This window comes from Pseudophaeobacter sp. TrK17 (genome assembly GCF_042192375.1).
Taxonomy (GTDB): Bacteria; Pseudomonadota; Alphaproteobacteria; order Rhodobacterales; family Rhodobacteraceae; genus Pseudophaeobacter.
In genome coordinates this window covers 2,739,154-2,850,344 of the sequence record NZ_CP071700.1, presented here as the reverse complement: position 1 = coordinate 2,850,344, position 111,191 = coordinate 2,739,154, and the positions used below count along the sequence as shown (strand labels likewise).

The following is a 111,191-nucleotide window of genomic DNA, read 5'->3' as shown; positions in this document are numbered from 1 at the left end:
TGTCATGCCTGAATTGAGCTGATCCCGGGCGATTGGCTTGGCTCTTGCGGGAGGTTTAACCTCAGCCCAATCTTGGCTAGGCTTCCCGCAAATGAATCAAGCAGATAGGGGCGGCTCAATGAGCAGATTTGATTTTGACTGGGTCGATGCCTTTTCGGACCGGGCCTTTGGCGGCAATGGCTGCGCTGTTGTACATGGTGGCGCCCATTTGCCAGTGGAGACCTGCACCGCCTATGTGCGTGAAACGTCATTGGTTGAATGTACATTTACCGGCCCGTCTGATCTGGCCGACATTCGGGTGCGCTACTTTCTGGCCAGCCGCGAGATCCCCTTTGCGGGTCACCCCACAATTGCCACCGTGGCCGCGATGCGCGACCGTGGACTGGTTGGCGAGGGTCAGATCCGGCTGGAGACTGGCGCCGGCATCGTGCCGGTGACCATTGCAGGCGATCAGATTGAAATGACCCAGATTGCGCCAGAGTTCGGGCCAAAACCCGATCCCGCCCTGGTGGCAGCGGCAATTTCATTGCCGGTTGAGGCGATTTTGGGCACGCCGCAAAAGGTGTCAACCGGATTGCCCTTCTGCATAACTGTGCTCAAAGATCAGACCGCCTTGGCGCAGGCGCAGCTTGATCTTCCGGCGCTGGCCAGGCTGGGCGAGGCGCTGGGGGCGGATGGCATTGATATGATGGAGCCGTTTCTGGTGACCCTGCAAGGGGCAACCGATCTGGGGGATACCTATTCGCGGCTGTTGATGGCGCCGCCCAGCCCGCCCGAAGATCCCTTTACCGGCTCTGCCACCGGGGCGATGGCAGCCTATCTGTGGCGCAATGGCCTTATGCAACAGGACAGTTTTGTCGCGGAACAGGGCCACGGAATGGGGCGACCGGGCATGGCGCGGGTCACCCGGCTGGGCCCTTGTGATGCATTGCAGGGCATAAAGGTGTCCGGCACCGGCTTTGTTTTGATGCGCGGCTCTGTTGACCTGCCGGATCAAACCTGATCTCAGATCCTGAACTGACGGGAACGGATGACTATGACAGGCCCAGAGACAGCGCATGTCGCGCCGCCGGCGATTGCAGTGATGCCCTATGGCGGCAAACTGGGCAAAGCCCTGGCCGAACGCCCGCTCAACGAGATGGAATGGCCTTTGGGCTGCCCTGATCGGCTGGTTGGAAAACAGGTCAAACACATGGCACCGCAAGATCACCTGATCGTCTTTGCCAAACGGGCCATGCATATCCAGTCTCATCGCTGCTGCCCGGCGCGGATTTCGATGATTGTGGCCGAACCCAAGATCATGTCTGCGGATCACCACCGCATACTGCGGCTGAGTGCGCGGCGCTTTTTCCGTGTCTTTACCTATGACCCCCAGCTCTTGGCGTGGTTGCCAAATGGGCTGATGCTGCCCTTTGGCACCACCTGGGTGCCAGAGTGGCAAGAGCTGCAGATCGCCAAGACCAAGGAGCTGTCACTGATCGCTTCGGCCAAGAATGATCACCCTGGCCATAAGCTGCGCCATCAGATTGTGGCCTACCTGCAGGCGCAGATGCCCGAGGCGGAGATCCTGGGCCGTGGCTACAAGGCCTTTGAGCATAAATCGGAAGGGCTGGCACCTTATCGCTATTCCGTGGTGATCGAAAATGTGCGCGAGCAAAACTGCTTCACGGAAAAACTGATTGATGCGATCCTTTGTGAAACGGTGCCGCTGTATTGGGGCTGTCCGAATATCAGTGATTTCTTTGAGGGCGAGGGGATCATTCTTTGCCGCAACCAAGCGGAGTTTGAGGCTGCGTTTCAGCAGATCGGCCCAGAGGATTATGCCCGGCGATTGCCTGCATTGCGGCGCCTGAAACAGGCCGCAGCAGACTATGGCGACCTGTCGTTGCGCGCCGCCCGTGCCCTGCGCGACAGTCTTTAGCTGCGGGCTGTTTCAGGCAGGGCTTTCGTACTTATCTGAAGTTTACTCAGGCCCGCCGGGGCGCACCGTAATCGCGGACCACCACGATGAGACTGAGACTGACTGAAAAACGGCCCGTCCTTGGCTAGGACGGGCCGTCAATCTGTTCAGGGCGATTGCCCAGGCTGCTGGGGCTAGCAGTTCGGGCAGGCGGCTTAGCCTGCGATCAGCCCCATGTTTTCCAACTTGAGCAGAACCTGATGGGCGCAGTTGTCCACATCAACATTTTCGGTTTCCACGCTCAGCTCTGGGCTGACTGGCACATCATAGGGGTCGGAGATCCCGGTGAACTCTTTGATCTTGCCTTCGCGGGCCAGTTTATACAGCCCCTTGCGGTCGCGGCGCTCGCATTCTTCCAGCGAGGTGGCGACATGGATTTCAACAAAGGCACCAAAGGCTTCCACGTCTTCGCGCACGGCGCGGCGGGTGGTTGCATAGGGGGCAATGGGCGCACAGATGGCGATACCACCGTTTTTGGTGATCTCAGAGGCGACATAGCCGATGCGGCGGATATTGAGATCCCGGTGCGCTTTGGAGAAGCCCAGCTCGGAGCTGAGGTTCTTGCGCACGATATCCCCATCCAGCAGGGTCACCGGGCGACCGCCCATTTCCATCAGCTTGACCATCAGCGCGTTGGCGATGGTGGATTTGCCAGACCCGGACAGCCCCGTGAGGAAAACGGTGAAGCCCTGCTTGGAGCGCGGTGGCTTGGTGCGGCGCAGCTCTTTGACCACCTCGGGGAAGGAGAACCACTCAGGGATTTCCAGACCTTCGGACAGGCGGCGGCGCAGCTCGGTGCCCGAGATGTTGAGGATGGTCACATTATCCTTGTCTTCGATCTCGTCGATGGCCTCATATTGTGCGCGCTCCGATACCCACACCATATGTTTGAAGTCGACCATTTCGATGCCCATTTCTTCCTGATGGGTGCGGAACAGGTCCTGGGCGTCATAGGGGCCGTAGAAATCTTCGCCGGCAGAGTTTTTGCCGGGTCCGGCGTGGTCGCGACCAACGATGAAATGGGTGCAGCCGTGGTTTTTACGGATCAACCCGTGCCAGACGGCTTCCCGTGGGCCGGCCATGCGCATGGCCAGGTTCAGCAGGCTCATGGAGGTGGTGGAGGCTGGGTATTTGTCCAGAACGGCCTCGTAGCAGCGCACGCGGGTAAAGTGATCAACGTCGCCGGGTTTGGTCATGCCAACAACCGGGTGGATCAGCAGGTTGGCCTGGGCTTCGCGGGCGGCGCGGAAGGTCAGCTCCTGGTGGGCGCGGTGCAACGGGTTGCGGGTCTGGAAGGCGACAACTTTGCGCCAGCCGACTTTGCGGAAATAGGCGCGCAGTTCATTTGGGGTGTCGCGGCGGGCGCGGAAATCATAGTGCACCGGCTGCTGGATGCCGGTGACAGGGCCGCCCAGATAGATGCTGCCAGCCTGGTTGTGCAGGTAGTTGACGGCAGGATGCGCGTCATCGTCGGCGCCAAAGACCATTTCGGCCTCGCGGGCCTTGTTTGGCGTCCAGCGGTCGGTGACGGTCATGGTGGCGAGGATCACGCCTTCCTGGTCGCGCAGGGCGATGTCTTCGCCCACTTCCAGGGTTTCGGCGAACTCTTCGGAGACATCCAGGTTGATCGGCATCGGCCAGAGCGACCCATCGGCCAGCCGCATGTTTTCCACAACGCCGTTGTAGTCTTCCTCGGTCAGGAAGCCCTTGAGCGGGTTGAAGCCGCCATTCATCAGAAGCTCAAGATCGCAGATCTGGCGCGGTGTCAGGTCGTGGCTTTTCAGTTGGCCTGCGTCGATTTTCAGCTTTTGAGCAGAGTCATAAGAGACATAGAGCTCGGGGATAGGAGCCAGATTGTTCTGCATTGGATGAGTCCTGTGTTTAATGGGAGGCAAGCCGCTGGCGGCGCCCGTGAGTTCCGCATAAAGCGCGTTGTATTCAGCGAGCTTGCGGGAGAGGAATTGATCGGTGAGGCGACGTTTCTCGGAGGCGCCAGCCCTGGTCAATGTGTAGGTATAGCGCTGCCGCTTGTCCGGGCCGGTGCGGTCGCTGATTGCGATCAGCCCGGCATCCGCAGCCGCGCGCAGCTGGGTGTTCAGCCCGCCCAGGGACATACCCAAAGCCGAAGCCGTCGCGCGCTGCGAGGCCTCCGGTGCCAGGTCCAGCTGGCGCAGGAGTCGGAAGAGCAGGTCTTCTTCATCTGGGGTAGGATTTGAGTCGGCTGCAGTCATAGTATCTTGATCAATGTATGTTCACGCGTGAACGCATCGCATAAATTGCTGCAGGCGCAAAGGGGGAAAATGTCAAAAATCTGTGCAAAAGGCCAGCGTCGCAGGGCTGCAACGCAGTCTGGTTTGATTTGTCCGGTGTTGCGGGAACGCTGTTCCAGGGGGCTCCCCGGGAGGGGGGACGCAGGCCTGCACTGGTGCAAAACTTAGGAACGATGAGGTTCGCCTGTTTGCAGCTTTGGTGTTGGGGCAAAACAACGCAAGGGCACAGGCCAGCGCAAGGGCACAGGCCAACGCAAGGGCGGGAGGCGAAGGTCAGTGCCCCTTGTCGGTTGCGACAGCAAATGTGGTCGCCTCTGGATCTGTGAGGGGAGACAGCAGTTGTTCCAGAGTGGAGGCCTGGGCAACCGGCAGGGCGCGGACGGGATGGTCAACGCCGCGCAGGGAAAAATCCTGCAACATCGCTTGTGGCGCGACCATGCCCGCTGCCTGCACCACAGAGTCCGAGATCAGCAGCTCGACCCCCAGCTCCTTGGTTTTGGCCTCCAGCCGACTGGCGGCATTTACTGCGGAGCCGATCAGCGTGCGGGGGGCATTGTCGGTGGTGCCAATTTCCCCCAAAACAACGGTTCCGGTATGCAGCCCCATGCCGATACGCACCGGGTCTTCGCCCTCTGAGGCCAGCATCATGTTAAAGCGCGCCAGGGCGACGCCAATGTTGCCCGCGGCAGTGATACCTGCTTGCGCCGACTGTTCCGGGCTGTTCATTTCAAACAGGGCCAACAGCCCATCGCCCATGTATTTGTCAACGGTGCCTCCGGCCATGGTGATTTCAGGCACAATAGCATCAAAGAAGCGGTTCAGCAGAAAGACAATGTCATAGGGCAGCAACCCGGCCGAGCGTGCGGTAAAGCCGCGAATATCTAAAAACAGGACCGCGATGGTTTTTTCCACGCCCTGGGCTGAATGGACCTGGCGGCGTCCTTTTGCCTGGTAGACGCGCTGGATCGACAGCGAGGCAGTTGGCCTGATCTGGCAGGCCAGCCGCACATTATCGCGGGCTTTGATCGCTTTCAGCGTTCGCGCCTCGGCGCTGCTGGGCGGGGCGAGGTTTTCCAGCCCCTTGGTCACTTCGATCCGGCAAGTGGTGCAGCGCCCCTTGCCACCACAAAGCGAGGTATGCGGCAAGCCGTTGAGCTGGGAGATCTCCAGCAGGGTAAGCCCGTGTTCGATGGTGATCTGGGTGCCATTTTCATAGCGGATCTGCAGGGATTTCCGTTTGCGGATAAAGCGGCGCAGATAAAAGATCAGCACAGCCGCGCTGAGCAGGGCAATGAACAGCCAAAAGGCAAAATCATAGATCTCATATAGGCGGGCAAAAGCCGTGTTATTCGGCCAGTTGAAGCTGTCGCGGATCACCGAGGCATTGCCGGGGCGGATAAAGACTGACCAGATGCGACGGCCTTCGGTCAGCAGTCCGGCCAGGGCCAGAGAGGGCACAAGAACGGCCAGGCCGATCATGTAGGGCAACAGCCGGGACCACCAGTCGGTGATCCGCAGCCACATATGCAGCCCAATACAGCCATGGACCCAGACCACCAGCAGCAGCAGATACTGTTGCCAGATCTCTGGGGAATTCCACATCAATAATATGATCGAGGGCATGTCGTCATCTAGCCCATAGGCGCTGGATGCATAGCTGGTGAAGATCAGGTGCTGGATCAATTGCAGAGGGATCAAAAGCCCCAGGATCAGCTGCAGCGCTTGTGCCGGGCTCATCCGTAGGGTTCTGCGGCTGGCAACCTGCCACAGGGCCAGGGAGAAATGCGTGAAAAGCGCGGAAAACAACAGCATCTGGCCAGGTGGGTGGCCGGTGAGCAGGCGACGGAATTCCTGCACCTGAAACATGAAATCAGCAGAGATCAGCCCGGCGGCAATATTCAGAAAATGCAGGAAGGCATAGGTGAGCAGAAACACACCGCTCACCGTGCGGCTGCGTTGAATGAGATCCCCACGCCAGAGTACATGTGTCACGCGAACGGCCCCTCCGATTGCACCACGTCAAGGTGTTGGAACTCCCTGGGCAGGTCAAGGTATTTTGGCAGTCTGGAAAAGGGGCAGGGCAGACCGGTCCCGCAGTCTGATGGTCTGGTCGACCAAAAAAGCTATTGGTCGACCAGCAAACGCGCAGCTGTATCGTATCCCCCGGCCTGTCGCAGGCTTCACTGGGGGATTGGGTTTAGTCTTCCTGTTCGGCCAGGAACCGTTCCGCATCCAGCGCCGCCATGCAGCCCATACCGGCTGAGGTCACCGCCTGGCGGTATTTGTGATCGGTCAGATCGCCGGCGGCAAAGATACCGGGCACCGAGGTTTCGGTGGTGCCGGGTTTAACCGAGACATAGCCGCCATTGTGCAGCTCCAGGGTGTCTTTCACCAGCTCATTGGCGGGCGCGTGGCCGATGGCCACAAAGACGCCTTTGCAGGGAATATCGGTGATTTCACCCGTCTTTACGTTTTTGACCTTGATGCCCTCGACCCCCAGGGGGCTGTCGGTGCCATAGACTTCTTCCAACTGATGGAACCACAGGGGCTCGATCTTTTTGTTCTTGAACAGGCGGTCCTGCAGGATCTTTTCCGAGCGCAGCTCGTCGCGGCGGTGCACCAGGGTGACCTTGGAGGCAAAGTTGGTCAAAAACAGCGCTTCTTCAACGGCGGTGTTACCGCCGCCGATGACCACGATCTCCTGACCGCGATAGAAGAACCCGTCGCAGGTGGCGCAGGCCGAGACGCCAAAGCCTTTGAATTTTTCTTCGGTTTCCAGCCCCAGCCATTTGGCACGGGCGCCGGTGGCCAGGATCACCGCATCAGCGGTATAGGTGGTGCCGCTATCGCCTTTGGCCACAAAGGGGCGCTGCGACGTGTCCAGCGAAGTAATGATGTCGCCAATGATGTCGCAGCCCATGGCCTTTGCGTGGTCCTGCATGCGGATCATCAAATCCGGCCCCTGCACCTCACTATCACCGGGCCAGTTTTCCACCTCGGTGGTGGTGGTCAGCTGACCGCCGGGCTCGATGCCCTGAACCAGAACCGGCTCCAGCATGGCGCGGGACGCATAGACGCCGGCGGTATAGCCTGCCGGGCCGGAGCCAATGATCAGAACCTTGGTGTGACGCGTGTCGCTCATCTCGTATCCCCAAATTTGCAAGCTAGGCTGCACATGATGCTGTAAGTGGTGGCTGCGGCCACCGTCGCCATTGCATATAGCGGCAGGGCTGCGGCTCTTAAACCCCTGATGACGCGCCAGGGGCACGGCAGGAGCCCGCAGGGATCACGCTTTTGCGATTTTGGCGCCGTCCCGTTTGCCGCCCGTATTGGCGCTTGTATCTGGCTGTTGCAAAGATTAGGTCGCCTCTGTGAAATAATATTGCGTGGCCCTGCGGCGATGCTATAAGAAACGAAAATCGACAGGAGCTTTACACATGGTCACAACCCGTCTTGATCCGATTGATCGCAAGATACTCTCGGAATTGCAGGCCGATGGGCGCATGACCAATGTCGAACTGGCCAAGCGGGTCGGCATTTCGGCCCCGCCCTGTCTGCGCCGCGTCCGTGCGCTGGAAGAGGCCGGCCTGATAGGCGGCTACCACGCAGAGGTCAACGCCCGGGAGCTGGGCTTTGAGGTGCAGGTTTTTGCCATGGTCGGGCTGGAAAGCCAGGCCGAAGCAGAGCTTTCCGCCTTTGAGGAACAGTGCCGCAGCTGGCCGCTGGTGCGCGAATGTCATATGCTGAACGGGGAGGTGGATTTCATTTTGAAATGTGTCTCGCCAGATCTCAGCACCTTTCAGAGCTTCCTGACCTCAGAGCTGTTGACCACGCCCAATGTGGCCAGCGTCAAGACCTCGCTGGTTATTCGCGGCGCCAAGGATGAACCAGGTGTTCCCTTTGATGTGTTGGAAGAGCGCCTGCAACGGGAAGCCTGAGGGCGGGCAAGACCCCAGCCTGATCCAAGACCCCAGCCTGGTATCGGCGCCGCTGTCCTTTAGGGATCTTGGGGCCGCCAAGGCGCAGGCTCTCCCCCGCCGCGTTAGATCGTGGTTTAGCCTCGCAGCGGGCTATCTGTTGCTTCGGCTGCCCGCGCGTAGGCCAGTGGGCCAAATCCGCTCAGCGAATCCACATGGCTAAAGAGATTGAAGTAGAGCGTCTTGATCGCATAGCTCACCAGCTTTAGCGCCTCCGGGCCGGGATGATAGGTCTCAAACTCTAGCCCGCCGACTTTGATCACCGCATGTTTTGGCAGACAAAGGTGGAACAGGTCCACCACGGTGGGGGGCGCGGTTTCAAAGATGTTCATGCCATCGCGGAATTCTTCAGCCAGGGTCAGCAGCAGCGGTGTGCCGGTGGTGCCGCGCATCTGTGGCGGCATGCGCAGCAGCCGTGCCGCCGGTCCGGCCACAACGCAGGAGGCGGGCTTTTGCAGCCCCAGACTGTCGGGCATGAAACTGGTCAGCCGGTGGCAGCGCCCCTTGGCATCACTGCGCGAGGGAACCAGACTGGTGGAGCCTTTCCAGATCAGTGGCTGACTGCCGCCACCCTGGGTGAGGATTTCGTCCCCGGGCAGCAGGTCTTCAACCGCAATGGGCCCTTGCGTGGTTTCCACCAAAGAGCCCCGTGTAAAGGCGCAAAAAGCATCCTCAAAGATCGGCAGGGCGGGGGCGATGTGGCGGGTCTCAGCGATGCCGCCATTGGGCAGCAGGCTGCTGACCTCATAGCGCCGCAACTGCGGTTTGTTGGGCAGGCGCAGCGCGGCGGGATCTTGCAAAAGTGCGCTGCTTTCTGCGGCCTTGGCAGCGGCCTGTTGCAGGGAATGCGGAAGTGTCATTGGCTTAAGACCTTTCTGGCAAAACACGTCAGGGGCGCGCGCCCTCCATCGGCAGAAAATGGAGAGACCTGGCGCCGGGGAGGCAGGCCAGGGATGGGGGCCTGAAACTGGCCAGAGAAGTGCGCTGTGTTTTGCATCGTAAAAATGTGCACGAGAGTGCCTTGTATGTAATGTCTCAACGGCCCAGAAGGTGCTGCAAGGGAGCTGACCTGGAGGTTGGTTCCGTAAAGACTGTGGCGGGTATTGACTAAAAAAGGGTCACCGCAAACGGAGGGCCTTGGCGGGATCCGGGGGCTGCAGCGGGCTCATATAAAATTCCATGAGACAGTCTGACTTGGGCTGCGCGGATCTTTGGCCACAGGAACCCGCGCTTAGGCGCGTTTCAACCGCGCTGCAGCAGGCAGGTCTTTTTGCGATGTTCGCCGCTGGACCAGATGCGCCTCACGGACCGATCCTCGGCTCCAGGGCGTTTTCGTAGTCTCTGATTTTGCAGTCGAAATTACCGATTTCAAAAACCGTTCTCTGGCTTTCATTGTGCGTCTCCTACCTGGGGTGAGCGGGCTGTCGCGGCTCTGTTGATCCCTTTATCGGTAATCATTACGCCCAGAATGTGGCTCATCGGTGGAATTGTGTGACTGCCCGCCAGGTAGAGCCGCACCAGACGCAGGTCAGGCGTGCGCGGCGTCAAGTCATTATGTTTTATATAAAATTCTTGGCGCTTTTAGGAAAATCCCCGCTGGAAAACCGGGGGATTTGGGCAAAAATGGCGCAGCACTGCCCAGATCTACCCTCACAGGGTGATGCAGGAAATTAACCTTCCGTAGTCGGCTTCGCCAGCATGGGTGGTGCGGCGGTAGGAGTAAAACAGCTCTGCATTGCTGTAGGTGCAGTGGCGTGTCCATTCGGCCTGACCAATGCCTGCCTGCCGCAACAGGTGCAGCCCCAGGCCGGGCAGGTCAAACTGATAACGCCCCTCCCGGCCCTGGGCAAAGAAACGGCTATGATCCGGGTCTTTTTGCAGAAAATCGTCAAAGAACTCAGGGCCGACCTCGTAGGCGCGTTGCGAGATCGAGGGGCCAATGACCGCGCAGGTCTTGGCACGGTCTGCGCCCAGATCCTCCATCGCCTGCAATGTTGCCTCCAACACCCCGTCAAGCGCCCCGCGCCAGCCGGCATGGGCGGCGCCAATGACCCCGGCCTCTGCGTCGGCAAACAGCACGGGCTGGCAATCTGCTGTCAGAATACCCAGCGCCACACCGGGGGTGTTTGTGACCATTGCGTCGGCGCGAGGGCGCGCTGCGGTGGGGCCGGTGATGACGGCCACATCCGGGGAATGAATTTGATGCACCCCAACCAGCGCCGTGGGGGCCACATTCATTGCCTCGGCGACACGGGCGCGGTTGAGCGTCACCGCCCCACGTTGGTCGCTGGAGCCAACGCCGCAGTTTAACCCCTGAAAAATTCCCGAGGAGGCGCCGCCGCGACGGGTGAAAAACCCGTGGTGCACAGTATCCAACAGCTCAGAGGTGAGTATTTCCAGCGTCATGCATTTAATCCTGGTGGTGGGGCGATATTGGCCGGGGTCAGACCCAGTACTTTGAACAGGTTTCCCATTTCCGTCGGATGCGTCAACCGTCGATGTGCCGCGATCAGGCTTTCCAGCGCCGCGCCCTCCAGCCCTGCGGCCAGCGCGCGGGCGCGATCAGTGATGCCCAGCCGTTCGAGAAACACGCCCTGCGGGGTAAGTTTGCTATAGGCGCAGCCCGCCCCTGCCGCGACAGAGCAGAGCACCTCAAAATCAACATGTGCGGTCAGATCTGCCTCGCCGGGGGTTTGAAGCGGGTCGATGGGCGCATGGGCTTTCAGCGCTTGCAGAGTGTCGCCCAAAGAGCGCCAATCGCCGTAGTCGATGATCAAGGCGCCGCCGCCCTGGCTGGCAATGCGCTGGGCCAAAGCGGCGGTGATGGGGGCGGTCGCGGGGCTCAGCTCGACCAGGTCATCGGCTTTGGTGTCCTGCAGGCGATGCTCCAACGCCGGTTGCGGCGCTTCTGGTCCCAGTCCAAAGCTCAGAGTATTGGCAACCAGGCCGACACGCTTTTCGCGCCAGCCGTCGCTGTCGCGGACAAATTGGCGGATGGGCAGGGCGTCGAAAAACTCATTGGCGACCAGAAACAGCGGCTGATGTGGCAGCGCGTCGACGCTATCGACCCAGGTGACGTCATAGCCTGCCAGCGCCTGTGCCTGTTGCTGTTGCAGGGCGGGTGAGGCCTCAACCAGATGCAGCCTGAGCCCTGCGTGAAAGCCGGGCACACCGCGGGTGGCCCGCAGTAGATCCGCCATCAGGGTGCCGCGTCCGGGGCCGAGCTCTGCCAGGGTAAAGGGGGCGGGCGCGCCCTGATCCAACCAGCACTGGGCCAGGGACAGGCCGATGAGCTCACCAAACATCTGGCTGATTTCCGGCGCGGTGGTGAAATCCCCCTGGGCGCCAAAAGGGGTTTGGCTGGTGTAATAGCCCAGGTCGGGGTGCAGCAGGCATTCAGCCATATAGTCGGCCAGGCTGATGGGGCCGTCGCTGCTGATCCGGGCTATTAACTGGTCTTTTAGGGGGCTCATGGGGCCGGATCCGGGCTGGGTTTGCGCCGCAGGGCAAAATAAAGCCCCAGCGCGATCATCGGCACGGAGAGGGCTTGCCCCATGGTGAGCCCATAGCCCCCCAGCTGCCAGGCCAGGCCCAGGGGATTGCCGGGGGTGACAAACTGCGCATCGGGCTGGCGAAAGAATTCGACAATAAACCGGGCCAGGCCATAGCCGGCCAGAAACACGCCCAGGTTCAAGCCGGGCCGCAGCAGGCTTTGGCGTCGCCAGGTCAGCCAGATCAGCACCGCGCCGAGCAGCAGCCCCTCCATCGCGGCTTCATAGAGCTGCGAGGGGTGGCGGGCGCAGAGCTCTCCCAGGGCCTGACCGCAGGCCTGAGCCGCCTGTCCGGGAAAGGCGACGCCCCAGGGCAGATCGGTGGGGCGGCCCCAGAGCTCGGCATTGATGAAATTGGCCAGACGTCCCAGCAGCAGCCCGGCGGGAACCGTATAGGCCACCAGATCAGCCATCTGCAGTTTGGAAACCCCGTGGCGGTGAGCATAGGCCCAGGCTGCGACAATGACCCCGAGCAGGCCACCATGAAAGGCCATGCCGCCCTGCCAGATTCGCAGGATCTCGCTGGGATGCGACAGGTAGTAGCCGGGCTGGTAGAATAGCACAAACCCTAGACGCCCACCGAGAATCACCCCCAGAATGATCCAGGTCAGCAGATCTTCGACCTGTTCGGGGCGCATCGGTGGCTTTTGCCCCGGCCAGAGCGCAGCCGATTTGAGCGCGCTGACAGCGAGGCGCCAGGCAATCACAATGCCTGCGATATAGGCCAAAGCGTACCAACGCAGGGCAAACTCCATGCCAAACAGGGGAATCGAGAAAATCTCGGGCGAAATATCGGGGAAGTGGATCATGGCCTGCATGTGGTCCTGAATGCCTTTGCGCGCAATTGAAAGTCAACGGCTTGCCCGCGACCCTTTGCGCCCCCATATAGGGGGAATGAGTGATACGGAGAAGATGATGCAGAGCCGAAACAAGATCATGGACGACATTTCGCAGCTGATGACCAATGCAATGGGCGTGGCCCAGGGTGCAAAGGACGAGGCAGAAACCGCGATGAAGAGCCTGATGGACCGCTGGCTGGCGGATCACGATTTTGTCACCCGTGAGGAATTTGATGCTGTGCGCGCTATGGCTCAGAAAGCACGGGAAGAGAATGAAGCCCTGAAGGCGCGCCTGGATGCGCTTGAGAGTAAAGGCTGACAGTCCTGTGTGTCCTGCCAGGCGTTCTGGCGAGAGAACGGCGGAGCTTTCAGTTTGAAATAGTCCCGGCTGGAGAAGGCCCTGTTTTGACAAGTCGGGCCTGCGGCGCACCAAGAGGGGCCTGTCTTGCTTCAGAATCTGCCTGTGCCGCTTCAGAGCTGTTGGCAGCATCAAGCCGAGATCTGGGATGCCTCCGGCGGAGGTATTTTTAGAAAGATGAAAACACAAGTCTCTGTAGAGGTCTCCGTTTCGTGTTGGCCTGAGGTTGCTGTTGGCCAGTCTGGTTGTTGACCTGTGGTTGATGTGGCCTTGTCCTGGCACGGAGCCTGCTTGGGGGCTGGTGCAAAGCGCTGCGGCTCGTCACCGGGTGGGCGGCTGCCGATCAGAGCAGGGTAGGGGCCATTGGCCGGCCTGCCGCGCCCGTTACGTTAAGTGGCGCAATTTGGAACCGGGCGGTGGAGTTTCTCCAAACAGCATATTTGGCGCGCAATAGTGCCGATATCTTGCGGCCCACAGTTATTCGTCCACAACTTATTGAAGATATCCCCAAATAAAGGGTTGCCAGAGTCTACACCCCTTGCCACCATATCTAGTATGGAGGCGGGGATGCTCCCCGGTCCGTTGACCAGAAACCTAGCTGTAGGGGGCAAAATCGGTCCCAACGGCTAGAGACCTGAGAGGTGAGACATGGCCCTTTCCGAATTTCATCTGGACGACGATATTCACCCGATTGATATTGTCGAAAACCTGGCGGCCCATCACGACTGGGATTTTGATCGTATCGGGGATGACCAGATTGCCATGGCGGTAGAAGGCCAGTGGCGCACCTATTCTCTCACCCTGGCCTGGTCGGCCTATGAGGAAACGCTGCGACTGGTTTGTAGCTACGAGATGGAACCGCCTGCGCCCAAGATCCCGCAGCTGTATGAGTTGATCAATCTGATGAATGATCAATGCTGGGCGGGGGGCTTTACCTATTGGGCTGATCACAAGGTGATGCTGTATCGCTATGGTTTGGTTCTGGCTGGTGGACAGTCTGCCAGTCCGGAACAGGTTGATGCGATGATCCATGCGGCTGTGTCCAATTGCGAGCGCTACTATCCGGCGATTCAGCTGACTACCTGGGCAGACAAATCCCCGCATGAGGCAATACAGGTTGCCATTGCAGAGGCCTATGGTCGGGCGTAAGTCTCTGTGCTGAGAAGACAATTGAGTGGCGAAGGGTGGGCGGATGATCACAAGTGATATTGAAACACGTGGGTTGGTGCTGCTGGGCTGTGGCAAGATGGGCTCGGCCATGCTGGCAGGCTGGCTGAAGGGGGGATTGCCTGCCTCTTCGGTCTGGGTGCTGGATCCCAACCCGTCAGACTGGCTGCAGGCCACGGGTGTACATATCAATGTCGACCTGCCGGCAATGCCTGCCCTGGTTCTGGTTGCGGTCAAACCGCAGATGATGGGCGACGCCCTGCCAAAATTGCAGGCGCTGGGCAATGGCGAGACGTTGTTTGTTTCGGTTGCGGCGGGGACATCAATCACCAGTTTTGAGGAGACCCTGGGGGCGCAGACCCCCATTGTGCGCGCCATGCCCAATACTCCGGCGGCCATTGGCCAGGGGATCACGGCGATCATCGGCAATGACCATGCTTCGGCGACAAATCTGGATATGGCTGAGGCCCTGCTGGCGGCGATTGGCCAGACTGTGCGGTTGGACAGTGAGGCGCAGATGGATGCAGTCACCGGGGTCAGTGGCTCTGGTCCGGCCTATGTGTTTCATTTGATAGAGACCCTTGCCGCCGCTGGCGCAGCACAGGGGCTGCCCGCAGATCTGGCGATGCAATTGGCCAAGGCGACGGTCGCCGGGGCCGGGGCACTGGCGCAGGCGGCCGAGGAAACTCCCAGCCAGCTGCGCGTCAATGTTACCAGCCCCAATGGCACCACCCAGGCGGCACTTGAGGTGCTGATGAATGAAGAGAGCGGCTTTCCCGATCTGCTGACCCGCGCGGTGGCGGCGGCAACCCAGCGCTCCAAGGAGCTGTCCCGTGGCTGAGATTACATTTGACGACTTTCTGCGGGTGGATATTCGCGTCGGCGAGGTGATCCGGGCCGAGGCCTACCCGGAGGCCCGCAAACCGGCGATCAAGATCTGGATCGACTTCGGGCCCGAGATCGGCGAGAAAAAAACCTCGGCCCAGGTGACGGCGCATTACACCCCCGAGGGGCTGATTGGCAAACAGGTGATGGCGGTGGTGAATTTTCCGCCGCGCCAGATTGGCAAGTTCATGTCAGAGGTGCTGGTGCTGGGCCTGCCGGATGAGGCTGGAGAAATCCGGCTGGTTGGCCCCGATGGTCCGGTGCCTTTGGGTGGTAGGATGCATTGACGATGAAACTGTTGATTACCCGCCCGATGACTGCGGCGGTAGAGGCGCGGGCGCGGGCAGAGTTTGACGTGGTGATCCGTTCGGAGACCACGGTGCTCAGCCATGACGAGATGGTCAGCGCGCTGCGGGACTATGATCTGGTGATGCCAACGCTGGGCGATGGCTTTGATGCTGGGGTCTTTGCAGAGGTTGCAGAGCCGCGGTGCAGGCTTTTGGCCAATTTTGGCGTTGGATTTAACCACATAGATGTGGCGGCGGCCTCTGCTGCTGGGGTTTTGGTCAGCAATACGCCAGGTGCTGTGACCGATGCGACGGCGGATACCGCCCTGACCCTGCTCTTGATGTCAGCGCGTCGCGCCGCTGAGGGCGAACGTCTGGTGCGCAGTGGCGACTGGCCGGGATGGCATCCGACGCAGATGCTGGGCCAGCATGTGACCGGCAAGACGTTGGGTGTGATCGGCATGGGGCGCATTGGTGCGGCTATTGCCCGGCGCTGCCACTTTGGTTTTGGCATGCAGGTATTTTACACCGCGCGCAGTGACAAATCCCCGGGCTTTCCTGTCACGCGACTGCCGGATTTGCAGCAGCTGGCGGCGGCGGTGGATTTTCTCGTGGTGGCGGTCCCCGGCGGCGCAGAGACGCGGCATCTGGTGGATGAACATGTGCTGGCAGCGATGCAGCCCCACGCCCATCTGATCAACATCGCGCGCGGCGAAGTGGTTCAGCAGCAGGCCTTGGTTGCGGCTTTGCAAGAACAGCGTATCGCCGGAGCGGGCCTGGATGTCTATGAGTTCGAGCCAGAGGTGCCGCAGGCGCTGCGGGATCTTGATAATGTGACGCTGCTGCCGCATCTGGGCACCGCAACCGAAGAGGTGCGGAGCTACATGGGACATATGGCCTTGGACAATATCGCCGCCTTTGTGGCAGGAGCGCCCCTGCCAAACGCGGTCTAGTTCTCAGCAGCGACAGCGGCGCGCCAGTGGCGGCGGCACAAAGAGACATAGCTTTCATTGCCGCCGATCTGGACCTGGTCGCCCTTGGTGATGGCGCGGCCGGTGGCATCTTGACGGATCACCATGGTCGCCTTCTTGCCGCAATGGCAGATTGTGCGCACCTCGCGCATTTCATCGGCCAGCGCCAAAAGGGCAGCAGAGCCGGGAAACAACTGCCCCTGGAAATCCACGCGTAGCCCGTAGCACAGCACCGGCACCCGAAGATCGTCCACCACCCGGGCCAGCTGCCAGACTTGATCGCTGGTCAGAAACTGGGCTTCATCCACAAAGATACTGGCGAGGTCACTTTCAGCAAGACGGGCTTTGATTTTGGCAAACAGGTCTTCGCCGGGAGCAAAGGTGTCGGCGGCTTCGCTGATGCCAATGCGCGAAGCGATTCTCCCTTCGCCCGCACGCGAGTCGATCTGCGCCGTCAGCAGATAGGTATCCATGTGGTTTTCGCGGTAGTTATGAGACGCCTGCAACAGAACCGCCGATTTTCCGGCGTTCATGGTCGAGTAGTTGAAATAGAGCTTTGCCATGGCGTCCCTTTACTGCGTCACAGACCGCGGGAGCAAGAGGCAGGCGCGGGACAATTGCGAAAATCTCATAGTAAGTGACCGCTGCAGCTGGGGGACTTTGGCAGGGTGAAAATTCCAGGCCAAAAGGATCTGAACCTCTGGAGGGTTTGGAATAATATTAATTATTATTAATGTGTTAAGCGGATTTCAGATCGTTTTTCTGGCGTGATTTTGCAGGCGGCGCGCGATGGTCATACCCTCCCTGACACCCAGGACCTGCTGTCCAAGGCTTGGTCGGCATAAGATGCCGACACATCAGGAAGGGTACTTAGGCGAATAACGTTGCCCACTCTAAAAGCACGGGGAAATGTATCCCGTGTCATAACCAAACCCACTCACTAAGTTGGCTCTGAAACACCTTGGCGGGCCAGAATATACCCACCGTTACTTGCTAAATCCCTGAAAACCTTAGGGATGGTGAAATATTAGCAAATACTTTACAACATCATCATGGGAAATTATTCCCGACCTTCCCCTTTTGGCACGGCATGGCTGGTGAGAATTTATGGCAGAGATTGGTACCTACCTGAAAAAGCATACTGAGGCCCTGGTAAAGGATGTTGGGATCGAGGCAGCCTGCCAGATCACCGGTAAGTCCAAGGCGACTTTGGGACGATATTATTCCGACAATTCAGAACATACGGACCGGTTTATGCCGGTTGATGCCGTGGCCAAGCTGGAAAAAGAGGCCTCCTATCCGCATGTGACCTCTGCGCTGGCGGATCTGAAAAATATCACCCTCTCCTATGGCACCACAGCCGGCAGCAACAGCGATGGCAGCAACACCGCCCGCAGCGGTGGGGTGAACGCCGATGTGATCGCGCTGAGCCAGCGATTTGCTTTTTTGATGAGTGAGTATCAAACCGCCATCGAAGACGGGATTATCACAGTGAATGAGGCCAAGAGGCTGCTGCGCGAAACTGTCATGCTGCAACATGTGCTGCTCGACATGAAGCTCCACCTCGAAGAAGAAAGCACCTAGACCTGTAGGGTTGATTGCTTTGCAGCAGGTATTCTGCGCGCCAGTGGCGCGCAGTTTTTGTTTGTGGGCAGTCCTGTCTTAGGCGCTGTGGCGGCGCAGAATTACCGACCCGACGGAGTAGCCCGCACCAAAGGAACAGATCAGCCCCAGATCGCCTTCGCCGAGATCTTCGGAGTATTTTGAGAAGGCAATAATCGAGCCTGCAGAAGAGGTATTTGCATAGTCTTGCAGGATATTGGGCTGCTCATCCGCAGCAGGCGTCCGCCCCAGGGTCTTTTTGCCAATGAAGTCATTCATGGATTTATTGGCCTGATGCAGCCAGAGCCGTTTCAGCGCATCGCGCTGGATGCCTTCATCTGCCATATGGTTGGCAATATGCTGGCTGACCATAGGCAGCACTTCCTTGAACACCTTGCGGCCATTCTGCATGAACTGCATATCGCGCCGGTCTTCCACGCCATCGGGACGCGAGCGACGCAGAAAGCCGTTATTGTTGCGGATATTGTTGGAGAACTCAGTGGCGCAGCGGGTTGAGATCACCTCGAAATGGTCGCCTTTGGCATTCTCGATCCGTTCCACCAGGGTAGCGGTTGCCACATCGCCAAAAATGAAATGGCAATCGCGGTCGCGCCACTCCAGATGGCCGGAACAGATCTCTGGGTTGACCACCAGGGCGGCGCGAATGCTGCCCGAGCGGATCATATCAACGGCGGTCTGAATGCCAAAGGTGGCAGAGGAACAGGCAACATTCATGTCAAAGGCAAAGCCCTTGATTCCCAACAGGTCCTGGATTTCGATGGCAACCGCAGGGTAGGCGCGTTCCATATTGGAGGCGGCACAGATCACCAGATCAACGTCCTCGGCGGTCTTTCCTGCCTGTTTTAGCGCCTTTTTGGCCGCGTCCAGAGCGATTTCTGCCATAATGCCGGGTTCTGAATCATCACGTTGGCGCAGCTGCGGGTACATGATTTCGGGGTCGAGAATACCCTTTTTATCAAGCACATAGCGCTGTTCGATGCCAGAGGCCTTAAAGATGAACTCCTCCGAGGACTGCGGCAGGGCGGTAAAGCTGCCTGCTGCGATGGCCTCGGCGTTTTCGGCGTTTATCCTGTCGGCATAGGCGTTATAGGCCTCGACCAGCTCAGCATTGGTGATGGTTTCGGAGGGGGTGAAGACCCCGGTGCCGGTAATTGCGGCTGTGTACATGACAGAGACCCTATGGGGAAGAAACGCTACATTTGTGGCGCTTTTTTTACCCAAAGGTCAAGGTTTACGACGGGGCTGGCCGCCGGGTTTTGGCAACAGAAGTGTGATGTTCATCACATGAAAGGTTCAGCGACTGAAGTATAGCATGGGAATCACCAGAAATTGATCCGGTCCAAAATGTCAAAAACCGCACCGCCCACCACTGTTGACCAACAGGCCAGCCCTGAAATGAGGGTATTGCTTGCGATGTTCGCGCTATACTGGCGTATGGAAGATGCCCTGGGAAAACAGGAAATCATCAGCGGCTTGGGACGGGCGGAATGCTATCTTTTGCTGCAGCTGGACCACCCGCGTCGCCTGGGAGAGCTGGCAAAGACATTGATGCTGGTGCCCTCTAGCGTGACCATGGCCGCCGACCGGCTTGAACAGGATGGCCTGGCAGTGCGGCTGCGTGATGCCCAGGACCGACGTGCCTTTTTGCTGCAGCTCACCGCCAAGGGCCGCAGCCTGCGCGCGGCGCTGGAAAAGCGGGCAGAGCAGGCCTTTCGCGAGATTTGTGACCTTAATGACGACGATATACAGAAATTTTCTGTGTTATCGGATAAACTACAAAAGACGTTTTTGGGGGCTGCCAACCGCTGTCCCGGCAAGGAGAGATAAGACATGCCCCTATTGCAAAAGATAGCCGTGGCTCTGATGCCGGTATTGGCCGGTCCAGCGTTGCTGGTGGCTGGGATCACTGCGCCCGCAGCTGTGCAGGCGGAAGAGGTGCTCAAGCCGGTGAAACTGATGACAACGCAATCTGGCACCCGCTTGCTGGAACGGCAGTTCTTTGGCCAGGTGGCGGCCAAACAGACGGTTGATCTGGCCTTTCAGGTGCCCGGACAGGTGATGCGCTTTCCGGTTGCCGAAGGCTACATTGTGCCCCAGGGGCAGCTGATCGCTGAATTGGATCTGGAACCTTTTGAACTGAACCTTGAACAGGCGCGGCTGCAAAAAGAGCAGGCGGACAGAACCGTCAGCCGTCTGGAGCAGTTGAAAGGCACCGTGAGTGCGGTCTCGATTGAAGATGCCCAAACCCAGGCTGGGCTGGCGCAGGTGGCCCTGCGCAATGCGGAATATGAACTGCGCCATGCCACCTTGAACGCCCCGTTTGAGGCCTTGGTCTCTACCCGCGAAGTGGAGAATTTCACCACCGTTGCGGCGGGGGCGCCAATTGTGCGCCTGCACGACATGTCAGAGCTGCATATCGAAGTGGATGTGCCGGAGGTGCTGTTTCAGCGCGCCGATCGCGGTGACAATGTTGAAACCATCGCCATCTTTCCCGGCAGCGACGAAAGCTTTCCGCTTCAGATCCTCGAATTCACTGCGGAGGCCAGCAATATTGGCCAGACGTTTCGGGTGACCTTTAGCATGCAGCCCCCCGAGGGCCGCCAGATCCTGCCGGGGGCCTCTGCCTCGGTGCGGGTCAAGGTTGATACCGGTGAACAGGGAATTCTGGTGCCTTCCACCGCGATTGTGACCACACCGGAAGGCGACACCGGCGTTATGGTCTTTACCCCCAAAGGCGGCGAGACCGGCGAGGTGACTTGGGTCAAGGTTGAGCTGGTGGCAACCCAACATGGCGATTTTGCCATTTCTTCCGGTCTGCAAGGTGGGGAGGAAATTGTCTCTACCGGTGGCAGTGCCCTGATCGACGGACAAAAGGTCCGCCGGTTCAGCGGCTTTACGAACTGAGGCTAAGAACATGGATATCGCACGCGCCTCAATTGACCGGCCGCTTTACACCTGGATCATCATGCTGGTGGCCTTGCTGGGCGGCATCTGGGGGTTTTTGAACCTCGGACGGCTGGAAGACCCGGCCTTTACTATCAAACAGGCGGTGGTGGTTACCCACTACCCCGGGGCCAGCGCCGAACAGGTGGCGCGCGAAGTCACCGAGCCGCTGGAATCCGCCATTCAGAAAATGGGGGAAGTCAAAACCATCACCTCGATCAACCGCCCCGGCAACTCGTTGATCGAAGTGGAGATGCAAGACACCTATGATGGCACCGAGTTGCCCGCCATCTGGACCGATCTGCGCGCCAAGATCCGCGATGCCGCGCGAGGGCTACCGGATGGGGTGTCGCAGCCCTATGTCAACGACAGCTTTGGCGATGTGTTTGGCCTGTTTTATGCGGTCACCGCCGAAGGCTACACCGATGCGGAACGCCACGAGCTCGCTACCTTCCTGCGTCGTGAGCTGCTGGCGGTGGACGGTGTCGCCGATGTCGAGATCTCAGGCCTGCCGGATGAGGCGGTTTTTGTTGAGCCTGACATGGCGATTTCGGTCAATCAGAATATCTCGATTGCGGCCATTGCCAACTCTATTGCCACCTCCAATACGGTGCGATCCGGTGGGTATCTGGACGGTGACGCCGCCGAAAACCGCATCAGCGCCCCGGAAGGCTCGGATACCGTGTCCGAGATTGCGGGTCTGTCTATTGGCGCCCAGGGGGAGGTGATCAATGTTGTCGACATGGCAAAGGTTTACCGGGGGCGAACCAGTAACCCCGACCTGATGATCCGCTTTAACGGCGTCGAAGCCTTCACGCTTGGGATCGCGGGTCTGGCCAGCGAAAACATCGTTGAGGTGGGCAACCGGGTCGATGCGCGTCTGGCAGAGCTGGATACACAAATTCCCTTTGGCGTGGCGCTTTTGCCGATTTACCAGCAGCACCTGGTGGTGGATCAGGCCTCCAATGACTTTTTGGTCAACCTGGCGACCTCGGTTGCAATTGTTGTAGCGGTTCTGGCCCTGTTCATGGGCTGGCGGGCGGCTGTGGTCGTTGGCGCCACGCTGTTGTTGACGGTTGTTGGCACGCTTTTGTTCATGAACCTGTTTTCCATTGAAATGGAACGGATTTCCCTGGGCGCACTGATCATTGCTATGGGGATGCTGGTGGATAACGCCATTGTTGTTGCGGAAGGTATGCAAATATCCATGCAGCGCGGGCGCAATTCACGCGATGCGGCGCATGATGCCGCAGCCAAGACCCAGATCCCGCTATTGGGGGCGACGGTGATTGGCATCATGGCCTTTGCCGGCATCGGGCTCAGCCCGGATTCGGCTGGTGAATTCCTGTTCTCGCTGTTTGCGGTGATTGCCATTTCGCTGCTGCTGAGCTGGGTTCTGGCCCTGACGGCGACGCCGATCCTGGGTCATTACTTCTTCAAACAGGGGAAAGAGGGGGGCGCCGATGCCTATGGTGGGCTGCTGTTTCGCGCCTATGGCGGCTTACTGCGGATCTCGCTCAAGCTGCGCTGGCTGGTGGTGGCCGGGCTCATCGGCCTGACGGTTGTCTGTTTTGCAGCCTTTGGCACCGTCAAACAGCAGTTCTTTCCGAACTCCAATACGCCTTTGTTCTTTGTGCACTACAAGCTGCCACAGGGCAGCAAGATCGAGACGACCTCAGCCCATTTGAAGATTGTTGAGGACTGGCTGTCCAACCGTGACGACGTGGTGGATTTCTCAACCTATATCGGTCAGGGTGCCTCGCGCTTTTTGTTGACCTATAATGCGCAAAAACCAAACCCGAGCTATGGCCACTTGATCATTCGCACGGCGGATATTGCAGCAATTCCCCCCCTTCAGGCCGATCTCGAAGCTTTTGGGCAGGCACATTTGCCGGAGGGCGAATTCCGTACCAAACGTCTGGTCTTTGGACCCGGTGGCGGTGATCCGATCCAGGTGCGCTTTTCCGGTCCCGACTCAACTGTGCTGCGGCAGCTGGGAGAAGAGGCCATGCGTCGCCTCGAGGCAGCCTCGCCCAATATTCTCAACACCCGGCAGAACTGGCGGGAGCGCGAGTTTGTCCTGACGCCGCGCTATGCCACCGACCGGGCACAGACCGCAGGCATTGCCCGCGAAGATATTGCCGATACGCTGTTGTTTTCGACCGATGGGTTGCAGGCGGGCGTGTTTCGCGAGCAGGACCGGCTGATCCCGATCGTGATCCGCCGTCACCAGGGGGACACCTACAACTTCATGGACCAGGTGGTCTATTCCACTACCGCCCAAAAGTTTCTGCCGATGGAGCAGATGATCGACGGGGTGGATCTGGAGCTGGAGGATACCCTGCTGCACCGCCGCGACCGGGTTCCAACCCTCACGGTCGGGGCTGATATCCCTGTGGATCTGACTGCGGCGTCGGTCTTTTCCGAGATCCAGTCCACCATCGAGGAGATGCAGCTGCCGCCGGGCTACACCATGGAATGGGGCGGCGACCATGAAAGCTCGGGCGACGCCAACAAGAGCCTGGGCAAGCAGCTGCCGGTGACGGCGCTGATCATGGTGATGATCTCGGTGTTTTTGTTCAATGCCATTCGCCAGCCGATCATCATCTGGCTCTTGGTGCCGATGTCGGTCAACGGCGTGGCCATGGGGCTGTTGGGGACCGGACTGCCCTTTACCTTCACCGCACTTCTGGGGCTGCTCAGCCTGTCCGGCATGTTGATCAAGAACGGTATCGTCCTGGTCGAGGAAATCGACCTGGTGCGCGAAGAGGGCAAACCGCTGCGCGAGGCCATTGTCGAAGCCTCGGTGTCGCGTCTGCGGCCGGTGATGCTGGCGGCGGTCACCACCATTCTGGGGATGATCCCGCTGCTGTGGGACGCCTTCTTTGTCTCCATGGCGGTGACGATCATGGGCGGCTTGGCCTTTGCCACCGTGCTGACCCTGGTGGCGGCGCCGGTGTTCTACCTGATATTCTTTGCCCGCGACGAAAAGCGCAGATTGGCAAAGGCCTGAGAATAAAGGCCTGAGAATATTGATCAAAAAAACAAAAGGCCCCGTAGATCGGGGCCTTTTTCGGGTCAGGACCAGTGTGAAAGAGCTGAGCCAAGGTAAGGCGGATCAGTGGAACCCCAGCCTGATCAGCAGGTGAAAAGAGTGGCATAATCTGCGCCAGATCCTGTCCAACGGACGGGGAGCAGCTCAGTCTGCGATACAGAGAGTTGCTGAGGCAGGTGCATAAAATAATCCAAGAAACTGGCAATAATACGAAAATTTAAGAGCCTAGGGATATACTGGCGGGCAGGCTATTTACGTCATAAGCCTCAGTATCCGGTCAGGGGACGCGCTATGCACAAAACGACATCTTTGATTTCCGCGACACTCGTCACGATGGCGGCTTGGAGCGGAGGGGCGTTGGCCGCGTCTGACGGGCATGGCGCGGAGGCGGAAGAGGTGCCGAACGCAGTTGTGGAAACACAGCGCGCACATCTGTTGGAAAACACGCTTTTTGCAGGTTTTGGCCCCCAGTCCCCGCGTGATATCGACAGCCCGGCCGGGACCAACCGCGTGGAGTTTGAAGCGGCCCCTCCCTACACAGAGATGAACCTGTGCAACATCCACTTCCATGAGAATGCGGAACATCGGGGGGGGGAGTTCACCACATATGCCGGCAATGGGGACGGGCATGGCTATGGCAGTGGCTACAAATACTCAGGCACGCTGAGCCAGGCTGAACTCATGCCGCTGGAGCAGGACGTCGGCGTCACCGAACATGGCAGCCTGGTGCCCGGAGACACCATTGAGGTGCACTATGTCCACACCACGGCGCGGGTTGATCCAGGCCCGACCCTTGGGTCCTGTCTCAGCGATGCGATCAAGAACCCACAACTGCGGGTCGAGGCCCAGGTCTATGTGCTGGTCAACGACGAAACCGCGCTGGATTTCACCAAACTCACCCGGCTGCAAAAGCAAAACGGCCTGACCCAGGCCATCAATATTCCCACAGATACCGGTCGGGTGGTGGAGTATTCCGGCTCAACAACCGGTCCCGGCTACAATGAAAAGGGCTCGCCCTTTCAAGTGACCTGGGGCGTGCGGCCCAAGGTTGCCAAGGTCAGCATCCAGTCCGTTGCCAAATGGCTGTCCTACAACAGGTTTGACGAAGACCATGCCCATGGGGTGCGCAATCTGGTGATCAACCGTGACCTGCTGTCTGTGATCGAGCACTAGCCCCCAGACTGATCCGCGCCCCAGTCAGATCCGGCCATTGGGTCTGACCAAGGCAAACACGGGTCTGACCAAGGCAAACACGCGTCTGACCAAAGCAAACATGCGTCTGACCAAGGTAAAACCGGCGGGCGTTGTTTCTTTGTGCAGCGAGGTTAGTATCTTGGCCTGTAAGACTGATGGACGCAGGAGCTCCCCCATGAGGCCAGAGAAAAAACCACTGTTTCGGCGGGTGAACACCAAAACTCACCGGGTTGAGCATGGTGATGGTGGAAAGTCCCGCTGGGAGCGCAACACCAAGGAGACCAAGAGAAATGCCTCCTCGCGCGGGTCGATGCATAAGAAACACCGCCACGGGTTGGACTACACGCCGCTGTATAGGTTCTTGCTGTCAAAGGTGGGGCAGGACTGGGATGATGTCTATAGCGAAGCGGTGGCGCGGCTTGACACGGAAGACCCCATTTTCAGGATGGTTGCGCTGCAGCCAGAGGATGGCGAACGCTACGTGCGCACGGGGGAAAGCACCTATTTCAGCGGCCTGTTTGTCGATGAGGATAATCGCCTCGCGCTGGTCGATCCCGAATTGACGGTGGACCAGATGAAGCCCTGGTGCCCCTGCTGTACGCATACACTTAACGGCGCGCGATTTACACAAAGCTTTGAAGGCCAGGATTGGGACCAGCCAAAAAACGAAACCCCGGCTCAATGAACCGGGGTTTGAATTTTCTGCTTTGAAAACGCGTCACCTAGCCCTGTAGGCTCTTCACTTCCACATCGCCTTCGGCCTGGGCTTTGATCGCCAGCGCAGCCGCATTCGAGGCGGCAGCGGTGGTGAAGTAGGGGATCTTGTCATACAGCGCGACTGAACGCATTTCCTTGCTGTCTTCCACAGCCTGGGCGCCTTCGGTGGTGTTCATCAACAGCTGCACATGGCCGTCTTTCAGCAGGTCCACCACATGGGGGCGGCCTTCATAGACTTTGTTGACCAGCTCACAGGCGACGCCGTGACCGTCCAGCCATTTGTGGGTGCCACCAGTGGCCATCAGGGTAAAGCCTTGCTCGATCAGCACAGTGGCCGCTTCCAGCATTGGCGCGCCCTTGTCGGCGTCCTTGATCGAGATAAAGGCACGGCCCTCGCTTGGCAGCACCATGCCGGCCCCCATCTGCGCCTTGAGGAAGGCCCGCGGGAAATCGCGGTCCCAGCCCATGACTTCACCCGTCGAGCGCATTTCTGGCCCCAACAGAGTGTCAACGCCGGGGAAGCGGGCAAAGGGCAGCACCGCCTCTTTGACCGAGAACCAGGGCATATCGGGATCGGCCAGGGTCATCGGATCCGCCATTGGGGTGTCCACATCATAGCCGGCATCGGGCTTGTAGGGGCCACGGTGCGGGAAGGCGGTGAGCTTTTCACCTGCCATGACGCGGGCCGCGATGGAGGCAATGGCGCTGTCCGTCGCCTTGGCCACAAAGGGCACGGTACGGCTGGCGCGGGGGTTGACCTCGATCAGGAAGATCTCACCGTCCTTGATGGCAAACTGGATGTTCATCAGGCCGACAACATTCAGCGCCTTGGCCAGCGCATAGGTCTGGGTCTTGATCTCTTCGATCACGTCCTTGGACAGGGAGTAGGGCGGCAGCGAGCAGGCACTGTCGCCCGAATGCACCCCGGCCTCTTCAATGTGTTGCATGATGCCTGCCACATGCACGTCAGTGCCGTCGCAGATCGCGTCTACATCCAGTTCCACCGCACCAGACAGGTAGCTGTCCAACAGCACCGGGCTGTCACCGGACACCACCACGGCTTCGGCGATGTAGCGGCGCAGCTGATCCATGTCGCGGACGATTTCCATCGCCCGGCCCCCCAAAACATACGAGGGGCGAATGACCAGCGGGAAGCCGATTTCTTCTGCGATTTCCAGCGCTTGCGCATCGGTCGAGGCAATGCCGTTATGGGGCTGCTTGAGGCCGAGGTTGTTGACCAGCTCCTGGAAGCGCTCGCGGTCTTCCGCCAGGTCGATGGCGTCTGGGGTGGTGCCCAGGATCGGAATGCCCTCGTCCTGCAGCGCATTGGCCAGTTTCAGCGGCGTCTGACCGCCAAACTGGACGATGACCCCGTGCAGGGTGCCGTTTTCCTGCTCAACCCGCAGGATTTCCATCACATGTTCAAAGGTCAGCGGTTCAAAATACAAACGGTCCGAGGTGTCATAGTCGGTCGACACTGTTTCAGGGTTGCAGTTGACCATGATGGTTTCATAGCCCGCATCCGTCAGCGCATAGCAGGCGTGGCAGCAGCAGTAGTCAAACTCGATGCCCTGACCGATCCGGTTGGGACCACCGCCCAGAATGACGACCTTTTTGCGATCCGAAGGCCGCGCCTCACATTCCACCTCGCCCATCATCGGGGCCTCGTAGGTGGAATACATATAGGGGGTCTGGGCCTCGAACTCGGCGGCGCAGGTGTCGATGCGTTTGAACACAGCAGTGACGCCCTGGGCCACCCGCGCATCGCGCACGGATTTTTCCGAAGCTTCGGTCAGATTGGCTAGGCGGGCATCGGTAAAGCCAAGCATTTTGAGGTGACGCAGAGCTTTCTCACCTGCGGGCAGGCCGTTGCTGCGGACCTCTGCTTCGGCGTCAATGATTTCGCGGATACGGTCGAGGAACCAGGGGTCGAATTTGGTGACGCTGTGGATCTCGTCATTTGTCAGCCCATGGCGCATCGCCTGGGCGATGGTGCGCAGCCGGTCCGGGGTTTGCTGGCTGATCGCCTTGATCACTGCGGCCTTGTCGGTAGCACTGTCGGTGGCGATGTCCCAGGTGCCAATGGTCAGGCCGGGGATTTCAACCTCATCAAAGCCGGTGAGACCCGATTCCATTGAGGCCAGCGCCTTTTGCATCGATTCGTGGATGGTGCGGCCAATAGACATGGCCTCACCGACGGATTTCATCGCGGTGGTCAGATAGGGCTCGGAGCCGGGGAATTTCTCAAAGGCGAATTTCGGGATCTTGGTGACGACATAGTCGATCGAGGGCTCAAACGAGGCCGGTGTGACCTTGGTGATGTCGTTGTCCAGCTCGTCCAGGGTGTAGCCGACCGCCAGCTTGGCGGCGATCTTGGCAATCGGGAAGCCGGTGGCCTTGGAGGCCAGCGCCGAGGAGCGCGACACCCGTGGGTTCATCTCAATGACCACCATGCGGCCATCGGCAGGGTTCACCGCCCATTGCACGTTGGAGCCGCCAGTTTCGACGCCGATCTCACGCAGCACGTTGATCGAATGGGTCCGCATGATCTGGTATTCTTTGTCCGTCAGCGTCAGCGCCGGGGCCACGGTGATCGAATCCCCGGTGTGCACGCCCATGGGGTCGATGTTTTCAATGGCGCAGACGATGATGGCGTTATCCGCCTTGTCGCGGACCACCTCCATCTCAAATTCTTTCCAGCCCAGCAGGCTCTCGTCGACCAGGATCTGATTGACCGGCGAGGCATCCATGCCGGTGCGGCAGAAGTGTTCGTAGTCTTCCCGGTTATAGGCAACGCCACCGCCAGTGCCGCCCATGGTAAAGGCGGGGCGGATGATCGCGGGCAAGCCGATATCTTCGAGCGTTTCCAAGGCGATACGTACGCCCTCATTCAGGTCGGCTTTGCCGTCTTCCAGCTTTGGCGCGGTGACGATGGTGGCGCGGGGATTTTCAATGCCCAAACGGTCCATGGCATCGCGGAACAGTTTGCGATCCTCGGCCATCTCGATGGCTTCGCGGGTGGCGCCGATCATTTCGACGCCAAATTCTTCCAGCACGCCCATTTCTTCCAGCGCCAGCGAGGTGTTGAGGCCGGTTTGTCCGCCCATGGTGGGCAGCAGCGCGTCGGGGCGCTCTTTCTCGATAATCTTGGCGACCACCTCGGGGGTGATGGGTTCGATATAGGTGGCATCCGCCAGACCGGGGTCGGTCATGATGGTGGCGGGGTTCGAGTTCACCAGGATAACTCGGTAGCCCTCTTCCTTGAGGGCCTTACAGGCCTGGGCGCCGGAATAGTCGAATTCGCAGGCCTGCCCAATGATGATGGGCCCCGCACCAATGATCATGATCGACTGGATGTCGGTTCTTTTTGGCATGGGTAAGCTTCCTTCGTTATGTGCGAGCGGCAGGCCCAAGCGGTGTGCTCAGGTCGGTCAGAGATCGTTAGGCGAGTCGGGCAGCCCCAAGCGCCCAAATTGTCCTGCGTTATAGGGGTAGCGCAAAAAGGTGCAAGAGGGATCGGACACGCGCTTCGAATTGCCGCTTTTATGGCTTTTGTTCGCATAGCGAACGGATATATGCGGAGGCAAGAGAAATAACCGAAATTTGAGAGGTGATCTGTGCAGATCCGTTTTGATCAGGGACCAGATCAGTGGAAACACCTGGGGAATCCACGGGGGAAACGCCGGGGGCAGGGGGTGCAGTTTTGCAATCCCCTGCGGGTGATCCGCGCTGATTCTTCCCAGCAGGTGCCAGCAGCACTGGCCGCCCTGGACGCGGTGCAGCAGCAGGGGCATTGGCTGGCAGGCTACGCCACCTATGAGCTAGGCTATGCGCTGGAGCCCAGCCTGGCGCAGCGGATGCCCGCGAACCGTCGCCTGCCACTGCTGTGTTTTGGTGTCTATACGCAGCCGCAGGTTGTTTCGCGCGCGAAACACCAGCCAGAGGCCCCCGCGCGCCGGGAATTGGCTGGCCTGGGGGGCTTGCGTAGTCTGGGAGAGCTGCGGTCCCGCTGGAGTTTTGCCACCTACGCCGAGGCCTTTGCCGTGGTGAAGGCGGCCATCGGGGCCGGAGATATCTATCAGGCCAATCTGACCTTCCCGATAGATGCAGAGGTCTGGGGCAGCTCGGAAGATCTGTATGCGGCTTTGGCGGCACGCCAGCAGGTGAACCATGGTGCCCTGGTGCTGCAGGAGGGCTTGCCAGATCTGCTGTCGCGCTCCCCCGAGCTGTTTTTCCGCACCGATGCCGAGGGGCGGATTGAGACACGGCCTATGAAAGGCACCCAGCCGCGCAGCGCCGATCCGGTTGCGGATCAAAAGGCGCGGGATTTTTTGCGACAGGACGAAAAGAACCGCGCCGAAAATCTGATGATCGTGGATCTGTTGCGCAATGATATCTCACGCATTGCCAAACTGGGCTCGGTCACTGTACCCGAACTCTTTGCGGTAGAGAGCTACGCCACCGTGCATCAGATGGTCTCGACGGTGCAGGCGCAGTTGCGCCCCGGTGTGGGGCTGGGACAGATCCTGCAGGCGCTGTTTCCCTGCGGTTCGATCACCGGGGCACCCAAAATCCGCGCGATGGAGATCCTGTCAGAGCTGGAGCCCTGGGCGCGCGACATCTATTGTGGCAGCATCGGCTGGATGGCTCCGGATGGGGCGAGCAGCTTTAACGTCGGCATTCGCACGCTGATGGTTGAGGAGGGACAGGCCAGATTGAATGTCGGCGGCGGTGTGGTCTGGGACAGTACCGCCCAGTCGGAATATGAGGAAGCCCTATGGAAAGCGCGTTTTGCCCAGCTGATGTCCTCGCAGCCCTCAAAGAAGATGCCAGTTTCCGCCTGATCGAGACCTTTGGCCATTATCCGGGGCAGGGGGCAATCCGCCAAAACCTGCATCTGGCGCGTATGGCGGCCTCGGCGCGGGCGTTTTCTATCGGCTTTGACCGGCAGCGGGCCGAGCAACAGATCGCAGCGCTGGCGGATCATAGAACGGCGCTGCGCTGTCGTCTGACACTGGCGATGGATGGTAGTTTGGCCCTGGAGTGCGCAGCGATGCCCCCTAGCCCCGCACAGTGGCGATTTGCCATTGCTGCCAGTACACTCCGGTCGGATGATGTGTTTCTGCGCCATAAAACCACCCGTCGCGAGCTCTATGATCGGGTGCGGCAAGAGATGCCACGCGGGCTTGATGAGCTGGTGTTTTTGAATGAGCGCGGCGACATATGTGAAGGCACGATAACTAACCTCTTTGTAACTCTACGCTCTGGCAGGCGCGTGACCCCACCGCTGTCTTCGGGGGTGCTGCCTGGGGTGTTGCGCCAGGACTTGCTGCACAGGGGGCAGGTCGTCGAACAGGTGGTCACCCTGGGTGATCTGCGCCAGGCCCAGGCGGTTACCTTGGGCAATTCCCTGCGTGGCGAGATTCCGGCAGCCTACCAACGGTCACCAGACCTGCTGGCCTAAGTGTTCACAAAAAAAGGGGGAGCTCCCGCGCGCAGGCCATGCCCGGCTGGCGCCGGACCAGGCCTGCGCTTGGGGGTGGCAGCGCGCCTGCGGCGCGCTGCGGTTGCTCTGTGATCGCCAGTGGCATTGGAACGAAACAAAACTGTAAGGCGCCAACAGCGCCGCGCCCCAGGCGCGGCGCCGGGCCCAAAGCCCGACAGCGGTGCCGCCTTGGCGGCAGGGTTTCAGGGGCTGCGGGAGCGCTACCTTGCAAAGGGGATCCCATCGACGCTTGCTCAGGACCATCAATCTGTGCGCTCAATAGGGGGAAAACGTCGCACATTGCTTGACAACAGCGACACAACCCTGTGTATCGGCCCAGACGAATTCTGCGCCGAATTCAGCGTGCCAATGCACATACTCCGAATGACGGCCCGCCCCACGACTAGACCCGCATACCGAAAGGTCACGCCATGCACGCCTATCGCAGCCATACCTGCGCCGAACTGAACAAATCCAACGTCGGCGACACTGTTCGCCTTTCCGGCTGGGTCCATCGTGTCCGCGATCATGGCGGATTGCTGTTCATCGACCTGCGCGACCACTATGGCATTACCCAGGTGATGGCGGATCCTGACAGCCCGGTTTTTGCCGAGATCGAAAAGGTGCGCTCTGAGTGGTGTATCCGCATCGACGGCAACGTTCTGGCCCGCGACGAGAGCCTGGTCAACGACAAGCTGCCCACCGGTGAGATCGAGGTCTTTATCCGCGATATCGAGATCCTCGGCAAAGCCGAAGAGCTGCCGCTGATGGTCTTTGGCGAGCAGGAATACCCGGAAGAAACCCGCCTGCGCTATCGCTACCTCGACCTGCGTCGCGAAAAGATGCAGCAGAACATGCTGTTGCGCTCCAACATGGTGCAATCCATCCGCAAACGCATGTGGGACAAGGGCTTTAATGAGTACCAAACTCCGATCATTACCGCGTCCTCTCCTGAAGGTGCCCGTGATTTCCTGGTGCCCTCGCGTCTGCACCCGGGAAAGTTCTACGCGCTGCCGCAGGCGCCACAGCAGTTCAAACAGCTGATGATGGTCTCGGGCTTTGACAAATATTTCCAGATCGCCCCCTGTTTCCGCGACGAAGATCCGCGCGCGGACCGCTCGCCCACCGATTTTTACCAGCTCGACCTGGAGATGTCCTTTGTCACCCAGCAGGATGTCTTTGACACCATCCAGCCGGTGATGCAGGGCGTCTTTGAGGAGTTCGGCGGCGGTCGTAAGGTCGACACAGACTGGCCGCAGATCTCCTACCGCGACGCAGCGCTGTGGTATGGCTCGGACAAGCCCGACCTGCGCAACCCGATCAAGATGCAGGTGGTCTCAGAGCATTTTGCCGGGTCCGGCTTTGCCATCTTTGCCAAACTGCTGGAGCAGGACGGCACCGAAGTGCGCGCCATCCCAGCCCCCACAGGCGGCAGCCGTAAGTTCTGCGACCGGATGAACGCCTTTGCGCAAAAAGAAGGTCTGCCCGGCATGGGCTATATCTTCTGGCGCAAACAGTCGCCCGACAGCATTGCCCAGGAACGCGGCATCACCGTCAAAGAGGTCAACGCCCTGGTCAAATCCGGCGAGATCACCCTGGGCAACGAGGCCGCAGGCCCCCTGGCCAAGAACATCGGCCCCGAGCGCACCGAGGCGATCCGCCAGCAGCTGGGCCTGGACGTGGGCGATGCTGCCTTTTTCCTTGGCGGCAAACCCAAAGCCTTTGAAGGCGTTGCAGGACGTGCCCGTAACGTCATCGGCGAAGAACTGGGCCTCACGGACAAAGACCGCTTTGCCTTTGCCTGGGTCGTGGACTTCCCGATCTACGAGGCTGACGAGGAAACCGGCAAGATCGACTTTGAGCACAACCCCTTCTCGATGCCCCAGGGCGGTATGGAGGCGCTGGACGGCAACCCGCTTGAGGTGCTGGGCTATCAATACGATCTGGCCTGCAACGGCTACGAGCTGGTCTCGGGCGCAATCCGAAACCACCGCCCCGAGATCATGTTTAAGGCCTTCGAAATTGCCGGCTATGGCAAGGACGAGGTCGAAAAACGCTTTGGCGGCATGGTCAACGCCTTCCAGTATGGCGCTCCGCCCCACGGTGGCTGCGCGGCGGGTATCGACCGGATGGTGATGCTGCTGGCGGATGAGGCCAACATCCGCGAGGTCATCATGTTCCCGATGAACCAGCGCGCCGAAGACCTGATGATGTCGGCCCCCTCCGAGCCGATGTCGGAGCAGCTGATGGAACTCGGCCTGCGGGTGATCCCACAAGACCAGTAAGCCGCACTGAAATAGTTTTGACCCCGCCCTCCGATAGCGCCGCTTTCGGGGGGCTTTTTTTGCTCTTCCCTATCTACCTGCCTTTTGCCGCCTGTCCTGCAAGTCTGCGAGGTGCCTGCGCGAAAATGGAACTGGTGAGGTGGATCACGGCACCGGTGGCGCCATTCGGGGTGGGCGTGTCTATGGGCGCTGGCCAGGGCTGGAGGAAACGGCGCTGTATAATCGCCGCGATCTGATGGTGACGGGAGACGTTCGTGAGGTCTGTGCCTGGATCATGCGTGGGATCACAGGAACCGGGCTAAGCGGCCTTGAAATCGAGGGTTTTCCAGGAATGCAGATGGCGCAGGACCCCGGTTTTTTTAGATAAAGCCGCGCCGCAGCTGTCACGCGGGCACTGTCGCAAGCACTGCCGAAACTCAATTGGGCAGCCGCCTTGGGGGCTGTTGTCCACCATCACCTATTGCGAGGGCTCACCGGGTCGATCTGCATGGATCGCAGAGGTTCCGGGGCGTTGGCACGGTTGCGGCGAATGATCCGCGCACAATGGCGAGCTTGAAAATAGAGCACAATTGCCAGCGTGGCGGCCGTTGTCGAAAAAACTTCGAACATGATCAGATGGCAATCCTTCGTTCCAGACGTTCTTGCACCAGCCCAGCAATCACCGCTGCGTCGCTGGCGACGGGACGGCCTTCGGACCGGGCACGAGCCAGGTTTTCCGCCGCCTTGGCAAGGGGGGTGTCTCCGGCACTGCGGGCCACGCCGCCGACAAATTGGGCCACATAGTCCAGGGATTTTTCTTCCTGAGTATCGTTCAGCACATCTGCCGCATGGGCCATATCATCGAGGAAGGCAATTGGATCCGGCTCAACCGTCTCATCGTTGATCTGGCGCGGGCCACTGGGTTGGCGGTCGTCTGGAAGACGCGACAGAATGGCGTTCTGAAAGGCAGCCAAAGAGGTAATCGGCTTGGCAAGAAAGCCGTCAGCACCGGCGGCAAGGGTCTCTTCTTGGACGTTTTCATCGCCTGAAATGGCCAGAATGATCCGCACCCTTGGGCGGGCTGCATTCATTTCTTTGATCAGGTCGAGCCCGGATCCATCCGGCAGACCAACATCCGCAATGACCACCGAGGGGCGATAGACCTGCAAATGGCGGCGTGCAGATTTCAGGCTGTCCGCGCGTCGAATACGGGCGCCACTTCGCAGGCACAAAAGGCGCAGGGCCTCGCAGGCAAAGCGGCTGTCTTCGATGACCAGAATGGTCAGGCCCAACAACGGGCGGCGGGCGCTTGGTAGTCTTTGGGCGGCTGCAAACAGTTCCGAATCGTCCATTACTCATACTCCTTACCGAATACAAACCGACGCTATGAATTCGAGGCTAATTCAAAGTTAACAGCCGCGTGAGCTGCGTTTGAGGCGGCGGTGTCTTGACGGAGGGCAGCAGGGGAAGCGCGGGGCGGCGAAGTTTTGGTGATCTGCTGGTCTGGGCGCATTGGCGCACTTGCGCCGGATTGCTGCAATTGAGCATAAGGCTGCAACAGAAGTTTTACCAAGGAGAAGCAGATCATGATTGGGCGCCTGAACCACGTAGCCATTGCCGTTCCCGACCTTGAGGCCGCATCGGTCCAGTACCGCAGCACGCTGGGCGCCAAGGTTGGCGCGCCGCAGGATGAGCCGGATCACGGGGTAACGGTAGTATTTATCGAATTGCCAAATACCAAGATCGAGCTGCTCTACCCGCTGGGGGAGAACTCTCCGATCAATGGCTTCCTGGAAAAGAACCCGGCCGGTGGCATCCATCATATCTGCTATGAGGTAGATGATATTCTGGCCGCGCGCGACCATCTGCAAGCCGAGGGCGCTCGGGTTCTGGGCAGCGGTGAGCCAAAGATCGGGGCACATGGCAAGCCAGTCCTGTTCCTCCATCCAAAAGACTTCAACGGTTGCCTGGTGGAACTCGAGCAGGTTTGAGGTTAAACTGCAGCGGCTGCGCAGCTGGCGCAGCCCGTTGCTTTTGAGAAAGAGACATACATGGCCATTACATCTGGGTTGGTTCTGTTTGCGGTGATCTGGTTCATGACCTTTCTGGTCATCATCCCGATCCGTATCGAGACACAGGGCGAAAAGGGTAGTATTGAACCCGGAACCCATGCTGGCGCGCCAGAGAACCACTACCTGAAGCAAAAGGCGCTGATCACAACTGGGGTTACCTGTCTGTTGTGGGTGGTGATTGCGGGAATCATTCTGTCCGGGGTGATCAGCGTCAATGATTTCGACTGGTTCGATCGGTTGCCGGACCGCTCCTAGGGTCCTGGCCCTGGGGCTGGCCTGACATTTTCCCGACAGACCCGTTTCTAGATCATCTGGTCTAGGCCAAGTGGGGTGCACGCTGAGGCCCGCCTGGTGAGTTTGGTCTGGTGAGTTTGGCCTTATGAGATCAGCCTGTGCTGTTGCATGGATATTAGTAGCGCGGGGGGCTCCCGCCCGTCGTTGGCCTTTTTACAAAAGGCACGGCCTCCCGTTGGGCCCGGCAGCGCACCTTTGGTGCGCTGCCGGGCCCAAGGCCGCAAAAGGGGGGCGGCGAAGCCGACGCAACTGCGGGCGCGGGAGAGCTGGTCGGGGGTTAAGTATTTGCCTTTGATAGATAAAATAGGCAGGGATAAAATGCTGCGGCGCTCTGGTTAGCCCTGGCGCCAGAGGGCATGAAACAAATGCGTGTAGGTGGCAGCGCCCAGGATTGGGATCACCAGGTTCAGCAGCGGGATAGACAGGGGCATCGCCATTAAAATACCCGCCATCCAGATGGTGCCCGTATGTTTACGGCATAGTTTCCTGGCTTCGACCGGGCCGATGCGGCGGCTGGCGGCGAGGGTGAAATATTCACGCCCCAGGAGATAGCCATTCAACGCCCAAAAGATAAAGGGCGCCGCCGGGGGAAAGAGCGCATAGAGTATCAGCGCCAGAATATTGGCACCGATCAAGACGCCCAGAAAATTCACAGTGTCCTTTATCGCCGACCACAGTGGCACGGGCGCGACCTGTGGCAGATGGGGGAAGTGCTTGTCTTCAACAGCCTGTGCCACCTCATCCAGAAACATCGATGTTATGGCCGAGGCGACCGGCACCATCAGAAAAATTGACAGGATCATCATCAACACAACGGACCCGGCGGAGAACAGATCGTCGAGCCATGTGACCTCCCCAATCAGCGGCAGGGTGACCGAGGCCGAGGTGAGCCATTGAACCAGAGCCAGAAAGCCAACCGTGGCGCCAATCAACAGCGCCAGCGTCAAGCCGATGCCAAGAAAGAACACCCGCAAAAAGCGCGGATCTGTAATCTGGTTCAGGGTTTTGAAAAAGGCGTCAAAAATCATTCCGGAATCCAGGTTGTCAGGTCTGAAAGGTTTGGGCGCGGGCGCTCCGGTGGCACGGTTTTCTGGGTGGCGATATGTATGATCCCGGCCACGCGTTCATTGTTCTCAAGGGCAAAGGCCTGTTGGCAGAACTGACGGTCATGGCTGGCCCAGCCCGACAACCAGTTGGCTCCCCAACCAGAGGCCAGCGCAGCATTGAGCAGCGCAAGGCAGACCGCCCCGGCGCTGTAACTCTGCTCGATCGCGGGAATTTTTGCGCTTTCTTTTTGCACCTCGACAACCACTACGGCCAATTGGCCCAGGTCGAACTGGCTGCGCGCCTTGGAGATATCTTCCTCAGATTTACCCAATCGGATGCCCGCCTGCACGGTCAGCGCCGCCAATCGCGCCATGGTAGCTTTCTCGATGACCACAAACCTCCAGGGTTCAAGCTTGCCATGGTCTGGGCTGCGGGCTGCTGCGGTGAGCAGCGGCATGAGCTCTGCGCGGGTGGGGGCCGGAGCAACCAGCGTTTTGGCGGGGCGTGAGCGGCGCGACAAGAGGAAGTCCAGCGCTGCGTCATTGGCCTGGGTCAGAGAATTTGTGGTCATATGTAAAGCCTTTTTACATCAATGGGGCTAATCTCAACACCCGGAGGTCACAATTCAAGGGGCAGAGCCTGGGTTTCAGGGGCTATTGGTGGATTTTTCTGTGGTCAATGGCAGGATCAGCAGGCATCAGGGGCAACATGGGCAAGCCAAAGAGAAAAAACCTGCCAGACCTTTCCGATCTGGCCATCACCGGCGCAAAGATTGTGGTGAAAGTAACGCCAAAAGCGGCGGCCAATAGCATTATACAGTCTGAGACCGGATTAAAGGTGACAGTTACCTGTGTGCCCGAAAATGGCAAGGCGACCGAGGCTGTGCGCAGCCTGCTGGCCAAAGCCATGGGAGTGGCCAGCTCAAACCTGGAGCTGCACCAGGGGGCGACATCGCGCAACAAGGTCTTTGTCTACACAGGCCGCGGCTGAGATCTGTCTTGAGAGGGCTGGCCGCTAACTGATTGCCCCTGAGAAAGGTCAGCCACCTGACAGTTAGGAAACCTGACTGCGAGGTCTCCAGGATCAGCTCTGCCTCGTCTAGCCTAGCCCTGGGCGCGACAGGGAGTCTGGCGCTACGGTTTTAGGCGGGGCCTTTTGCCTCGTCCGGCACCAGCCGATAGACGCCTTCGGGCAGATCCAGAGCCGCAGCGAGATCGCGAACCTGTGTATAGGAGAGGGTAATTTTCTGCACCTGATCGGTGCGTGTATCCAATTGTTCGATGGTCACGCATTCGGCAAAGGCATGCAGCGTGAGATCCTCCAACAGCGGTTGGTCCCCTTCGTCGACAAGGGTCACCGTGGTGCAGTCAAAATCATGTTCGATGCTAAACATATAGGTCAGACTGCCCTCATCAGTGGCGGTTTGCAAGCGCTGGGGCGGCAAAACAGTCCTGGTGGACCACTGCAGCTCCCGCCGGAACTCGGATCGTATTTGTTCCTATTGTCCTGTAGCGCCCGCATGGGGAAAGGCAGAATAACAACGCGCTTTCTGGTGCTATACCGCTGTCCTGCTGCCGCTGGCGCAGAGCTGAATTGCCCGATATGAAGGGGGAGCTCTTGCCTTTGACCAACGGATCCTTGCCACGATGACCTCTTCCGATATGTCGTCCATTCCCCTGACACAGCTTGGTGTCGTGTTGACGGACCGTGGGTCGCGCTACGCCGTGAGTGGGGCCAGGGTCACCTCGCGGGCAGAGGTGGATCAGGTGCTGGCAAGTCTGAAACGGGATCGCAGCTATGCCAAGGCCACGCATAACACCTGGGCGGCGCTGCTGCCGACAGGGGGGCTAAAGGCGGATGACGGCGAAAGTGGCGCGGGTATGGTGATTTTACGGATGCTGGAACGCGAGGGTTTGCGGGACCATGTCATTATCGTAACGCGCTGGTATGGTGGCAAAAAGCTGGGCGGCGACCGGTTTCGCCGGGTTCAGGATGCGGTGCGGGCCTATCTGGATCAACACGCGGACTGACCCGGCGTTGATTTGCATCAAGGCAGGCGCCCCTCTGCTTTCATAGCTTTTGCCCATCATCATTGGCAGGAGATCCTCTGTGCGCGCGCAATCTACCCTCAAGACACATGCAGCCCTGTTTGACCGCATGAGCCAGGCCCTGGGACTGGATCTGCAGGAACAGGCCATCGCAGGCCATTTGGCGTTTGATGAAATTTCCGAAGCAGTGTTGCGCTGTAGTCGATGTGCACACCCGCGGCAGTGTTCGGCGCGGCTGGCTCAGCTGGAGGGCGGCGCGGCAGATCCGGCACTGGTTGACGCGCCGGACTATTGCCGCAACCGGGATTTGTTGGGCTATCTGAAGGAAGGTGGCGTCTAATTCAGCGGCGGCGCCATAGTTCGCAAACGAAAGGAGCTTTCTCATGCACCCACTTGGGGACGCGATGCTGCACTTGCAGCTGATGGCCCGGATGGGCAAACATCTTGGCGCGGATCTGGCCGAGGCTTTTGCGACAGGCAAAATCAGTGCTGAGGACTGGGCGGAGATGATCACCTCCTGTCGCGGCTGCGATGCGCCAGAAAGCTGCAAACGCTTACTGGACCGGCAGGACAGGCAGCACGAGCAGGACAGGCAGGCCGGGGCAGAGAGGCCGGAGGGATCGGTTGAGCCCCCGGTCTATTGCTGCAATGCAGCGCGCCTACTGCGCCTGCGGGCAGACTGTAACTAACACGTGCCCCCTCAGCCGCCGGGAGCGTGCATCCACCGTTCAAGCAAAGCTCCCGCGTGGTGCTCTAGGGCCATACGGGAGGTCTGGCCCTAGAGCCCGGAGTGACTGCCATCACACAGCGGCTGTTTGGCTGAGTGTTTACAGCCGCAAAAGAACAGTTTTCCGGTCTTTTGCGCAGTGTATTTCACTGGTGCAAAGGTGCCGCCCTTATGGCTGCCATCGCAAAACGGCTGCTTTTGCGATTTGCCGCAGGAGCACCAGAAATAACTTTTCCCTTCGCTGACCTCGACAACAAAAGGATTTTTCTGGGCGATCTCGGGGATTTCATCCGTCATGGCTTGGGTCTCTCTCTGGCTGAATACTCTGGCTGGTATGGGGAGCTTAGCAGCGTTTGAATAGAGAAGCCCAGGCAAAGCAGGTGCGCGGCTGACCTAAACCCACCACGGGAGGCGCTTTTGCCTCCGGTGGTGGGAAAAATGCAGCGAAACAGCGGCTGGTGGGGGCTTAGCCGAGTGTCCCCCACAGATCGTAATCGCCGGCTTCGTCGACCTCGACCGTCACCAGATCACCGACAGATAGATCTTCGGTGCCCGCGTCGATAAACAGGTTGCCGTCGATCTCTGGCGCATCCGATTTGGTGCGGCAGGTGGCAATGCCGTCTTCGTCAATGTCGTCCACAATCACCTGCATGGTTTGGCCGACCTTGGCCTGTAGCTTGGCCTCGGAAATGGCCTGCGCCTTTTCCATAAAGCGCTCCCAGCGCTCTTGCTTGACGTCTTCATCAACATGATCGGGCAGGGCGTTGGAGCGCGCGCCATCGACGTTTTCATACTTAAAGCAGCCCACCCGGTCCAGCTGCGCCTCCTCCATCCAATCCAGCAGGTGCTGGAACTCTGCTTCGGTCTCGCCGGGGTAGCCGACAATAAAGGTCGAGCGCAGGGTGATATCGGGGCAGATCGCGCGCCAGGCGGCAATCTCGGTCAGGGTTTTGGCGGTATGAGCAGGGCGCGCCATGCGTTTCAGCACATCCGGGTGCGAATGCTGAAAGGGGATGTCCAAATAGGGCAGCAGGGCGTTGTCCGGGTCTGCCATCAGCGGGATGAGATCACGCACATGGGGATAGGGATAGACATAGTGCAGCCGGATCCACAGCTCATCCGCCGGGGCCAGCTTGCCCAGCTCGCGCGACAGATCCAGGATATGGCTGCGCAGATCTTCGCCGTTCCAGGGGTTCACATCATATTTGCGATCCAGCCCATAGGCCGAGGTATCCTGGCTGATCACCAACAGCTCACGCACCCCGGCCTTGACCAGCTTGTCGGCCTCGCGCAGCACCGCATGGGCGGGCCTTGAGGCCAGCTTGCCGCGCATATCGGGGATGATGCAGAACTTGCACTTGTGATTGCAGCCTTCCGAGATCTTCAGATAGCTGAAATGGCGCGGGGTCAGCTGCACGCCGGTGGCTGGCAGCAGATCAATAAAGGGATTGGGATCAGCCGGTACGGCGGCATGGACGGCGTCCAGCACTTGCTCATACTGATGCGGGCCGGTGACGGCCAGAATACGCGGGTGATGTTCGCGAATGTAGTCCGGCTCAGCCCCCAGGCAGCCGGTGACGATGACCTTGCCGTTTTCCTTCAGCGCTTCGCCGATGGCCTCCAGGCTTTCGGCCTTGGCACTGTCCAGAAATCCGCAGGTGTTGACGATCACCGCGTCAGCCCCGGCGTAATCGGGGGAGATGCCATAGCCCTCGGCCCGCAGCCGGGTGAGGATGCGTTCACTGTCCACCAGCGCCTTGGGGCAGCCAAGCGAGACCATGCCAAGCGTTGGCTGGCCGGCACGGGGGCTGTCCCCCATCAGGGCTTTGGGGGCGAGGTCGGGGCGAAGGTCTGGCGGATTGCTGGTCATGATCGCGCATATAACAGGAATGCGGCGGTAGGCAAGAAAAACGGCGATGCGAGGCGCGCAACTCCCCCTGGCACGGGGCAGGTGCCAAGAGCCCACCGCCCGGTTGATAGGCCGGGCAGCGCCTGACCTTCCTCCTGGGAAGGCGTCACTCGCCTCCCCAAGATCAAGTGCTGCCCTCACTTGCAAGGTGTACCGCAGCAGCGGAACCTCATAGTTTGAGGGAAAGCGATTTTGAGAACGAGAGCTACAGATGCGAGATGAGAGTGAAGCACAGGACGCGCCGAGCCCCGAACTGAAGCCCGCCAATGAGAATCCCTGGTACGTGTTGATGACGCTTTATGGGGACGATCATGAGCGTAATAGAAAGGCGTGGAATTACCTTTACGGAAAAAGTGAAGTCAACGGTAATCTTTGGAAACAAGAGCTATCGAGGCGGTACAATGCGCGGCTGCCAAATGAAGAGCCTTTTGGGCATCCGAAGCCTTTGCCTGATCGAGACCAAGTGGTTGACCTGAGTAATGTTGTTTTTGAAGATCGTTTGAATCTATCAAGATTCTATCTGTCTCAACGTATCGATGTTTCAGGATCTATCTTTCGTAAGGGGTTGGATTCAACAGGGGCGGTTTTTCAAAAAAGTGTTCTTTCTCAAGGTGTTTTTTTTGAAGATTCTGCATGCTTTGATTTTTCAAGATTCGGAGAGGGGGTTTGCTTTGGAGATAGCAAATTTTGCGGTGGGGTGTCTTTTGAAGAAGTCAATATTACAGGTGATTTTGGGTTTGAAAATGTTTCAGTCTCGAAGAACTGTGGTTTTCATCTATGCAATTTTAGGGCGCGCGCGCATTTTGATCTTAGCATTTTTTACTCCGATGTCTCATTCTACGGTTCTCGGTTCCTAGATCGAGTGGTAATCCCCCCATTTTTAATTGGGTCCAGCCGTAGAATTCACGCAGCCGTTTTCAGTTTCATGGCGGGTGTCATGCCGCCGATGCCCATGTTGGGTCGCTCGTTGTTGTAAGTCCAGAGCCATTGTGTTGCCTGGTCCTGTGCCTCCTCGATGGTTTCGAAGATGTATTGCCCCAGCCATTCGCCACGAACGGTGCGGTTGTAGCGCTCGATATAGGCATTCTGTTGGGGCTTACCGGGCTGGATATATTCGAGCCGCACATTGCGTTTCTCAGCCCATTCCATGAGCTTCCCGCTGACGTATTCTGGGCCGTTGTCCACACGAATAGCTTGGGGCTTTCCGCGCCACTCAATGATCTGGTTCAGCGCACGCACGACACGTTCAGCAGGCAGCGAGAAGTCGACCTCAATAGCCAGTCCTTCGCGATTGAAGTCATCCAAGACGTTTAATGCCCTGATCGACCGGCCATCCGCCAGCTGATCCGCCATGAAGTCCATGGACCAAGTTTCATTTGGTCTTTCAGGCACAGCCAGTGGTTCCGGCTTGTCCCGCTTCAAGCGTTTCTTCGGCTTGATACGCAGGTTCAACGCCAGCTCACAGTAGACCCGGTAGACACGTTTATGGTTCCAGCCATAGCCCTGCACGTTGCGCAGATACAAAAAGCACAGGCCGAAGCCCCAGGTCCGCTTGTTAGCCGTCAAGCGTTCAAGCCAATCTGCGATCTCTTCGTTGTCATCGCTCAGCACAGGGCTGTATCTATAGCAGGTCTCGCTGATCTCGAACGCACGGCAGGCCAGAGCTATGCTGACCCCATATTGCGCAACTGCATTCATGGCCATCTCTCGCCGATGAGACGGCCTTAACGCTTTTTTCCAAGCGCTTCTTTCAGCAGGTCGTTTTGCATGCTCATCTCGGCATACATGCGCTTCAGACGACGGTTCTCTTCCGCCATATCCTTCATCTCGGAAATCAAGGACGCGTCCATGCCGCCAAACTTGGCCCGCCATTTGTAAAAACTCGCGCTGCTCATTCCGTGCTCGCGGCAAAGCTCAGAGACCGGCACACCGCCCTCCGCCTGCTTCAACACTGCCATGATTTGCGCGTCGCTAAATCGTCCATTCTTCATCATAAATCTCCTCAGATATCTTGCCGAGAAAATTCTACTTTGGAACACCACTATTTTTAGGGGGGATTACCGAGTTAGCTTTACCAAAGTGTGTTTTTTAGGCTTGGTAAATGAGACTTGCGAGGTGAATTTTGAGGGTGCCTATTTCGAAAACTCTACTTCGTTTCGTGGCGCTATATTCTTCGATCAGTACCCCGTTTTTTCAGGGGCGCTTTTGCATGACAAAACAGATTTCACAGCGCGTTTGAGAGTAACCCGCATTTCCCAAGTAACTTGACGTTTTCGCGCCTCCAACGGCCACTAATGTGTTATATTTCAGTATGTTAATTTGGCTGAAGGTGGTGGATTATGGATCACCCAGAGGGTGCACGCGAAACGGGTGATGGGCGGCTCAGTTTTGACCGCCGGGTCCGGCTGGAGTTTCATGGTTCCAAGATCAGCTCGGACGGTGGATTACTGTTGTTCAGGGAATTGGATGAAGTGCTCGGCCTGCACGACATTGCGGGCGGATTTCTGAGAGACACGCGAACTGGCCACAATCGCCTGCACTCACTGGTCGGCTTGTTGCGCCAGTCGGTCTTTGGGCGGCTGGCCGGATATGATGATGTTAATGACGCGGACCGTTTATCGCTTGATCCGGTGATGCGGCAGGTCGTTGGAGGGCGTGCCGTTGAGGCCAAGGCCGCGTCTGCGAGCCAGATGGGACGGTTCGAGACCGAGGTGTTGGCGGCAACCGACAATCGCACTGTGCTGGCGGATTTATCAGGACACTGGATCGACCGGGTTCACAATCGCAAACCGCCCAAGTGGATCACGCTCGACATGGACAGTTCAGTCAGTCCCACCCACGGCGCGCAAGAAGGCACCGCTTGGAACGGGCATTTCGGCTGCATGTGCTATCACCCGCTGTTCGTCTTCAACCAGTTTGGCCATTTGGAACGCTGCGCCCTGCGCCCCGGCAATGTTCACAGCGCAGATGGGTGGGAAGAGGTTCTGAAGCCCGTCATCGCGCGATATGCGGATCGTCACCTGATGCGGTTCTTCCGGGGGGATGCTGCGTTCGCCATCCCGGAGCTATACAAAACTCTGGAACTGGAAAACTATTTCTACGCCATCCGCCTTCGGGCCAATCGCGTTCTTCAGGGCAAGATTGCGCATCTGCTCAAGCGCCCTGTGGGTCGTCCGCCAAAAGGCGTGAAGCGCATCTACGGCGACTTCCAATATCAGGCGGCATCTTGGGACAAACCTCGTCGTGTCATCGCCAAGGTGGAATGGCATCCCAGCGAGTTGTTCCCGCGCGTGGGCTTCGTGGTCACCAACATGCCGATGGAACCCGACTGGATCATCCGCTTCTACAACCAACGCGGCACCGCCGAGCAATACATCAAGGAAGGCAAGCAGGCGATCAACTGGACCCGTTTGTCCTGCAAAGGCATGGCGCAGAACGAGGTGCGGCTGCAACTCCATGCACTGGCTTACAATATCGGTGCCTTCCTACAGGGCACTGATCTACCTGATGAGATAGCCGACTGGTCACTGACAAGCCTGCAGACGCGATTGATCAAGATTGGTGCGAGGGTTGTGCGTCACGCCCGTGCAATCACCTTCCAACTGGCCGAGGTGGCTGTCAGCGGCGATCTGTTCAACCGCATCCTTGCGGCCATACATCGGCTGCGCGCACCGCCGGTTCCCTAATGACAACATCGTTAATCATAAAACCTGAACAAAAGCGGCTCAACCGGTCTATCCATACGGGGGTCGGTCAGACCAATATCCGGATCAACCTCGCCCCCGAGACCGGAAATCGTGCTCAGTTCGCGCGTCAGATGCCCGAACAACGGCACCATGGGTCCAAGAGGCTTGATAGGAGCGCAGAACAGCGGCAAGGTGGGCGGGAGGACGTTCCACTTGGGGAATGTCAGAGTAAACGAAATTGAGGGTGGAGATCTAATTCAATCTTATGGTCATTTCTATTGGCCGATCAGAACAACGCAAGATCATAATGTCGCTCGCGAAACTTGTGCCAGTATCCGCCACATCCTCGCCAAACAAGGTAGACCTGAGGACGAACACTTCTTCTTTCGGCGTGAGATGTACTTTGCTGGTCAGATTGGTTCGATCTGGCAGCGCTTGCCATATCTGCTCTTTGGGCTGTTCTCCGACTATGGGTATTCCATGGCGCGGCCTGCGCTTTGGCTGGCCGGGCTCTGGGCCTTTGGCTTTGTCGCCTTCTGGGGCTATCTCATGGGCTGTTGTGTGCCTGCGCCGCTAGAGGAGGTTTCAGCTCCGATGGGATCGGCGATGGGATTGAGCTTTTCCAACCTGTTTCCGTTGTTTGGCTTTGGGCGGGTCTTCTTTGGGGCGGAGTTCATGGCGTCTTTGCCGCCAGTTTTGAAACTCCTTGCCGGGTTCCAAACCGTTGCCAGCCTGCCGCTGTTGTTTTTCCTGGGTCTTGGGCTGCGACAGCGGTTCCGGCTGCGCTAAGAGCGGCCTTTGGGAGCGCGGGTTTGGCTCAGTCTAGCATTGCGCCCAAGGGTGGAGCGGCTAAGCTGGTGGCAAGCCCCTAAAGCCAGGGGAAAAGACATGAGGAGTGGGCAGATGAAGCTGATTTTGCGGATCTTGGGGGCACTGATCGCGACGTTTGTGGTTTTGGTGGTGGTGCTGTTTATGCTGCCCGGCGAAAAGGTCGCGGGGCTGGCCGCCGATCAGCTTGAGGCACAGACCGGGCGCAAGCTGACGTTTCAGGGCGAGGTGCGCTTTACCCTTTGGCCGATGCTGGGGGTGAAATCGGACGGGGTGGTGCTGTCCAATGCGGACTGGGCCGGGCCAGAGCCGATGCTGACTGCCGAACGCCTGTCGATTGGCATCTCGGCTGGGGATCTGTTGCGGGGCAAAGTGCGGGTGACCGAGGTTTCGGCGGTGCTGCCGCATCTGAACCTTTCGGAGCGCGCGGATGGCCGGGGCAATTGGGTGCTGGGCGGCGAGAGCGACGGCGCGGCGGCGGCGGGCGCTGGCGAACCCCAGGCGGCGGCTTTGCCGATCAGTATTGAAAAGCTGACCCTGACCGGAGCGTCGCTGCGCTATCAGCCGCATAAGGGCGCGCCGGTAGAGATGTCTTCGGTGGATATGGTGCTGCGCTGGCCGGATCCCAGCGGCACGGTGAATGTTGATCTGACACTTAGGCCGACCGGGGCACCTTTGCAGGTGCAGGCCGAGGTGGGCAGCTTTGCCGCCTTTCTGAACGGCGCGGTTTCTTCGGTTGGGGCGTCGGTCGCGGCTGACGGCGGCAGCCTGCGCTTTGACGGGCGCGCTGACCTGACCGGCGCCGCAACGGGGCGGGTCACCGCAAAGATCACGGATACGGAAGCCTTTTTGACGGCCTTTGGCCAAAGAGGCATCGCGCTGCCGCAGGGGCTGGGGCAAGCAATGGTGATCGGCGCTGATGCCACCTATACCACCGATGGACGCCTGGCGCTGCGCGACATGGCGTTGGATCTGGATGGCAATAGGCTGGAAGGTGGCCTGGATGTTGAGCTTTCAGATGTGCCGCAATTCACCGCGCAGCTGAATGGTGGCGATCTGACAGTGCCTGGTTTGACCCCTGCCGCAACAGCTGCGGCGGCGGGCGAAAGCTCTGAGGTGGCGGCTTCTGGTTGGTCAAAGGAGCCCATTGACGCCGCGGCGCTGGCCTTGGCCAACGGCACTGCCGTGGTGAGTTTTAACAGCCTGAAGGCGGCGGGGCTTGAGTTTGGCGCTAGTAAGCTGTCGCTGACTCTGGACCGGTCGCGCGGGGTGCTGAAACTGCAACCTGCGGCGCTGTTTGGTGGTCAGGTGTTGGGGCAGGTTGTGGCCAATAATCGCAACGGGTTTTCTGTCGGCGGTAAGCTGAGTTTCAACGGCATCCGACTGGAGAAGGGCCTGGGGCAGCTGGCTGGATATGACAGGTTGAATGGCGAGGCGCTGGGCGAGCTGGAGTATCTGGCCTCTGGTGGTAGCCTGGATGCACTGATGCGCTCGCTCTCGGGCAAGGGCTGGCTGGAGGTCAACAAGGGGTTTTTTACTGGGTTTGACCTTGAAAAGCTGATGCGCTCCGGGCGGGGCAATGGTGGCAGTACTGTGTTTGACCAGCTGTCGGGCAGCTATGCCATTGAAAAGGGTAATCTGGTGAACCAGGATCTGCTGGTGACGCTAAAAGGCATCCGGGCGGATGGCAGCGGGCGGATCGGGCTGGGCGCGCAGGATCTGGACTACCGGTTTGCGCCAACCATTTCCGGCCTCAATGGGGCGGCGGGGCTGACCATTCCGGTGCTGATTACCGGCCCCTGGGCAGATCCCAAAATTCGCCCGGATCTCAAAAACGCCCTGCAGCCAGAGATTGATGCGGTGGAGCAGGAAGCCAAAGACCGGGTGATCGAAAAGCTCAGCGAGGAGTTGGATATGGAGGTCACCCCAGAACAGGATCTGAACCAGGTGATCCGCGATCGCATCGAGCAAGAGGCCAAGGATCAGTTGCTGCGCTTGCTGGGAGGGGACTGAGTCCCGCCTGGCCGGACCCCGCTCGCCTGTTCGACGAGGGGCGTTGCTCTAATGGCTCGCCCTTTGGGCGAGGCAGGTTTGCAGGGGCAGGGACCCGCCTTTTGCTCCTTTCGGTCCCGTATCTCGCGGTTAGGTATCTTGGCCCCGTTTCCGTATTTCAATGGGCTCGCCTCACGGCGAGACAGGTTTGAAAAGAAAAGGGCCCGCCGTGAGGCGGGCCCGGGTCGCCTGCCGCAGGGCAGGGGAAACCATTTGGCATCGTTGAGAAGAGGCCCAGCCTTAGATCGTCTGGTCGTAGTCGCCCACCAAGGGTTCGGTGCGGATGACCGCGTCGATATCGGCAAAGATGGCGCGCATTTCGTCTTCGCTGTCAGAGCTTTCACAGACCACAACCAGGTTAGGTGTATTGGAAGAGGCGCGCACCAGGCCCCAGGAGCCGTTGTCCAGGATCACCCGGGCGCCATTCACCGTCACCACCTCTTTGATGCGGCGGCCTGCCAGGGGTTCTGCGGCCTCATGTTTGGCCACCAGTTTGGCCACCAGCCGCTCTAGCACGGTGTATTTTTCGGTATCCGCACAATAGGGCGACATAGTGGGCGTTGACCAGGTCTTGGGCAGCGCCTTGCGCAGGTCTGACATCGACATGTCAGGATTGCGCTCCATCAGTTTGCAGATCTCGACGGCGACACGCATGCCGCAGTCGTAGCCGCGCCCGATCGGTTCCGCCAGGAAGTAGTGGCCGGATTTTTCAAAGCCCGCCAGGGCGCCGATTTCCTTGACCCGGCGTTTCATATGGCTATGGCCGGTTTTCCAGTAGTCCGCCGTCACGCCGTTCTTTTGCAGCTCGGGGTCCGAAGCAAAGAGTCCAGTGGATTTGACATCGGCCACAAAGGTCGCATTGGGGTAAATCTTGCTGAGATCCCGCGCCATGATGACGCCAACCTTATCGGCAAAAATCTCTTCGCCTTCGTCGTCCACCACGCCACAGCGGTCGCCATCGCCATCAAAGCCAAGCGCCATATCGGCGCCGGAGGCTTTTACGCTGTCGGCCATGTCGTGCAGCATCTCCATGTCTTCGGGATTGGGGTTATAGTGGGGGAAGGTGTAGTCCAGCTCTGTGTGGCTGGGCACCACCTCAACGCCGATGCGTTCAAACAATTCGGGGGCAAAGGCCGAGGCGGTGCCATTGCCGGTGGCGCAGACCACTTTGAGCTTGCGGGTCATTTTGAAATCACCCACCAGATCGTCGAGATAGGCCTCTTTGACCCCATCGACAAATTCATAAGAGCCACCGGCGCGGGCCTCGCCTTCGCCGTTCAGCACGATGTCGCGCAGTTCGCTCATCTCATCGGGGCCATGGGTCAAGGGGCGTTCAAAGCCCATTTTGACGCCGGTCCAGCCATTGGGGTTGTGGCTGGCGGTGACCATGGCGACTGCTGGTACGTCCAGGTGGAACTGGGCAAAATAGGCCATGGGGGATACGGCCGGGCCGATGTCTTTGACCTGGATACCCGCCTGCATTAGCCCCAGAATAAGCGCCTGTTTGATGGCCAGGGAATAGTCGCGGTAGTCATTGGCCACAGCAATGACCGGCGGGATGCCGCGCCGGTGCATCTGGGTTCCCAGACCCAACCCCAGGGCAGTCATGCCGGGCAGGTTGATTTCTTCGGGGTATTTCCAGCGTGCATCATATTCGCGAAAACCGGTTGGCGTGATCATTGGGTCGCGCAGAAAATTCCAGGTGTTCGGCTGCACCGGGGAGCTTGGTTTTTTCATCTTTAAAAATCCCTTGAGGGGTCAGATAGAAATAGGGTTGGCTTTGGCAAGCGCGTCAAAAGCCATCAGGGTTTCAATAAGTTTGGGCATCTGATCCAGGTAAATCATATTGGGGCCGTCGCAGGGGGCATTGTCCGGATCCTGATGGGTTTCCATAAAGACCGAGGCAATGCCGGTTGCGACCGCCGCGCGGGCCAGGATGGGCGCAAATTCGCGCTGCCCGCCCGAGGCACCGCCCAGCCCGCCGGGCTGGGCCACGGCATGGGTGGCATCCATTACCACCGGATAGCCGGTGCGGGCCATTTCAGGCAGGCTTTGCATATCGACCACCAGGCGGTTGTAGCCAAAAGACACGCCGCGCTCGGTCAGCATGATCCGTCTGTTGCCGGTGCTTTCGATTTTGGCCACCACATTGGGCATGTCCCAGGGGGCCAGGAACTGGCCCTTTTTGACGTTGATCACCGCGCCAGTGCGGCCGGCGGCCAGCAAAAGAGAGGTCTGGCGGCACAGAAAGGCCGGGATCTGCAGGATGTCGACCACCGCGGCAACCGGGTCACAATGGTCCGCCTCGTGAATGTCTGTCAGCACCGGAACGCCGATTTCATCCTTGACCGATTGCAGCACCTTTAGCCCCGCGTCCAGCCCCAGGGCGGGTTTGGCGTTGATCGAGGTGCGGTTGGCCTTGTCGTAAGAGCCCTTGAAGACATATTGCGCACCAACCTTGTCGCAGGCCTCTTTCAGGGTGCCGGCGATCATCTGGGCGTGATCTGCGCTTTCCAGCTGGCAGGGGCCGGCGAGAATGGTCAGGGGGCGATCATTGCCAATGGTGAGGTTGGCGACTTGGATGTTTTTCATGACTTACGACGAAACCTGTTCCCGGAGAATGGATGCTGTGAGTGAACACAACAGGTAGATACCGGAAAAGATCAGGAATGCCAAAATCGTATTTTCGAATTTGCGCGGATAGCTGGGCTCTTCGCTGGCAACGGGGGCAACGGCGGTGGTCAGATAGCGGACCTGGCGGTTGGCCTCCATGCGGGTGGATTCCACTTGTTGCAAGGCGGATTGCAGCATCAGATCACGGGTAGCGAGATCGGCCTGAGCCATCTGAATCTGCACCCGATGATTGGCAAGCGAGTTTTCGCCTTCCGAGGCATCGGTCATCCGGTCATTCAGCCGCTCGATCACTGTACTCAGGCGATTGATGTCGGCCTCGACACCGGCAACCTTGGCGCGGTTGGGGCGGGTGTTGTCCATCAAGGCTGCCAGTTCCAGCTCTTTTTGCTGCAACTGCACCTCAAAGGTGTTGATCTGTGAGCGCAGCGACAGGATGACGCCCTCGGGGTCCAGAACCATACCGTCCTGTTGCAGCTCCACCAGATGCCGCTGCGCCTCGCGGCGTTTGCTTTCCGCTAGTTCCAGAGCCGCCTCAGATTCGCTGACCTGATCAGAGCGTTTTTGTTCGGACAGGTGGTTCACCTCATCTTGGGCATAGCTGATCAGGCGGCGGGAAAACTCGGCAGACACCTCGGGGTCTGCGGCAGAAACCTCCATACGCACCACACCTTCGGTGGGGTCATAGCCGATTTTGACGTTGCGCTTGTAAACCTTGTAGGCCTGTTCATTGGTCGGATTGGGGTCAAGCCGCTGAATGGGGTCGATCCAGCCCTGGGTGAAATGATCCTTGAAGCCCATTTCATCGTCCAGCCGTAGCATGGCGCCTTTGGATTGCAGATAGCCCTGCACGGCGATGGAATCCTGGCTGGTGGCAAACTGGGTGCCGCTCAGCAGGCCACTGACCGCGCCGGCGCCATCGGCCTTGAGCACCAAAAACTCGGATTTGGTCGCATACATCGGGGTGGCAACCGCATAAAAGAAATACCCGGTGATCAGGGTTGGCAGCATGACAAAAAAGCCCAGACGCGCCAGGAGCAGGACCAGCTTGCGACGACGCCGTCCGGCGATCTCGCGCTGCATTTCGGAAATTTCATGCTGGCGTCGCTGGGCAGGGCTGAGCTCGGTTGAGGGCAGGTTGGTTTTTGCGGCAGGCACAGTCTGGGGCAGCTGCACGGGCTGGCCCACGGCTGGCGTGTTGTCGGGCTGTGCCTTGTTTTGCGGCACCACCAGTTCCAGCATATTGGCCCGTTTGAACGGATCTATGCCCTTTTCGCGCAGCAGGCGGACGGCATCAAAATCCGAGGTCGCAGGCAGATCATGTTTTTGCGCCACGCGCCGCGCCATGCGCAACTGGCGCCCGGTGAGCCCCTCTTGGCGGATGGCGTCGATATCTGTCTCAAGGCGGGTTTCGCGCGCCGAGCTCACCTGCCCGGACAGGGGCGGTTTGCCAGCGGCTGCGGCGGCCTTGGGGGACTGTGCAGAGCCATTTGGCTGCTGCTGGGCCGAGGCACTGGCCGCGCCCGCACTGCTTTGCGCATCGGGCGCCGGAATGGGGCGGGCGGCTGCAGTCTCACCTGTGGACCCGGCATCAGGAGAGGCTGGGTTACGGCGAATTCTGAACTTTTTAGCCTTGGGTTTCGTAGTCATAGAGCTGCTTCGCTTCTTCCAAGGTTTCAAACATATTGAGTTTCCCGTCCAGCAGAACGGCCGCCGAGCTGGCAAATTTTTCCAGCGTCTTGGCCTGGTGCGAGACGATGATGATGGTGGTGGTTTGCAGGCGTTCCTGCAGGATTGCCCCGGCCTTCTTGTTGAACTCCACATCCGTGGTGCTCGGCATGCCCTCATCAATCAGATAGACATCGAAATCCAGGGCCAGCATCAGCGAAAAGCTGAACCGGGCCCGCATCCCGGAGGAATAGGTGCCAAGGGGCTGGTCAAAATACTCCCCCAGGCCACAGAGCCAACGGCAATAGGCCTCGACGTAATCAGGATCCAGCCCATAGAGATTGGCGATGTAGCGGGCATTTGCCAGTGCCGAAAGTCGATTGACCACGCCGCCCATAAACCCCAGCGGAAAGGAGATCTTGCAGCCGCGCCGGATTTCGCCTTCGTCAGGTTTTTCCAGGCCAGCCATCATATTGATGAGCGTGGTCTTGCCGGTGCCGTTTGGCGCCAGGATGCCAAGAGATTTGCCCAGCTCAACCCGAAAGGACACCTGGTCAAGAATGACCTTGCGCTGACTTCCCGTCCAGAAGGACTTGCTGACATTTTCAAACTCAAGCATTGCTTGTCCTGGTGCTTCATCGGCTGCCCCAGTGGGGCGGGTCTAGGCGGGATGTTTGCCAGTCATAGTGACGGCCGGATCCCCCGCGTTTCTGGAATATCCTATGATTGTTAAGGGTATGGGTTCCGATTTTGGCTTTATTATGTCGAATTATGGCATAAATCTTCAAGGATTGATTAACCATTCTGGTGAGATCCAGCGCTCACTGTACTGGAAACGGTCTTATTGCCTGCTTTCTAACTGTTTTTCTTTTGGAAACAATGGGAGTGGTGGGTTGCGTGCCGGTGTGAGGGGCGGTTTGTCCTGTGCGCCAGAACCTGGCAGGGTCGGGCAACGCGAGGAGAAGGCAGTGCAGGCAGAAAAACTAGGGGACGAGATCAGAGCCTGCCGGATCTGCGCCGACCAGTTTGCCGCAACCCACACCCAGCATCAACCGCGCCCCGTCGTCTGGTTTGCCCCTTCGGCGCGGATCCTGATTGCTGGTCAGGCTCCGGGGCTGCGGGTGCATAATAGTGGTCGGCCATTTACCGATCCGTCCGGTGATCGGCTGCGGCATTGGCTGGGGCTTGGGGAGGCAGAGTTTTATGACCGGGAGCAGGTGGCGATTGTGCCCATGGGGTTTTGCTTTCCCGGCTATAACGCCCAAAATGCCGATTTGCCGCCGCCGCCGATCTGTGCCGCAACCTGGCGGAACCGGGTGATGATAAGCCTGCCAAATGTGGCGCTGACCCTGGCAATTGGCGGCCCGGCGCAGGCCTTCCACCTGGGCGGCAAAATGCCGGTTGGCCAGCGGGTGGCGGCCTGGCGGGACCATGCGCCGCGCGTCTTTCCCTTGCCTCATCCCTCCTGGCGCAATACCGGGTGGTTGAAACGAAACCCCTGGTTCGAAGCCGAGCTGCTGCCGGTGCTTCGGGGGCGGGTAAAGGAGCTGATGAAATGAGTGAGACACCCCCAGAGGACATCACCCCGCTGGACCGGGCCTATGCGCAGATGCAGGCGGCTCCGGAGGATGGCGCGGCCCGGCTGCGGTTTTATGAACGCCTGGCCGATAGCGAGCTGTTCATGATGCTGAGCAAAGAGCCGGAAGGCGACAGGATCTCGCCAGAATTGTTTGAAACCCCCGATGGGCGATTTGTGTTGGTGTTTGACCGCGAGGACCGGCTGGCTCAGTTTGCCGGTGACGCAGTGCCCTATGCGGGGCTTGCCGGGCGCGGCGTGGTTGAAATGCTGGCCGGGCAGGGTATTGGCCTGGGGGTGAACCTGGAGGTGGCACCCTCGTCGACGCTCTTGTCCGCGGAGGCAGTGGGCTGGCTGCAGGAGACGTTGCAGAATGCACCGGATCAGGTGGAAGCCGCGATCGAAGAGCTCCTGCCACCTGCCGGGCTGCCAGAAGTATTGCTGAGCGCTCTGGATGTAAAACTGGCGACAGCTGCCGGACTGGCCACGGCCGCCTATCTGGTGTCGCTGCGCTACAGGGGCGGTGGGCAGGGACATCTGCTGGGCTTTGTTGCTGCGCAGCCAGAGGCCGAGGCGGCACTGGCGCAGGCGGCCAGTGAAGCTTTGACGTTCTCCGGGATTGAGGCCGGTGCATTGGATGTTGGATTTTTTGCGGCTTCCGATCCAATGGCTGCCAGCCTGGCGCGCGTCGGATTGCGATTTGATCTGCCCAAGCTGGAAGAGCCACAGATCTATCAGCCGGTCATTCCAGGCAGCGACCCGGATAAGCCGCCGATCCTAAAATAATCCCTCTTCCCCGCCTTAACAAACGCCTATGCCCAACGGGCCTTGGCGCGGAAAGGCAAAAGGGGGGCTCCCGCCCGTCATCGCCCTTTACAGGGCTCTTCCCGTTGGGCCCAGCGCCGCGCAAAGCGCGGCGCGCGCGTGGGGATGGGGCGTCGCTTTATTCAACAAGAGCGCCAGTATGCATTGCTTCGCCGTATGTCGCTAGCAGCACTGCGCGCTTGCGCGCAGTGCCGGGCCCAACGCCAGCTGCCTCTTTTGGCCTTGGCCAAAAGAGGCCTGGGGGCGGGAGCCCTCCCTTTGCTGGGGTCAGCTGTCGCTTTCGGCAGGTTCCAGTTTGTCCTGGGTCCGGGTGTCGAAATCACCTGCGTCATGGCGTTCACGCAGTTGGGTATGCAACGCGCCAAAGGCCCGGTTCACCATCCGGCCACGGCTGACCGCAGGGCGGGCGTCGATTTCTTTGGCCCAACGCATCACGTTGGTATAGCTTTCCACATCCAGGAACTCAGCTGCCTCATAAAGGCGTCCCAGCACCAGCTGGCCATACCAGGGCCAGATGGCAATATCGGCGATACTGTAGTCGTCGCCCGCGATGAATGTGTTTTCGGCCAGCTGGCGGTCCAGTACGTCAAGCTGACGTTTAGCTTCCATGGAAAAACGGTCGATAGGGTATTGCCACTTTTCAGGGGCATAGGCGTAGAAATGGCCAAAGCCGCCGCCCAGGTAGGGGGCGCTGCCCATCTGCCAGAACAGCCAGTTCATCACCTCGGTGCGCGCCGCACCGTCCTTGGGCAGGAATGCGCCAAATTTTTCGGCCAGATGCACTAGCATGGAGCCGGATTCAAACACCCGCAGCGGCGCCTCGCCGCTCAGGTCATGTAGGGCGGGGATCTTGGAGTTCGGATTGATCTCCACAAAGCCTGAGCCAAACTGGTCACCTTCGCCGATATTGATCAACCAGGCATCATACTCGGCACCGGAATGGCCCTTTTCCAAGAGCTCTTCCAGCATCACCGTGACCTTGACCCCATTGGGCGTGGCCAGCGAATAAAGCTGGAACGGATGCTTGCCCACGGGCAGCTCCTTGTCGTGGGTCGCCCCGGCAATCGGACGGTTGATCGAGGCAAACCGCCCACCGTTGTCCTTTTCCCAAGTCCAAACCTGCGGCGGGGTATAGGTTGTATCACTCATCTGAAGGAGCCCTGTCTTTGCTAGTGGTGTAAGAGGCGCGCGACGCCCTGCGCCCATGCGCGATGTCTACTGAGAATAGGGGCTTTGTCCAAAATTCCAATGACTGGAAGGTCTGATCGCCGCAACTTTTTGCGTGTTCACGCAATTGCGCTGTTCAAACACAGTCGCGTGAGCCCAGTTTCGCGGCTGTGCACAACGGGCTAGTTTGATTCTCAACGGGGCTGTGGGGCAGAGACCGCCCGATGTTTCGGACGTCTGAAGTCAGACGGTAATCTAACTCAGGAGTGTGACACAGATGAAGCGATTTGCATTTGCGGCCCTTGCGGCCATCAGTTTTGGCCTGCCCGTCTTTACCGGACCAGTCTTTGCCGGGCCGCAGTTTGTCGATCAGACCGGTTTTGCGGTGTCCGGCTACGACGTTGTGGCCTATCGCAGCCTCGAACAGAGTGCTGTTGGACAGCCGCAGGCGGCGGCGATCCCCGGGCGGGCTGATATCACGGCAGAATACAATGGCGCCAAATTCGCCTTTGCCAGTGAAGAAAACCGGGCCAAATTCCTCGAAAACCCTGCATATTTTGTGCCGCAATATGACGGTCACTGCGCCTATGGTGTTTCCAAGGGCGGTAAGGTGCCCGGCAACCCCAACCTGTGGCGCATTGTTGACGATCGGCTTTACCTCAACATCACCAAAAACGTTGTTGGGTTTTGGGAAGAGGATATTGGCGGAAACATCAATCTCGCCGAAGGCAACTGGCCAGGGATCGAGCCAAAGGAGGCTTCGGGTAGACCTATCCCCAATTTCACCTCCAGCGCACCTGGGCAGTGACTGCCTGGGCTGCGACTACCAGGGCGCTGATAACCTGCGCAGTGACCCGGTCTGGTTTGCTGTAATTGCCCTGGTGTTGGCGCCGCGCTGAGACCAGGTTGGCGGCTGACCTGACGCTTATCTCCAAAGCGTTTGCGAAACAGGGAACTCGGACCGGCAATAGTCATAAACACCGCTGTAGAATGACCGACACTCAGCGGCCAGCTCATGAGGAAGCTCTAGGCGGTTTGAAACATTTACTTTTTGGTCCACATCCAGGTCGGTACGCGCGATCCCCAAGACGTTGATCAAGGACGCGAGTGAGGGTTCCTCAAACATGTTCTCATAGAAGCCAAAGTATAGCTGGTGGCAGTCAAAGGTCTCTTTTAGACGTTCAACCGTCAGGTCATATCTGGTTCGGCTTAAACTTTCGGCGCTCTCATAGAAGGGTTTGAATCTGGCTAGGAGCTGCTGATCAGAAATCTGTTCGCCCTGCGCCTGGGCCATGGCGCGCCGCATGCGTAAGGAACTCCAGTTGCGCGCAACCGGGTCACGCATCAGGAAAATGACCTTTACGGCAAAGCCTGCAGCCTCCAGACGGCTGCGGATAAGGGCAAAGTCTTTTGCCGCCAATCCGGAATATGACGGGGTAAAATCGCCAGTGATACTTGCAGATCCGGTTACCTGGGTCTGGAAGTAGCTTTCATAGAAGCCCTCGACGTTTTGCATCGCAAATTTCAATTGTTGTGCATTGAAACCTGCAAAATCGGCGTCCAGCCATCTGTGATTAGGCTGTGGGTCTTGCGCCCGGAAATGCGCAAAATGGGGGATGAAAAGCGCATCCCAAATGTGATACTCCTTTAGCAACCCCATATTGGTCTTGGGGGAGTTTTGCAGCTGCAAATGCAGCCAGGACGTGCCGGACTTTTGAGTGCCAACACCCAGCAGGAATACCGGTTTTTCCAAAGGTGGCTGATGCATCTTGTCCTTGTAGCAGCACGCTATCGCCGTTGCCTATGGCAGAGCAGCCTTGGCAAAGTCCCATGGCGATGGTTTGTGCAGCTTAATGGCTGATTTTTATAAAAAAGCCCCGCGCCCAAAAGGAGCAGGGCTGGATAGTCAAACTCGAACAGCCAGTGCGGCGGCTGCGTGTTACCGCTTGCGGTCGCGGCGGGCGCTCATGGGCTGGAAGGCAACGCCGACATGGGCCTCGCAATAGGGCTTACCCTGTTGCACCGGCAGGCCGCAGAACCAGAAATCCTCGGTGGCGGGGTCGCCAACGGGCCACTTACAGGTGCGCTCGGTCAGCTCCATCAGCGACAGCTTCTTGGCCTTCTTTTCGACCTCATTGACCTTGGCCAGGGCTTCGGGGCTGATTTCGTTGGCCGAGGGCTGCGGTGGCAGTGGCTGGCCTGCAGGGATGATCTGCTTGCGTGCGGGCACCATCGGGCGCGCATCCGATGCGGGCGCTGCCGCTGCCGCAGGCGCCGGGGTTACCGGGCGCGCGGGCTCGGTCTTGGGCTGCGGTTTTGGCTTGGGCGCCGGTTTGGCAGCCGCCGCGGGCTTTTCTTTTGGTTCGGCTGCGGCCTTGGCGCCGGTGGTGGCGCGGTTGGACAGGCCGAGGCGATGCACCTTGCCAATCACAGCATTGCGGGTCACCCCACCCAGTTCTTTTGCGATCTGGCTGGCCGACTGACCTTCGCCCCACATCTTCTTGAGCAATTCGACGCGATCGTCTGTCCAGGACATCTGTTGCCTTTCCAAGCTAATAGCGGCCCCAGAATTCTGCGGCCGCCATCGAGTTCCGTATTCAGGACCCTATCTTAGTCGATGGGCAGAGAGTTACAAGAGACCTTGCGCCTCAGAACCCAAGCGCTATGCAGTGAAAGCACAACAAATGCGGGGAAATCATGTCGGAGCAAGGGGCGAACAGCCAGATGGGCTATCAGAATGCACTCGGTGAGCGCCGGTTCGGACGGGTGAACTGGCTGGGGCTGCAGACGCTGGCGCAGCGCGAAATCACCCGGTTTCTGGTGGTCTGGACCCAGACCTTGCTGGCGCCACTGGTGACAGCGGCTCTGTTCTTGTTGATTTTCAACCTCGCCATTGGTCCCAAACGCGGCGATGTCATGGGGGTGCCCTTTCTGCATTTTCTGGCGCCGGGCATCATGATGATGACGGTGATCCAGAACGCCTTTGCCAATACCTCTTCGTCGTTGGTGATTTCCAAGGTGCAGGGCAATATCGTTGATACCCTGATGCCGCCGCTCTCTGGGCTGGAGATCCTGCTGGGCTATCTTGCCGGCGCGGTTGTGCGCGGCACTATGGTTGCCTGCGGGATTGCGGTGGGGCTGGCTGTGGTGCTGCAAATTGTTCCGACGCATCCCCTGATTGCCCTTGTTTTCATCGTCTTGGGGGCATTGTTTTTGGGCGGGCTGGGTATCGTTGCCGGGATTTTTGCCAATAAGTTTGACCAGATGGCGGCGATTACCAATTTCATTGTCACGCCTTTGGCGTTTTTGTCCGGCACCTTTTATTCGATCAATGCGCTGCCACCCGTTCTGCACGCCCTGGCGCAGGTGAACCCGGTGTTCTACCTGATTGATGGGCTGCGTTTTGGCATGATCGGCACCTCTGACGGGGCGCCTTTTGTTGGCATGGCAATCTGCGCCGGGGCGAGTTTTGCCATCTGCCTACTGGCCTGGGCCATGCTGCGCAGCGGTTACCGGCTCAAGGCGTGAGAGAGCCCTTTTCCACGATGCCTGGTGCTTTCACGGAGGGGTGCCGCCCCTCGCGCCAGGCAAGAATCGCAGCTCCTGACAGGATAACGGCGGCTCCGATGAGGGTGATCCAATCCGGGATCACGCCAAAACCAATAAAATCATAAAGCGTGGCAAAGATCAGCGTGGCATAGCTGAATGGCGCCACAAATGAGGCTTCGGCCCGCGCCATACCATTGATAAAACAGGCCTGGGCGCAGGCCATCAGGGTGCCAAGCGCCGCCAAAGCCCCCCATTGCAGCGCGGTGGGCGCCTGCCAGACCGGCAAAACCGCTGCGCTGGCTATCATCATTCCCAGAGCGTTATTGAACCACAAAACCTGCAGCGGGCGTTCGCGCCCGGCGAGCTTTTTGATAAATATCAGCTCCAGCCCCATGATGGTCGCGGCCGCCAACGCCAAAAGAGCCGCCGGTTGAAAGCTGTCCGGCGTTGGTCGCAACAGGATCATGGCCCCCACCAGGGCGATGCCTGCGGCCCCCCAGCGCCAGGGACCAACCCGTTCGCCGAGCAGCGGGATCGCCAGCAACATGCCAAAAACCGGGTTTAGAAAGGCAATCGCCGTGGCATCCGCCAGCGGGACATAGGCCACCGAGGCGAACATCAGCGTGATGCCCAGCCAGCCACAGCTGGTGCGCCCGATATGCAACCGCCACTGCGGCGGTCGCAATTTGAACCGCATTGCCCTCACAGCCATGGAAATCACCAGGAAGGCGAATAAAAACCGTCCATGGCTGATTTGCAAAGGGTGTAGCGCAGGCCCCAAAGCCTCAGTGCCCAGGGCCTTGGCCAACAGCGTGGTCGCAGCAATAAAAACGGTCGCTAGAATAATCAACGCAGCCGCAAGGCGGGGGTTCTGTGGGGGTGTGATGCTCATGGGGTCTCTGCTGCGCTGACTGGCAGGCATTTGCAAGAGCTATCGCAGCTAGGGCAGAGGCGTGGCCAGGTCGATAGCCCTGCGAGGGGGAGGTCAAATTGTTGGGTCTTGCTGGCGGAAAGGGGTTTCTTTATGTCAAATGCTCCGATATGGAGCCTACCTATGATCAAAGTTACGCATATCCCTTTGTTGCGACGCCGACGCCGATTGGCGTAATTTGCTGGCGTAGTTCGGCACCTTTGATCTATGGCTTTTGCGCTTTTGCGGCGTATTGGCACAAAACCAATCTCTCATTATTGACCCTCAGGCCCTGCTCATGCACTGCTTTGGCCTTAACTTTCCAAAAAGGATGATCCAATGATCCCGTCCGTACTGCCCACCTATAACCGTGCTCCGCTGGAGTTCGTAAAAGGCGAAGGTTCCTGGCTGTTCGAGGCGGACGGGCGCCGATTTTTGGATCTGGGCTCTGGCATCGCTGTCAACGCGCTGGGCCATGCCCATCCCAAACTGGTCGAGGTGCTGAGCACCCAGGCGCAGAACCTCTGGCATGTCTCCAACCTCTACAAGATCCCGCAGCAGGAAAAGCTGGCGGATCTGCTGGTGGAGCACACCTTTGCTGATACGGTGTTTTTCACCAACTCCGGCACCGAGGCCTGCGAGCTGGCGGTCAAGATGGCGCGCAAGTATTTCTATGAGAAGGACCAGCCCGAACGGGTAGAGATCATTACTTTTGACGGGTCGTTCCATGGTCGCTCTTCTGCGGGCATTGCCGCGGCTGGCACGGAAAAAATGGTCAAGGGCTTTGGCCCGTTGCTGCCGGGCTTTGTGCATCTCACCTTTGGCGATATGGACGGGCTGACCAATGCGATAACGGATCAAACGGCGGCGGTGCTGATCGAGCCGGTGCAGGGCGAGGGCGGTATTCGTCCGGTGCCCGATGCTGAAATGAAGGCGCTGCGTCAGATCTGTGATGACGCAGGCATTCTGCTGATCCTCGATGAGGTGCAATGCGGTGTGGGCCGGACCGGCAAGCTTTTTGCCCATGAATGGGCGGGCATCACACCCGACATCATGATGGTGGCCAAGGGCATCGGCGGCGGCTTCCCCCTTGGCGCGGTTCTGGCCACCGAAGAGGCGGCCTCGGGCATGACCGCAGGCACCCATGGCTCCACCTATGGCGGCAACCCGCTGGGCTGCGCCGTTGGCTGCGCGGTGATCGAAGAGGTCATGGCGCCGGATTTTCTGGCGGATGTGAACCGTCGTGCGGGTCTGCTGCGTCAGCGCCTGGACGGTCTGGTGGCTGCGCACCCGGAGGTGTTCGAAGAGCTGCGCGGTTCTGGGTTGATGCTGGGGCTGAAATGCAAGGCTGCGAACATGGATGTGGTGCAGGCCGGCTATGACAATCAGGTCATCACCGTGCCTGCCGCCGACAATGTGATCCGCCTGCTGCCGCCTCTGACGCTCAGTGAAGAGGACATCGCCGAGGCCATCTCCCGCCTGGACAAGGCCGCCACCCAGGTGGAGCAAACGCTCGGTTGAACAGATGCCAGGATGACATTCATCTTTCCCTAAATATTCCCGGGGGTGCGGGGGCAGGCAGCCCCCGTCGTTTGACTGCCCCACACGTAACCAAAAAAGCGACATGTTATGAACCACTTCCTTGATATTCACACAACCAGCGGCGCAGATCTGCACGCCATTATTGACCAAGCCAAGGTGATGAAACAGGCACGCCAGGGCCGCCCCAAAGGCATGGCTGATGATGAACAGCCCCTGGCTGGCCAGATGGTGGCGCTGATCTTTGAAAAACCCTCCACCCGGACCCGCATTTCCTTTGATGTGGGGGTGCGGCAGATGGGCGGTCAGAGCATGGTCCTGTCTGGCAAGGACATGCAACTGGGCCATGGTGAGACCATTGCCGATACCGCACGGGTGATGTCGCGCTATGTGGATCTGATCATGATCCGTACCTTTGACGAGGCGGTTTTGCACGAGATGGCTGAATATGCCTCGGTGCCGGTGATCAACGGGCTGACCGACCGCACCCACCCCTGCCAGATCATGGCGGATATCCAGACCTACGAGGAGCATCGCGGCTCGATCAAAGGCAAAAAGGTTGTCTGGGCCGGGGACGGCAACAATGTCTGCGCCTCTTTCCTGCATGCGGCAGCCAAATTTGGGTTTGACCTCACCTTCACCGGTCCGTCGCAGCTGGACCCGGAGGACGAATTTGTCGGCCTGGCCCGTCAGGCAGGCTCCAAAGTGGTGATCGAACGTGACGCCGTCAAAGCGGTTGAAGGCGCCGATCTGGTGGTGGCCGATACCTGGGTCAGCATGCATGACAGCCAGTCCTCGAAAGAGCGGCGCCATAACATGCTGCGCCCCTATCAGGTCAATGAGGAGCTGATGTCACACGCCAAACCCGACGCTTTGTTCATGCATTGCCTGCCCGCGCACCGCGAAGAAGAGGTGACCTCGGCAGTTATGGATGGCCCGCAGTCGGTGATCTTTGATGAGGCCGAAAACCGCCTGCACGCGCAAAAAGCCGTCATGCGTTGGTGCCTCGGAGTTTAATCCGGCGCTGTCCTCGACCCATTGGCCGGTGTCCTAGACGCCGCATGCACGTACATAGGGCGTGACAGGGGACTGGTCATTTTGAAAAACTTCTGCAACCCTCGCGTTATTCAGTTCAGCGCGAGGGTTTTATTGTGAACATGCATCAACCGCAGCAGATGGATCAAAGCTGGGCTCTCTTGAGTGTGGATATGCAGATGGAGATGGCAAATGCCACCGCCGCGGGGCGTCCGCGGGCCAACCCGGATGCGGAAGACAACATTGCCCAACTTCTGGCCGGGTTTCGCGGTGCTGGCCTGCCGGTACTGCATGTTATGCATGATGATCCCCGCGCCGAGAGCAAATTTCGCCGCGATCTGTCCTCGGGCCAGCCCATGCCCTGCGCCGTGCCGCAACAGGGCGAGGCGGTGTTTTGGAAAACCGGCTCCTCCGGCTTTGTTGGCACCGGATTGGCAGAGGCGCTGCAGGCCCGTGGCATCCGCAATCTGGTGATTGTGGGCGGTGTCGCGGCCTTCTGCGTCAACTCCACTGCGCGCTCTGCGGCCAACCTGGGCTTTGGAGTCTCGGTTGTCGAAGACGCGCTTATCGCTTTTGCCATGCCCGCCCGCAAAGGCGGTGATCTGGATGCAGAGGTGGTGTTGGAGGTGACGCTTTCAGCTCTGGCAGCGGGGTTCGGAGAGGTCTTGCCAAGCCAAGAGGTCCTCGCCCGGCTGCCCGCTGTCGTATGAGCGGCCAGGGGGCGAAATCACTGCGTATCGTGATTGCCGGTGCCGGATCTATTGGCTGCTTTTGTGGCGGGCTTTGGGCGGCGGCCGGCCATAGCGTCACGTTGCTGGGACGTGGCCGTATCTTGATGCCTATTGCGCAGCGCGGTTTGCTGCTGACGGATTACGCCGGGCTGGAGCAGCAGGTTGAGGCGCGGCAGCTGCGGTGTAGCGAAGACCCTGCTGTTTTGGCAGAGGCCGATCTGGTGGTTGTCGCGGTGAAATCAAATGGCACCGCAGCCATGGGGCGTTTGATTGCCCAATATGCGCCTCCAGATGCGCCGGTGCTCAGCTTTCAAAATGCGGTGACAAATGTGGAGCTGTTGCGCCAGATGTTGCCGGGGCGGGATCTGCGCGCTGCGATGGTGCCGTTTAATGTGGTCCCGACAGGGCCTGCAGAGCCACCAGAGACCCCAGGCGCGGCAGGGGCTGCATCCGCGCAGCCCGGATATCACCGGGCCTCATCTGGGGAGATCCTGATCGCCAAAGGCCGCGGGCATTTGGGCCGGTTTCTGTCGGTGCCGGGACTGCCGGTGGGGGAGACTGAGGATATAACTGGAGTGCAATGGGGCAAGCTGCTGATCAATCTCAATAACGCTCTGAATGCCCTTTCGGGTCAGCCTTTGATGACGCAGCTGCAAAGTCGTCATTGGCGACGGTTGATGGCCGATCAAATAGCCGAGGCCCTGCGGGTGATGCAGGCGGCGGGCCTGCGCCCGGTGTCGACGACACCGCTGCCCGTCTGGATGACCCCGCATATCCTGCGCCTGCCCAATTGGGCCTTTACCCGTATTGCGGCCCAGATGCTGACAATTGATCCAACCGCGCGCAGTTCAATGGCGCAGGACCTGATGCAGGGGCGGATCACCGAAGTGGATGCGCTGCAGGGCGAAATCCAGCGCCTGGGTCAGGCCCATGGTGTGGCCACGCCGGTTTGCGATGTGGTGATACAATTGATCCGGCAGGCGGAAATGAAAAAGGCCGGACTGCCAAAACTGCAGCCCGGCCAGATCTAGCCTTTGGTCGGGATTAGTCCGACGACACCTCAGCGGGTCAATGGGTAAAGCTTGCCAGCAGCAGATAGATACAGCCTGACAGCAGTGCTGCGGCGGGCACCGTGATCACCCAGGCGGCGGCAATGGTCATAAAGTGGCTGCGCCGGACCAGTTTGCGGCGGCGGCGTTCTTCCGGTGCGATGCGCTTTTCTGCCGGGCGGCTGACGGCAGATTGACGCGAGCGGCGCTCGTGATGCCATTCGCGGAAAAAACCAACCCCAAATACCGCCCCAACCGCAATATGGGTCGAGGACACCGGCAGGCCCAGCCAGCTGGCAACAATCACTGTGATCGCAGCTGAGAGCGAGACACAATAGGCGCGCATGGGGTTTAGCTTGGTGATCTGGCTGCCAACCATGCGGATCAGTTTGGGGCCAAACAGGAACAGGCCAAAGGAAATCCCAAAGGCGCCGATAACCATGACCCAGGTTGGAATGGCCACCTTGGAGGCAAAGTCGCCAAACTCTGAGGCATGCACGATCGCGGCCAGAGGGCCAACCGCATTGGCCACATCATTGGCGCCATGGGCAAAAGACAGCAGCGCTGCGGAGATCACCAGTGGAATCCGGAACAACACCTTCAGGGACTTGTTGCGGTTTTCCATGCCTTCGGATTGGCGTTTGATCAACGGGGCGGTGATGACATAGGCCAGCGCCCCAATCATGGTGCCAATCAAAAGCGCGGTCTGCAGGTCGATCTTGATGATACGTTTCAGCCCCTTGAGGGCCAGATAGGATGAAAAAGCGCCCGCCATGATCCCCACCAGAACCGGTACCCAGCGCCGTGCGGCGGCGATTTTGTCGTCTTGGTAAATGATCTTTGCCTTGATCAGGGCCAGAAACAGCGCGGCGATGATACCGCCCAGCACCGGTGAGATCACCCAGCTGGCCGCGATCTTGCTCATGGTTTGCCAGTTCACCGCAGCAAAACCGGCCGCAGCAATACCTGCGCCCATAACGCCGCCAACAACCGAATGGGTGGTGGAGACCGGTGCCCCGATCCAGGTGGCAAGGTTGACCCAAAGCGCCGAGGAGATCAGGGCGGCCATCATGGCCCAGATGAAGATTTCCGAGGTGGCAACCACCTGCGGGTCAATAATGCCCTTGGAGATGGTCGAGACCACGTCGCCGCCCGCCAGCAGCGCTCCGGCGCTTTCGAACACGGCAGCGATGACGATGGCACCGCCCATGGTGAGCGCATTGGCGCCCACAGCAGGCCCCATGTTGTTTGCCACGTCATTGGCGCCGATATTGATCGCCATATAGGCGCCAAAGACGGCAGCAGCCACCACGATCAGATTGCTTTGACTGCCGCCAAAAAGCATGGCAGCTCCGAGGCCGGCCATAACCATGAACACCAGGGCGATACCGGGGGCGACCATGGGGCGGGCGACATATTGGGTTGCGGATTCGAGATGCGAAAACCGATGCAGGTCTCGGTCTAGCGTTTCGTGATGGTCAGCGTCGTTTGGTGGGGTGCTCACAGTGATCGTCCCTTTGGCAGGCAGTTGAGGGACGCACTAAGCGAGCCCGCTCAATGAGGCAAGCTGGGCTGTTACAAAAGTGTCACCTGAGTGTCACAATTGACGCAGGATATCCTGCAGCTCGGGCTCGTTTACCAGATTTGCAGCCTCTTGAGCAGGGACCCATTTGCGTTGCCGCTGATGTGCCTCCGGGTAGGTGTCGGACAGTTCGACGTCGCCAACTGTATAGACAAAGGTCTGCACCGGGATCGGCAGTCCGGTTTTCAACTCTTTTTCATAGCTGAAGGCGCCAATGGGATCGCCATCGACACGGCCGTTTTGCACACCGGCCTCTTCCCAGGCTTCCTGAAGGGCAGATTCGCCGCCATCCTTGCCATTGATTGGCCAGCCTTTGGGCAGAATCCAACGGCCAGAGCCGCGACTGGTGATCATCAGAACTTCTTTGTTGCCGGTGTTTGTTCTGTGGCACAGGGCCGCAACCTGAACGCGTTTAGGGCGAAACAGAATAGGCTTGATCATCTCTTCCCAAGCCTGGGCGATAATGTTGCTCATCTTGAACTGCCTTAATCGTACTTTTTTTGGCAGCTTTGCTGGTGAGTTTGACGTATCGCAGCCGCTGCATGTTTCTGAACTCCCTTTAAAATAGGGCTTTGTGGATAAAGTACAACCCTTGTGTCGATGAAAACGCCTCTGCCCATTAATTGCGCACCCGATTTATATGTTCAGCTGCCTAAATGTTGAGCGCCCCGTGGACTATGTGGCCGGCAAAAGGCCTGGAGGGCAGTTGGTGGGAAACTGCTGTGTGGCAGGGGAGGGCTCAAATGCATGATACGGCACTATATTGACTCTTCTCAGGCCGACGGGCTCAGTGGCGGGAGTTAGATTTTGAATGGGCAAGACGTTATGAAAACAGCACTTATTACAGGCGCGGCGCGCGGAATTGGCCTGGCCACGGCGCGGGGGCTGCACGAGGCAGGGTGGCAGGTCGCAGTGATGGACTGGGACGGGCCAGAGCTGGCAAAGGCCGCGGATCTGTTGCCGGAGGCCTTGGTGATTGAGGGCGATGTCTCTAAACCCCAGGATGTGGCGGCGGCCGTTGCCGAGGTCACCGCGGGGTTTGGCCGTCTGGATGGGTTGGTCAACAATGCGGGCGTGGCGGATTTTGGTCCGATCCGCGAGACGACATTTGATCGCTGGCGCCGGGTGATGGAGACCAATCTGGACGGTCCCTTTCTGATGACCCAGGGGTTTACCGATCTGCTGGCAGCTGACGGCGGTGGGGCTGTGGTGAACATCACCTCAATCTCCGGTCTGCGGGCCAGCACACTGCGGGTCGCCTATGGCACCTCTAAGGCGGCGCTGGCGCAGCTGACCCTGCAGCAGGCGGTGGAGCTGGGCGAGTTGGGTATTCGGGTCAATGGGGTTGCGCCCGGGCCGGTGGCGACCAAGCTGGCGATGGCGGTCCACAGCCCCGAGATCATTGCGGCCTACCACGATGCACTGCCGTTGAATCGTTATGGCTCAGAGGATGAAATTGCCGCAGCGATCAATTTCCTGCTGTCCGACAAGGCGAGTTTTATCACCGGCCAGATCCTGGCAGCAGATGGGGGCTTTGAGGCAACGGGAATTGGTTTGCCCGCCTTGCGATCCTGAGGCGATACACCTTTTAGTGGCTGAGCGCGCCTTGGGTGTGAGGGGGCAACGCCCCCCTCTGTTGGCAATGCCGGTGCTACGGCAGGGCTCGTGTTAGCGACGCTTCTTTGCCCGCAGGGTGGGGTCTTCTTGGGTTGGATCCTCGGGCCAGGGGTGGCGGGGGTATTGCGCGCGCATGTCTTTGCGCACATCTGCATAGGATCCGGCCCAAAACCCGGGCAGGTCGCGGGTGATTTGGATCGGGCGCTGGGCCGGGGAGAGCAGGGTGATCTTCAAAGCGACGCCGCCGACGCTCGGGTGGCGGGTGATGCCAAACAATTCCTGTAGTCGCACCGATATTTCCGGAGCTTCCGCACTATAGGTGATCGGGATCTTACGCCCCAGCGGGGTGGTGAAACTGCCGGGCGCCTCGCGGTCCAGCAGTTGTGTCTGTTCCCAGGTGAGTGCGGCGCGCAGCGGTGGCAGCAGGTCGAACTGTTTCCAAGCCGCGGCGGATTTAACCCCGCCCAGCATTGGCAGCAGCCAGTCGTCCAATCGCGCCAGCAGGCCATCGAGCGAAAAATCCGGCAGGTCAAAACCATCGGCGCGCAGCAGTTCAACCCGCGCCGCCAGCCGCGCCGCGGCCCCGTCGAGACGCAGACCAAGATCGCGCACCCCGTCGAGCATGGCGGCGGCGATCTGATCCTCAGGCGCATCTTTCCACAGGCGCTGTTCCAGGGAGATGGCGCCCAGGCACTCTTGCTGTTGTGCAACGACGCGGCGGTCGCGCTTGGACCAGTGGCAGTTGTCCTGCCAGGCGATCTGATCGGCAAAGAGTTCGCGGATTTCGCCGAGACTAATCTGCGCGGCCATGCGCACACGGGCCTCGCGCGGGTTGCCGTCGGTGTCCAGCGCCACGATGAAGGGGGCCGCGGCCAGGGGATCACTGGGGTCCAGCAGCACGCCCTTGCCGCCAGAGAGCACATAGCGCGGCTGATCGCCTTTGCGGCGCTGACCAATGCGATCGGGGTAGGCCAGCGCGGCCATGGCGGCGGCAGAGAGAGGCCCTGTTCCCTTCTGGGCAGTGGCGCCCTGTTTTTGCAAGCGGCGTGTTTCGCTGCGAATACGGTCCAGCACCGGATAGGAGAGCTGATAGGGGCGTTTGCGCTGAAAGCCCTTAGAATCTTTCAGGGCCTCCAGGCGCAGCGCCAAATCTGTCGGCGCGCCGCGCAGGGGGTCGCGCTCGGCCAGCAGCGCGGCCAGCTCGGCTGCTCTGGGACCGGCTGTCAGCAGCATATGGCCCAAACGCGGATGCAGTGGCAATCGGGCAAGCGCCTTGCCGTGAGCGGTCATCTGGCCGCGCCCGTCCAGGGCGCCCAGCATCTGCAGCAATTTGCGGGCCTCTGCCATGGTGCCGCTGGGCGGTGCGGTGAGAAAGCCTAGATCCCCGGCCTCTGCCCCCCAGAGCGCCAGTTCCAGTGCCAGACCAGTGAGGTCGGCTGAGGCTATTTCCGGTGGCGGAAAGGCGGCCAGCGCCCCTTCTTCGCCTTTGGTCCAGAGCCGGTAAGCGGTGCCGGGGGCGACACGACCGGCGCGGCCCTGACGCTGGGTGGCCTCGGCGCGGGTGACTTTTTCGGTGATCAACCTTGACATGCCAGAGCCAGGGTCAAACCGGGCGCGCCGGGCCTGGCCCATGTCGACCACCACGCGGATATCCTGAATGGTGAGCGAGGTTTCAGCAATCGAGGTGGCGAGCACAATTTTGCGACCCGTGACGGCAGGGCGGATGGCGGCCTGCTGGTCCTTGAAGGGCAGGGCGCCAAACAGCGGCTGGATCAGGCAATCGCCGGGCAACCGCTTGTCCAGATTTTGCGCCGCGCGGCGGATTTCGCCTTCACCGGGCAGAAACACCAGAATGCCGCCGCCCATCTGCGCGCCCTTGGTGGTGTCGCGGCTGTCCTTTTCTGCCTGCACCACCAGATCGCACAGAGCATCCAGCCGACGTGCCTGTGGCCCCAGTGGGCGCTCCAGCCAGCGGGTTTGCACCGGAAAGCTGCGCCCTTCGGAGGTGACAAGCGGTGCCTGCATCAGCGCCGCCACCGGGGCGGCGTCCAGGGTGGCTGACATGGCCAGCAGGATCAGATCATCACGCAGCGCCTCCGCCACCTCAAGGCACAGGGCCAGGCCAAGATCGGCGTTGAGGGAGCGTTCGTGGAATTCGTCAAAGATCACCGCGCCGACGCCGGGCAGGTCCGGATCCGATTGCAGCATCCGGGTGAGAATGCCTTCGGTCACCACTTCGATGCGGGTTACCTTGCTGGTCTTGGCCTCGCCACGGATCCGGTAACCAACGGTTTGACCCACCACTTCGCCAAGAGTTTCCGCCATGCGCTCAGCCGCGGCGCGGGCGGCAAGGCGGCGCGGTTCCAGCATCACGATGCGCTGGGTGGTCAGCCCGGCTGACAGCATGGCCAGCGGTACCTTGGTGGTTTTGCCCGCACCGGGGGGCGCTTGCAAGACGGCGCGTTTGCCCTGTTGCAGGGCTGTGATCAGCTCTGGCAGGGCGTCATCGATGGGTAGGCGTGGCATGGTGGCTTTTGTCATGGCCTGCTTATCGCCAAAGAGCGCGCCGGGGTCCAGCCTGCTGCATAATGCCCGCCCTGCGGCAGCTTCGCACTGGACAAGGGGTTCGGGCCTGCGTCAATTAGGGCGGAAATTTTGCGAGCTGTTCAATATTGGAGACCGGGCATGAAGACCGCCGAGCTGAGTGAGAAAATCCTAAGCGGGGATCGCCGGGCGCTGGCGCGGGCCATCACTCTGGTCGAAAGCGGCCGCGATGATCACCGGGTGGCCGCAACCGAGCTGTTGGACCTCCTGGCGAAATCCGGGCGGCAAGCGCTGCGCATTGGTCTGTCAGGTACGCCCGGGGTGGGGAAATCCACCTTTATCGAGAGCTTTGGCATGATGTTGGTGGCCCAGGGGCTGCGGGTGGCGGTGCTGGCGGTGGATCCGAGCTCAGCCCGTACCGGCGGGTCCATTCTGGGCGACAAAACCCGGATGGAACAGCTGAGCCGCCAGAAGGCCGCCTTTATCCGGCCCTCGCCGAGCCAGACCAATCTGGGCGGGGTGGCGCGGCGCACCCGCGAGGCGGTGGCCCTGTGCGAGGCGGCTGGATTTGATGTGGTTCTGATTGAGACCGTAGGCGTTGGCCAATCTGAAACCGTGGTAGCGCAGATGTCGGATCTGTTCCTGTTGCTGCTGGCACCTGCGGGGGGCGATGAATTGCAGGGGGTCAAGCGGGGGATCATGGAAATGGCGGATATCATTCTGGTCAACAAGGCCGATGGGGATCTGAAATCCGCCGCCATGCGCACCTGTGCCGATTACTCTGGCGCGTTACGGCTGCTGCGTAAACGCCCGCAGGACCCCGAAGGCTACCCTAAGGCGCAGACCGTTTCGGCGCTGCAAGAGGCCGGGTTGGACAGCGCCTGGGCTGATATGAAAACCCTGGTGGAATGGCGCCAGGACAAGGGCCATTGGAACGGCACCCGCGCCGAGCAGGCGCGCTACTGGTTTGCTGAGGATGTGCGCCAGGCCCTGTTGGCGCGGCTCAAGACCCCCTGGGCGCAGGGCCGCATGACAGAATTGTCGGATCAGGTGGCGCAGGGGGCGGTGTCGCCAACGGCCGCAGCACAGGAGATGCTGAAAGGGCTTGGCGTTGCAGGCTAGGTGGCGACAGGTGCAGCTGAAGACAGGCACTGGCCAAATGGGGATGGCCAAGTGGGCAAGACAGGCCTATAGATCCGTTGAAAATCACAGGTTGGAGCGGGCCTGAGCCATTTCATTGGTGCAGGGCCATAAAACCCCAGCATATGGCTTGACCCTTGGGGCGATTCCTCCTAAACGCATCCAACCAGTTTTCGGGCGTTGGCTCTTGGCCGCGCCCTTTGAGATTTGCAGACGATTCGGGGGAATCCTCGGGTGCTGCCCCAGATACGAAGGATGAACCTATGTCGCGCCGTTGCGAACTGACCGGAAAAGGCCCGATGACTGGCAACAATGTCAGCCATGCTAAAAACAGAACTCGTCGTCGGTTTCTGCCAAACCTGAACGATGTGACCCTGCAGTCCGAGACTCTGGGTCGCGGCATCAAGCTGAAGATCTCAGCTGCTGCGCTGCGCACCGTTGACCACCGCGGTGGTCTGGATGCTTTCCTGGCAAAAGCCAAGGACGATGAGCTGTCCACAGGTGCCCTGAAAGTGAAAAAAGAGATCGCCAAGGCACAAGCCGCCGCAGCCTGATCTTTGATCACATGAGAATTTGCAGCGCCGTGCATCGAGAAGATGCGCGGCGTTTTGCCGTTCCGGGTTCAGGACATTTCACCTTGCGGCTCTGCTGCGGCAGAGGCATATCATTTACCATGGCACGATTCCTGCGGATATCTCTGGCCTTGATGCTGGCCCTGGTGGTGACCCTGACGGGGCATGCCTCAGCCAGTGCGCAGGGTGCCCGTGATGCCAGTGGCCAGATGGTGATTTGTTCCGGAACGGGTCCGGTCACCATCTACGTCGATGAGGATGGTCAACCCACCAAGGCGCCGCATTTTTGTCCAGACTGTGTGATGCATCTGCTGGATGCCGTTGCAGGGCCGGATGCTGTGGTGCTGCCAGCCTATGGCGGGCAGGCCTTTGACCGCCTATTGGGCGCTGTGGGATCCAGCCCTGTGATGCTGCTTGCCGCGACAGCACGGGCGCCGCCGCGCTGCGGCTGATATAGCTGTCCAACGAAGAGCCTGACCGCCTGTAATCCTGCCTGGCTGACGGGTGGACGGGCTGCAAGATCTACCCAAAGAATTTCCTAACCCTGAAAGAAAGGAGACAGAAATGTCCCTGAAATCCGTATTGTTTGCGGCAGTTGCCGCTGTGTCACTTGCTGGGGCTGCCACTGCTGAAGGCGCCAAGATCATGGTGCATGATCAATATGCCCGCGTGTCGGCTAAAATGTCCACGAGCGGCGCAGCCTTCATGGAGATCATGAATATGGGCACCGAGGACGATCAACTGATCGACGCGCGCTCTGACATTGCCAAGCGTGTTGAGCTGCACACCCATATGGAAAGCGGCGATGGTGTGATGAAGATGGTGCATGTGGAGGAGGGGTTTGCGATCCCCGCCGAGGGCAGCCACATGTTGCAGCGTGGCGGAGATCACGTAATGTTCATGGGGCTGAACCAGTCGCTGGAACATGGCGACATGGTGCCTGTCACTCTGGTGTTCAAAAACGCCGGTGAGATCAGCATCGAGATCCCTGTTGATCTGGAGCGCAAGCCGGGCCAAGGCGGTCATATGAAGCACTCTAACTAAGCGGCTGTTGGTAACAGTGGGGGCGGGCGCGGCGTCAGGCTGCGCTGCAGCCCTCCTTCGCGCCCAAAGCCCGCCCTGGTGGCGGGCTTTTTGCCGCTCAGTCTCATGGGGAGGGCGGGTTTCAGTGGGTCGCCTGCGGCGGCCGAGGTTACCCTAGGATTTCCGCGACCCAGCGGGGCAGCGTTTTGCTGGCCGGGCCGTAGCGACAGTCGTCGAACCGTGTGGCCATGGCCGAGGGTTCGAGATTGAACTCGAGCGTTCTCGCACCGGCGGCTGCTGCGGCTTGGACAAAATTTGCAGCCGGGTAGACCTGCGCCGAGGTGCCAATCGATACAAAGAGATCGGCCTCCGCCAGATGGGTTTCGATGGTTTGCATCGCGTAGGGGATTTCTCCGAACCAGACCACATCGGGACGCGTGGTGGTGCCAGCGCAATGTGGGCAGCTGTCCTGTGGCTGCATCGCTAGCGCCGCCTGCCAGCGGTGGCCACAGGCGGAGCAGAGCGCGCCTGACAGGGTGCCATGCATATGGATAACCCCTTGGCTGCCAGCCTTTTCATGCAGGTCATCAACGTTTTGGGTGATCACAACGACCTCGCCGGGATGTTGCGCCGCCAGCTGCGCCAGCGCCTGATGACCGGCGTTGGGCTGTGCCTTGGCGGCCTGGGCCCGGCGGGCATTGTAGAATTCGTGCACCAGGATGGGGTCGCGGGCAAAACCTTCGGGGGTGGCGACATCTTCAATCCGGTGCTGTGCCCACAGGCCGCCTTCGTCGCGAAAGGTGCCAAGGCCACTTTCTGCGGAGATCCCCGCCCCGGTCAGAATGACAATTTTATCGGACATCACGTGCATTTAGATGTAACCTTTACCTTGATAAATACCCCAGGAGGAGAGGCCATGCGCCAGCGTCCCACAAGGCTTGAGGCCAGTCAAAACCTGGATCAAGACTTCGATCAAAATTCGAGAAAAATTCTGTTTGTCTGCTTGGGCAATATTTGCCGCTCTCCTGCCGCGCAAGGGGTGTTTCGTGGCCTTTGCCCCTGCGTCACATGCGATAGTGCGGGGACTGCCCACTACCACGTGGGCGCGCCGCCCTACGGGGCAATGCAGCAGGCCATGAAGCGGCGTGGCCTTGATGTTTCAGATCTGCGGGCGCGCCAGTTCAGCCCGTCGGATTTTAGCGATTTTGACCTGATCCTGGCGATGGACCAAAACAATCTGGACAACATCGAGGCCCTGCGCCCCGCTGGCAATCAGACCCCGGTTCAGCTGTTCACCCGTTTTGCGCCAGAGGCGGCAATGGATCATGTCCCGGATCCTTACTACACGCGGGATTTTGACGGCTGTCTGGACCTGATTGAACTGGCTGCAGCGGGGCTGGTGCGGGCTGTGGCGCAGGGTGAGGCGGAGCCGGGGCGGTGAAACGCCAGCTCAGCTCAACTCGTCGAGCACTTGAAAGTCCTGCGCCAGCCAAGGCAGCTTGACGATGGCTGGATTTACCATCTGGCGCTTAATCAGGCCTTTGGTGGTTTGGGCAACGGTGCGGGGCAATTGGTCGGCCCAGTCCTTGCTGGCGAAGAGGGAAATCCGCCGCGCCGCCTTGCCAAAGGGCAGCGGCAAGGCGTCGATGTCATCATGGAACCGGGCCGCCCGCATATAGCCAAGTGGCGTTGTCACCGCCCAGCCAATATGGCGGGCTACCATGGCCATCAGCGCCAGGTGGGAGCCAACCTCAAAGCGGTTTTCAAAGGTTATGTCTTGCTGGCTGATCTGCGCCTCGATTTGTTGCGAGATCATCTGGTCGGCCGCGTAGCGCAGAAACGGCAGCTGTTCGAGCTGGCCAATCGGCGCCTGTGGGTCGTGAATAAAACCCTTGGGGGTGACCAGAATAAACGGATCGCGCACCAGGGGGAACTCGATCAAGCCCTGCTGTGGCTCGTCGGTGGTGGCGGTCACGGCCAGGTGGATCTCATCCGCCTCAATGGCGCGCAGGATGTCATGGCTGGAGGCGGTGATCATCTTGAAGCGGCACTCGGTGAGGCTTTCGGCGAGGGCGGTGGCCAGACGTGGGGTCAGATCGTTGTCAAAGTCATCAATCAACCCGATGGAGAGCGCCGGCAGGTGGCTCAGATCCATCATCGACAACTCGCTCTGCGCCAGGCGCAGCTCGGACAGCACCGCCTGTGTGCGGGCCAGGAAATTGCGCCCGGCGGAGGTTGGCACCATGGGGCGGCGGCCGTGATCGACAAGATCCGTTCCGAGCGCCTTTTCAAGGTTTCGCAGTTGTTGGCTGACAGCAGGTTGGCTCAACCCTGTCACTTCGGCGGTCTGAGCAACGGATCCGGTCTTTGCCAGGGCCTCGAACACCTCGAGCCCCCTGAGGGTGACCCCTTTGATCAACATACCGTTACTCCAACAAAACTATTATCTCAGCGTAGTTTCCCCACCGCCTGCCGCAGGGTCAAGGGGGCCAAACTGGCTGCTGTTCCCCCTAACGCGGTGCAGAGGAGCGCAGGAGCAGCCTAGCGGCGCCGTACCTGTGGGGGCATGGGGAGAGGCAGTTGCACAGGCGCAGCGATTTGGTTTTGTAAAATCTATTGCGTTGCGCAGCAGGGGCAAACAGTTGGTGGTTAACCGCAGATTTTGGCAGCGGTGTCGCCAAAGAGCTTATAGCGCTGCCACAGCTGTTCGTCGCGGTGGTTGCTGGACTGGCGCACCACCTGGGCCTGATGGGGATCGCCAAACCATCTGGAGACGGTTTTGCGCTCAGAGGAGGTCAGCTGTACATTGGCCACCTTCTGGATGCAGCGACACAGGGAGGGGCTGACGGCAGAGCGATCAGAACTGCGGCAGGCGCGTTCTATGGCACCAGCCTGGGCAGGCTGCACCAGAACCATCTGCGCGGTGAAGACTTGGGCGGCCAATACGGCACAAAGCCCCGCAGAGCGCAGGGAGGTGGGCAGCAATGTCATCAGATGTCCCTTGTGTTTTAGCCCCGGATCGCGTGCCCGGATTTGAGCGAATATGGCGAAAGGCGCGACGAGATTCAATATTGGTTAAAAACCATTCAGAAATGCGCAGGATTTTGCCGGGTTCGGGACTGAACAAGTGATATGCGAGGGCAGTGCCTGACCTTTGGGAGGTGCAACGCTATAGTGGAAGCTGGTTGAAATAGGCTGATTTCGATAGGTTTAGGTGGTTTGGGTTCGAATTCACGATGAGCGTTCGTCCGGGTGGGTGCGGAACGCGCCCGCCGTGGGGCGGACGGACGCGTGCCCTCCACATGCGTGACGGGCGGGGTTCCAAGAGAGAGGTGTACAAGTCCAAGGTTTATCAGCGGGCGGCGGCTTCTATTCGCTTCATATCTGGGGCTGGGCAGGTGCTCGCAGCCCCAGATATGAGCGTCGCCCGTAGTCCAGCCAAAAGCAATTCGGCGCCTGCGGTTTTGTTGATGATTTGATCGGACACTGCCATGAGCGTGGGCAGGCTGCGCAGGGATGCGCGGGCGGCGATGGCGCGGCTGATCCGTAAGTCCTGGGTTTGCAGCCAGGTTTCCAGCTGGTCTAAATCTACGATCTTGTCCACATCTGCCACGTTCAAATTCGCCTTTGACTGTCGATTTGGTGAAATAACTTCACCGCAGCATAGACGCGCGCTTGACCAAGACAAGAATCCAAATCATATGCCTGAGCATGACAGATCTCGCCAAAATCCGCAATTTCTCCATCGTCGCTCATATTGACCATGGCAAATCCACCCTCGCTGACCGGCTCATCCAAGAGACGGGCACGGTGGAGGATCGTGATATGAAGGCGCAGCTGCTTGATAGTATGGATATCGAGCGCGAGCGTGGCATCACCATCAAGGCCAACACAGTACGGATTGATTACAAGGCGGATGACGGCGAGAGCTATGTGCTCAACCTCATCGACACGCCGGGTCACGTGGATTTTGCCTATGAGGTCTCCCGCTCGATGCGCGCGGTTGAGGGGTCGCTTTTGGTGGTGGACAGTACCCAGGGCGTTGAGGCGCAGACCTTGGCCAATGTCTATCACGCCATGGAGGCCGACCACGAGATCGTGCCGGTGCTGAACAAGATCGACCTGCCGGCCTCGGATTGTGACCGGGTGGCGGAACAGATCGAAGATGTTATCGGCATCGAGGCCACTGGCGCTATTCAGGTTTCGGCCAAGACCGGGCAGGGCATCCATGAAACCCTGGAAGCCATCGTCAATGAGCTGCCTGCCCCCAAGGGCACCCGCGATGCGCCGCTGAAGGCGATGCTGGTGGACAGCTGGTATGACGCCTATCTGGGCGTGATCGTTCTGGTGCGGATCATGGACGGGGTGCTGAAAAAGGGCGAGCGGATCAAGATGCTCTCCAATGGCTCCACCCATCATGTAGACCGGATCGGCGTGTTCCGCCCGGCAATGGCGGTGATTGACGAGCTGGGACCCGGCGAAATTGGCTTCCTGACGGCCTCGATCAAACAGGTGCGCGACACCCGTGTGGGCGATACCATTACCCATGAGAAAAAAGGCACCGACGATGCCTTGCCGGGCTTTAAGCCTGCGCAGCCGGTGGTGTTTTGTGGCCTGTTCCCGGTGGATAGTTCCGAGTTTGAAGACCTGCGCGATGCCATTGACAAGCTGGCGCTGAATGACGCCTCCTTTAGCTTTGAGATGGAAACCTCGGCGGCGCTGGGCTTTGGCTTCCGCTGCGGCTTCCTTGGCCTGTTGCACCTTGAGGTGATCCGCGACCGGGTGGAGCGCGAGTATGATATCGAGCTGATCACCACAGCGCCCTCGGTGGTCTATCATATCTATATGCGTGACGAGACCATGATCGAGCTGCACAACCCGGCTGATATGCCCGACCTGACCCATGTGGATCACCTGGAAGAGCCGCGCATCAAGGCGACCATTCTGGTGCCGGATGAGTATCTGGGCGATGTGCTGAAGCTGTGTCAGGACCGCCGCGGCATCCAGCTGGATCTGACCTATGCCGGCAGCCGCGCCATGGCAGTCTATGACCTGCCGCTCAATGAGGTGGTGTTTGATTTCTACGACAGGCTCAAGTCGGTGACCAAGGGCTATGCCTCGTTTGACTATCAGCTGACCGGCTATCAAACCGACAATCTGGTCAAGATGTCCGTGCTGGTGAACGACGAGCCAGTGGATGCGCTGTCGATGATGGTGCACCGTGACCGCGCCGAGGCCCGAGGCCGGGCCATGGTGGAAAAGCTGAAAGACCTGATCCCGCGCCATATGTTCAAGATCCCGATCCAGGCGGCCATTGGCGGCAAGGTGATCGCGCGCGAGACCCTGTCAGCGATGCGCAAGGACGTGACGGCCAAATGTTATGGCGGCGACGCAACCCGGAAGAAGAAACTGCTGGAGAAGCAGAAGAAGGGTAAGAAGAAGATGCGTCAGTTCGGCAAGGTCGATATTCCGCAGGAAGCGTTTATTTCAGCCCTGAAAATGGATAGCTGAGCACCAGTCCGAGCCTGCTCGGCAAACGCTTCCCCATACCGTGGTATGGCTGAGGGCTTGGCTAAATAGCTATACGAATGCCTGGTCGTCAGACCGGGCAGCGCCGTATCTGCCCCAGCCAAGGGCGCATTACGCGCAGCCAGGGCCAGCACCGCTCTGCGGTTTGATGTGGTGCCATTTTGGGGCCGCAAGCCGTATTCCACTCTCAAAAATCCGCCCCAAATTTGGGCGTGCGGATCACAGATCGCGCATTTGAGGGCTTCCTGGCGTCAAGCGCGCGCAACTCCCCAGATCCCGCGAGTGTTTTTGACATCGGTCAATGCCGTAACATTGGCCTTAGGTATAGTGGCCCAATGGCGCTGACTTGGGAGGTTTAGAGATGGATTTTGCAGCACGTAAGGACGCACTTGAAACACGCAGGTTGGCTTTGGTCGGGCATTTGCGTGAGGTCGAACATGCTTTGGATGCGCCGATGCCAAAAGACTGGGAGGATCGCTCGTCTGAGCGCCAGGGGGATGAGGTGCTGGAAACGCTTGGTCTCAATGAGATGGAAGAGCTGCGCCGGATTGATGCAGCGCTGGCGCGCTTGGTCGAGGGGACTTACGGCTATTGCCAGATCTGTGGCGATCAAATTGCGGAAAAACGTCTGGATTTGCTGCCCGCAACGCCGTTTTGCAGTGGCTGCGCCGCCTGAGGCAAGGGGGCTTTCGGGGGCGGCAAGAGTGCTGCGCGTTTGGTCGCGGGGCAGTTGCTCTGGGTGGCTTTTCATCCCGATAGGAAGGCGGTAAGGCAGGGCAGGCTTTTCTTTTGGAGATTTCCCCATGTCTTGTGATTTGTGCTCTGCCGAGGGTTCGACCCGGTTTTTTGCTGTTGTTGGTGGCCCCGAAGAGGCTGGCGTGCAGATCTGCGATACCTGTCAGACACAGATTGAGGGCGAGCTGAAACCCGATCACTGGCGCTGCCTGGCCTCGTCAATGTGGTCACAGGAACCCGCAGTGCAGGTTCTGGCGACCCGGCTGCTGGCGCGGCTTGCGGAAAATGACTGGGCGCGGGATCTGGCCGATCAGCTGTGGCTGGATGAGGAAACGCGGGCCTGGGCCGACAATGAGAGCACCGGTGGCGGCCATGTTGACAGCAACGGCGCGGCGCTTGCGGCGGGTGACAATGTGGTCCTGATCAAGGATCTGCCGGTCAAGGGGGCGGGCTTTACCGCCAAGCGCGGCACGGCGGTGCGTGGCATTTCGCTGGTGCAGGACAATCCCGAACATATCGAGGGCCGGGTTGAAGGCCAGCGGATCGTTATTTTGACCAAGTTTGTGAAAAAGAAATAGGTGCTGAGGCAACATGGTTGGCAATTCGCCCTTAGGGTCACTATGGGCCGTTGCCGTATATGGAGCGATATGGCACAACTCCTGCGAACAGACTGAACAAAAGAGTTTAGCTTATGACTGACTTTGCCGAACGTCGCCGTATGATGGTTGACACCCAGGTTCGTCCTTCGGACGTGACCAAATACCCGATCATTGAGGCCCTGCTGTCTGTTGCGCGTGAGGATTTTGTGCCTGATGCACAGCGTGAAGGGGCCTATGCGGATCGAAATATGGACCTTGGGGGGCAGCGCACCCTGATTGAAGTCCGTACGCTGGCAAAGATGCTGGATGCGTTGGATATTCAGCGGGATGAGCTGGTATTGGATGTCGGCTGTGCTTTGGGCTACTCCACCGCCGTCGCGGCGCAAATGGCCGAGATGGTGATCGGTGTCGAAGAAGATGAGACCATGTCCGCCGATGCGCAGGCGCAGCTGTCCGAGGCTGGTGCCGACAATGCCATTGTGCACGTCGGCCCGCTGAAAGAAGGCGCCGCTGAACATGGCCCCTATGACGTCATCATGGTGCAGGGCGGCGTCGAAGAGCTGCCCGCCGCGCTGCTGCAGCAGCTCAAGGATGGCGGCCGTATTACCGCGATCTTCATGCGCGGCTCGCTGGGCGAGGTAAAGGTTGGCTATAAACAGGGGGGGCAGATCTCCTGGCGCTTTGAATTTAATGCCGGCGCCGAGGTCATGCCTGGGTTTGAACGCGCCCCAGCCTTTTCTCTGTGAGGTCGGGGCAAAAGGATCAGCCTAAATGCGGGGGGCATATTTTGAACCTGCACTGGCGGATCTGGCCTGTGACATCCTGTAACAGAAACGGGTTGGCAGTTTTTTGCCCGTGATGCCGTGCCCAGATCTACTGGCACTGCATGAGGTGAGGACAAAGAAGACGAACAGCCCATACAGCAGGTATGAGCTGAAGCATAACAAAACTCCCGCGGCTGGCGGCGCGGCAAACGAATAGGGCGACCGATGTTGAAGAAGAATTCGGCAAGTTTGTTAAAGACGTTTGTATTTGCAGGCTCTGTAGCGCTTGCTTTTGCGCTGCCAAAACCCGCGAGTGCGGACAATCTGTCCGACGCGCTGATTGGCGCTTATAAAAACAGCGGGTTGCTGGAGCAAAACCGGGCCTTGTTGCGGGTTCAGGATGAAAACGTCGCAGCCGCTGTTGCTGGCCTGCGTCCGATCGTCAATTGGACCATCAGAGCCAGCACGCAGAACACACATACTGTGAATGGCCAGTCGCCCTCTTCGAGTGTGGACCAGCTGACGACAGGCCTGGCTTTGGAACTGTTGCTCTATGATGGGGGGGCGACAAAGCTCAAGCAGCTTGCGGCGCAACAAACCGTTCTGGCGACCCGCCAAAGCTTGCTAAATGTCGAACAACAGGTGCTGTTTGGTGCAGTGCAGGCCTATGTAAACGTCCTGTTACAACAAGAGACGGTGCGCCTGCAGGGCAACAACCTGCGCCTGTTGCAGGAAGAGCTAAAGGCTTCGCAGGATCGATTTGAAGTGGGGGAAGTGACCCGCACGGATGTTGCATTGGCGCAGAGCCGCCTGGCTTCTGCCCGCGCGACCCTGATCCAAAGTCGCGGCGATTTGCTGTCGGCGCAGGCCTCTTATGTGGAGGCGGTTGGTCACCCTATTGGCGCAACCGCAGGTCAACCTCCCTTGCCCAAACGGGTTGCGTCCCTGCAGGCGGCAGAATCCATTGCCGTGCGCAATCATCCCAATCTGCTGGGGCAGCAGCATGCTGTTAAGGCAGCTGATTTCGCCACGGATGCGGCGCGAAAAGGTCTGGGGCCAACTGTCAAACTTGGGGCGGAAATCAACGCCACAACCAGCTTGAGCAATAGTTTTGAATCCGACAGCACTGGCGGTAGCATCACCTACAGCCAGCCGCTTTATGCTGGTGGTGCTCTGGCCTCATCGGTGCGGTCTGCCATGGCGAGTGCTGATGCGACGCGGGGCCAGTTGATTTCGACGCAGCGTGCGGTGGCTCAGGATGTTGCCGAGGCCTATGTTACCTTAGAGGCCGCGACCGCCAGTCTGGTGTCCTCAAATGAGAGCGTACGGGCCGCACAGGTGGCCTTTGACGGTATCCGCGAAGAGGCCACATTAGGGGCGCGCACCACGCTGGACGTTTTGCAGGCGGAACAGGATCTGCTGAACGCGCTGACAGCGCGGGTGCAGGCACGGGCCAGCCAGGCCACGGCGGCCTATTCCTTGCTGCAGGCACAGGGGCTTTTGACCGCGGAACATCTGGGTCTTGCCGTCGAGATTTATGATCCGACCCTGTATTATAATCTGGTCAAAGAGGCACCAGCGCAGCTCAGCCGTCAAAGCCGGGATTTGGACCGGGTGCTACGGGCTTTGGGTAAAAACTAGGCGGGGCAAAAAGGGCCTGTTTGGAAACCATCCCGTGTCGAAACTAAAAGTCTCTCTAAATGTTGTGCGATTGCGGCAGGAGAGCTACACTTGTCGCAAAGGCTAGAGTGGTTCAAATACAATGTCCGATCCTGTTACACAGGCTGAAATCGAAGATGTCCTGTCCTCAATCCGCCGTTTGGTGAGTGAGGATGGGCGCTCTGGGCCGCGCCCGGTGACTGGGCCAGCGGTGGGCAGCCAGCAGGACAGCCCGTCGGCTTCCGTGCCGCAAGAGCCTGCAAAGCCAACATCGCGTCTGGTTCTGACACCTGCTTTGCGGGTGGCGGAGGATACCTGCGATGCAGCCGAGGCGGGTTCGGACCAGCCTGATGCCGTCGATGTGTCGGCTGAGGTTGAGGCGTCATGGGGGATGGAGGCTGCCTATGACCTGCAGGGTGACAGCCATTTGGATCTTGAGGTTGAGCCAGAATTAGACCCTGGCGAGGTTATTGCCTTTCGCTCCAATGACACCGTTGAGGCAGACGGGGATGCCGACCGGGCTGCCGATCAGTACAGCGCAACTGAGCGATCAGAGGCTGTGCCTGCGCAGGCTGAAGAGGGCACGGAACCGGCGGACGCTGCGCCATGGCGCGACCCTGATGCGACGCTCTTTGGCAGCGTGGATAGCCCACCCAAGGACGCAGCCGAGGCGGAAATGCAGCTTTCTCCACAGATAAGCGGGACTGTTGCCGAGCAGGGCCAGAACGCAGATGACGCGCGCCTGGATCTGGATGAGGCCGAGGTGGCTGAGCCTGAAGCTGATGAGCTGGATGGCAGCCAGCGGGTGTCTGCAGTGGTGCAGAAAATTGCCGAGCTGGAGGCCAAAGTGGCGCGCTCAACCGGGCAGTGGGAGCCAGATGGCGCTTCCAGTGATCCCTATGCCGGCACCAATATCGAAACGCTTGAGTGGCAGGATCACACGGACGAGGCCGAAAGTGAGGCGGAGGTCGCAACAGGCCAGGTGCCGCAGCCAGAGAGTGGCGCCGAGGCTGAATTTGACGCCGCAGCCCTGGCCGAAGAGGCCGTGACCCGTGCAACGATGGACGCCCTAGGGGACGATGCTGCGGAGGAAAGCTATCTCGATGAAGAAAGCCTGCGCGAGCTGGTTGCCGATATCGTGCGCAGTGAATTGCAGGGCGCCCTGGGCGAGAGAATCACCCGCAATGTGCGCAAGCTGGTGCGTCGTGAAATCCAGCGGGCCCTTGCCGCTCAGGATTTGATCTGACCGGACCTCGCCTGGCTGTTTCAAGCAGACCTGGAGTGCGGCACAGTGAAATCTGACCCAGTGAAATCTGGACCTGTGCAAAGCTGGCCCTGTACAAAGCTGTTTGCTCCGCTCAGACACCCGCTTTTTCTATGCGGTTGCCAAAACCAGTGGGTTCCTTCGCGGCTATGGGGCAGGCACCTCTGTCGCCAGCGAGAGCAGATGATCCAGATCCATATGCTGTTCCAGATGGTCCGCCAGGGCATCCAGCGTGTCTTCGACGCTGTCTTCATACTGGGTGGAACTGTCATAGCCGAGCTGGGATAGGTAATGCGCCCGAAAACCATCGGCGCTGAACAACCCGTGCAGATAGGAACCCAGCACCCGGCCATCCGCAGAGGCCGCGCCTTCAACCCGGTCGGCGATCTGTAGCCAGCCCCGTTTGCAATCGGCCCCCGTGGTGCGTCCCATGTGAATTTCATAGCCCTGCACGGGCATGCCGCCCTGCAGGCTGCTGGCCTCTGTCAGGGTGACGCGTTTGTCGTCTGACATCACGGTGTGAACATCAAGCAGGCCCAGCCCCGCCACCTTGCCCGGTGCGCCCTCAACCCCAAGGGGGTCGTCGATGGTTTTGCCCAGCATCTGATAGCCGCCGCACAGGCCCAGCACATGGCCGCCGCGCCGGTGGTGGGCCAGAATGTCGATATCCCAGCCCTGGGCGCGCAGATAGGCGAGGTCACCAATGGTGGATTTGCTGCCCGGGATCAGCACCAGATCCGCGTCCCCCGGCAGGGCACGGCCCGGGGGCACGATGTCAACCGTGACCTCGGGTTCGGCGGCCAGCGGGTCAAGATCGTCAAAATTCGCCATGCGCTCCAGCTGCGGCACAACCACCTTGCAGGCCCCACCCCGGCGCGAGGCGATATCCATCATGTCTTCGGCCGGCAGTTTCCAGGCCTCCCAAAACCACGGGATCACCCCCAGCGAGGGCCAGCCGGTGCGCCGGGCAATATCATCGCGCCCCGCATCAAACAGGCTGACATCGCCGCGAAAGCGGTTCACCGCAAAGCCGACAATGCGCTCTAGATCCGTTGGGTCAAGCACCGCCTGGGTGCCGACAATCTGGGCAATGACGCCGCCACGGTGGATGTCTCCGACCAGAACAACAGGCGCCTGCACGGCGCAGGCAAAGCCCATATTGGCGATATCGCCCCGGCGCAGGTTGGTTTCAGCTGGTGAGCCTGCGCCTTCGATCAGCACCAGATCAACGCCCGCCGCCAGACGGTGATAGCTCTCCAGCGCCGCTTCCAGCAGCCCGGACTTATCGCGCATAAAGGAGCCCGCAGACTGGGTGCCGCGCCGCTTGCCCTGCACGATGAGCTGTGCCCCGGTGTCGGTTTCGGGTTTCAGCAGCACTGGGTTCATGTCCACATGGGGCGCCAGCCCGGCGGCCCGCGCCTGCAGTGCCTGGGCGCGGCCAATTTCGCCGCCCTCTGGGGTGACGGCGGCATTGTTGGACATGTTCTGGGATTTGAATGGCGCCACTGAGAGGCCCCGGCGCACAAAGGCCCGCGCCAGCCCCGCCACAAGGAGAGATTTGCCGACATTGCTGCCGGTGCCCTGGATCATCAGTGCGCGTGCCGTCATGGCGTTCTCCTCGTGCGGTCTGGTCTTTGCTGTCTGATTGCCGATTGAGCCAGCAAGGAAAAGGGTTTTCTGATCAATCTCGTAAATTGCGCGGGCAAGCGCGGGGAAAACCGTCTTTGGGTGGAGGATCTGCGACAGGTTGCCTTTGACCAGTTGCCTGTGACGGGGTGGGGCGCAAAAGAAAAACGCGCCCCCCAGGACGCGCTTTTCTATAGATCTGTGATCATTTGTTCGGCCTTTTGGGCCTTGGTCGGCTTCAGGCGGCTTCGGCCTGAGCAGCGTTGCGCCGTTCGCTTTCTTCGCGCGACAGGGCAACAGAGGTGCGCACACCCCGACCAACAAAATCCATCAACCCACCGACAACCCGCTCATTGGGGTCAATGCCAGCACAGCTGAGCACTTCGCGACCATCGCGCGAGCGCGCCCAGCGGGCGATCTGTTCGGGGCCGTTGCCGTATTTTTTATCATCGGCAATGGCATCATCCAAGGCAGCCAATACAACAGCGGCAAAGAGCTTGCGTGCTCGGTTGCCCTGTTCATTATTGTATGCAGTGCCGTCAACGAAATCTCGCATCCCGTTTCCTTTATTGTTCTTGCTATTGCAATTCTCGGCGTGGCGTTCCTTATGACGGAACTGTGACGATTCGGATAGCCTGTATATGCATAGCTTTCATGCAAAAATCGCATAGCTTTTCTGGCGTAACTACGAGATATCGTTGTCTTGCCAGTTGTGACCACGACAGATATAGGGACGCTTAATATATCATCAACCTTCCCAGATGGATTTTTCAGATGCCCAAGATCAATGGTAACGAGATCCGCCCCGGCAATGTTCTGGAGCACAACGGTGGTCTTTGGGCCGCAGTCAAGGTCGATCACGTAAAGCCCGGTAAAGGCGGCGCCTTTGCCCAAGTCGAGCTGCGCAACCTGCGCAATGGCTCGAAACTGAACGAACGCTTCCGCAGCGCTGACAAGGTTGAGCGCGTACGCCTGGAGCAAAAAGACCAGCAGTTTCTCTATGAGAGCGACGGCATGCTGGTGTTCATGGATACCGAAACCTACGAACAGATCGAATTGTCCGCCGAGCTGCTGGGCGATCGTCGTCCTTTCTTGCAGGATGGTATGACAATTGTGATGGAATTCTACGAAGAAGAAGCCCTGAACGCGACATTGCCACAAAAAGTGACCTGCAAAATTGTTGAGACCGAGCCAGTGGTAAAGGGGCAGACTGCTGCCAACTCCTTTAAGCCTGCGGTTCTTGAGAATGGGGTAAAGGTCATGGTGCCACCGTTTGTTGGCCAGGACGAAATGATCGTGGTCAATACCGAAACCATGGAATACGCCGAACGCGCCTGATCGAAGGTGCCGCTGACGCATTTGACCCCCGCAAACCAGACTGGTTTGCGGGGGTTTCTTTTTGTCACCTGCTATTGCGGGAGGGCGACCTGGATGATCCTGCATACTGATGCGGCGCATTTTTTGCGTAAACTTTCTGACAGCTCTGCACCCGTTACCACCACATCGTAGTCCCAGAGATGCTGCATCTGGCAGGGCAGGTTACGGTCGAACTTGGCGCTGTCCACCACCAGGATCTTTTGTTTGGCGCAGGCGGCGATGGCCTGACGGGCGGTGATTTCTTCCGTATTGTAGTCTAGCACTGCGCCACTTTGGGAGACGCCGCCACAGCTGAATATGGCCTGCTCCATGCGGTAGCGGGCAAAAAAATCGATGCTGGCAGGGCTGATTACGTCCAGATCCCGCAATCGCACCGACCCGCCCGCCATTTCGACCCGCGCCCCCGGCGCATGTTGCAATGCCATGACCGCGTGAAACGAATTGGTGGCGACCAGGAGATCTTGCCGGGTGGCCAGCAGCCGGGCGCATTGGGCGACGGTGGTTCCGGTTCCCAGCGCCACCCTGGCACCATGGGGGACCAGGTGCTGAACCGCCTGTGCGATTTGGTGTTTTTCGCTGTGGGAGGCCGTGAGACGGGGCAGATACCCGATATTTTCGGCCTGCTGGCGCAATCGGGCGACGCCATTGCGGCGTTGCACCAAAGAGGCCTCGTCCAGATCGCGCAGGTCGGCGCGGATCGTCTGCACCGAAACCTTGAGGCGCTGGCACAGCTCTTGGGCTGACAGGCTGCCGTTTTCTGCCAGCAGGGCAACAATCTGGTCGCGTCGAATGTCCAAGTCACTGCGCTTCATCAGGTTTCTTTCGAAAGTTGTTCTGCCTGTCACTTACAGTAAAGCGATCGTTACGAAAACAGTAATAAAACATATACATTAATGTCATAAACCTGTTGCATCAGACGGCAATAAGCTCCCCATCACGTGTCTTTCGTTCGAAAGGCAAAATCTCTGGAGATTTATGATGAAGAGCTTTCTGACCGCCGCTGCCCTGGCCTGCGTATCCACTGCAAGTTTTGCGGATACCCTGACGCTGTATACCTCGCAGCCCAATGCCGATGCACAAAAGACCGTAGATGCCTTTATGGCTGCCAACCCGGGCACCGAGGTAGAGTGGGTGCGCGATGGCACCACCAAGCTGATGGCCCGTCTGCGTGCCGAAATCGAAGCCGGTAATCCGCAGCCCGACGTTTTGCTGATTGCAGATACCGTGACCCTGGAAGGCATGGCGCAGGAGGGTCTGCTGACCGCCTATCAGTCCCCCGAAGCCACAGCCTATGATCCGGCGCTGTATAGCGCGGCAGGCTTCTACCACTCGACCAAGCTGATCACCACCGGCATCGTGTATAACACCGGTGTTGAGACCGCGCCGACCTCCTGGGCCGATCTGAACGATGCGGCGCTGAAGGGGCAGATCGCCATGCCATCGCCGCTCTATTCCGGTGCTGCGCTGATTCACCTGGCAACCCTGACCGGCGACAAGGACCTGGGCTGGGACTACTACAGCGATCTGGCCGCAAATGACGCCCGTGCCAAAGGCGGCAATGGCGGCACCTTCAAAGCTGTTGCTGCGGGCGAAAAGCCCTACGGAATGGTTGTTGATTTCCTCGCCATCCGCAACCAGGCCAAGGGTTCCCCGGTTGAGTTTGTCTTCCCAAAAGAGGGCGTTTCTTATGTGACCGAGCCAGTGGCCATCCTGTCCACTGCCAAAAACACCGATGCGGCCCAACGCTTTGTTGATTTTGTGCTAAGCCAAAAGGGCCAGGATCTGGTTCTGGAGATGGGATATATCCCCGCGCGCAACGACATGGGCGTACCTGCAGGCTTTCCTGCCCGCGCCGATATCAAGCTGATGGATTTTGACCCGGCGGTTGCCCTGGAAAATGCCGAGGCCAACAAGGCCAAATTTGCTGAGATCTTTGGGGCCAACTAATGTTCATGCCCCAAACAGCGGGAGGCAGCCGGTCCGAGCACCGGCTGCTTTCCTTTATCCTCTTTGTTGCGATTGCCCTGACGCTGACCCCTGTTTTGCGGCTGTTTGTTGAAGGCGTCACCATCGACGACCAACTGAACCTGAGCCTGTTTTCAGAGGTGTTGATGCAGAGCCAGACCCAATTGGCGCTGAAACACTCGCTGATCACAGCGGGATTTGGCACCCTGGTGTCACTGCTGATCGGCAGTGCCTTTGCTTTTCTGGTGGCCCTGACCGACCTGCGGGCAAAGACAACCCTGGTGTTCTGCCTGATGATCCCGATGATGATCCCGCCGCAGATTACTGCGCTGTCCTGGACGCAGATCATGGGGCCGTCCTCGGTGTTGTTAAAAACCCTCGGACTGGCGCCAGCCATGGGCACACCGCAACCGCTGTATTCGCAGGGCGGCATCATCCTGCTGCTGGGGATCCAGCATACTGCGATCATCTTTTTGACCCTGCGCGCCGGTCTGCGTGCCATCCCACAAGACGTGGTCGAGGCGGCCCGGATCAGTGGCGCCAGCGGGCTGCGGCTGTGGTGGCATATCATTCTGCCGCTGTGTCTGCCCAGCCTGGCGGCGGGCATTGCCATTACCTTTGTGACGGCCTTGGGGAACTTTGGCATTCCGGCGATGCTGGGCATTCCAGCAGGCTATTCCACCCTGCCAACGCTGATCTACCAGCGCCTGTCTGGCCTGTCCTCGACAGTGCTGGCCGAGGTGGCGGTTCTGGCCATGGTGATTGGCTGTGTCGCCATCTGCGGCATCCTGTTGCAGCGGTTTTTCCAGTCGCGCCAAAAGGTGCATCTGGTGGGCTCCACCGCGCGGCCGCTGGCTATGCCGCTGGGATCTGCGCGCCTGCCCATCGAGATTGGCCTCTGGCTGGTTGTCTGCGCCATTCTGGTACTGCCGATGCTGGGGCTGATCGCCACCTCCCTGGTGCCGGCCTACGGTGTGCCGCTGAGCTTGGAGACCGTGACCCTGGCCTCCTGGCATGAGGCGCTGTTTCGCCAACCTGCCACGGCGCGGGCCTTTGTGAACTCACTGGGCCTGGCCAGTGGCGCCGCTGTGGTGTTGGTGCTGATCTGCCTGCCACTGGCCTGGCTGATGGAGCGCACCCCGTCGCGGTTGGGGCGGGTGTTTGATGCGCTTGTGGATCTGCCCTATGCGCTGCCGGGGGTGGTGCTGGCGATTGCGATGATCCTGTTGTTGATCAATCTGCCGTTCACCGATGCGACACTCTACGGCACCATCTGGATTATATTCCTCGCCTATCTGGCGCGGTTCCTGGTGGTCATGTTTCGTCCCATTCAGGCCAGCATCCGTCAGCTTGACCCGGCGATGAACGAAGCCGCGCAATCCGTCGGTGCCACGCTGTTTCAGCGCCTGCGCCTAATCATCCTGCCGCTTTCTGCACCGGCGGCGGCGGCGGGGGCGATCCTGGTTTTCCTGACCGCCTTCAATGAGCTGACCGTTTCCGCGCTGTTGTGGTCCTCGGGGACTGAGACCCTCGGCGTGATGATTTTTAACCTGGATGACAGCGGTGAGACGGTGATGGCGTCGGCGCTTGCCATGACCATTGTTCTGGTGGTGATGGGCTTGATGGCCGGCCTGCAGATCTCGGCGCGTCACCTGCCAAAAGGAAGCCTGCCATGGCAGACATAAAACTGGACGCTGTTGAAAAGCATTTTGCAGGCATCCCCGCCTTGCATGCCATCAGCGCCACCATCCAAGACGGTGAATTTGTCGCCCTTCTGGGCCCATCGGGGTGTGGCAAGTCAACCTTGCTGCGGCTGCTGGCGGGGTTTGAGGCCCCCACCTCTGGCGCCCTGTCCATCGGTGCACAGGAAATGGCAAATGCGGCGACGGGTCATGCGGTGCCACCCGAGGCGCGCAATATCGGCTTTGTCTTCCAGTCCTATGCGCTCTGGCCGCATATGTCCGTGCGCCGCAATGTTTCCTTTGCGCTGGAGGTTCGCGGCCTGTCAAAATCCGAGCAAAGCCGCCAAACCGAAGCCGCCTTGCAGGCCACCGGGCTGGTGGCTTTTGCCGACCGTATGCCTGCTGATCTGTCCGGGGGGCAGCGGCAGCGGGTTGCCCTGGCGCGCTGCCTGGTGTCGGACCCGCAGGCGGTTTTGCTGGATGAACCCCTGGCCAATTTGGATGTGGCGCTGCGCGCCTCGATGCAGGAGGTGTTTTTGGATTTCCACTACCGTACCGGCGCCACCATGGTCTATGTGACCCATGATCAGGCCGAGGCCATGGCGATGGCCGACCGGATCGCGGTGATGCATGAGGGGCGCATCGTACAGTTCGACACCCCGGAGGCGCTGTACAGTCGGCCCTGCAATCGCTTTGTCGCGGGCTTTGTTGGCGACGGCACAGTGCTGCCGATCAGCAATTTTACCCCGGGCAAGGGCAAGGGGCAGGGCGCGGCGCGGCTTTTGGGCACGCAGATTTCGGTGCAGACCAGCGCGGACCGGCCCAACCAGCTCTGCCTGCGCCCCGAAGATATCACCATAACCGAAACCGGTGATCTGCGGGCTGCAGTGACCCGCAGCACCTATCTGGGCGGGCGCTATCGGCTCATGCTTCGAACCCCTGAGGGGGCCGAGCTGATGGCCGAAAGCCGGGTGCGCTACCCTGAGGGCAGTCAGCTGGGGCTCAGCATTGGATCCCCCTGGGCGTTTTGCGAGGACTAAATGAACACGATTGAAGTATTGTCGGGCATTGGCGACAAAGGCCCAGCCTGTATGCGCCTCTGTGTTGAGGGCAAAACCTGGTTGTTGGACTGCGGGTTCGGACCAGAGGCCAACGCACATTTTGACCCGGCCTGGCTGGTCGGGGCAGATGCGGTGTTTATCACCCATGACCATATCGACCACATAGGTGGTGCCGCCTATGCGGTTGAGGCAGGACTGCCGATCTATGCCACGGCGCAGACGGCGCAGGCGCTGCCCCCGGCGGCAGAGGTGCGGCTCTTGCCGGAACAGGGCGAGGTGCTGATTGATGGCATTCGCCTGACCACCGGCCGCAATGGGCATGCACTGGGCGGCATCTGGATGCATTTTGATATTGGCGCGGGGCTGTTTTACTCCGGCGATTGGTCCGAGGAATCAAACTGGTTTGCCTTTGATCCGCCGCCCGCCGCAGCGACGGCCATTCTGGATTGCTCTTACCAGCTGGATCCGGTTGCGCAGCGCGAACGCTTTGCCGCTTTGGATCAGTTGATCGATCAGTTGCCAGGGCAGATCCTGCTGCCGGTGCCGCCCTCGGGACGGGCCGGGGAAATGGCACTGCATCTGGTGCAGCGTTTTGGGGTGGAGGCGGTGATCCTTGACCCGGAATGCCGGGCGGCGCTGACGGCAGCGCTGGCGCGCGGCGGTCTAAGCCCGCGGGCGCAGGAGATTGCGCCGCTGCTGCAGCGCGGCGATCTGGAGCAGGCACGGTTTTTGATCTGCGACACCCCCAATGCGGATGGGGGCGCGGCCTGGGGCTATGTGCGGGCCTGGCGAGAAAGTGGACGATTGGGGCGCGATGCTCATGTGATTTTCACCGGCCATATGACCGCCCATGCCCGTGGCATCTGCGCGGTGCCCGGCGGCTATTTCCAACGCTGGAATGTGCACCCTCCGCTGGGGGATCAGATCAAGATGCTGCGCCGCCTTGGGGCAAAACGCTTTGCCCCTGCCTTTTGTATCAGCCCGGAGGATTATCTGGTGGAAGAGGGTCTGGGCGCCGAGGTCTTTATGCATGAGAGCATTCCGCTATGAGCGCGGCATCCCCATCCTGGCCAAAGCTGCCGTCGCAGAGCATTTGCCTGATCCGCCATGGGCAGACCACCGCAAACCGCGATAGTATTATCGCCGGGCGGTTGGATGTTTCGCTTACGGATTTGGGCCGCCAACAGGCGCGGGCTTTGCGCGGGCATTCATGGCCGGGCGCCATTGCGCTGTTTTCCAGCCCCTTGGAGCGCGCGCAACAGACCTGCCAGCTGGGGTTTCCAGATCAGGAATTCCACTGCCACCCCGGCCTGCGAGAAAGAGACTGGGGCCAGTTTGAAGGCGCGCCGCTGGCAAAGCTGCCACCGCGCGCGGGGCGACCGGAAGGCGGTGAAGACTGGTCAGAGATGATCATCCGGGTGGCCGAGGCCATAACCGCGTGCTGTGCGCAGGCGCAAGATCGCCTCCCGGTTCTGGTCTGTCATTCCGGGGTGATCCGCGCCACCCGCCTGTTGGCGGGACAACACAGCACCGGTGCTCGCGCGCCAAACGCCCATCCGATTTCGTTTGTCTGGGTGAATGATAGTCATAAGGAGGTTGCACATGCGCTCTGAAACCGGGCGGCCCTGTGTCGTTTTTGATGTCGATGGCACCCTTGCCCAATTTGATGCGCCCCGGCTGGGGCATCTGGTGCATGGCGAGGTAAAGAACTGGGAGGCCTTTCATCAGGCCATGGCCGAGGCCGAAGTCATCGCCCCCGTAGCGCATCTGCTGCGGCGGCTCAAACAGGTGGGCGAAACCATCGTGATCTGTTCCGGGCGGCCTGCGGGTTGGACAGATTACACCGAGGCCTGGCTGGCGGCAAACGACCTGGCCTGTGATGCGCTTTATCTGCGGCCAACGGGGCAGGACGAAATGAGTGACCCGGGTGTGAAGCGGCGGTTGCTGGCAGAGATGCGGGCGGATGGCTTTGAGCCCTGGATCGTTGTGGATGATCGCAGCTCGGTGGTGGATCTGTGGCGCGCAGAGGGGCTGACCTGCCTGCAATGCGCGCCGGGGGATTTCTGATCCAAGGCAAAAGGGGGCTTCCGGGGCAAAGCCTGCCCGGGACCGGGGTCAGCTGTTAGTTGGGACCGGTGATCTCGATCGAGAAGCCACATTCATCCATCATCTTGCCATAGGCGGCAGTAAATCCTCGCAGCGAGGCCTGCATGACCGGCTGGCCGGGGCCGTAGGGCTGGACTGTGCGGATATCAAGGGACTGGCCAGCCTTCATCCAGCGCAGCATGTTGATAGTGTCTTGCCAGCGCGGGGCGGCTTCAGCCTGGGCAAAGCCTTCGGCGTCAAAATAGCCATTGGCGATGGCATAAAAGGCGGCTTGCTGGTCAAAGACAAAGCCCACCGCTTGGCCGTTTTGCACCTGCGTAGGATAGCCGCGGACGGCGGATTCGTAGAGCGTTGGCGCCGGATAGCTATCAGGGGGGCCGCCATCCAGGTCATAGACTGACAATCGCAGCGAGGGGTCGCCATCGCCGCCGGTCGAGGCGGTGCAGGTATGGCTGGTGTGTTCGGTGGATTCATGTGTTTCAACAAAGACACGCCAGTCGCCAAATTCCCAGTACTGGGCTGTGGCGGGCAGGGCTGGCAGGATGGTCAGGGCAAGAGCAAGGCAATGGCGGCGCATGGGGACTCCGAGAAAATAGGTTTGCTGAAACGTACCTCTCTGGGGAAAAGAGAGAGAGGAGCCGTCCCAGGGAACAGGCTTGGCTGTAAAGGTGTAACAAAATGATAAGGCGAGAAAAAATTAGCAGCCTGTCGAGAAATAGAGCCTAGCCCGTCAGGGCTGCCAGTGCAACTGGGCCTCGCCTGCGGCCATCTCTTCCTTGGCGCGGTCAAAGCGCAGATAGGCAATCGCGCGGCCACCGGATTGGCTGAACAGGGTTCCGACCACCTTGCCACCGGCGGTGATGTCGCTGCCCACAGGCGCTGCGCCGCTGATTTCCACCACGCGCAGCCCTTTGCGCAGCTCGGTCTTGTGTTTCATGCGGGCGGTGACCTCTTGGCCGACATAGCAGCCTTTGCGGAAATCCACCCCGTTCAGGGTCTCAAATCCGGCCTCCAGAATATAGCTGTCCGGTCCCAGCTCGATACCGCTGCGCGGGATGCAATGGGCGACATGCAGCGCTTCCCAGTCGCTGTCATCCTCGCCGCCCTCGGTTCCGATCAGCCGCCAGCCCAGATCCCCATGACGCGGATCCGCCAGGGCGCCTGCGGGGGCGGGGCCGGTGCCGCGCATCACCTGTAGGTCAGTTGGGGAGATGTCGACCTTGGAGCGCAAACGATACATGGTGAGCCGCTTGAGCAGGGCCTCGGCCTGATCCGCATCTGCATCCAGCAGCACATCCGCGCCATCAGCGGCCAGAAAGAAATCGGCGAGATATTTGCCCTGGGGCGTCAGCAGGGCGGCATAGACCAAACCCTGGTCAATCTTGCTCACATCACTGGTGATCAGCCCCTGTAGAAAATCGCGGGCATCTGCCCCGGATAGGCGAAGAATTTTGCGCGCGCGCATGCTGTGGTCTCCAAAGCTGCCCGGGCTTTCATGCCTGCGGGCGGTGGTGTGGTCTTAGTCTCAGGGCGGGGCTGTCCGTCGAAGGTTGGTCAAGCCCATTCCTATATCCCGTAGCCTAGTGATATAGGAATGAGATCTGAGTTGAACCAGGAAAACACCATGCCCGCGCCGATTACTGTCGTGATACCCACCCTGAATGCGGCTGCCGAGCTGCCGCGCTGCCTGGAAGCTTTGATGGAGGGGCTGGCGGAGGGGCTGATCCGGGAGCTGGTGATCAGCGATGGCGGCTCTGACGATGCAACGCTGCAACTGGCAGAAGAGGCCGGGGCGGAGCTGGTCAGCGGCGCTGCATCGCGCGGTGGGCAGCTGCGCCGGGGCTGCGCTGCTGCCCGTGGGGAGTGGTTGCTGGTGCTGCATGCGGATACGCACCTGGCCCCGGGCTGGGCTGCAGCGGTGGCGGCACATCTGCGGGCGGGCGCGGGAGACGTGGGACAGCCTGGCTATTTCCAACTGAAATTTCGTACCAAAGGAGCCTGGCCCGCATGGGTGGCAGGCTGGGCAAACTTTCGGGCGCGGGTCTTTGGGCTGCCCTATGGCGATCAGGGGCTTCTGATCCCGCGTGCGGTCTATGTGTCGGCCGGAGAATACCCCGATCAGCCCTTGATGGAGGATGTGGCCCTGGTGCGCCGCCTCACCGGCCTGACGGCGCTACCGATCACCGCCCTGACCAGCGCCGCGCGCTATCAACGCGATGGCTGGCTGCTCCGCGGTGCGGGCAATCTCTGGACCCTGTTGCGCTATTTCCTGGGGGCTGAACCCGACAAACTGGCGCGCGGCTATCAAAAATAGCCGCTACTCGGTTTAGCGCCGCGCCGGGAAGGGCGGGGTCGGGGTCAGCCCAGGATCCGCGTCATCAAGCGCCGGAGCCAGCCATTTGGGACCGTTTGCTCCTGTGCCCGGGCTGTAGGCTGCTGCGCGGCCATGCCTGCGGGGTCGAGCAGGGTTTTGCCATCCTGAAACTGCAACCGGTAGAGATCGGCATAGATGCCACCGCGTTCGATTAACTCCTGGTGGGTGCCCTGATCGGCAACCTGACCCCGCTCCATCACGATGATCTTGTCGGCGTTGCGCACGGTGGACAGGCGATGGGCGATCACCAGGGTGGTGCGCCCCCCTGCGAGGCTGTCCAGCGCCTGTTGCACCACCTTTTCAGACTGTGCATCCAGCGCCGAGGTGGCTTCGTCCAGCAACAGTACCGGCGTATCGCGCAACAGGGCGCGGGCAATCACCACCCGCTGGCGTTGCCCGCCGGAAAGCGCTGAGCCACGCGGACCCACGAGGGTCTCCAACCCATCAGGCAGCTTTTCCAGAAAATCCGCCACATGGGAGTCTTCCAGCGCTTTTTTCAGGTCTTCATCGCTAACATCGGTACGGCCCAGAACGATGTTTTCGCGCAGGGTTTCGTCAAACAGCAGGCCTTCTTGGGTGACCACGGAAAACATGCCGCGCAGATCTTTGGTGGCAAGATCGGCAACGCTGGTGTCATTGATCTGCACAGTGCCGTGCTGAGGATCCACCATGCGGGTCAACAGGTTGAAAATGGTGGATTTACCAGCCCCGGAGGCGCCCACCAGGGCGGTGGTCTTGCCCGCTTCGGCGTCAAGTGTCAGCGCGCGCAGGATTTCCGCCTCGCCATAATTCAGCGTGACATCTTTCAGGTGAATGCCAGGCAGGCCTTGGGGGGCGGGTTTGGGGCTGTCGGGGGAGGTGAGCAGGATTGGCGCATCCATCAGCGCCTTGATCCGTTCCAGGGCGGCGGCGGCGGCCTGCCAGATGCCGGAGATATTGGCCAGACGGCGCATGGGCTCAAAGGAAAGACCAATTGAGGTGAAGAAGCTCATGAATTGGCCAACGGACTTTTCGCCGGCAATGATTTCAGAGCCGCCATAGAGCAGCACCGCCATAAAGCCGACACCGGCCATAATATCGGTCATGCCGGAGATCGCCGAGGTGCCAAAGGCGGATTTCACCTCGGCTTTGACAAAATTGTCGGTGTGATCGGAGAACCGCTTGAGTTGATACTCTTCGAGATTGTTGAGCTTGATCGGCACGATGCCATGAAAGATCTCATCCAGCCGGGTGGCCAGGGTAGCGCCAAGGTCGCGCGCCTCCGAGGCGCTGCGGCGGACATATTTCTGCAACAGGGAGATCGGCAGCAACAGCCCCGGAACGCCAATGAGCAAAATGGCGGTCCAGCGCCAATCAATGCTGACGGCGACACTCAGCACCGCGACCAAGGCCACCAGATCGCGGCCCGCACCGGTGATCATCGCCTGCCAGACCGCATTGATCGCGCTGACATCGCTTTGCACCCGCTGCAACAGCAATCCGGGGGCATGGGACTGGTGAAAGGAGGGATCCTGGCGGATCAGACGCGCTAGCATGTCCTTGCGCAGACCCGCAGCTGAGGTCTGCGAAACCTTGCTGAGCAGCACCTTCTGGGTGACGCTGGAAATACCACGTAAAGAGAAGATGGCCAGAAAGGCCAGGCTGACCCAGAACAGCGCATTGGTATTGCCGGCGACAAAGACCAGATCGAACATCGGCTGCATCATGTAGCCAAGCGCGCCCATTGTGGCGCCTTCAACCAGCATAAAGACAACCGCGATGCCCAAGAGCCCCATGTACTGACGCAGATAGCCGCGCCATAGCCAGCCCAACAGCTCGCGGGAGGAGGTGTGTTCATTGCTCATAATGGGAGTGCCCGGCTGGAGAGCGTCGAAACTGAGGTGTCATCTGGCGCCTTCTCGTGACTTGATTGGGCCATTTAAGCAGCTCATGGCTGGGGTGCAAGCGTTGTGCTGCTCCTCTTGGCGCTCACACCCCCGGCGCTGAAAGCAATTGCCGGGCTGCGGACAGGGGATTTCCGCAATTGACCTCGCCAAAGTGCAGGCTAGGGTTAGCCCGAAATTCACCTGGTCGGGGGCCGCAGGAGGCGGGGCCGATCCTATTTGGGACAATACAGATGCGTGCAACCTCAAACCCATCGGGCGGACGGCCCTATTTGGCCATTCCGGGCCCCTCCGTGATCCCGGACCCGGTGCTGCAGGCAATGCATCGGCCTTCGCCCAATATTTATGCAGGTGAACTTGTGACCCTCACCGACAGTCTGGTGCCGGATCTCAAGGCCTTGGCTGGCACCGCTCATTTTGTGGCGATCTATATCGCCAATGGCCATGGCGCCTGGGAAGCGGCGCTGATTAATACCCTGCAGCCCGGGGACCGGGTGTTGGTGCCGGCCTCGGGGCGCTTTGCCATCGGCTGGTCGGAAATGGCCGAGGCCCTGGGGATCGAGGTTGAAGTGCTTGATTTTGGTACGGCTGCAGCCTGGGACCTATCCCAGGTGGCGGAGCGGCTGACTGCGGATAAGGCGCATGACATCAAGGCGGTTCTGGGGGTGCATGTGGATACCTCCAGCTCCATTCGCAATGATATCGCGGCCCTGCGCACGGCAATGGATGCTGCGGGGCACCCGGCCTTGCTGATGACGGATTGCATCGCCTCCCTGGGCTGTGACCGGTTTGAGATGGATGCCTGGGGTGTCGATGTCATGGTTGCCGCCTGTCAGAAGGGGCTGATGACCCCGGCGGGGGTGAGCTTTGTGTTTTTCAACGACAAGGCGGCAGAAGCACGCGCCCGCCTGCCAAGGATCAGCCGCTATTGGGATTGGACCCCAAGGGCCAACCCGCAGGAGTTCTACCAGTATTTTGGCGGCACCGCCCCGACACATCACCTGTACGGGCTGCGCGCCGCTTTGGATCTGATCCACGGCGAAGGTCTGCAGCAGGTCTGGGCCCGGCATGCCACCCTGGCACAGGCAATCTGGGCTGCCTGTGAGACCTGGGGGCAAATTGATGCGCCCGAGCAGGGGCTGCGGATGAATGTAACGGATCCTGCGTTGCGTTCGCATGCGGTCACGGCGTTGCAGCTGCCTGCGCCGCGCGCCAGCGAACTGCGCGCGTGGTTGGAGCAGAACCTGGGGCTAACGCTGGGGATTGGCCTGGGCTTGGCGCCCGCGGGCAGCCCTGCGTGGCACGGCTATTTCCGCCTTGGCCATATGGGGCATGTAAACGGTCAGATGATCATGGGGCTGCTGGGCGGCATCGAGACCGGGATGCAGGCGCTGGAGATCCCCCATGGGGATGGCGGCTTGAGCGCGGCGGCGCAGGCCTTGGCAGCGGGCGCGCAGGGCTAAGCGGCGCCTATGGCGTTTGCGCCAGTGCCTGACCACAGGGCTAGAGCTCGGTGGTCAGACCTCACGGCTTGGATCCCCGGGGCCACATCTGCGGTGCAGTGTCCCTAAGGCTCCTGAGCCGGGGGAACAGCAAGCGCGGGGGCTGCGCCTGGGCGTTGCCTGGCGGGCACCGGGTAGCAGGTCGTCAGGTGTCGGGGTGCTGCAGGTGGTCTTCGAGGCGGTCGATGAGATGATTGAGAAACAGTGCGAACATCAGCACTGGCACCATGCCAAACAACATCCAACCGGCAAAGAATACCCACATCAGGTTTAAGCCGATAAAGGAGAGTGCGGCGGCAAAGAGATCAATCGGTTCCGGCGCCTGGGCAGAGCCCGTTTGCGGCGAATTTCTGTTGTCCTGATTATAGTCCATGGCGTGGCCTCCTGAGGGTCTCCCCCTAGAACCTAGCGCGCCAGGGATGAAAGTCCGGTAAAACCACCGCGATTTTTGCAGCCGGTCTGATTGGGCTGCCCGATTGGGTCGCCTTTCTGGGCAATTGCCTGTGTGACCGGCTGGGCGACGGGCTGGGCGTAACTCTAGGAGGCAATATCCGCAGCGCAGGCAGAGCGGGCCGCAGCAAGCGCAACGGGCAGAGCAGCGGCAAACAGCGCCAGGTCTTCGTCGGGGCCACAGCTGACCCGGATGCAGCGATTTTGCGGCGCCGCAAAGGGCATGCGCACAAAGACATCCTGTGCCAGAAGGGAATCCAGCACGGCTTTGGCAAAATTCCCGTCCTGGCCACAGTCGACCGCGACAAAATTGGTGGCCGAGGGCAGGGCGGTGAGGCCGTTTTCCGCAGCAATCTCGGTGATATGGTTACGGGCGGTGGCAATTTCACCTTGAACATGAGTCAGCCAATTTTGATCCTGCAGGGCGGCCAGCGCCCCGGCCTGGGCCGTGCGGTTCATGCCAAAGTGGTTGCGCACCTTGTTGAAGGCAAGGATCAGATCTGCCTGCGCCAGCGCATAGCCCACGCGGGCGCCTGCCATGCCATAGGCCTTGGAGAAGGTGCGCATGCGGATGACGCGAGGGTCGTTGATATCGACCGGTGCTGCGGTACCTTCAGGCGCACATTCCACATAGGCTTCGTCCAGCAAAAGCAAAGCGCCCTCAGGCAGATCCGCCAATGCTGCGACAATGTCCTGCCCCCGGTGCCAGCTGCCCATGGGGTTGTCGGGATTGGAGAGATAGACCAGTTTTGCATCCACCTCAGCCGCCTTGGCAAACAGCGCCTGGATGTCTTCGTGGTCGTCCCGATAGGGCACCATATGCAGGGTGCCGCCAAAGCCGGCCACATGGTAGTTGAAGGTGGGGTAGGCGCCTTGCGAGGTGACAACCGCATCCCCGGGGCCAATCAGCAGCCGCACCAGATAGCCCAACAACCCGTCGATACCTTCGCCAACTAGGATGTTTTGCGCCGGAATACCGTGATGCGCGGCCAGCGCCTGGACCAGATCATGGCTTTGGGCATCGCCATATTTCCAAATCTCCTCGGCTGCCTGTTGCATGGCGTTGATCGCCAGTGGCGAGGGGCCAAAGATGTTTTCATTGGCGCCAAGCCGGGCAGCAAAGGCTTTGCCACGGCTGCGCTCCTGGGTTTCGGGGCCGACAAAAGGCACGGTGGAGGGCAGTGACAGGGCAAGCGGGGTATAGCGAGGCGTTTTCATGCAGCGCAGATAGCGCAAATTGCCATCCTGCGGCAAGGCTTGCGTGTTGCTTCAACCCAGAGCAGACTGGCGCAAATTTAAGGAGATATTTAATGCGAAAGACTTTGCTGGCGGTGCTCGCCTTGGGGCTGGGTCTGGGCCTGGGCTATTTGGCCTTTTGGCCGGTTCCCCTGACCCCCCAGGTCTATCGGCCTTTGCAGCCCCCTGCGTTGACCGGTGAATTTGAAACCAATGACGCCATGGCGGCGCTGGAGCTGATTGTGCTGCCAGAGGGGGCCGTTGGTCCCGAAGACCTGGCAGTCATGCCGGATGGCAAGGTCTATACCACTGATCTGGCTGGCAAACTGTACCGAATCGACGGTGCTGCCCCGCAGGTGGTTGAGGATCTCGGGGGGCGCCCGCTGGGGCTCAAAGCGGGGCCGGATGGGGCGCTTTATATTGCCGACAGCTATCGCGGCATTCTGCGCTGGACCGGACCGGGCAGCCTGGAAACCCTGGTGACAGAGGTAGAGGGCGCGCCGCTTATCTATGCCAATCAATTGGATATCGCGCGCGATGGGACGATCTATTTTTCCAACTCGTCGGATCGCTTTGACCCGGAAACACTCGGCGGGACCAAACCGACCTCGGTGATGACAATCTGGGAGCAATCCGACAGTGGCTATGTTGCCCGCCGTCTGCCCGATGGCAGGGTAGAGAAAATCGCCAGCGGCTTTGTATATACCAATGGGGTCGCCCTGTCCCAGAATGAGGATTTTCTCTTGATCAATGAAACCGGGCGGGCGCGGGTGCAAAAGCTTTGGCTGACCGGTGACAAGGCCGGCGAGCAGGAGCTGTTTCTGGGCAATCTGCCTGGTTATCCCGACAATCTGGAACGCCAGGGAGACGGAACCTTTTGGCTGGCCTTTGCCAGCCCGCGCCTGCCCTCGGAAAAGCTGATGCCCTATCCCTTCTTGCGCAAGGTCATCTGGCGGCTGGGAGATCTGGTGCGCCCGGCTCCGGTGCATCGGGGCATGGTTATCCAATTTGACGAAAGCGGCAATATCCTGCGCAACCTGCAGGATCCCACGGGGCGGTTTGGCGTCACCACCAGCGCCCTGGAGGTGGGGGAACAGTTTTACGTGATGTCACTGGACGGACGTGGCTTTGGGCGCGGGGCGGTCGGTGATCTACCTGCCATGCAGTAATGCCTAAGGGCGTGATGGGATGCCAAGCTGACTGGCGCCGGGGCTGCTTTGCCCCGGCGTTAGGCTGGATCACAGGCAGCAATCGGGGCAGTCTGGCGCAAATGAAATAGTCTGGAGGTGCCACAATGGCGCGGGTTTCCGTAGAGATCAAAGATCATATTGCCCATGTCACGCTGACGCGGGGTGACAAGATGAATGCCTTGGATGATGCCATGGTCAAGGGCATCCTGGCCGCTGGTGCGCAGGTGGCGGACTCGGACGCGCGGGCGGTGGTGCTGTCGGGCGAGGGCAAGAGCTTTTGCGCCGGGCTGGACCTGATGAGTTTTATGCCGATGGGCCAGTCTGATCCAGAGACCTGGCTGATGGAGCGCAGCCACCACGATGCCAATGAGATGCAGGCGGTGTCGATGATCTGGCGCCGCCTGGAAATCCCGGTGATTGCAGCCCTGCAGGGGGCCACCTATGGCGGCGGTTTGCAACTGGCGCTGGGCGCCGATATCCGCATTGCCGCCCCCGACACCAAACTGGCAGTAATGGAAATGAAATGGGGGCTCATCCCCGATATGGGCGGCATGGCGCTGTTGCCCAAATTGGTGCGCTCTGATGTGCTGCGCCAGCTGACCTATACGGCGACGCCGATCTCTGCGCAGCAGGCTGCGGACTGGGGGATGGTGACCTCCATCTCAGACGATCCCCTGGCTGCCGCCCAGGCCCTGGCGACAGAAATCGCGGGCAAGGGACCAACCGCCATGCGCGCCGCCAAACGGATGATTGAATATGCGGAATCCGGTGCCTCGCAAGCCGAAGTGCTGCTGCGCGAGAGCGCCGAACAGGTCAAGTTGATCGGCAAACCCGAACAAATGGAAGTGATCGCCGCGCAAATGCAAAAACGCGCTCCGGTCTTTAAATAGCTCCGGGCCGACCTATATGAGTTTTAACAGTCCTCCCTCCCAGACTGTTTTGACGTCTCTTCCTTCCCCGAAAGGGATGAAGACGAAAGCGGTGGCGTCAACCCCCTGACGCCGCCGCCTTTTCCTCTGCCGCTTCAGCCTGAGCCTCCGGTTCAGCGCATGCGTCATCCTGCGCCTTATTTGCCCTGGGGGATCACCTCATAGCCAGGCTCTTCGGGTTCGTCATCGGTCATTTCCGGCGGGAAGCCAGGAGCCAGAATGGACAGGCCTGTGGCGTCTTCGAGGCGGCGAATGATATTGGGCGACAGTTCGCGCGCGCCGTATTTGGCAATGCCATCGTCAAAAATCTGCACGATCATCGGGCTGATCTCCAGGGGCACATTGTTGCGCTCGGCGATCTCCTGAAACAGGCCCACGTCCTTCTTCACCAGATCCATAGTAAAGGAAATATCGCGGCTGCCGTTCAAAATGACCTGGCTTTCGGTGACATGGCTAAACGAATTGCCTGAACTGATCTTGATCGCCTCATAGGCGGTGTTGAGATCCATACCAGCGGCCTTTGCCGTCACCAGGGCCTCGGCATTGGCCACCAGATGTACCGTGGCCAGATAGTTGGTCAGTACCTTCAACACCGAGGCAGAGCCGAGCTCCCCCGTGTGCAGGATGCGCCGCCCCATGGTGGTCAGCAAGGGCAGGATGCGCTCGAATGTGGCGCGCTCACAACCGGCAAAGATGGCGATATTGCCGGTATCCGCGCGGTGGCAGCCGCCAGAAACCGGGCAATCCACCGCCGCGCCACCCGCCGCAATAACCATGGCGCCCAAGCGTTTGACCTCGGCTTCGTCGGTGGTGGACATCTCCATCCAGATCTTGCCCGCGCTCACCTCGGGCAGCATTTCCTGCATCACCGCATCAGATGCCATAGGCGAGGGCAGGCAGGTGATCACGGCATCACAATCGCGCATCAGTTGCGCGGGGCTGGTCTCGGCCTTGGCGCCACAGGCCTCAAACTGCGCTACCAGATCGGGATTCAGATCATGCACCGTTAGGTCAATGCCATTGCGCAGCAAGGAGCCCGAGAGCTTGGCCCCCACATTACCCAGGCCAATAAATCCAACTTTCATTCTGCTCTCCCTGATCCGTATCGCGCCCGATCGCGCATATTGCTGACGACAAAGAAATCCGGCGACGCAGGCAAAGGGAAATGATATTTGTGAGCCAAAATACCCAAATAAATTTGGTGATAAATGGATGAACGCCTTTCCAATTTGACCTGGCTGCGCACATTCGAGGCGGCAGCGCGGCTGTTGAACTTTACCGAAACCGGGCAGGAGCTGGGGCTGACCCAAACTGCCGTCAGCCTGCATATCCGCTCGTTGGAGGCGCGGCTGGGCAGCAAGCTGTTTTACCGCCAGGCACGCAGGCTGGAGTTGACCGAAATAGGACAGGCCTATGCGCTGACGGTTCGCCGGGCGCTGGGGGATATCTCGCTTTCTACCACGCGGTTGTTTGGGGCTGAGACGGCGCGGACCTTGACAGTGCGGGTGCCGGTCTCCACCGCAGCGCTGTGGTTGGCGCATCTGTTGCCGGATTTTGCCACACGCCACCCGGAGATTAACATTCGGCTGGTGTCGAACATCTGGACCGAGCCAGAACCGCGCGATGATGTCGACGCCGATGTGGAAATTCGCCTGGGCCATGGCAATTGGGAAGACGGCAGCGCCCTGCAGCTGTCGCAGGAATGCATTGTACCAGTCTGCGCCGCCGGCGCCGCCCGGCCAGGTTCTGTGGCAGAGCTGCTGCAGGGGCCGCTGATCCATATTCTGGGCTACGAGGACCACTGGGCGCGCTATTTTGCGGCTCATAAGCTGCCCTATGCCAATGAACACGCGCGATTTTCCGTGGATACGACGGTTTCTGCCCTGCAATTGGTGGCGGGCGGCGGCGGCTATGCAACAGTACTGGCCCGCTTTGCCAGGTTGTCTATCGCGCGGGGCATGGGGATCGCCATTGCCGGTCCTGAAATGCCGTTTCAGCAGTCCCACTACCTAATCCGCCGACCGGCACGTGGGCCGCTTAGGCCCGAAGTGCAGCTGTTCGAGGATTGGCTGACAGAGATTTTTGCGCGTTCTGAGGATGAGACGGGATCATAATTTTCGGGTGTCTTTTTCTAGGTCACTCCACGCGGCCAGTGTTGAGTGGCCTTGCACTGCGTTACCGCTTGATGGGGTGATCCCTGGTGGCACAGGGAAAAGAGGATAAAAAAAGGCCGCCCCGGTGGGGCGACCTGAAACCTGTGGACCAGTCGTACAGTAGCCTGCGCTGCACTGCTTACAGCGAGGATTGGTAGATCTTTTCGATGTTGGATCCCAATGCCGCGTTGTATTCTTCGTCGGACATGGCGACATTCAGCCCTTCGGTCAGCGCGCGGCTGAAAGAGGCGATCATTTTGCTGTTCTTGGACAGTTTTTCGCAGGCGTCATCGGTGCTGTAGCCACCGGACAGGGCCACAACGCGTACCACGGCAGGATGATCCGCCAGCGAATCATACAGACCGGCCTCATTGGGGATGGTCAGCTTCAGCGAGACCTTGGTGCCCTCTGGCAGGGCGTCGAGCTGGTCTTTGATCTCAGCCTTGAGGAAGATTTCGGCCTCGCCTTTGGTAGGGGAGTTGATGTCGACCTCTGGTTCGATGATTGGCACCAGGCCTGCGGCTGCGATCTGCTTACCGACTTCGAACTGCTGCGCCACTACAGTCTTGATGCCCTGCGGGTTGGCCTCTTTGACTACCGAGCGCATCTTGGTGCCAAAAATGCCTTTTTCCACGGCGCGCGACAGCAGCGCGTCAAGGTCGGGCATTGGTTTCATCATCTGCACACCGTCGGCTTCATCAGCCAGGCCTTTGTCGACCTTGAGGAAAGGCACAACGCCGCATTTTTTCCACAGGTAGGTGGGCACAGGGGTGCCGTCGATGGCGTTATCCATGGTTTTTTCAAACAGGATCGCGCCCAGGATCTTGCCCGAGCTGAAATCGGGAGAGCAGATGATACGGGCGCGCATCTTCTGGATCTCGCCAAACATTTCTTCGTCGTTGGAATAGGCGTCTTCGGTGACGCCATAGAGGCCAAGCGCCTTTGGGGTGGAACCGCCGGATTGATCCAGTGCTGCAATGAAGCCGCCACCATTGGCGATACGGTCAAACTGTTCCTGGTTAATCTCTTGCGCCATGATCCGGTCTCTCCGCGAAAAATCGTTTCTAATCTGGCCCTGTCTATAGCGTGCCTGTCACAAGAAACAAGTTGTGGCTGCACGCGCTTGCGCTAACGGGCGGGGGTTTTGTGCTCATCAGCACAAAGCCGCAGCAAATCACCTGACAGAATGAAAAAACGGGCCTCAATAGAGGGCCCGTTTTTAATGTCACACTGTCAGCACACTGTCTGCGCGCGGATCAGACTAGGCGCGAGGCTTCTTTTGCGGCGCGCACAAAGCCGTCAAACAGAGGATGTGGGGCAAAGGGTTTAGATTTCAGCTCGGGGTGGAACTGAACGCCAATGAACCAAGGATGATCGCTCCATTCCACGATTTCCGGCAGGCGGCCATCAGGTGACATGCCAGAGAAATTCAAACCGCATGCTTCCAGCTGTTCTTTGTATTTGGTGTCGACCTCATAGCGGTGGCGATGGCGTTCCTCGATATGGGTGCTGCCATAGACGTTGGCCACATGAGAGCCCTCGGTCAGGGTGGCGTCATAGGCGCCCAGACGCATGGTGCCGCCCTTGTCGTCATCTGCCTTGCGCTGAACCTTGTGATTGCCCTGCACCCATTCTTTCAGGTGATAGACAACGGGCTCAAACCGCTTTTTGCCTGCCTCGTGGTCGAATTCTTCCGATCCGGCCTCGGCGATGCCTGCGACATTGCGGGCGGCCTCGATGACCGCCATCTGCATGCCAAGGCAGATGCCCAGATAGGGTACTTTGTGCTCGCGGGCGTATTGCGCCGCTTTGATTTTGCCCTCGGTGCCGCGTTCGCCAAAGCCGCCGGGCACCAGAATCGCATGAAAGCCCTGCAGATGCGGGGTGGCATCCTCGCGGTCAAACAGCTCGGCATCGACCCATTCGATCTTGACCTTCACCCGGTTGGACATGCCGCCATGGGTCAGCGCCTCGGCGATGGATTTATAGGCATCTTCCAGCTGGGTGTATTTGCCAACGATGGCCACCCGAACTTCGCCTTCAGGGTTGTAGATACGATCTGCCACATCTTCCCAACGGGCCAGGTTTGGTTTTGGCGCCGGGGAAATGCCAAAGGCATCCAGAACCGCCTGATCCATACCTTCGCGGTGATAGGCCAGGGGGGCCTCGTAGATGGATTTCAGATCCTGGGCTGCAATCACCGCATCCGGGCGCACGTTGCAGAACAGCGCCAGCTTTTCGCGCTCTTTCTTCGGGATCGGCCCCTCGGAACGGCAGACCAGCAGGTCCGGTGCCAGACCGATGGAGCGCAGCTCCTTGACCGAGTGCTGGGTTGGCTTGGTCTTCAGTTCACCGCTGGCCTTGATATAGGGCAGCAGGGTGAGGTGCATGAACAGGCACTGGCCGCGCGGCTTGTCCTGGCTGAACTGGCGAATGGCTTCAAAGAAAGGCAGGCCTTCGATGTCGCCAACGGTGCCGCCGATTTCGCAGAGCATAAAATCAACCTCATCTTCGCCAATCGAGATGAAGTCTTTGATTTCATTGGTCACATGTGGGATCACCTGAATGGTTTTGCCCAGGTAGTCGCCACGACGCTCTTTTTCCAGCACATTGGTGTAGACGCGCCCGGACGAGATCGAGTCGGTCTTGCGCGCAGGTACCCCGGTAAAGCGCTCGTAATGGCCCAGATCCAGATCGGTCTCGGCACCGTCATCGGTGACAAAGACTTCGCCATGTTCAAAGGGGCTCATGGTGCCGGGGTCGACGTTAAGATAGGGGTCCAGTTTGCGCAGGCGGACGGAATAGCCACGCGCCTGCAAAAGAGCCCCAAGAGCGGCGGACGCCAGGCCCTTGCCAAGCGATGAAACCACACCACCAGTGATAAAGATGAAACGCGCCATGAGTGTTCGGCTGCCCCCGTGAGAAGTCAGAAAATAGCTGCCCGGCGGTTGTGAAAAACCGCTGCACCACGGGGCTACACATATAAAGGATTCGCGCGACATGCGCAAGAGAACCGCAAGATGCTGTTACGGTTCTCTCTCAGAATTCTAGGTCTTGTAGGTGTTAGTCGGCGCTGGGAACCAGCGGCGCATTGTCACCTTCGGCTGGCGGCAACAGATCGCTGCCCAGCGGCGCGATTGGTGCTTCCGGCGCATCACCCGTTTCAGTCGCGGCAGGCACGATGCCATCGGCAACCGAAGATCCAGCGGATTTCTGCGCGGCCAGTACGGTCAGGGTGATCGAGGTGCAGATAAAGCAGATCGCGAGGATCCAGGTCACTTTGCCCAGGGCGGTCGCTGCAGAGCGGCCAGACATGGCCCCGCCACCGCCGCCGCTGCCCATCCCCAGGCCCCCGCCTTCGGAGCGCTGCAACAGCACCACGGCAATTAGGCCAAGAGCCAAGAGAAGATGGATGATGAGAACAACGTTTTCCATAGGTTCCTGCGGCTGTTGGCTAAACTATCGGGCGGTAAATAGGCAAGAATGCCGACAGGGGCAAGGGCTCAGTTTCGATTGTTGGTACAGAGCGGGAGCAGAGGGGGAACAAGCCCGGTAAAACTGTGGGGAAACAGAGGAAAAGTGACTGGACGCGGGCGCTGGCGCTGGGGCAGGCTGCGGTCATGCCTCATGATCATTCTGACCACCCGCACGCCGTTCTGCCTTCTGACCCTGCTTTGCGGGTCAAAGCGCTGGAAACGATTCTCACCCGCAAGGGGCTGATTGATCCGGCGGCGCTGGATGAAATCATCGATACCTATCAAAACAAGATCGGCCCACAAAACGGCGCCCGCGTTGTTGCCCGCGCCTGGAGCGACCCGGCGTTCAAGGCAGCACTGCTTGCAGATGCAGATCCCGTGTTAGCTGAGCTTGGCTATTATGGTCGCCAGGGCGAACATATGGTGGTCGTCGAGAATAGGCCTGAGCGGCATAATATGGTCGTCTGTACCCTGTGCAGCTGTTACCCGTGGCCGCTGTTGGGCATCCCGCCGGGCTGGTATAAATCCGATGCCTATCGTGCCCGCGCGGTGCGTGAACCCCGTAAGGTGCTGGCTGATTTTGGCGTGACCCTGCCCAGCGAGACGGCGGTGCGGGTCTGGGATTCCACTGCAGAGGTCCGCTATCTGGTGCTGCCCATGCGCCCGGCTGGCAGCGAGGGGCTGGATGAAGACGCGCTTGCCGCGCTGGTGTCCCGCGATTCGATGATTGGTACCGCGCTGGCCACCGCGCCCAGCGGCGCCGGTGATCTAAAAGGCGGTGATTTAAACGGCGGCGATCTTACATGAGCCGCCTGCACGATATGGGTGGGCGATTCGGCGATGGCGCCGTGGTGCCGGACGCCCCGGATGCGCCGATCTTTGCCACCGACTGGCATGCCCGCGCCCTGGCCGTCACCCTGGCCTGCGGCGCCCTGGGAAAATGGAACATTGATGTCTCGCGCCATGCCCGGGAATGCCTATCGCCCAAGGATTACACCCGATTCTCCTATTATGAGAAATGGATCTCGGCGCTGGCGGATCTGCTGGTTGAGACCGGGGTGCTGACCCGTGAAGATCTGCAAGGTCACAGCGGGGAGGGGCTGCATGCGCTGGCCTCAGCGGCGCTCAGGGCGGAGGCCGTGGCGGCGGTTCTGGCCAAGGGCGGCCCCGCCAATCGTCCCAGCGCTATCGCGCCGATTTTTGCGCCCGGTGAGCGGGTGAAAACCCGCCACCCCGGTGGCAGCGCCCTGGTGGATGGCGGTCACACCCGCCTGCCAGGCTATGCAGCCGGCGCCTGTGGTCAGATTCTGCGCCAACACGGCACCCATGTACTGCCGGACAGCAATGCCCATGGGCTGGGTGAAGCACCAGAGCCGCTTTATGCGGTGGCCTTCCCGGCGTCAGAGCTTTGGGCGCATCCGGAACACCCCCATGATGAGGTGGTGCTGGATCTGTGGCAAAGCTATCTGCAACCGCTGGAACCGGGGGCGCAGATATGAGCGATTGCATCAACCACTCGGCGCCCGAGCCGGTCTTTCTGGACCCCTGGCATGCGCAGGTCTTTGCGCTCACGGTTTCATTGAATGAAGCGGGGCGGTTTAGCTGGGCGGAATGGGTTGCGCAGTTTTCTGCAACCCTGCGCCGCAATGGGCTGAGCCGGGAACTGGATGGTGGCGCCGACTATTTCAACGCTTGGCTGGAAACGCTGGAGGCGATTCTTGCAGAGGCTGGCAATGCCAGTCCGCAAGAGGTTGCTTTGGTGCGGCGCGACTGGGAAGAGGCCTATCTGAGCACGCCGCACGGCGAACCTGTGCATCTGCCGCGTTGATCCTGGCCCTTGCATCATGGGTCTTGCCCGAATGTAACGGGTCTGCGTCGATTTAGCGGTTTCCTCGCGGACGCGGCATCGCTATACGGGGCTCTGGTTTCCACCAGCATACATTCTAACCAGCATACAAAGGACCTGAGATGGCCAATGTCGTGGTAGTCGGCGCCCAATGGGGCGATGAAGGAAAAGGCAAGATCGTTGACTGGCTCAGCGAACGCGCCGATGTGATTGCGCGTTTTCAGGGCGGTCACAATGCCGGCCATACGCTGGTCATTGACAGCAAAGTTTACAAGCTGCACGCGCTGCCCTCGGGGGTTGTCCGCGGTGGCAAGCTGAGCGTGATCGGCAATGGTGTGGTTCTGGACCCATGGCACCTGCTGAAAGAGATCGAAACCGTGCAGGCGCAGGGCGTTGATATCAGCCCCGAAACCCTGAT

110 protein-coding genes (1 of these 110 running past the window's edge) are annotated in these 111,191 nt (G+C 59.7%); 64 read left to right on the top strand and 46 right to left on the bottom strand.

Annotated features, from left to right (window positions below; genetic code table 11):
- Positions 1 to 118 precede the first annotated feature (118 nt).
- Entirely contained in the window at positions 119 to 1,003 is an 885-nt protein-coding gene (locus JZI28_RS13460) for a PhzF family phenazine biosynthesis protein (protein WP_375697924.1), read from the top strand.
- A gap of 33 nt (positions 1,004 to 1,036) precedes the next feature.
- Positions 1,037 to 1,921, top strand: coding sequence for a hypothetical protein (locus tag JZI28_RS13455; RefSeq protein ID WP_375697923.1), 885 nt, complete (start codon positions 1,037 to 1,039; stop codon positions 1,919 to 1,921).
- Between the two features lie 194 nt (positions 1,922 to 2,115).
- Here JZI28_RS13455 and JZI28_RS13450 read toward each other — a convergent pair whose 3' ends face one another.
- The 3 genes from JZI28_RS13450 to trxB form a co-directional block, all read right to left on the bottom strand.
- Positions 2,116 to 4,191: a bifunctional sulfate adenylyltransferase/adenylylsulfate kinase gene (locus JZI28_RS13450; RefSeq protein ID WP_375697922.1), complete on the bottom strand. Its 2,076-nt coding sequence runs from the start codon at positions 4,189 to 4,191 to the stop codon at positions 2,116 to 2,118.
- A gap of 312 nt (positions 4,192 to 4,503) precedes the next feature.
- On the bottom strand, positions 4,504 to 6,222 hold the full coding sequence (locus tag JZI28_RS13445) for an adenylate/guanylate cyclase domain-containing protein (protein WP_375697921.1): 1,719 nt from the start codon (positions 6,220 to 6,222) through the stop codon (positions 4,504 to 4,506).
- Between the two features lie 205 nt (positions 6,223 to 6,427).
- Complete coding sequence (gene trxB / locus JZI28_RS13440) at positions 6,428 to 7,372, bottom strand: thioredoxin-disulfide reductase (RefSeq protein ID WP_375697920.1); 945 nt, start codon at positions 7,370 to 7,372, stop codon at positions 6,428 to 6,430.
- A 295-nt stretch (positions 7,373 to 7,667) separates the two neighbouring features.
- On the opposite strand from trxB, the gene JZI28_RS13435 reads away from it, so the two are divergent.
- Positions 7,668 to 8,168 (top strand): Lrp/AsnC family transcriptional regulator, encoded by a 501-nt coding sequence (locus JZI28_RS13435; protein ID WP_122074032.1) that lies wholly within the window; start codon positions 7,668 to 7,670, stop codon positions 8,166 to 8,168.
- A gap of 116 nt (positions 8,169 to 8,284) precedes the next feature.
- Here JZI28_RS13435 and JZI28_RS13430 read toward each other — a convergent pair whose 3' ends face one another.
- The 5 genes from JZI28_RS13430 to lgt form a co-directional block, all read right to left on the bottom strand.
- Positions 8,285 to 9,067 carry a Hint domain-containing protein gene (locus tag JZI28_RS13430; RefSeq protein ID WP_349387658.1) on the bottom strand — a complete coding sequence of 261 codons (783 nt, stop codon included), beginning with the start codon at positions 9,065 to 9,067 and terminating at the stop codon, positions 8,285 to 8,287.
- A gap of 371 nt (positions 9,068 to 9,438) precedes the next feature.
- On the bottom strand, positions 9,439 to 9,600 hold the full coding sequence (locus JZI28_RS13425) for a hypothetical protein (protein WP_375697919.1): 162 nt from the start codon (positions 9,598 to 9,600) through the stop codon (positions 9,439 to 9,441).
- A gap of 257 nt (positions 9,601 to 9,857) precedes the next feature.
- Positions 9,858 to 10,613, bottom strand: coding sequence for a peptidoglycan editing factor PgeF (gene pgeF, locus JZI28_RS13420; RefSeq protein WP_295446979.1), 756 nt, complete (start codon positions 10,611 to 10,613; stop codon positions 9,858 to 9,860).
- Positions 10,610 to 11,680: a class I SAM-dependent methyltransferase gene (locus JZI28_RS13415; protein WP_375697918.1), complete on the bottom strand. Its 1,071-nt coding sequence runs from the start codon at positions 11,678 to 11,680 to the stop codon at positions 10,610 to 10,612. The genes pgeF and JZI28_RS13415 overlap by 4 nt, the downstream gene beginning before the upstream one ends.
- Positions 11,677 to 12,576, bottom strand: a complete 900-nt coding sequence (lgt, locus tag JZI28_RS13410; RefSeq protein ID WP_375697917.1) for a prolipoprotein diacylglyceryl transferase — start codon at positions 12,574 to 12,576, stop codon at positions 11,677 to 11,679. The genes JZI28_RS13415 and lgt overlap by 4 nt, the downstream gene beginning before the upstream one ends.
- A 97-nt stretch (positions 12,577 to 12,673) precedes the next feature.
- Here lgt and JZI28_RS13405 point away from each other — a divergent pair, with 97 nt between their 5' ends.
- From JZI28_RS13405 to JZI28_RS13385, 5 genes are all read left to right on the top strand, one after another.
- Positions 12,674 to 12,916, top strand: a complete 243-nt coding sequence (locus tag JZI28_RS13405; RefSeq protein ID WP_297340349.1) for an accessory factor UbiK family protein — start codon at positions 12,674 to 12,676, stop codon at positions 12,914 to 12,916.
- A gap of 687 nt (positions 12,917 to 13,603) precedes the next feature.
- Entirely contained in the window at positions 13,604 to 14,104 is a 501-nt protein-coding gene (locus JZI28_RS13400) for a YbjN domain-containing protein (RefSeq protein ID WP_295446971.1), read from the top strand.
- Positions 14,105 to 14,147: 43 nt separating this feature from the next.
- The gene (gene proC / locus JZI28_RS13395; protein ID WP_375697916.1) at positions 14,148 to 14,963 is read left to right on the top strand and encodes a pyrroline-5-carboxylate reductase; all 816 of its coding nucleotides are present in this window, start codon (positions 14,148 to 14,150) and stop codon (positions 14,961 to 14,963) included.
- On the top strand, positions 14,956 to 15,294 hold the full coding sequence (locus JZI28_RS13390) for a tRNA-binding protein (RefSeq protein ID WP_375697915.1): 339 nt from the start codon (positions 14,956 to 14,958) through the stop codon (positions 15,292 to 15,294). Before proC ends, JZI28_RS13390 begins: the two co-directional genes overlap by 8 nt.
- A 2-nt stretch (positions 15,295 to 15,296) precedes the next feature.
- A complete protein-coding gene (locus tag JZI28_RS13385; protein ID WP_375697914.1) occupies positions 15,297 to 16,247 on the top strand; it encodes a 2-hydroxyacid dehydrogenase in 951 nt (316 codons plus the stop codon).
- Here the strand turns inward: JZI28_RS13385 and JZI28_RS13380 are convergent.
- The gene (locus JZI28_RS13380; RefSeq protein ID WP_297340352.1) at positions 16,244 to 16,828 is read right to left on the bottom strand and encodes a thymidine kinase; all 585 of its coding nucleotides are present in this window, start codon (positions 16,826 to 16,828) and stop codon (positions 16,244 to 16,246) included. The genes JZI28_RS13385 and JZI28_RS13380 overlap by 4 nt on opposite strands.
- Positions 16,829 to 17,372: 544 nt before the next feature.
- On the opposite strand from JZI28_RS13380, the gene JZI28_RS13375 reads away from it, so the two are divergent.
- On the top strand, positions 17,373 to 17,849 hold the full coding sequence (locus tag JZI28_RS13375) for a hypothetical protein (RefSeq protein ID WP_295446962.1): 477 nt from the start codon (positions 17,373 to 17,375) through the stop codon (positions 17,847 to 17,849).
- A gap of 78 nt (positions 17,850 to 17,927) precedes the next feature.
- Here the strand turns inward: JZI28_RS13375 and JZI28_RS13370 are convergent, their stop codons facing one another.
- Positions 17,928 to 19,055, bottom strand: a complete 1,128-nt coding sequence (locus JZI28_RS13370; protein WP_295446960.1) for a beta-ketoacyl-ACP synthase III — start codon at positions 19,053 to 19,055, stop codon at positions 17,928 to 17,930.
- Between the two features lie 228 nt (positions 19,056 to 19,283).
- Between JZI28_RS13370 and JZI28_RS13365 the strand changes: the two genes are divergently transcribed.
- From JZI28_RS13365 to JZI28_RS13345, 5 genes are all read left to right on the top strand, one after another.
- On the top strand, positions 19,284 to 19,715 hold the full coding sequence (locus JZI28_RS13365) for a MarR family winged helix-turn-helix transcriptional regulator (RefSeq protein WP_295446958.1): 432 nt from the start codon (positions 19,284 to 19,286) through the stop codon (positions 19,713 to 19,715).
- A 3-nt stretch (positions 19,716 to 19,718) separates the two neighbouring features.
- Entirely contained in the window at positions 19,719 to 20,792 is a 1,074-nt protein-coding gene (locus tag JZI28_RS13360; RefSeq protein ID WP_295446956.1) for an efflux RND transporter periplasmic adaptor subunit, read from the top strand.
- 10 nt (positions 20,793 to 20,802) lie between these two features.
- On the top strand, positions 20,803 to 23,844 hold the full coding sequence (locus JZI28_RS13355; RefSeq protein ID WP_375697913.1) for an efflux RND transporter permease subunit: 3,042 nt from the start codon (positions 20,803 to 20,805) through the stop codon (positions 23,842 to 23,844).
- A gap of 333 nt (positions 23,845 to 24,177) precedes the next feature.
- Positions 24,178 to 25,059, top strand: coding sequence for a delta-class carbonic anhydrase (locus JZI28_RS13350; RefSeq protein WP_375697912.1), 882 nt, complete (start codon positions 24,178 to 24,180; stop codon positions 25,057 to 25,059).
- Between the two features lie 196 nt (positions 25,060 to 25,255).
- The gene (locus tag JZI28_RS13345) at positions 25,256 to 25,765 is read left to right on the top strand and encodes a hypothetical protein (RefSeq protein ID WP_375697911.1); all 510 of its coding nucleotides are present in this window, start codon (positions 25,256 to 25,258) and stop codon (positions 25,763 to 25,765) included.
- 37 nt (positions 25,766 to 25,802) lie between these two features.
- On the opposite strand, the gene carB is transcribed toward JZI28_RS13345, so the two are convergent.
- Complete coding sequence (gene carB / locus JZI28_RS13340) at positions 25,803 to 29,171, bottom strand: carbamoyl-phosphate synthase large subunit (RefSeq protein ID WP_375697910.1); 3,369 nt, start codon at positions 29,169 to 29,171, stop codon at positions 25,803 to 25,805.
- Positions 29,172 to 29,414: 243 nt separating this feature from the next.
- Here carB and JZI28_RS13335 point away from each other — a divergent pair, with 243 nt between their 5' ends.
- From JZI28_RS13335 to JZI28_RS13320, 4 genes are all read left to right on the top strand, one after another.
- Positions 29,415 to 30,641 carry an aminodeoxychorismate synthase component I gene (locus tag JZI28_RS13335; RefSeq protein ID WP_375697909.1) on the top strand — a complete coding sequence of 409 codons (1,227 nt, stop codon included), beginning with the start codon at positions 29,415 to 29,417 and terminating at the stop codon, positions 30,639 to 30,641.
- Positions 30,575 to 31,261, top strand: coding sequence for an aminotransferase class IV family protein (locus tag JZI28_RS13330; RefSeq protein ID WP_375697908.1), 687 nt, complete (start codon positions 30,575 to 30,577; stop codon positions 31,259 to 31,261). The genes JZI28_RS13335 and JZI28_RS13330 overlap by 67 nt, the downstream gene beginning before the upstream one ends.
- Positions 31,262 to 31,713: 452 nt before the next feature.
- A complete protein-coding gene (aspS, locus tag JZI28_RS13325) occupies positions 31,714 to 33,567 on the top strand; it encodes an aspartate--tRNA ligase (protein WP_375697907.1) in 1,854 nt (617 codons plus the stop codon).
- A gap of 139 nt (positions 33,568 to 33,706) precedes the next feature.
- Complete coding sequence (locus JZI28_RS13320) at positions 33,707 to 33,934, top strand: hypothetical protein (RefSeq protein WP_375697906.1); 228 nt, start codon at positions 33,707 to 33,709, stop codon at positions 33,932 to 33,934.
- A 244-nt stretch (positions 33,935 to 34,178) separates the two neighbouring features.
- Here the strand turns inward: JZI28_RS13320 and JZI28_RS13315 are convergent, their stop codons facing one another.
- Entirely contained in the window at positions 34,179 to 34,898 is a 720-nt protein-coding gene (locus tag JZI28_RS13315) for a response regulator (protein ID WP_375697905.1), read from the bottom strand.
- A gap of 234 nt (positions 34,899 to 35,132) precedes the next feature.
- Here JZI28_RS13315 and mce point away from each other — a divergent pair, with 234 nt between their 5' ends.
- Both mce and JZI28_RS13305 read left to right on the top strand, forming a co-directional pair.
- Positions 35,133 to 35,537 carry a methylmalonyl-CoA epimerase gene (mce, locus tag JZI28_RS13310; protein ID WP_375697904.1) on the top strand — a complete coding sequence of 135 codons (405 nt, stop codon included), beginning with the start codon at positions 35,133 to 35,135 and terminating at the stop codon, positions 35,535 to 35,537.
- A gap of 60 nt (positions 35,538 to 35,597) precedes the next feature.
- Positions 35,598 to 35,873: a DUF1467 family protein gene (locus tag JZI28_RS13305; protein ID WP_295446932.1), complete on the top strand. Its 276-nt coding sequence runs from the start codon at positions 35,598 to 35,600 to the stop codon at positions 35,871 to 35,873.
- 374 nt (positions 35,874 to 36,247) lie between these two features.
- Here JZI28_RS13305 and JZI28_RS13300 read toward each other — a convergent pair whose 3' ends face one another.
- Both JZI28_RS13300 and JZI28_RS13295 read right to left on the bottom strand, forming a co-directional pair.
- Positions 36,248 to 36,940, bottom strand: a complete 693-nt coding sequence (locus JZI28_RS13300; protein ID WP_295446930.1) for an EI24 domain-containing protein — start codon at positions 36,938 to 36,940, stop codon at positions 36,248 to 36,250.
- Positions 36,937 to 37,515, bottom strand: a complete 579-nt coding sequence (locus JZI28_RS13295; RefSeq protein ID WP_375700102.1) for a nitroreductase family protein — start codon at positions 37,513 to 37,515, stop codon at positions 36,937 to 36,939. The genes JZI28_RS13300 and JZI28_RS13295 overlap by 4 nt, the downstream gene beginning before the upstream one ends.
- 152 nt (positions 37,516 to 37,667) lie before the next feature.
- Between JZI28_RS13295 and JZI28_RS13290 the strand changes: the two genes are divergently transcribed.
- Complete coding sequence (locus JZI28_RS13290) at positions 37,668 to 37,949, top strand: DUF167 domain-containing protein (protein WP_375697903.1); 282 nt, start codon at positions 37,668 to 37,670, stop codon at positions 37,947 to 37,949.
- Positions 37,950 to 38,100: 151 nt separating this feature from the next.
- Here JZI28_RS13290 and JZI28_RS13285 read toward each other — a convergent pair whose 3' ends face one another.
- Positions 38,101 to 38,352, bottom strand: a complete 252-nt coding sequence (locus JZI28_RS13285) for a hypothetical protein (RefSeq protein WP_353397234.1) — start codon at positions 38,350 to 38,352, stop codon at positions 38,101 to 38,103.
- A 253-nt stretch (positions 38,353 to 38,605) separates the two neighbouring features.
- Here JZI28_RS13285 and JZI28_RS13280 point away from each other — a divergent pair, with 253 nt between their 5' ends.
- The 3 genes from JZI28_RS13280 (at position 38,606) to JZI28_RS13270 (ending at position 39,696) form a co-directional block, all read left to right on the top strand.
- Positions 38,606 to 38,989 carry a YigZ family protein gene (locus JZI28_RS13280; RefSeq protein WP_375697902.1) on the top strand — a complete coding sequence of 128 codons (384 nt, stop codon included), beginning with the start codon at positions 38,606 to 38,608 and terminating at the stop codon, positions 38,987 to 38,989.
- 79 nt (positions 38,990 to 39,068) lie between these two features.
- Positions 39,069 to 39,347, top strand: a complete 279-nt coding sequence (locus tag JZI28_RS13275) for a DUF6455 family protein (RefSeq protein ID WP_375697901.1) — start codon at positions 39,069 to 39,071, stop codon at positions 39,345 to 39,347.
- A gap of 43 nt (positions 39,348 to 39,390) precedes the next feature.
- A complete protein-coding gene (locus JZI28_RS13270; protein ID WP_375697900.1) occupies positions 39,391 to 39,696 on the top strand; it encodes a DUF6455 family protein in 306 nt (101 codons plus the stop codon).
- Positions 39,697 to 39,785: 89 nt separating this feature from the next.
- Here the strand turns inward: JZI28_RS13270 and JZI28_RS13265 are convergent, their stop codons facing one another.
- Both JZI28_RS13265 and rimO read right to left on the bottom strand, forming a co-directional pair.
- Positions 39,786 to 40,031 (bottom strand): CDGSH iron-sulfur domain-containing protein, encoded by a 246-nt coding sequence (locus JZI28_RS13265; protein WP_375697899.1) that lies wholly within the window; start codon positions 40,029 to 40,031, stop codon positions 39,786 to 39,788.
- Positions 40,032 to 40,200: 169 nt separating this feature from the next.
- A complete protein-coding gene (rimO, locus tag JZI28_RS13260) occupies positions 40,201 to 41,604 on the bottom strand; it encodes a 30S ribosomal protein S12 methylthiotransferase RimO (protein WP_295446918.1) in 1,404 nt (467 codons plus the stop codon).
- Between the two features lie 250 nt (positions 41,605 to 41,854).
- On the opposite strand from rimO, the gene JZI28_RS13255 reads away from it, so the two are divergent.
- Entirely contained in the window at positions 41,855 to 42,619 is a 765-nt protein-coding gene (locus JZI28_RS13255; protein ID WP_375697898.1) for a hypothetical protein, read from the top strand.
- Here the strand turns inward: JZI28_RS13255 and JZI28_RS13250 are convergent.
- Positions 42,547 to 43,634, bottom strand: a protein-coding gene (locus tag JZI28_RS13250; protein ID WP_375697739.1) for an IS3 family transposase whose coding sequence is annotated in 2 segments (ribosomal slippage) — positions 42,547 to 43,373 and positions 43,373 to 43,634 — 1,089 coding nt in all. Because the reading frame shifts where the segments join, the coding sequence is not laid out codon by codon here. The genes JZI28_RS13255 and JZI28_RS13250 overlap by 73 nt on opposite strands.
- Positions 43,635 to 43,982: 348 nt before the next feature.
- Here JZI28_RS13250 and JZI28_RS13245 point away from each other — a divergent pair.
- The gene (locus JZI28_RS13245; RefSeq protein WP_040176196.1) at positions 43,983 to 45,329 is read left to right on the top strand and encodes an IS1380 family transposase; all 1,347 of its coding nucleotides are present in this window, start codon (positions 43,983 to 43,985) and stop codon (positions 45,327 to 45,329) included.
- A gap of 11 nt (positions 45,330 to 45,340) precedes the next feature.
- Here JZI28_RS13245 and JZI28_RS13240 read toward each other — a convergent pair whose 3' ends face one another.
- The gene (locus JZI28_RS13240; protein WP_158441640.1) at positions 45,341 to 45,481 is read right to left on the bottom strand and encodes a hypothetical protein; all 141 of its coding nucleotides are present in this window, start codon (positions 45,479 to 45,481) and stop codon (positions 45,341 to 45,343) included.
- Positions 45,482 to 45,725: 244 nt separating this feature from the next.
- On the opposite strand from JZI28_RS13240, the gene JZI28_RS13235 reads away from it, so the two are divergent.
- Entirely contained in the window at positions 45,726 to 46,118 is a 393-nt protein-coding gene (locus JZI28_RS13235) for a hypothetical protein (protein WP_375697897.1), read from the top strand.
- 114 nt (positions 46,119 to 46,232) lie between these two features.
- Positions 46,233 to 48,170 carry an AsmA family protein gene (locus JZI28_RS13230; protein ID WP_375697896.1) on the top strand — a complete coding sequence of 646 codons (1,938 nt, stop codon included), beginning with the start codon at positions 46,233 to 46,235 and terminating at the stop codon, positions 48,168 to 48,170.
- Positions 48,171 to 48,449: 279 nt separating this feature from the next.
- On the opposite strand, the gene JZI28_RS13225 is transcribed toward JZI28_RS13230, so the two are convergent.
- The 4 genes from JZI28_RS13225 to JZI28_RS13210 are packed head-to-tail and all read right to left on the bottom strand — an operon-like array spanning position 48,450 to position 53,127.
- Positions 48,450 to 49,946 (bottom strand): phosphomannomutase/phosphoglucomutase, encoded by a 1,497-nt coding sequence (locus JZI28_RS13225; RefSeq protein WP_375697895.1) that lies wholly within the window; start codon positions 49,944 to 49,946, stop codon positions 48,450 to 48,452.
- 21 nt (positions 49,947 to 49,967) lie between these two features.
- Positions 49,968 to 50,801, bottom strand: a complete 834-nt coding sequence (gene kdsA, locus JZI28_RS13220; protein WP_375697894.1) for a 3-deoxy-8-phosphooctulonate synthase — start codon at positions 50,799 to 50,801, stop codon at positions 49,968 to 49,970.
- Between the two features lie 3 nt (positions 50,802 to 50,804).
- Positions 50,805 to 52,490 (bottom strand): capsule biosynthesis protein, encoded by a 1,686-nt coding sequence (locus JZI28_RS13215; RefSeq protein WP_375697893.1) that lies wholly within the window; start codon positions 52,488 to 52,490, stop codon positions 50,805 to 50,807.
- Entirely contained in the window at positions 52,468 to 53,127 is a 660-nt protein-coding gene (locus tag JZI28_RS13210) for an ABC transporter ATP-binding protein (RefSeq protein WP_295446906.1), read from the bottom strand. Before JZI28_RS13210 ends, JZI28_RS13215 begins: the two co-directional genes overlap by 23 nt.
- Positions 53,128 to 53,476: 349 nt before the next feature.
- On the opposite strand from JZI28_RS13210, the gene JZI28_RS13205 reads away from it, so the two are divergent.
- Together JZI28_RS13205 and JZI28_RS13200 are read left to right on the top strand one after the other, a co-directional pair.
- Positions 53,477 to 54,067 (top strand): uracil-DNA glycosylase family protein, encoded by a 591-nt coding sequence (locus JZI28_RS13205; RefSeq protein ID WP_375697892.1) that lies wholly within the window; start codon positions 53,477 to 53,479, stop codon positions 54,065 to 54,067.
- Complete coding sequence (locus tag JZI28_RS13200; RefSeq protein ID WP_375697891.1) at positions 54,064 to 54,870, top strand: SseB family protein; 807 nt, start codon at positions 54,064 to 54,066, stop codon at positions 54,868 to 54,870. Before JZI28_RS13205 ends, JZI28_RS13200 begins: the two co-directional genes overlap by 4 nt.
- A 306-nt stretch (positions 54,871 to 55,176) precedes the next feature.
- Here JZI28_RS13200 and yghU read toward each other — a convergent pair whose 3' ends face one another.
- A complete protein-coding gene (yghU, locus tag JZI28_RS13195; RefSeq protein ID WP_375697890.1) occupies positions 55,177 to 56,058 on the bottom strand; it encodes a glutathione-dependent disulfide-bond oxidoreductase in 882 nt (293 codons plus the stop codon).
- A 295-nt stretch (positions 56,059 to 56,353) separates the two neighbouring features.
- On the opposite strand from yghU, the gene JZI28_RS13190 reads away from it, so the two are divergent.
- Positions 56,354 to 56,884: a YHS domain-containing (seleno)protein gene (locus tag JZI28_RS13190; RefSeq protein ID WP_375697889.1), complete on the top strand. Its 531-nt coding sequence runs from the start codon at positions 56,354 to 56,356 to the stop codon at positions 56,882 to 56,884.
- Positions 56,885 to 57,001: 117 nt separating this feature from the next.
- Here the strand turns inward: JZI28_RS13190 and JZI28_RS13185 are convergent, their stop codons facing one another.
- Together JZI28_RS13185 and JZI28_RS13180 are read right to left on the bottom strand one after the other, a co-directional pair.
- Positions 57,002 to 57,844, bottom strand: a complete 843-nt coding sequence (locus JZI28_RS13185) for a hypothetical protein (RefSeq protein ID WP_375697888.1) — start codon at positions 57,842 to 57,844, stop codon at positions 57,002 to 57,004.
- Positions 57,845 to 58,015: 171 nt separating this feature from the next.
- On the bottom strand, positions 58,016 to 58,612 hold the full coding sequence (locus JZI28_RS13180; RefSeq protein ID WP_295446896.1) for a GcrA family cell cycle regulator: 597 nt from the start codon (positions 58,610 to 58,612) through the stop codon (positions 58,016 to 58,018).
- Between the two features lie 161 nt (positions 58,613 to 58,773).
- Between JZI28_RS13180 and JZI28_RS13175 the strand changes: the two genes are divergently transcribed.
- Complete coding sequence (locus JZI28_RS13175) at positions 58,774 to 59,604, top strand: ABC transporter permease (protein ID WP_375697887.1); 831 nt, start codon at positions 58,774 to 58,776, stop codon at positions 59,602 to 59,604.
- On the opposite strand, the gene JZI28_RS13170 is transcribed toward JZI28_RS13175, so the two are convergent.
- A complete protein-coding gene (locus tag JZI28_RS13170; RefSeq protein ID WP_375697886.1) occupies positions 59,594 to 60,517 on the bottom strand; it encodes a DMT family transporter in 924 nt (307 codons plus the stop codon). The two genes, JZI28_RS13175 and JZI28_RS13170, sit on opposite strands and share 11 nt — an antisense overlap.
- A gap of 357 nt (positions 60,518 to 60,874) precedes the next feature.
- Between JZI28_RS13170 and JZI28_RS13165 the strand changes: the two genes are divergently transcribed.
- The 4 genes from JZI28_RS13165 (at position 60,875) to JZI28_RS13150 (ending at position 64,871) form a co-directional block, all read left to right on the top strand.
- A complete protein-coding gene (locus JZI28_RS13165; protein ID WP_375697885.1) occupies positions 60,875 to 62,056 on the top strand; it encodes an aspartate aminotransferase family protein in 1,182 nt (393 codons plus the stop codon).
- Between the two features lie 108 nt (positions 62,057 to 62,164).
- On the top strand, positions 62,165 to 63,091 hold the full coding sequence (gene argF / locus JZI28_RS13160) for an ornithine carbamoyltransferase (protein WP_295446888.1): 927 nt from the start codon (positions 62,165 to 62,167) through the stop codon (positions 63,089 to 63,091).
- A 140-nt stretch (positions 63,092 to 63,231) separates the two neighbouring features.
- On the top strand, positions 63,232 to 63,819 hold the full coding sequence (locus JZI28_RS13155) for an isochorismatase family protein (protein WP_375700101.1): 588 nt from the start codon (positions 63,232 to 63,234) through the stop codon (positions 63,817 to 63,819).
- Complete coding sequence (locus tag JZI28_RS13150) at positions 63,816 to 64,871, top strand: 2-dehydropantoate 2-reductase (protein WP_375697884.1); 1,056 nt, start codon at positions 63,816 to 63,818, stop codon at positions 64,869 to 64,871. Before JZI28_RS13155 ends, JZI28_RS13150 begins: the two co-directional genes overlap by 4 nt.
- 37 nt (positions 64,872 to 64,908) lie before the next feature.
- Here JZI28_RS13150 and JZI28_RS13145 read toward each other — a convergent pair whose 3' ends face one another.
- Together JZI28_RS13145 and JZI28_RS13140 are read right to left on the bottom strand one after the other, a co-directional pair.
- Positions 64,909 to 66,393 (bottom strand): inorganic phosphate transporter, encoded by a 1,485-nt coding sequence (locus JZI28_RS13145; RefSeq protein ID WP_295446885.1) that lies wholly within the window; start codon positions 66,391 to 66,393, stop codon positions 64,909 to 64,911.
- 93 nt (positions 66,394 to 66,486) lie between these two features.
- A complete protein-coding gene (locus tag JZI28_RS13140; protein WP_295446883.1) occupies positions 66,487 to 66,945 on the bottom strand; it encodes an NUDIX hydrolase in 459 nt (152 codons plus the stop codon).
- A 351-nt stretch (positions 66,946 to 67,296) separates the two neighbouring features.
- Between JZI28_RS13140 and JZI28_RS13135 the strand changes: the two genes are divergently transcribed.
- A complete protein-coding gene (locus JZI28_RS13135; protein WP_375697883.1) occupies positions 67,297 to 68,046 on the top strand; it encodes an SDR family NAD(P)-dependent oxidoreductase in 750 nt (249 codons plus the stop codon).
- A 93-nt stretch (positions 68,047 to 68,139) separates the two neighbouring features.
- Here JZI28_RS13135 and hrpB read toward each other — a convergent pair whose 3' ends face one another.
- A complete protein-coding gene (gene hrpB, locus JZI28_RS13130; RefSeq protein ID WP_375700100.1) occupies positions 68,140 to 70,614 on the bottom strand; it encodes an ATP-dependent helicase HrpB in 2,475 nt (824 codons plus the stop codon).
- 159 nt (positions 70,615 to 70,773) lie between these two features.
- On the opposite strand from hrpB, the gene meaB reads away from it, so the two are divergent.
- The 4 genes from meaB to JZI28_RS13110 all read left to right on the top strand — a co-directional run bounded on the left by meaB (position 70,774) and on the right by JZI28_RS13110 (position 73,388).
- Positions 70,774 to 71,754, top strand: coding sequence for a methylmalonyl Co-A mutase-associated GTPase MeaB (meaB, locus tag JZI28_RS13125; protein WP_375697882.1), 981 nt, complete (start codon positions 70,774 to 70,776; stop codon positions 71,752 to 71,754).
- Positions 71,755 to 72,035: 281 nt separating this feature from the next.
- Positions 72,036 to 72,326 carry a 50S ribosomal protein L28 gene (gene rpmB / locus JZI28_RS13120; protein ID WP_295446876.1) on the top strand — a complete coding sequence of 97 codons (291 nt, stop codon included), beginning with the start codon at positions 72,036 to 72,038 and terminating at the stop codon, positions 72,324 to 72,326.
- 119 nt (positions 72,327 to 72,445) lie between these two features.
- Positions 72,446 to 72,796, top strand: a complete 351-nt coding sequence (locus JZI28_RS13115; protein WP_375697881.1) for a hypothetical protein — start codon at positions 72,446 to 72,448, stop codon at positions 72,794 to 72,796.
- A 112-nt stretch (positions 72,797 to 72,908) separates the two neighbouring features.
- Complete coding sequence (locus tag JZI28_RS13110) at positions 72,909 to 73,388, top strand: copper chaperone PCu(A)C (protein WP_295446872.1); 480 nt, start codon at positions 72,909 to 72,911, stop codon at positions 73,386 to 73,388.
- A 148-nt stretch (positions 73,389 to 73,536) separates the two neighbouring features.
- Here JZI28_RS13110 and JZI28_RS13105 read toward each other — a convergent pair whose 3' ends face one another.
- Positions 73,537 to 74,229 carry an NAD-dependent deacylase gene (locus tag JZI28_RS13105; protein ID WP_375697880.1) on the bottom strand — a complete coding sequence of 231 codons (693 nt, stop codon included), beginning with the start codon at positions 74,227 to 74,229 and terminating at the stop codon, positions 73,537 to 73,539.
- A 93-nt stretch (positions 74,230 to 74,322) separates the two neighbouring features.
- Between JZI28_RS13105 and JZI28_RS13100 the strand changes: the two genes are divergently transcribed.
- Positions 74,323 to 74,808, top strand: a complete 486-nt coding sequence (locus JZI28_RS13100; protein ID WP_375700099.1) for a low molecular weight protein-tyrosine-phosphatase — start codon at positions 74,323 to 74,325, stop codon at positions 74,806 to 74,808.
- A gap of 9 nt (positions 74,809 to 74,817) precedes the next feature.
- On the opposite strand, the gene JZI28_RS13095 is transcribed toward JZI28_RS13100, so the two are convergent.
- The 3 genes from JZI28_RS13095 to JZI28_RS13085 all read right to left on the bottom strand — a co-directional run bounded on the left by JZI28_RS13095 (position 74,818) and on the right by JZI28_RS13085 (position 76,980).
- Positions 74,818 to 75,789 (bottom strand): LysR family transcriptional regulator, encoded by a 972-nt coding sequence (locus tag JZI28_RS13095; protein ID WP_295446866.1) that lies wholly within the window; start codon positions 75,787 to 75,789, stop codon positions 74,818 to 74,820.
- Between the two features lie 227 nt (positions 75,790 to 76,016).
- Entirely contained in the window at positions 76,017 to 76,358 is a 342-nt protein-coding gene (locus tag JZI28_RS13090; protein ID WP_295446864.1) for a hypothetical protein, read from the bottom strand.
- 361 nt (positions 76,359 to 76,719) lie between these two features.
- Positions 76,720 to 76,980, bottom strand: a complete 261-nt coding sequence (locus JZI28_RS13085) for a hypothetical protein (protein ID WP_375697879.1) — start codon at positions 76,978 to 76,980, stop codon at positions 76,720 to 76,722.
- A gap of 98 nt (positions 76,981 to 77,078) precedes the next feature.
- On the opposite strand from JZI28_RS13085, the gene lepA reads away from it, so the two are divergent.
- The 6 genes from lepA to JZI28_RS13055 all read left to right on the top strand — a co-directional run bounded on the left by lepA (position 77,079) and on the right by JZI28_RS13055 (position 83,899).
- A complete protein-coding gene (gene lepA / locus JZI28_RS13080; protein WP_375697878.1) occupies positions 77,079 to 78,878 on the top strand; it encodes a translation elongation factor 4 in 1,800 nt (599 codons plus the stop codon).
- Positions 78,879 to 79,257: 379 nt separating this feature from the next.
- The gene (locus tag JZI28_RS13075; protein ID WP_375697877.1) at positions 79,258 to 79,572 is read left to right on the top strand and encodes a TraR/DksA family transcriptional regulator; all 315 of its coding nucleotides are present in this window, start codon (positions 79,258 to 79,260) and stop codon (positions 79,570 to 79,572) included.
- Positions 79,573 to 79,699: 127 nt separating this feature from the next.
- Positions 79,700 to 80,209, top strand: a complete 510-nt coding sequence (locus tag JZI28_RS13070; protein ID WP_375697876.1) for a PhnA domain-containing protein — start codon at positions 79,700 to 79,702, stop codon at positions 80,207 to 80,209.
- Between the two features lie 113 nt (positions 80,210 to 80,322).
- A complete protein-coding gene (locus JZI28_RS13065; RefSeq protein ID WP_375697875.1) occupies positions 80,323 to 80,976 on the top strand; it encodes a protein-L-isoaspartate O-methyltransferase in 654 nt (217 codons plus the stop codon).
- Between the two features lie 243 nt (positions 80,977 to 81,219).
- On the top strand, positions 81,220 to 82,635 hold the full coding sequence (locus JZI28_RS13060; RefSeq protein ID WP_375697874.1) for a TolC family outer membrane protein: 1,416 nt from the start codon (positions 81,220 to 81,222) through the stop codon (positions 82,633 to 82,635).
- A gap of 121 nt (positions 82,636 to 82,756) precedes the next feature.
- A complete protein-coding gene (locus tag JZI28_RS13055; protein WP_375697873.1) occupies positions 82,757 to 83,899 on the top strand; it encodes a hypothetical protein in 1,143 nt (380 codons plus the stop codon).
- Positions 83,900 to 84,064: 165 nt separating this feature from the next.
- Here the strand turns inward: JZI28_RS13055 and JZI28_RS13050 are convergent, their stop codons facing one another.
- Both JZI28_RS13050 and JZI28_RS13045 read right to left on the bottom strand, forming a co-directional pair.
- Positions 84,065 to 85,525 carry a cobyric acid synthase gene (locus JZI28_RS13050; RefSeq protein ID WP_375697872.1) on the bottom strand — a complete coding sequence of 487 codons (1,461 nt, stop codon included), beginning with the start codon at positions 85,523 to 85,525 and terminating at the stop codon, positions 84,065 to 84,067.
- 256 nt (positions 85,526 to 85,781) lie between these two features.
- Positions 85,782 to 86,099 (bottom strand): DUF6280 family protein, encoded by a 318-nt coding sequence (locus tag JZI28_RS13045; RefSeq protein ID WP_009811619.1) that lies wholly within the window; start codon positions 86,097 to 86,099, stop codon positions 85,782 to 85,784.
- A 218-nt stretch (positions 86,100 to 86,317) separates the two neighbouring features.
- Between JZI28_RS13045 and efp the strand changes: the two genes are divergently transcribed.
- Positions 86,318 to 86,881: an elongation factor P gene (efp, locus tag JZI28_RS13040; protein ID WP_295446844.1), complete on the top strand. Its 564-nt coding sequence runs from the start codon at positions 86,318 to 86,320 to the stop codon at positions 86,879 to 86,881.
- Positions 86,882 to 86,952: 71 nt separating this feature from the next.
- On the opposite strand, the gene JZI28_RS13035 is transcribed toward efp, so the two are convergent.
- Entirely contained in the window at positions 86,953 to 87,732 is a 780-nt protein-coding gene (locus tag JZI28_RS13035) for a DeoR/GlpR family DNA-binding transcription regulator (RefSeq protein WP_375697871.1), read from the bottom strand.
- 166 nt (positions 87,733 to 87,898) lie between these two features.
- Between JZI28_RS13035 and JZI28_RS13030 the strand changes: the two genes are divergently transcribed.
- The 6 genes from JZI28_RS13030 to JZI28_RS13005 are packed head-to-tail and all read left to right on the top strand — an operon-like array spanning position 87,899 to position 93,695.
- The gene (locus JZI28_RS13030; protein WP_375697870.1) at positions 87,899 to 88,867 is read left to right on the top strand and encodes an ABC transporter substrate-binding protein; all 969 of its coding nucleotides are present in this window, start codon (positions 87,899 to 87,901) and stop codon (positions 88,865 to 88,867) included.
- Complete coding sequence (locus JZI28_RS13025; protein ID WP_375697869.1) at positions 88,867 to 90,570, top strand: ABC transporter permease; 1,704 nt, start codon at positions 88,867 to 88,869, stop codon at positions 90,568 to 90,570. The genes JZI28_RS13030 and JZI28_RS13025 overlap by 1 nt, the downstream gene beginning before the upstream one ends.
- Positions 90,558 to 91,607 carry an ABC transporter ATP-binding protein gene (locus tag JZI28_RS13020; RefSeq protein WP_375697868.1) on the top strand — a complete coding sequence of 350 codons (1,050 nt, stop codon included), beginning with the start codon at positions 90,558 to 90,560 and terminating at the stop codon, positions 91,605 to 91,607. The genes JZI28_RS13025 and JZI28_RS13020 overlap by 13 nt, the downstream gene beginning before the upstream one ends.
- Positions 91,608 to 92,678 carry an MBL fold metallo-hydrolase gene (locus JZI28_RS13015; RefSeq protein WP_349387640.1) on the top strand — a complete coding sequence of 357 codons (1,071 nt, stop codon included), beginning with the start codon at positions 91,608 to 91,610 and terminating at the stop codon, positions 92,676 to 92,678.
- Positions 92,675 to 93,241 carry a histidine phosphatase family protein gene (locus tag JZI28_RS13010; protein ID WP_375697867.1) on the top strand — a complete coding sequence of 189 codons (567 nt, stop codon included), beginning with the start codon at positions 92,675 to 92,677 and terminating at the stop codon, positions 93,239 to 93,241. The genes JZI28_RS13015 and JZI28_RS13010 overlap by 4 nt, the downstream gene beginning before the upstream one ends.
- Positions 93,231 to 93,695: a polynucleotide kinase gene (locus JZI28_RS13005; RefSeq protein WP_375697866.1), complete on the top strand. Its 465-nt coding sequence runs from the start codon at positions 93,231 to 93,233 to the stop codon at positions 93,693 to 93,695. Before JZI28_RS13010 ends, JZI28_RS13005 begins: the two co-directional genes overlap by 11 nt.
- A gap of 55 nt (positions 93,696 to 93,750) precedes the next feature.
- Here the strand turns inward: JZI28_RS13005 and JZI28_RS13000 are convergent, their stop codons facing one another.
- Both JZI28_RS13000 and JZI28_RS12995 read right to left on the bottom strand, forming a co-directional pair.
- Positions 93,751 to 94,311 (bottom strand): hypothetical protein, encoded by a 561-nt coding sequence (locus tag JZI28_RS13000; protein ID WP_375697865.1) that lies wholly within the window; start codon positions 94,309 to 94,311, stop codon positions 93,751 to 93,753.
- Positions 94,312 to 94,464: 153 nt separating this feature from the next.
- Positions 94,465 to 95,199 carry a YgfZ/GcvT domain-containing protein gene (locus JZI28_RS12995; RefSeq protein WP_375697864.1) on the bottom strand — a complete coding sequence of 245 codons (735 nt, stop codon included), beginning with the start codon at positions 95,197 to 95,199 and terminating at the stop codon, positions 94,465 to 94,467.
- A gap of 159 nt (positions 95,200 to 95,358) precedes the next feature.
- Between JZI28_RS12995 and JZI28_RS12990 the strand changes: the two genes are divergently transcribed.
- Positions 95,359 to 96,048: a TIGR04283 family arsenosugar biosynthesis glycosyltransferase gene (locus JZI28_RS12990; protein WP_375697863.1), complete on the top strand. Its 690-nt coding sequence runs from the start codon at positions 95,359 to 95,361 to the stop codon at positions 96,046 to 96,048.
- Positions 96,049 to 96,092: 44 nt separating this feature from the next.
- Here the strand turns inward: JZI28_RS12990 and JZI28_RS12985 are convergent, their stop codons facing one another.
- Positions 96,093 to 97,952 (bottom strand): ABC transporter ATP-binding protein, encoded by a 1,860-nt coding sequence (locus JZI28_RS12985; protein ID WP_375697862.1) that lies wholly within the window; start codon positions 97,950 to 97,952, stop codon positions 96,093 to 96,095.
- A gap of 272 nt (positions 97,953 to 98,224) precedes the next feature.
- Between JZI28_RS12985 and JZI28_RS12980 the strand changes: the two genes are divergently transcribed.
- Complete coding sequence (locus tag JZI28_RS12980; RefSeq protein ID WP_375697861.1) at positions 98,225 to 99,454, top strand: pyridoxal-phosphate-dependent aminotransferase family protein; 1,230 nt, start codon at positions 98,225 to 98,227, stop codon at positions 99,452 to 99,454.
- Positions 99,455 to 99,638: 184 nt separating this feature from the next.
- On the opposite strand, the gene JZI28_RS12975 is transcribed toward JZI28_RS12980, so the two are convergent.
- Positions 99,639 to 99,866 carry a histidinol phosphate aminotransferase gene (locus tag JZI28_RS12975; RefSeq protein ID WP_349387637.1) on the bottom strand — a complete coding sequence of 76 codons (228 nt, stop codon included), beginning with the start codon at positions 99,864 to 99,866 and terminating at the stop codon, positions 99,639 to 99,641.
- Between the two features lie 164 nt (positions 99,867 to 100,030).
- A complete protein-coding gene (locus tag JZI28_RS12970; RefSeq protein ID WP_375700098.1) occupies positions 100,031 to 101,161 on the bottom strand; it encodes a pyridoxal phosphate-dependent aminotransferase in 1,131 nt (376 codons plus the stop codon).
- A gap of 92 nt (positions 101,162 to 101,253) precedes the next feature.
- On the opposite strand from JZI28_RS12970, the gene JZI28_RS12965 reads away from it, so the two are divergent.
- Together JZI28_RS12965 and JZI28_RS12960 are read left to right on the top strand one after the other, a co-directional pair.
- Positions 101,254 to 102,348, top strand: coding sequence for an SMP-30/gluconolactonase/LRE family protein (locus JZI28_RS12965; RefSeq protein WP_375697860.1), 1,095 nt, complete (start codon positions 101,254 to 101,256; stop codon positions 102,346 to 102,348).
- A 125-nt stretch (positions 102,349 to 102,473) separates the two neighbouring features.
- Entirely contained in the window at positions 102,474 to 103,259 is a 786-nt protein-coding gene (locus tag JZI28_RS12960; protein WP_375697859.1) for a crotonase/enoyl-CoA hydratase family protein, read from the top strand.
- 176 nt (positions 103,260 to 103,435) lie between these two features.
- Here the strand turns inward: JZI28_RS12960 and JZI28_RS12955 are convergent, their stop codons facing one another.
- On the bottom strand, positions 103,436 to 104,383 hold the full coding sequence (locus JZI28_RS12955) for an NAD(P)-dependent oxidoreductase (RefSeq protein ID WP_375697858.1): 948 nt from the start codon (positions 104,381 to 104,383) through the stop codon (positions 103,436 to 103,438).
- Between the two features lie 123 nt (positions 104,384 to 104,506).
- On the opposite strand from JZI28_RS12955, the gene JZI28_RS12950 reads away from it, so the two are divergent.
- Complete coding sequence (locus tag JZI28_RS12950) at positions 104,507 to 105,412, top strand: LysR substrate-binding domain-containing protein (protein ID WP_348153429.1); 906 nt, start codon at positions 104,507 to 104,509, stop codon at positions 105,410 to 105,412.
- 178 nt (positions 105,413 to 105,590) lie between these two features.
- On the opposite strand, the gene JZI28_RS12945 is transcribed toward JZI28_RS12950, so the two are convergent.
- The 3 genes from JZI28_RS12945 to secG form a co-directional block, all read right to left on the bottom strand.
- The gene (locus tag JZI28_RS12945) at positions 105,591 to 106,487 is read right to left on the bottom strand and encodes a fructose bisphosphate aldolase (RefSeq protein ID WP_375697857.1); all 897 of its coding nucleotides are present in this window, start codon (positions 106,485 to 106,487) and stop codon (positions 105,591 to 105,593) included.
- Positions 106,488 to 106,707: 220 nt separating this feature from the next.
- Entirely contained in the window at positions 106,708 to 108,351 is a 1,644-nt protein-coding gene (locus JZI28_RS12940; RefSeq protein WP_297341925.1) for a CTP synthase, read from the bottom strand.
- Between the two features lie 163 nt (positions 108,352 to 108,514).
- Entirely contained in the window at positions 108,515 to 108,886 is a 372-nt protein-coding gene (secG, locus tag JZI28_RS12935; protein ID WP_295450245.1) for a preprotein translocase subunit SecG, read from the bottom strand.
- Between the two features lie 185 nt (positions 108,887 to 109,071).
- Between secG and nthA the strand changes: the two genes are divergently transcribed.
- The 4 genes from nthA to JZI28_RS12915 all read left to right on the top strand — a co-directional run.
- Positions 109,072 to 109,734 (top strand): nitrile hydratase subunit alpha, encoded by a 663-nt coding sequence (gene nthA / locus JZI28_RS12930; protein ID WP_297341414.1) that lies wholly within the window; start codon positions 109,072 to 109,074, stop codon positions 109,732 to 109,734.
- Positions 109,731 to 110,426, top strand: coding sequence for a nitrile hydratase subunit beta (gene nthB / locus JZI28_RS12925; RefSeq protein ID WP_375697856.1), 696 nt, complete (start codon positions 109,731 to 109,733; stop codon positions 110,424 to 110,426). The genes nthA and nthB overlap by 4 nt, the downstream gene beginning before the upstream one ends.
- A complete protein-coding gene (locus JZI28_RS12920) occupies positions 110,423 to 110,755 on the top strand; it encodes a nitrile hydratase accessory protein (RefSeq protein ID WP_295450238.1) in 333 nt (110 codons plus the stop codon). The genes nthB and JZI28_RS12920 overlap by 4 nt, the downstream gene beginning before the upstream one ends.
- Before the next feature lie 140 nt (positions 110,756 to 110,895).
- Positions 110,896 to 111,191: the 5' end (the start) of an adenylosuccinate synthase gene (locus JZI28_RS12915; RefSeq protein WP_353397323.1), read on the top strand. Its footprint extends 1,018 nt past the window's final position; only the first 296 of its 1,314 coding nucleotides appear in the window; it begins with the start codon at positions 110,896 to 110,898; its stop codon lies off the right edge, out of view.

Bases quoted from the DNA above. Each gene is read 5' to 3' on its own strand.
- JZI28_RS13365 (WP_295446958.1), top strand. From the start codon at position 19,284: ATGAGGGTATTGCTTGCGATGTTCGCGCTATACTGGCGTATGGAAGAT.
- JZI28_RS13090 (WP_295446864.1), bottom strand. From the start codon at position 76,358: ATGACATTGCTGCCCACCTCCCTGCGCTCTGCGGGGCTTTGTGCCGTA.
- JZI28_RS13020 (WP_375697868.1), top strand. From the start codon at position 90,558: ATGGCAGACATAAAACTGGACGCTGTTGAAAAGCATTTTGCAGGCATC.
- JZI28_RS13430 (WP_349387658.1), bottom strand. From the start codon at position 9,067: ATGACACTTCCGCATTCCCTGCAACAGGCCGCTGCCAAGGCCGCAGAA.
- JZI28_RS13435 (WP_122074032.1), top strand. From the start codon at position 7,668: ATGGTCACAACCCGTCTTGATCCGATTGATCGCAAGATACTCTCGGAA.
- JZI28_RS13380 (WP_297340352.1), bottom strand. From the start codon at position 16,828: ATGGCAAAGCTCTATTTCAACTACTCGACCATGAACGCCGGAAAATCG.
- argF (WP_295446888.1), top strand. From the start codon at position 62,165: ATGAACCACTTCCTTGATATTCACACAACCAGCGGCGCAGATCTGCAC.
- JZI28_RS13060 (WP_375697874.1), top strand. From the start codon at position 81,220: ATGTTGAAGAAGAATTCGGCAAGTTTGTTAAAGACGTTTGTATTTGCA.
- JZI28_RS13030 (WP_375697870.1), top strand. From the start codon at position 87,899: ATGAAGAGCTTTCTGACCGCCGCTGCCCTGGCCTGCGTATCCACTGCA.
- JZI28_RS13270 (WP_375697900.1), top strand. From the start codon at position 39,391: ATGCACCCACTTGGGGACGCGATGCTGCACTTGCAGCTGATGGCCCGG.
- JZI28_RS13215 (WP_375697893.1), bottom strand. From the start codon at position 52,490: ATGACTACGAAACCCAAGGCTAAAAAGTTCAGAATTCGCCGTAACCCA.
- JZI28_RS13350 (WP_375697912.1), top strand. From the start codon at position 24,178: ATGCACAAAACGACATCTTTGATTTCCGCGACACTCGTCACGATGGCG.
- JZI28_RS13180 (WP_295446896.1), bottom strand. From the start codon at position 58,612: ATGTCCTGGACAGACGATCGCGTCGAATTGCTCAAGAAGATGTGGGGC.
- JZI28_RS13225 (WP_375697895.1), bottom strand. From the start codon at position 49,946: ATGAAAAAACCAAGCTCCCCGGTGCAGCCGAACACCTGGAATTTTCTG.
- JZI28_RS13110 (WP_295446872.1), top strand. From the start codon at position 72,909: ATGTCCCTGAAATCCGTATTGTTTGCGGCAGTTGCCGCTGTGTCACTT.
- JZI28_RS13245 (WP_040176196.1), top strand. From the start codon at position 43,983: ATGGATCACCCAGAGGGTGCACGCGAAACGGGTGATGGGCGGCTCAGT.
- JZI28_RS13115 (WP_375697881.1), top strand. From the start codon at position 72,446: ATGGCACGATTCCTGCGGATATCTCTGGCCTTGATGCTGGCCCTGGTG.
- JZI28_RS13385 (WP_375697914.1), top strand. From the start codon at position 15,297: ATGAAACTGTTGATTACCCGCCCGATGACTGCGGCGGTAGAGGCGCGG.
- JZI28_RS13280 (WP_375697902.1), top strand. From the start codon at position 38,606: ATGACCTCTTCCGATATGTCGTCCATTCCCCTGACACAGCTTGGTGTC.
- JZI28_RS12990 (WP_375697863.1), top strand. From the start codon at position 95,359: ATGCCCGCGCCGATTACTGTCGTGATACCCACCCTGAATGCGGCTGCC.
- JZI28_RS13150 (WP_375697884.1), top strand. From the start codon at position 63,816: ATGAGCGGCCAGGGGGCGAAATCACTGCGTATCGTGATTGCCGGTGCC.
- JZI28_RS13290 (WP_375697903.1), top strand. From the start codon at position 37,668: ATGGGCAAGCCAAAGAGAAAAAACCTGCCAGACCTTTCCGATCTGGCC.
- JZI28_RS13210 (WP_295446906.1), bottom strand. From the start codon at position 53,127: ATGCTTGAGTTTGAAAATGTCAGCAAGTCCTTCTGGACGGGAAGTCAG.
- carB (WP_375697910.1), bottom strand. From the start codon at position 29,171: ATGCCAAAAAGAACCGACATCCAGTCGATCATGATCATTGGTGCGGGG.
- JZI28_RS13315 (WP_375697905.1), bottom strand. From the start codon at position 34,898: ATGGACGATTCGGAACTGTTTGCAGCCGCCCAAAGACTACCAAGCGCC.
- meaB (WP_375697882.1), top strand. From the start codon at position 70,774: ATGAAGACCGCCGAGCTGAGTGAGAAAATCCTAAGCGGGGATCGCCGG.
- JZI28_RS13450 (WP_375697922.1), bottom strand. From the start codon at position 4,191: ATGACTGCAGCCGACTCAAATCCTACCCCAGATGAAGAAGACCTGCTC.
- JZI28_RS12985 (WP_375697862.1), bottom strand. From the start codon at position 97,952: ATGAGCAATGAACACACCTCCTCCCGCGAGCTGTTGGGCTGGCTATGG.
- JZI28_RS13265 (WP_375697899.1), bottom strand. From the start codon at position 40,031: ATGACGGATGAAATCCCCGAGATCGCCCAGAAAAATCCTTTTGTTGTC.
- aspS (WP_375697907.1), top strand. From the start codon at position 31,714: ATGCACGCCTATCGCAGCCATACCTGCGCCGAACTGAACAAATCCAAC.
- JZI28_RS13010 (WP_375697867.1), top strand. From the start codon at position 92,675: ATGAGCGCGGCATCCCCATCCTGGCCAAAGCTGCCGTCGCAGAGCATT.
- JZI28_RS13050 (WP_375697872.1), bottom strand. From the start codon at position 85,525: ATGACGGCACGCGCACTGATGATCCAGGGCACCGGCAGCAATGTCGGC.
- JZI28_RS12965 (WP_375697860.1), top strand. From the start codon at position 101,254: ATGCGAAAGACTTTGCTGGCGGTGCTCGCCTTGGGGCTGGGTCTGGGC.
- pgeF (WP_295446979.1), bottom strand. From the start codon at position 10,613: ATGACGCTGGAAATACTCACCTCTGAGCTGTTGGATACTGTGCACCAC.
- lgt (WP_375697917.1), bottom strand. From the start codon at position 12,576: ATGCAGGCCATGATCCACTTCCCCGATATTTCGCCCGAGATTTTCTCG.
- JZI28_RS13255 (WP_375697898.1), top strand. From the start codon at position 41,855: ATGCGAGATGAGAGTGAAGCACAGGACGCGCCGAGCCCCGAACTGAAG.
- JZI28_RS13105 (WP_375697880.1), bottom strand. From the start codon at position 74,229: ATGTCCGATAAAATTGTCATTCTGACCGGGGCGGGGATCTCCGCAGAA.
- JZI28_RS13240 (WP_158441640.1), bottom strand. From the start codon at position 45,481: ATGGTGCCGTTGTTCGGGCATCTGACGCGCGAACTGAGCACGATTTCC.
- JZI28_RS12920 (WP_295450238.1), top strand. From the start codon at position 110,423: ATGAGCGATTGCATCAACCACTCGGCGCCCGAGCCGGTCTTTCTGGAC.
- JZI28_RS12955 (WP_375697858.1), bottom strand. From the start codon at position 104,383: ATGAAAGTTGGATTTATTGGCCTGGGTAATGTGGGGGCCAAGCTCTCG.
- JZI28_RS13360 (WP_295446956.1), top strand. From the start codon at position 19,719: ATGCCCCTATTGCAAAAGATAGCCGTGGCTCTGATGCCGGTATTGGCC.
- JZI28_RS13065 (WP_375697875.1), top strand. From the start codon at position 80,323: ATGACTGACTTTGCCGAACGTCGCCGTATGATGGTTGACACCCAGGTT.
- JZI28_RS13170 (WP_375697886.1), bottom strand. From the start codon at position 60,517: ATGAGCATCACACCCCCACAGAACCCCCGCCTTGCGGCTGCGTTGATT.
- JZI28_RS13405 (WP_297340349.1), top strand. From the start codon at position 12,674: ATGCAGAGCCGAAACAAGATCATGGACGACATTTCGCAGCTGATGACC.
- JZI28_RS13070 (WP_375697876.1), top strand. From the start codon at position 79,700: ATGTCTTGTGATTTGTGCTCTGCCGAGGGTTCGACCCGGTTTTTTGCT.
- hrpB (WP_375700100.1), bottom strand. From the start codon at position 70,614: ATGCCACGCCTACCCATCGATGACGCCCTGCCAGAGCTGATCACAGCC.
- JZI28_RS13165 (WP_375697885.1), top strand. From the start codon at position 60,875: ATGATCCCGTCCGTACTGCCCACCTATAACCGTGCTCCGCTGGAGTTC.
- nthA (WP_297341414.1), top strand. From the start codon at position 109,072: ATGCCTCATGATCATTCTGACCACCCGCACGCCGTTCTGCCTTCTGAC.
- JZI28_RS13460 (WP_375697924.1), top strand. From the start codon at position 119: ATGAGCAGATTTGATTTTGACTGGGTCGATGCCTTTTCGGACCGGGCC.
- secG (WP_295450245.1), bottom strand. From the start codon at position 108,886: ATGGAAAACGTTGTTCTCATCATCCATCTTCTCTTGGCTCTTGGCCTA.
- JZI28_RS13285 (WP_353397234.1), bottom strand. From the start codon at position 38,352: ATGTTTAGCATCGAACATGATTTTGACTGCACCACGGTGACCCTTGTC.
- nthB (WP_375697856.1), top strand. From the start codon at position 109,731: ATGAGCCGCCTGCACGATATGGGTGGGCGATTCGGCGATGGCGCCGTG.
- JZI28_RS13025 (WP_375697869.1), top strand. From the start codon at position 88,867: ATGTTCATGCCCCAAACAGCGGGAGGCAGCCGGTCCGAGCACCGGCTG.
- mce (WP_375697904.1), top strand. From the start codon at position 35,133: ATGATTGGGCGCCTGAACCACGTAGCCATTGCCGTTCCCGACCTTGAG.
- JZI28_RS13045 (WP_009811619.1), bottom strand. From the start codon at position 86,099: ATGCGAGATTTCGTTGACGGCACTGCATACAATAATGAACAGGGCAAC.
- JZI28_RS12945 (WP_375697857.1), bottom strand. From the start codon at position 106,487: ATGGCGCAAGAGATTAACCAGGAACAGTTTGACCGTATCGCCAATGGT.
- yghU (WP_375697890.1), bottom strand. From the start codon at position 56,058: ATGAGTGATACAACCTATACCCCGCCGCAGGTTTGGACTTGGGAAAAG.
- JZI28_RS13185 (WP_375697888.1), bottom strand. From the start codon at position 57,844: ATGCATCAGCCACCTTTGGAAAAACCGGTATTCCTGCTGGGTGTTGGC.
- JZI28_RS12950 (WP_348153429.1), top strand. From the start codon at position 104,507: ATGGATGAACGCCTTTCCAATTTGACCTGGCTGCGCACATTCGAGGCG.
- JZI28_RS13190 (WP_375697889.1), top strand. From the start codon at position 56,354: ATGAAGCGATTTGCATTTGCGGCCCTTGCGGCCATCAGTTTTGGCCTG.
- JZI28_RS12995 (WP_375697864.1), bottom strand. From the start codon at position 95,199: ATGCGCGCGCGCAAAATTCTTCGCCTATCCGGGGCAGATGCCCGCGAT.
- JZI28_RS13135 (WP_375697883.1), top strand. From the start codon at position 67,297: ATGAAAACAGCACTTATTACAGGCGCGGCGCGCGGAATTGGCCTGGCC.
- JZI28_RS13425 (WP_375697919.1), bottom strand. From the start codon at position 9,600: ATGAAAGCCAGAGAACGGTTTTTGAAATCGGTAATTTCGACTGCAAAA.
- JZI28_RS12970 (WP_375700098.1), bottom strand. From the start codon at position 101,161: ATGAAAACGCCTCGCTATACCCCGCTTGCCCTGTCACTGCCCTCCACC.
- JZI28_RS13095 (WP_295446866.1), bottom strand. From the start codon at position 75,789: ATGTTGATCAAAGGGGTCACCCTCAGGGGGCTCGAGGTGTTCGAGGCC.
- JZI28_RS12975 (WP_349387637.1), bottom strand. From the start codon at position 99,866: ATGGACTATAATCAGGACAACAGAAATTCGCCGCAAACGGGCTCTGCC.
- kdsA (WP_375697894.1), bottom strand. From the start codon at position 50,801: ATGAAAAACATCCAAGTCGCCAACCTCACCATTGGCAATGATCGCCCC.
- JZI28_RS13015 (WP_349387640.1), top strand. From the start codon at position 91,608: ATGAACACGATTGAAGTATTGTCGGGCATTGGCGACAAAGGCCCAGCC.
- JZI28_RS12960 (WP_375697859.1), top strand. From the start codon at position 102,474: ATGGCGCGGGTTTCCGTAGAGATCAAAGATCATATTGCCCATGTCACG.
- JZI28_RS13375 (WP_295446962.1), top strand. From the start codon at position 17,373: ATGGCAGAGATTGGTACCTACCTGAAAAAGCATACTGAGGCCCTGGTA.
- JZI28_RS13200 (WP_375697891.1), top strand. From the start codon at position 54,064: ATGAGTGAGACACCCCCAGAGGACATCACCCCGCTGGACCGGGCCTAT.
- lepA (WP_375697878.1), top strand. From the start codon at position 77,079: ATGACAGATCTCGCCAAAATCCGCAATTTCTCCATCGTCGCTCATATT.
- trxB (WP_375697920.1), bottom strand. From the start codon at position 7,372: ATGAGCGACACGCGTCACACCAAGGTTCTGATCATTGGCTCCGGCCCG.
- JZI28_RS13330 (WP_375697908.1), top strand. From the start codon at position 30,575: ATGGAAAGCGCGTTTTGCCCAGCTGATGTCCTCGCAGCCCTCAAAGAA.
- JZI28_RS12980 (WP_375697861.1), top strand. From the start codon at position 98,225: ATGCGTGCAACCTCAAACCCATCGGGCGGACGGCCCTATTTGGCCATT.
- JZI28_RS13055 (WP_375697873.1), top strand. From the start codon at position 82,757: ATGTCCGATCCTGTTACACAGGCTGAAATCGAAGATGTCCTGTCCTCA.
- JZI28_RS13075 (WP_375697877.1), top strand. From the start codon at position 79,258: ATGGATTTTGCAGCACGTAAGGACGCACTTGAAACACGCAGGTTGGCT.
- rpmB (WP_295446876.1), top strand. From the start codon at position 72,036: ATGTCGCGCCGTTGCGAACTGACCGGAAAAGGCCCGATGACTGGCAAC.
- JZI28_RS13415 (WP_375697918.1), bottom strand. From the start codon at position 11,680: ATGAGCCCCCTAAAAGACCAGTTAATAGCCCGGATCAGCAGCGACGGC.
- JZI28_RS13370 (WP_295446960.1), bottom strand. From the start codon at position 19,055: ATGTACACAGCCGCAATTACCGGCACCGGGGTCTTCACCCCCTCCGAA.
- JZI28_RS13305 (WP_295446932.1), top strand. From the start codon at position 35,598: ATGGCCATTACATCTGGGTTGGTTCTGTTTGCGGTGATCTGGTTCATG.
- JZI28_RS13300 (WP_295446930.1), bottom strand. From the start codon at position 36,940: ATGATTTTTGACGCCTTTTTCAAAACCCTGAACCAGATTACAGATCCG.
- JZI28_RS13035 (WP_375697871.1), bottom strand. From the start codon at position 87,732: ATGAAGCGCAGTGACTTGGACATTCGACGCGACCAGATTGTTGCCCTG.
- JZI28_RS13140 (WP_295446883.1), bottom strand. From the start codon at position 66,945: ATGAGCAACATTATCGCCCAGGCTTGGGAAGAGATGATCAAGCCTATT.
- JZI28_RS13355 (WP_375697913.1), top strand. From the start codon at position 20,803: ATGGATATCGCACGCGCCTCAATTGACCGGCCGCTTTACACCTGGATC.
- JZI28_RS13000 (WP_375697865.1), bottom strand. From the start codon at position 94,311: ATGCGCCGCCATTGCCTTGCTCTTGCCCTGACCATCCTGCCAGCCCTG.
- proC (WP_375697916.1), top strand. From the start codon at position 14,148: ATGATCACAAGTGATATTGAAACACGTGGGTTGGTGCTGCTGGGCTGT.
- JZI28_RS12940 (WP_297341925.1), bottom strand. From the start codon at position 108,351: ATGGCGCGTTTCATCTTTATCACTGGTGGTGTGGTTTCATCGCTTGGC.
- JZI28_RS13400 (WP_295446971.1), top strand. From the start codon at position 13,604: ATGGCCCTTTCCGAATTTCATCTGGACGACGATATTCACCCGATTGAT.
- JZI28_RS13005 (WP_375697866.1), top strand. From the start codon at position 93,231: ATGCGCTCTGAAACCGGGCGGCCCTGTGTCGTTTTTGATGTCGATGGC.
- JZI28_RS13235 (WP_375697897.1), top strand. From the start codon at position 45,726: ATGTACTTTGCTGGTCAGATTGGTTCGATCTGGCAGCGCTTGCCATAT.
- JZI28_RS13155 (WP_375700101.1), top strand. From the start codon at position 63,232: ATGCATCAACCGCAGCAGATGGATCAAAGCTGGGCTCTCTTGAGTGTG.
- efp (WP_295446844.1), top strand. From the start codon at position 86,318: ATGCCCAAGATCAATGGTAACGAGATCCGCCCCGGCAATGTTCTGGAG.
- rimO (WP_295446918.1), bottom strand. From the start codon at position 41,604: ATGACCAGCAATCCGCCAGACCTTCGCCCCGACCTCGCCCCCAAAGCC.
- JZI28_RS13345 (WP_375697911.1), top strand. From the start codon at position 25,256: ATGAGGCCAGAGAAAAAACCACTGTTTCGGCGGGTGAACACCAAAACT.
- JZI28_RS13455 (WP_375697923.1), top strand. From the start codon at position 1,037: ATGACAGGCCCAGAGACAGCGCATGTCGCGCCGCCGGCGATTGCAGTG.
- JZI28_RS13230 (WP_375697896.1), top strand. From the start codon at position 46,233: ATGAAGCTGATTTTGCGGATCTTGGGGGCACTGATCGCGACGTTTGTG.
- JZI28_RS13175 (WP_375697887.1), top strand. From the start codon at position 58,774: ATGTCGGAGCAAGGGGCGAACAGCCAGATGGGCTATCAGAATGCACTC.